This window comes from Plantactinospora sp. B24E8, assembly GCF_039871735.1.
In the GTDB taxonomy this organism is placed as follows: domain Bacteria; phylum Actinomycetota; class Actinomycetes; order Mycobacteriales; family Micromonosporaceae; genus Plantactinospora.
In genome coordinates this window covers 1-114,487 of the sequence record NZ_JBDPMH010000005.1, presented here as the reverse complement: position 1 = coordinate 114,487, position 114,487 = coordinate 1, and the positions used below count along the sequence as shown (strand labels likewise).

Here is a 114,487-nt window from a genome sequence, read left to right as displayed (position 1 = left end):
ACGCCGGGGCGGCGGTCCGGGCCGAGGTGGACAGCGCGGCCGTGGCCGAGCTGGTCCGGGAGGCCGAACAGCGGGCCACCCGCGCCGAGCACGACCGGGCGGTGGCCAAGGTCGAGGCGGACAAACTTCGCGACGAGGTCGCCCGGCTCCGCGAGGAGCTCGGTCAACTGCGGGAAGAGACCCGGGTGCTGGGCCGATCACTACGGGAGACCCAGGCCCGGGAGCGCCGCGCGAGCGAGTTGCTGGCCACCGAGAAGGGCCGGGCCACCCGGGCCGCCGCCGACCACGAGGCGGAGCTGCGCCGGATGCGGGCCCGACTGGCCGAGGCCGAGGCGGCCGCCGGCGCGGTCCGGCAGACCGCCAAGGAGGCCAGGTCGGTCGACGACGCCCGGCTCTGGCTGCTGCTGGAGACCATCGGCCGGGCCGCCGTCGGGTTGCGTCGGGAACTGGCCCTCGACCCCGCCGACCGGCTGCCCGCCGACTACGTGGCCGAGGCGTTCGCCGACAACCCGACGGCGGCGAACTCGGCCCGCGGACTGGGCACCGACGACCCGGCCCGACTCGACCAGCTGCTCGCGCTGCCCCGGGCGCACCTGATCGTGGACGGCTACAACGTCACCAAGCGCGGCTTCGGTGAGATGTCCCTGGAACAGCAGCGTAAACGGCTGATCACCGGACTCGGCGGGATCGCCGCGCAGACCGGTGACGAGGTGACCGTCGTCTTCGACGGTGCCGAGCGGATGCACGGCCTGCCGCCCGCGCCGCGCGGCGTACGGGTGCTCTTCTCCCGCAAGGGAGAGACCGCCGACGACCTGATCCGCCGACTGGTCCGGGCCGAACCGGCCGGGCGTCCGATCGTCGTCGTCTCGTCCGACCGTGAGGTCGCCGACGGGGTACGCCGGCACGGCGCCTACCCGCTCGGGGCCGACTCCCTGCTCCGCCGGCTCGCCCGGGCGTAGCGGCGACAGGACGGATCCCTTCCTCCCGCTTTTGGTAGCGGAAGGCCCCAAGCTGACCACCTGGGCAGTTCTTGTCGTACCCCTGTCCTAGCGTCGATGTAACCGATCGTGGTCGGTGCGCGACGAGAGCGCCGCGACGCCGGCCCGCCCGTCGAGGAGGGACCGATGCTCATCGACTGCGACAACTGCCCCCGGCCGGAGGCGGACTGTCCCGGATGCCTGGTCAAGGCGCTGGACCGACCACCCGACCAGGGCAACCTCACCGCCGAGGAGCAGTACGCCATCGAGGTGTTCGCCCGGGCCGGCTTCGACGTCGAGGTGCTCGACGTGCCGACCACCCCGCCGCTCCGGCTGACCTCCCGGCGCCGGCGCCGCCGCGTGGCATAACCCGGCGGGCGCGGAGCCGCCGGGCCGGGGGGCCGCCGGCTGCGGACCCGCCGGTGGGGCCCGGTGCCGCCGCCACGTCACCGGGTCGGCACAAGGCGGTCCGGGGGCGGCATAGGATGGCCGCGCGGACGCCGCTGGCGGGAGGACAAAAGATGACCGTGCGACGTGACGGCGTCGCCCGGGCCGGGGACCGGGTCTGGGACCGGGCACGGGGCACGACATGACGCCGCGCGCCTGGGCGGGCCTGACGCTCGCGGTCCTCGTTGTACTGCTGGTCGCGGCGACGGTGGCGTTGGTGCCGTGGCATCGTCCCCCCGCACCCCGCTCCGACCAGTTGGCGGCCCTGGACGAACTGCACCCGGCGGAGGTGGCCCGGGGACGGGCCTTCCATGCCGCGTTGCGCCCCGGGACGTACGGCGGAATGCTGGTCGGCCTGCTCGTGGCGCTGCTGCTCGGCCTGACCCCGCTGGGCGCGAAACTCGTCTCCCTGGTCGGCCGCCCGTTCGGCGACAACTGGATCGCCCAGGCGGTGCTCGGCGGCCTGGCCGTGGTGCTGGCGGCGGACCTGCTGACGCTGCCGTTCGCCGCCTGGCGGCACGCGGTCGTGGCCCGCTACGGCCTCTCCACCCAGGGCTGGGGCGGCTGGACGGTCGACCTGCTCAAGTCGTACGCGGTCAGCGCGGTGATCGGCGCGGTGGCGCTGCTCGGCTTCTACGCGGTGACCCGGTACGCCCCCCGCTGGTGGTGGGCGGTCGGCGCGGTGGGCGCGGCGGGCCTGGTCACGCTGCTCTCGTTCGTCCTGCCGGTGCTGGTGGAACCGATCTTCAACCGGTTCACCCCGATGGAGCCGGGGCCGCTGCGTACCGAACTGCTGGCGCTCGCCGAGACCGATGGCGTACCGGTGAAGGACGTGCTGGTCGCCGATGCCTCGCGGCGGACCCGGGCGGTCAACGCGTACGTCTCCGGCTTCGGCCCGACCCGGCGGATCGTCGTCTACGACACCCTGCTGCGCGAGGCGCCGCCCGAGGAGGTGGCCAGCGTCGTCGCGCACGAGTTGGGGCACGCGAAGGACCGGGACGTGCTGACCGGCACCCTCACCGGGGCGCTCGGCGCGGCCGCCGCGGTGGTGGCGCTCTATCTCCTCGGTTCGTCGGGGGCACTGTTGCGGGCCGCCGGGGTCGGCTCGGTCGCCGAGCCGGCCGCGTTTCCGCTGCTGATCGCGCTGGTGACCCTGGCCGGTCTGGTTGCCGCGCCGGCCCAGGCCTGGATCTCCCGGCAGGTCGAGGCCCGGGCGGACGCGCACGCGCTGGCGCTGACCGGTGACCCGATCGCCTTCGAGGCGATGCAACGCCGGTTGTCCAGCGTCAACCTGGCCGACCCCGACCCGCCCCGCTGGGTGTACCTCTACTCGGCGAGCCACCCGTCCACAGTGGAGCGCATGGCCGCGGCCCGCGCGTACGCCCGAGGAGCCGGCGGTTGACCAGGACCCTGCTCGTCACCAACGACTTCCCGCCGCGACCCGGCGGGATCCAGTCCTTCGTACACGGGCTCGCGGTCCGGCAGCCGCCCGGCTCGGTGGTGGTCTACGCCTCGACCTGGCGGGGCGCCGACAAGTTCGACGCCGACCAGCCGTTCGAGGTGGTCCGGGAGTCGACCGGGGTGCTGCTGCCGACCACGCGGGTCGCCCGGCGGGCCGCCGAGCTGGCCCGGACGTACGACTGTGACACGGTCTGGTTCGGTGCCGCCGCGCCGCTCGGGCTGCTCGCCGCCGGGCTGCGTCGCCGGGCCGGGATCCGGCGGGCGGTGGCCCAGACCCACGGACACGAGGTCGGTTGGGCGGCACTGCCCGGAGCCCGGTCGGCGCTGCGCCGGATCGGGGACGGTGTCGACGTCACCACCTACCTCGGCGAGTACACCCGGGTACGGCTGGCCCGGGTGCTGGACGGACACACCGAACTGCGCCGGCTCGCCCCCGGGGTCGACGTCGACGTCTACCACCCGGACGTCGACGGCAGCCAGGTCCGGGCCCGACACCGGCTCTCCGACCGGCCGGTGGTGGTCTGCGTCTCCCGACTGGTGCCCCGCAAGGGCCAGGACGCCCTGATCCGCGCGCTGCCGGAGATCCGGCGCCGGGTCCCGGGAGCGGCCCTGCTCGTGGTCGGCGGTGGCCCGTACCGGGACTCGCTGCGCAAGCTCGCCCGACAGGTCGGGGTCGCCGGCGACGTGGTCTTCACCGGCAGTGTGCCGACCGCCGAACTTCCGGCCCACTACGCGGCCGGCGACGTCTACGCGATGCCGTGCCGGACCCGCAACCGCGGGCTCGACGTCGAGGGCCTGGGCATCGTCTACCTGGAGGCGTCCGCGACCGGACTGCCGGTGGTCGCCGGTGACTCCGGGGGTGCACCGGACGCGGTCCGCGAGGGCGAGACCGGGTACGTCGTCGACGGCCGCGACGTCCGGCAGCTCGCCGACCGGGTCGCCACCCTGCTCGCCGACCCGGATCTGGCCCGACGCATGGGCGCGGCCGGACGGACCTGGGTCGAACGGGAATGGCGCTGGGAGAAACAGGCCCGGCGGATGACCGAACTGCTCGCCGGCTGAGCGGTCGACGGCACGGCGGAATGTGACGTGCCACCCGCCCGGGGTGGGCTTGCCCACCGGCGGACGACGGACGATGGATATCGATGATCGGGCGTGGCAGTCTGTCCTCGTGCGAGATGTCGCGTTCACAGGATCGGTCGCGGTGGTGGCCACACTGGTGGCAGCCACCGGATTCGGACTCTGGCATCGCAGACGGGACGGCGTGCTCCGGCCGGTGGCCTCCGCCACCGCCGTCTCCGGCGGCATCGCCTCGGCCGCCGCGACTACCTCCGGCACCGCCTCGTCCGTCACCGCCACCGCCGTCTCCGGCGGCACCGTCCCGGCCGACGGGGTTGGCGGGCCGGCGGTCGACCGGGGAGGAGCGGGTGGCGAACCACCGGACGATCCCGACCTGCGGGCCATGCTCACCGCGCTCGGCGTACGGCTGGGCACCCCCGCCACGCTGCTGCAGTTCTCGTCGGCGTTCTGCGCCCCGTGCCGGACCACGCGCCGGGTGCTGAGCGATGTCGTGGAACTGCTTGACGGCGTACGCCACGTCGAGGTCGACGCGGAGAGCGAACTGGCCGCCGTCCGGACCCTCGCGATCTGGCGTACGCCGACCGTGCTGGTGATCGACGCCGAGGGACGGGTGGTCCGGCGGGCGACCGGGGTGCCGAGCAAAGCCCAGGTGATCGCCACCGTCGCTCCGCTGCTCGACAAGACCACACCATGACCTGACCGCACCGACTCGACCGAGCCCGGCTCCCCACCCCGGAGGTGGACATGTTGCTCGATCCCCGTGCCCCGCGGTTCGCCGCGGCGCTCACCGCGCTTGTCCTGGTTGTTGTCCTGGTCACCGGTTCCGGCTGGCTGGCCCTGGCCCAGGCGGCCGTGTTCGGCGTCGCCGCCCTGGATCCGCGACGGAACCCGTACGCCCTCGTCTTCCGGTTCCTGGTGGCGCCCCGGCTGCCCCGCCCCACCGAACTGGAGCCGGCGGCGCCGGTCCGGTTCGCCCAGCTGGTCGGTCTGGTGTTCCTGCTGGTCGGTGCCGCCGGCTATCTGGGTGGCGCGCCGGCACTCGGCCTGGTCATGGGGTGTCTGGCCCTGGCGGCGGCCTTTCTCAACGCGGCCTTCGGACTCTGTCTGGGCTGCGAGACCTACCTGGCGTTCCGCCGGCTGACCGGTCGCCCGGTACCGACCCGGGTCGCCAACCCCGCGCCCTGAGCCGCCGCGTCGCCCACGCCGGCACCACGAGGCGGCCGACGACGGGATCCGTCGACAGCCCCGTGGTCGCAGACGCGGGTCAGAACTTGGGGGCGTCGGGCGCTTCGAGCAGACCGAGCCGCAGCGCGGTCATCAGCGCCTGGGCCCGGTTGGCCGCACCGAGCTTCTCGTAGAGCTTCGAGATGTGTGTCTTGGCCGTCGACTCGCTGACGAAGAGCTGCTTCGCGATGCCGGCGACGCTCATCCCGTCGGCGAGCAGTCGCAGCACCTGCCCCTCCCGGGGGGAGAGTTGCGGGCCGGAGGGGGCCAACCGGCGCTTCATCGCCTCGGCGAGGTCGGCGGCGGTGAACGCGCTCGGCGAGGAGGCGGCGTGCCGGGCCGCGGCCACCACCTCGTCGGCCGGGGCGGTCTTCGGTACGAAGGCGCTCGCGCCGGCCTCGAGGGCACCGAAGAGCTGGTCGTCGCCCGCGTACATGGTCAGCACGACGATGCCCATGGTGGCGCTGGACTTGCGGAGTGCACGGGTGGCTTCGAGCCCGCTGCCGTCGGGAAGGCGGAGGTCCATGATCACGACGTCGGGCTGTAGCGCGCCGGCCTGTCGGACCCCCTCCGCGGCGGTGGCGGCCTCGCCGACGACCTCGAACTGCCGGTCCCGCTCAAAGGCGTGCCGCAGTCCCTTGCGGATCAGGTCATGATCGTCGACGAGCAGGACCTTGGTCCGAGTGGTCGGCGTGGGGCTGGTGGTCATGCTCGGGTTACTCCCCTTCTGATGCGGTGACGCTATCGCGCACGTTATCGCGCCGGGGCGAGGTTCCGAGCACCACTGCCACCGTCGTGCCGCTGGGGTGTCGCGGACTGATCTCTAGCCGGCCCCGGATACGTTCCGCCCTCTCCGTCATGATCGCAAGACCGTACCTGCCATCAGGACGCTGGTCAGCGATGCCCTGACCATCATCCGACACTTCAATCTGGGCGAATGGGGGATCCACGGCACAGGTCACCCAGAGATTCGCGGCCCCGGCGTGCTTCCGGGCGTTCGTGATCGCCTCCTGCGCGATGCGGAGCAGCTCCGCCTCGGTGGCGGCCGGCAGTCGGGCGGTTGACTCGTCGAGCGTGTAGTGCACCCGCAGCCCGGCGGAGGCGCCGACGGTACGGGCGTACTCGGCGATGGCGGCGGCCAGCCCACCGTGCCGGTCCACCTCGCTGCGCAGCTCGAAGAGGCTGAGCCGCAACTCGGTGATGACCCGGGTCACCTCGGCCCGCAGCGCCCGCAACTCCTCGGCGGTCTCCTTCGCCCCGTCCGGCAGGGTGGCCATCGCGTTGTCGATGCCGTACCCGACCATCACCAGTTCCTGGGCGACCCCGTCATGGATCTCCCGGGCCAGTCGCTGCCGCTCCTCGTTGGTGGCCAGCGAACGGACCTCGTCGAAGAGCAGCGCGGCCTCCAGCCGCAGCGCCGCCGGCCCGGTCAGCGCGGTCACCTGGGCCACCACCGGGGACGGGTACGCGTTCGCGACGTCGGCCTCCAGGGCGACCAGACCGACCGTCCGTACCCCGGCGACCAGCGGTACGACCAGCGACGACACCTCACCGCCCCGGTGCGACCGGGCCTGCGACCGGTTGGCGGTCTGTGGCTGCTGGCTGGCCCAGGCGTCGGCGATCGCCGAGTCCGCGTCGAGCGTCGTCTCCCAGTCGACCCGGTCCACCCCGACCTGGGCGAGGACCACCAGCCGGCCCCCGCCGCTGGCGGAGAGCACGGCCGCCCGGTCGGCCCGGGCCACGCCGCGTAGCTCCTCCAACAGGTGCTCGGAGATGCCACCCGGGTCGAGGGTCGCCCCGGGCAGCTGCCGGGCGACACTGCGTAGCTGGGTCAGCAGTCGGGTCGCCTCGGCGTACGGCTGCGGCCGGCTCTCTCCCCGGGCCTGCAGGATGCGTTGCAGCGTGCCCGCGGCGGAGAGGCCGAGTCCGGCGAGGATCAGCCACTGGACCGCCGAGGCGAGGTAGCCGGGTTGGCCGATCTGTCGGCCGCCGTCGCCGGTGCTCAGCGCCCCGCCGAGGGCGAGGCTGACCGCGGCCAGCACGGCCAGGGCGATGCCCTCCCGGGACCGGCGTTGCAACGCGGTGGCGGTGAGCGGCACCGCGAGGTAGGGCAGGATCGCGGAGGCGCCCAGCCCGGGCATCGGGCCGTTGATGGTCGCCGCGGCGGCGACCTGGGCGGCGGCCAGGCCGACCAGGACCACCTCGGCGGCCCGGCCGAGCGGCGCCAGTACGCGGTGCCTGGGGGCGATCACCCCGGGGATGCCGGCGAAGGCGAGCAGAGCGACCCAGCGGAGCTGGCCCGGGTCCCGGGTGGCGATCAGCGTGAGGACCGCGACGAGGGCGAGCATGACGAGGCGCGCCGCCGTCGCGAGCGGATGCGGGTGCGGTGGACCGGAGGTCGAGGCGGGCACCTGACGGATGGTAGTCAGTCGCCGTATATCTCGGCGATGTCCGCCGAGTAGGTTTTCGCGACGATGTTCCGTTTGACCTTGAGTGACGGGGTGAGTTCACCGCTGGCCTCGGTGAAGTCCCGGGGCAGGATCCGGAACTGCCGGACCGACTCGGCCCGGCTGACCGCCTGGTTGGCCTCGTCCACCGCCTTTTGAATCTCGGCCCGCAGTTCCGGATCGTCACGCAGCTGGTCGACCGGGGTCTCCTCGGGCCGGCCGTGTTCCCGCAGCCAGGCCGGCAGCGCCTCCTCGTCGATGGTGACCAGCGCGGCGACGAACGGGCGCCGGTCGCCGACCACCATGCACTGGCTGACCAGCCGGTGGGCCCGGACCCGGTCCTCGAGTACGGCGGGCGCGACGTTCTTGCCACTCGCGGTGACGATGATCTCCTTCTTCCGGCCCGTGATGGTCAGATATCCGTCATCGTCGAGCTTGCCAAGGTCGCCGCTGTGGAACCAGCCGTCCGGGGTGAGCACCTCGGCGGTGGCCTCCGGGTTGTTCCAGTACCCCTGGAACACCACGTCGCCCTTGATCAGGATCTCGTCGTCGTCGGCGATCCGGATGGTCACCCCCGGCAGCGGCCGGCCGACCGTACCGATCCGGGTCGCGCTGGGCAGGTTCACCGCGACCGCCGGCGAGGTCTCGGTGAGGCCGTACCCCTCGTAGACCCGGACCCCGACGCCGCGGAAGAAGTGTCCGAGCCGGGCGCCGAGCGGAGCCCCGCCGGAGACCGCGTTCTCGCAGCGGCCGCCGAGCGCGGCGCGGAGCTTTCGGTAGACCAGCCGGTCGAAGACGAGGTGTCGCAGCCGCAGTCCGAGGCCCGGTCCGGAGCGGGTGTCCAGCGCCTCGCTGTAGCTGATGGCCACCCGTTCGGCGGCCGCGAAGATCTTGCCCTTGCCCTCGTCGTTCGCCTTCTGGACCGCTCCGGTGTAGACCTTCTCGAAGACCCGGGGCACCGAGAGCACAAAGCTGGGCCGGATCTCCTTCAGGTCGTTGACCAGGTTCTTCGTGTCGGCGGCGTGCGCCACGGTGGCCCGGGCCCGGACCGTGCCGATCTGGATCAGCCGGGCGAACGAGTGGGCCAGCGGCAGGAAGAGCAGGGTCGACGCCCCCTCGTTGAAGAGGTTGGGCAGCACCGGGATGGCGTTGCAGATGTCGGAGAGCAGGTTCCGGTGGGTCAGCGTGCAGCCCTTGGGGCGTCCGGTGGTGCCGCTGGTGTAGATGATCGTGGCGAGATCGCCGGCCCGGACCGCCCGACGGCGCAGGTCCACCTCGGTCGGATCGATTCGTTCCCCGAGGGCGACCAGGTCGGCGATACCGCCGACGTCGAGCTGCCAGACCTGCTCCAACTTCGGCAGCTGGTCGCGGACGCCGGACAGGGTCAGCGCGTGGGCGTTCGTCTCCACCACGCAGGCCACCGCGCCCGAGTCGGCCAGGATCCAGGCCACCTGTTCGGCGCTGGAGGTGTCGTAGATCGGCACCGTCACCCCGCCGGCGGCCCAGATGGCGTAGTCGACCAGGGTCCACTCGTACCGGGTCCGGCTCATCAGCCCGACGCGGGAGCCAGGGGTGATGCCGGCGGCGATCAGACCGCGGGTCAGCGCGAGGACCTCGTCGCGGAACTGGCGGCAGGTGACCTCGGTCCACCCGCCCTCCGAGCCGTTCGCGCCGTCCGACCCGCTCGTGCCGTCCGACCCGGCCGGTCCCGTGGTGCGTCGGAGGAACTGCACACTGTCCGGCGCCTCCTCGGCGTTGTCCCAGACCGGGTCGGTGAGGTTGGCCGCGTCGCCGATCGTGACCACCGGCGGGACCGAGAACTCGCGCACCTGCACTCCCTCGTGCTCGTATCGACCCGGTCCGCCGACGGCCGACCGGTCCGGTTACCTCCGCAACCTACCTGGCTGCCGGTTCCGTCCGCCTCGGCAGGCTCGTCGGCGGTGGGTGGCGGCCGGCCGGTGGACGGCTGCCGGCGACCGGCCGGGACCGGCGCGACGGGGTGAGGCGGTCGGCCCGGCTCGCGTTGTTGCCAGGTAGCCTGCCGGGCATGGCGGATTCCTCCACGCAGTCGATCGTCATCGCCGCTCCGCCGGCCCGGGTGACCTCGGTGATCTGTGACTTCCCGCGTTACCCGGAGTGGGCCGAGGCCGTGAAGCGGGTCGAGGTGGTGGAGGAGTACGAGGACGGCTACGCCGCCCAGGTCCGGTTCGTGCTCGACGCCGGGGTGATGACCGACGAGTACACCCTGGTGTACGAGTACGCCGAGGACATCTCACGGATCGAGTGGCATCTGGTGCAGCCGTCCCGGATGCAGCGGGTGCAGAACGGGTCGTACGACATCACGGACAACGGGGACGGCACCTCGTCCGTGACGTACACGCTTGAGGTCGAGTTGTCGGTGGGCATGCTGGGAATGTTTCGACGCAAGGCCGAAAAGATGATCATGGACGCCGCGTTGACCCAGCTCAAGCGGCGGGTGGAAAGCTTGGATACGGCGTCTTGACCCACCGTCCGGCGCCCGTTCCGGCGTGAGGAGCCGATCATGAGAACAGGCGGTACGCCCGAGCCGGGTTCCGCGCGGGAGGAGGCCGAACGTCTGGTCGCCGCCGCGCTCGCGATGGCCCAGACGGCCGTTACCGGGGCCCGCTACGGTGCCGGGGCGCGTGACCTGGTCGGGACGGTGGGCCAGGTGATCTCCGACGTCCTGGACCAGGTGGTGCCGTCCCCGACCGCCGCCCCGGGGCCGTCCCCGACCGCCGACCCGCCGGGGGAGCCTCGGGCCGCCGGCCCGGCAGGAGAGCCTCGGGCCGCCGGCCCCGGAGAGAGGACAACCGGGGCGACGGCAACGGAAACGGCCGGCGCGGCCGGTGACGACCCGAGCCGGCACGGTTTCGCCACCGGCGGTCCGGCATGCTGCGTCTGCCCGGTATGTCGAGCGATCGGCGCGTTGCGGGATCCGAGTCCGGAACTGGTCGAGCGACTGGCCACCGGTGCCGGCGACCTCGCCGCCGGGGTGGCCAGCCTGCTGCGGGCCTTCTCCACCGTGGCCAACCCCACGGCAGCCCGCCACACCGACGAGAACCCGACCGAGAACCCGACCGGGCCCCAGGACCGGGCACCGGCTACCGAACCGGACAGTCGCCCGTCGTCGCCACGTGTCGTACGCGACGTTCCGGGCGGGGTGGGAGAAGGTCACGCCGACGCGGTGTGGCGGGAGGCCACCCGGACCGGGCATGATTCGGGGCCGGCAGTCGAGTCGGACGTCTGGGCAGCGGCGACCCGGGCCGCGGGTACAGCACCCGCGACCGGGCAATTCTCCGAGCCGGACAGGCGATCGACGGCCTCCGGAACCGAACCGACGGACCGGACCGGACCGGCGGGGCCGGCCGGTCGACGTCCGTCGGTGCCGGCCTCCCGGGCGCCCGAGGGACCGGTGGACGCCGCGGCGGAGCCGGGGACGTCCGACGGCGGCGCCTGACGCCGAGCCGCCCGCCGGGCGGCCGGAGCGGGCCGCCGGTGCCGGCGACCGCGGGTACGGCGGCAGTGGCGGGGAAACAACCGCGTGGAGCGGTACGGCAGAGGGGAGCGGCAGCGGTGACGCTGACCATCGGAGTCGACGTCGGGGGTACCAAGGTGGCCGCCGGCGTCGTCGACGCGGCGGGTGAGGTCGTTGCGCGGGTACGCCGGGACACCCCGGCCGACGACGTTGCCAAGACCCGGGACGTCATCGTCGAGGTGGTCTCCGAGTTGGCGGCCGAGCACGAGGTGACGGCGGTGGGGATCGGTGCCGCCGGCTGGATCGACGCGGCCCGCTCCACGGTGCTTTTCGCCCCCAACATCGCCTGGCGTAACGAGCCGCTGCGCGACTACGTCAGCTCGGCCGTCGGACTGCCGGTGATCGTCGAGAACGACGCCAACGTGGCGGCCTGGGGAGAGTTCCGGTACGGCGCGGCCCGGGATGCGGAGAACTCGATGGTGCTCTTCACCATCGGCACCGGCGTCGGCGGCGGCATCGTGCTCGGCGGTGAGCTGCTCCGCGGTGCGCACGGTATCGCCGCCGAGCTCGGGCACATGCTCTCGGTGCCGGACGGCCACCTCTGCGGGTGCGGCCGGCACGGCTGCATCGAGCAGTACGCCAGCGGCAACGCCCTGGTCCGGTTCGCCCGGGCCGGCGCCCGGCAGGAGCCGACCCGGGCCACCGTCCTGCTCGAACTGGCCGGCGGTGACGTCGACGCGGTCACCGGGCCGATGGTGACGGCGGCGGCCCGCTCCGGTGACCCGGTCTCCTGCGCCGCGTTCGCCCAGATCGGCCGGTGGCTCGGCATGGGCCTGGCCGACATGGCGCAGATCCTCGACCCGGAGGTGCTGGTGGTCGGGGGCGGTGTGGTGGAGGCGGGTGACCTGCTGATGGGGCCGACCCGACGGGCCTACACCGAGGCGCTCTCGGCGCGGGCCTCGATCCCGGTGGCGGAGATCCGGCCGGCGGAACTGGGTAACACGGCGGGTCTGATCGGCGCCGCCGACCTGGCGCGGCGGCGCTAGCGGGCGACGCGAGCCCCGGCATCCGGCAGAAACTGGGGGTGGCCCGATGACATCGCTCCGGTCCTCCGGCGAGGGCGCGTCCGGTGTGCGTCTGCGGGTGCTCTCGTACAACGTGCACGGCCAGCGGGACGACGTGGACGCGCTGGCCGCCGCGGTCCGGGACGCCGCGCCGGACGTGGTGGTCGTGCAGGAGGCGCCCCGGCGGTTCCGGTGGCGGCACAGGTGCGCCGCCCTGGCCGACCGGCTCGGGCTGGTGGTCGCGGCGGGTGGTCTGCCGTCCCTGGGCAACCTGGTGCTGACCAGCCTGCGGGTCCGGGTCCACGACACCTGGTGCCTGCGGTATCCGCTGACCCCGGGCCGGCACCTGCGCGGGGCGGTCTTCGCCGAGTGTGCGGTCGGCGGCGCCCGGTTCACCGTCGTCGGGTCGCACCTGTCGACCGATCCGGCCGAGCGTCCCGGCCAGGCGTTGCTGCTGGGCCGGGAACTGACGGCGGCCCGGCATCCGGTGGTGGTCGGCGCCGACCTGAACGAGAACTCCGGGGGCGCCGCCTGGCGTACCGTCGCGGACGGTCTCACCGACGCCGCGGTCGCCGGCGGCGGCGCGGAACGGGCCACGTTCTCCTGCGCCGACCCGCGGGACCGGATCGACGCCATTTTCGTGGATCCCCGGATCAGCGTGCTCCGGTACGCGGTGCTGGACACCGAGCAGACCCGTCGGGCCAGCGACCACTTCCCGGTCCTCGCCGATCTCCGCCTGTAGGCCGGCGGACCAGGAGCTTGTCCTGCCGGACGGGTGGCGGGACCGGCGGACGTCACCGCGCCGTACGCCGCTGTCGACCCCGCGGCGTCGCGCGGCGGGCTGGACAAAAGGTCACGGAAGCCGGGAGGATTCCCCCGCACGTCGGCACTCGTGCCGGACAAAAGGAGATCTCTCGGTGTCCACCCTCAGCGAGCAGGAGAGCCACGAACCGGTCGCGACCCTGTGGCGGGACGGGCGCCCGGTCTACGACCGGGGCGGCACGGTCTGCGTGATCGGCGCCGGCGCCAGCGGGCTCACCGCCATCAAGAACCTCAAGGAGTACGGCTTCGGCGTCGACTGCTACGAGCGGGAGACCGGCGTCGGCGGCGCGTGGAACTGGCGCCACGACCGCAGTCCGGTCTACGCCAGCACCCACGTCATCTCGTCCCGGCCGTTGACCGAGTTCCCCGACTTCCCGATGCCGGACAGTTGGCCCGACTACCCCCACCACGGTCAGCTGCTGTCCTATCTGGAGCGGTACGCCGACCACTTCGACCTGCGCCCGCACATCTGGTTCGGCACCGAGGTGGTCCGGGTCGAACCGGCCGAGGGGGACCGCTGGGACGTGACCACCCGCAGCACCGGCGGTTACGGTGCCGAACGCACCTCCCGGTACGCCGCCGTCGTGGTCGCCAACGGTCACAACTGGGCACCGAAGATGCCGGCGTACGAGGGCCTGGACGAGTTTCGTGGCCAGGTCATCCACGCCTCGGCGTACAAGGACGCCACCCAGGTGCGCGGCAAGCGGGTGCTGGTGATCGGCGCCGGCAACAGCGGCTGTGACATCGCCGTGGAGGCCGGCCAGCAGGCTACCCGGTGCTGGCACTCCACCCGACGCGGCTACTGGTACGTCCCCAAGTACTCCCTCGGCCGCCCCGCCGACCAGGTCGGCCACGCGACGGCGGCGCTGCGGCTGCCGTTGTGGTTGCGGCAGTGGCTGTTCCACCGGACGTTGAAGCTGACCGTGGGTGACCTGACCCGGTTCGGCCTGCCCCGCCCCGACCACAAGGTCTTCGAGACCCACCCGCTGGTGAACAGCCAGCTCGTGCACTACATCGGGCACGGCGCGATCACCCCGGTACCGGAGGTGGCCCGGTTCCACCGCACGGGCGTGACGCTGACCGACGGGCGGGAGATCGAGCCGGACCTGGTGGTGCTGGCGACCGGCTACCTGCCGCAGTTCGAGTTCCTCGCCCCGGAGATCCTCGGCACCGACCCCGCCGGTCGGCCCTCGCTGCACCTCAACGCCTTCGCCCGCCGGCATCCGACGCTGGCCGTCGCCGGCCTGCTGCAGCCCGACTCCGGCCTGTTCACCCTGGTGCACTGGCAGAGCGTGGTGATCGCCCGGTGGCTGCGCCTGCGGGAGACCGCCCCGGACCGGGCCCGGACCCTCGCCGCCGGATTCGCCGCCGACAGCCACGAGCGGTGGCACTCCGCCCGGGTCAAGGACAGCACCCGGCACTGGTTCGAGGTCGGCCACATCGAGTATCTGCGCGCGTTGCAGCGCACGTTGGGCGAACTGGAGGTGGCGGCGTGACCGCGCGCAGCGGACGGATGCGGCTCATCCGTACCCCGGAGTGGACCCGTCCGGTGCCGGCGGTCCACCGGGAGGTGCTCTCCGCCGTTCCGGAGGCGGACGAGGGCAAGCCGCCGCTGCTGTTCGTACCGGGGTTCGGGCACGGTGCCTGGATCTTCGCGGAGAACTGGCTCGAGCACGCCGCGTCGCGGGGATTCCCGGCGTACGCGGTCAGCCCGCGCGGGCACGGCGGCAGCGGGCCGGACCCGAGGGCGACGCTGCGGGCGTACGCCCACGACGTGGTCCAGGTGGCGGCCAGCCTGCCCCGGCGGGCGGTGCTGGTGGGGCACGGCGCCGGCGCGCTCGTGACGGCGTACGCGCTGGCCCGCTATCCGGCCCGGGCCGGGGTGCTGGTCGCGCCGGTCTTCGGCGGCTGGTCCACCCTCGGTGCGGCGGTGCGCCGCAACCCCGGCGGTACGCTGCCGGCGGTTGTCGGCGGTCCGCTGCGGCTGAGCCGTCGGCAGCTGTTCAGCCGGGAGGTGCCGGAGGCGACGGCCCGCGGCTACACCGAGCGGCTCGGCCGGGCGTCGGCCCGGGCGCAGTGGCAGCTGCTCGCCCATTCGGCTCCGGAGCCACCCGTCGGCGATCCGCCGATCCTGGTGCTGGGCAGCCCGGACGACCGGGTGGTGCCGGCCGGCGAGCTGACCCGGGCCGCCCGGCGGTACGGGGCCGCGCCGCTGCTCTTTCCGGGGATGGGGCACGACGTGATGCTCGACGCCCGCTGGCGGGAGCCGATCGACGCGATCCTGGACTGGCTCGACAAGGACCTCGTCGGGTAGACAGCCAGGGTTGTCCGTCCACCCTCGTACCCGGAGGCGTCTTCCGTGCTGAGCCGTCCGTGTTGATCCGTCCTGCCACGCCCGGGGACGCCCCGGCTGTCGTCGCGCTGCGCGCGATCGTCTATCCCTACCTGGTACGCGGCGTCGAGTCGACCCGGAGGACGATCGCCGGGCCACCGTCGGGCGAGGGGTGGGCCGGGTACGTCGCCGAGGAGCACGGACGCCTGGTCGGCTGGGCATCGGCGTCCCGGATCGTCACCACCTCCGTACCGGACTTCGGGCAGATCTCCCTGCTGCACGTACATCCGGAACACCGGCGGCGCGGCATCGGCAGCGCCCTGCTCGACGCGACCCGGCAGCATCTGCGGGGACTCGGGGTGCGCCGGGTCCGGTCCTTTGTCGTGCCGGACTCGGTGGACTTCGCCCGCCGACACGGCTTCGAGCCGGGCCGGGAGGCCCGCTACTCGGCGCTCGACCTGACGCCGCCACCGCCGGTACCGCCGACGCCGGAGGGGCTGCGGCTGCTCCCGGTGGCGGACCTGGACGCCCGGCAGGTGTACGAGGCCGACGTCGCGGCCGCCGCCGACGAGCCGGGTGACGTCCCGGTCGACCAGGTGTCGTACGACTACTGGCGGTACGACGTCTGGGACAACCCGGGGTTGGACCGGGCCGCCAGTACGGCGGCGGTGGCCGGTCCGACCGTTGTCGCGTTCTCCCTGGTCGCCCGGGACGGCGGGCGGGCCTGGTCCGACATGACGGCGACCCGGCCGGAACACCGCGGGCGGGGACTGGCCCTGCTGGTGAAGTCGGCGGCGCTGCGGCGGGCCGCCGCCACCGGCGCGACCGTCGCGTACACCGCCAACGACGGGGCGAACGCGCCGATGCTCGCGGTGAACACCCGGCTCGGCTACCGTCCGGTCGCCTCGCAGTTCTCCTGCCTGGCCACGCTCGACTGAGCGGCCCGCCGGGGGTACGGCGCGCCCTGCGGCCGGGGTGTTAGGAAGGGCCTCTAGAAACCGCCCCCTGTACAAAAAGCGATATGGCCCTTCCTTTTCAGGTGGTCAGGCGGGTGACCAGCGAACCGTTCTGATCCAGGGCGGTCAGATAGGAGCGCGCCCAGGCCCGGATGTCGTGCACCCGCAGGTGGTCCCGCATCGCCCGCATCCGCTCGGTCCGGTCCGCCTCGCTAACCTGCAGGGCCTGGACCAGGATCGCCTTGAGCCCCTCCAGGTCGTGCGGGTTGACCAGGAACGCCTGGCCGAACTCCGCCGCGGTGCCGGCGAACTCGCTGAGCAGGAGCGCGCCGCCGCCGTCGACCCGGGCCGCCACGTACTCCTTGGCGACCAGGTTCATCCCGTCCCGCAGCGGGGTCACCGCCATGATGTCGGCGGCCCGGTAGAGGGCGGCGAGTTCCGCCCGGTCGAACGGCTGGGTGAGGTAGTGGATCGCCGGCTCGCCGACCCGGCCGAACTCCCCGTTGATCCGCCCGACCTCGCGTTCCACCCGTTCCCGCAGGATCTGGTACTGCTCCACCCGTTCCCGGCTGGGGACGGCGACCTGGACCAGCACGGTGTCCCGGACCTTGACGTGCCCGGTGGCGAGGAGCTCGCTGTAGGCCTTGAGTCGTTGCTCGATCCCCTTGGTGTAGTCCATCCGGTCCACGCTGAGGATCACCTGCTGTGGGTCGCCGAGGTCCCGCCGGATCTGGGCGGCCCGCCGGAGCACGTCGGGTCGGCCGGCCAGCGCCTCCATCTCCGTCATGTCGATGGAGACCGGGAAGGCGCCGATCCGGACCACCCGGTCGTCGACCGCGATCCGTCGGTCGGTGGCGGGCAGCCCGAGCACCTTCGTGGCGAGCTGTGCGAAGTTGTGCGCCGCCTGGGGGCGTTGGAAACCGACCAGGTCGGCGCCGAGCATGCCGAGCAGCAGTTCGGCCCGGCGGGGCAGTTGCATGAACAGTTCCGGCGGCGGGAACGGCACGTGCATGAAAAAGCCGATCCGCAGGTCGGGCCGGAGCGTACGGAGCAGCCCGGGGACGAGCTGCAGGTGGTAGTCCTGGACCCAGACCACCGCCCCGGGTTCGGCCGCCTCGGCCGCCGCCTCGGCGAACCGCCGGTTGACCCGCTGGTACGCCTCCCACCAGCGACGGTGGTAGACGGGCTGCTCCACCGCGTCGTGGTAGAGCGGCCAGAGGGTCGAGTTGGCGAAACCTTCGTAGTGGTCGCGGACGTCGTCCTGGGCCAGGGCGACGGTGTGCATCCGTACCCCGTCGATGTCGGCCAGGTGTGGGGCCGGACCGGTGCCGCCGGCCCAGCCGACCCAGGTCGCCGGGGTGTGCTGGAGGAGGGGGTGAAGGGCGCTGACCAGGCCGCCGGGGCTACGACGCCATTCGCAGGCGCCATCCGGCGCCACGCTGTCGTCGACCGGCAGCCGGTTGGCCACCACCACGAGGGAACTCTGTCGCATTCGGGCACCTCGTTCCGGGCGAGGCGACCACCGCGAATGACGAGCGATCGGGTAGTCGTGAGGGGAAGGTGACGTACAGCAGTATTCCTACTGATGCGAAATTACGCGATGGTTACGTGCCAACACCACAGGGCGATGAATCTCGCGATCTGGACGGTACGGGGCAGAAAGCCGCGGTGGTGGCGGGCGCCGACGGATCTGTCGTCCGGCTCACACCACGGCGCCGTCGTCCGGGTCGTCATCGTCGTCGTCGCCGGGCCGCAGCCGCCAGATCAGCGTCACGAAGCCGCCGAGGATCCCGGCGAAGCCGAACAGGGTGGTGACTCCGCGGCCGAGCGGGAGCAGCGACGGGAAGAGGAAGAGCGCGAAGCCGGCGGCGATCGCCAGGACCCCGATCACCGCGTACTTCGACAGCCGGGGCAGCGGAGGCGGCGGTGGTGGGACGTACCGCTCCTCCTCGGCCTCGTCGGGCAGGTCCGTGCCGAAGGTGTCGAGGCCGTCGAGCAGCGACGGCTCGTCGCGGCCGACCGAGATGCCGGAGATGTCGGCGGCCGAGGGGAGCCGGCGGCCACCCGGACCGGCCGGTAGCGGCGCGTCGGGCCCGGGACGCGGTGCCGTCGCGACGCCTCCCGGTTCGGCCGCCCCGGTTTCGGCGACGTCCTCTGCGGCCGGCCACGAGCGGGCGTCGGCGGCGACCTCGGTGTGGTAGCCGGCGACGATCCGGGCCCACTCGGCCTCCACGTCCGGGTCGGCGGCCGGCGACGACGGCTGGCCGGGCAGCGGCGCGGACGACCGGCCCGTCGGCTCCTCGTCGGTCAGCTGGGTCAGGTAGTCCCGGGCGGTCGCCAGGTGGCTGCGGTCGACGTACAGCCGGTCGACGGGCCGGGGCGGCATCGTGGTGGTCCGGGTCACCGGGTTGAGGTCGGCGGAGGGTTGCAGGTAGGCGGCGATGCCCCCGGCGGCGAGCACGTCGAGCAGGTGTTCGCCGAGCCGCGGGTCCACGTCGCCGGCGATCGCGTACTCCGTCGCCTCCAGGCCATTGTCCCGTCGTCCCCGACGGGCCCCTCCCGCTGTCACTCCGACACCCTCCCTACCGGCCCGTGGCACCCACGGTGCTCCTGCCGCCCGTTGGCCCCACATGCCGTGCACTGAATCGTGACACGGCGGGCACTGGTTCCGGGAGTGCGTTGTGGCGTGCCGTACCCGCTTCGTAGGCTCATGACCGACAGATCCCGCCACGGCCGACGGCCGGGCGCGGCGACGTTCCGGCGGTCTGCCGGGCGGTCGCCCGGCAGGTGGGGACCCGCGGAGACGCTCGGGAAGGACAGCGGTGCTGTACGGGCTGATGAAGTACGTCATCCTCGGGCCCTGGCTGAGGCTGATCTTCCGGCCGCTGGTGGAGGGCAGGGAGAACGTGCCCGACACGGGGCCGGCGATCCTGGCCAGCAACCATCTGTCGTTCTCCGACTCGATCTTCATGCCGTTGATGGTCAAGCGAAAAGTGACCTTCGTGGCGAAGGCCGAATACTTCACCGGCCGGGGGCTGAAGGGTGCCCTGATCCGGATGTTCTTCGTCGGCACCGGCACCATCCCGGTGGACCGGTCCGGTGGGCGGGCTGCCCAGGCGGCGCTGGACACCCAGCTCGCGGTGCTGCGGGCCGGCAACCTGGCCGGAATCTACCCCGAGGGGACCCGTTCGCCGGACGGTCGGCTGTACCGGGGCAAGACCGGGGTGGCCCGGCTGGCGCTGGAGAGCGGCGCCCCGGTCATTCCGGTGGTGATGCTCAACGCCGACGAGATCCAGCCGCCGGGCAAGCTGATCCCGAAGATCAAGCGGGTGAGGATCCGGTTCGGGCGTCCCCTCGACTTCTCCCGCTATGCCGGGATGGCCGGCGACCGGTTCGTGGAGCGGGCCATCACCGACGAGATCATGTACGAGCTGATGGAACTTTCCGGGCGCGAGTACGTCGACATCTACGCGCAGAAGATCAAGAACCAGCCGCTGGCCACGGCGGCGAGCGGATCGTCCGTCGAGTCGACGGGCGGTTCGATCGCCGCCTGAGCCCCCCGGTACACCGTCCGGTGCGGCGGCCGGTGGTCGAGCCGGGCGGGTCCGCAGCCCGGGCCGGGCCCGGTCCGGTCAGGAGGCGAGCACCGGCGTGCTGCCGGGCGCGGTCGGGCCCGGCCCGAGCCGGAGCAGACCGGGCGCCCGGTTCCGCAGCGCGAAGGCGCGTACCTCGGCGAGCGCCATCTCCGCCTCCGCGGGCCGGTCGGCCAGCCGCAGCTCACCGGCGGCGAGCGCCAGGGCGAGCATCCGGTCGGTCACGTCCGGGATTCCCGCGTAGATCTCCGCCGCCGCGAGGTACAGCTGCCCCGCCCGACCGTGCTCGCCGTCCGCGCTCGCCGACGCCGCCGTGACGGTACGCAGCGCCGCCTCCACCCACGGCGTGTGGTGGGTGACCCGGTCGAGCATGCCCCGGACCCGTACCGCCGATCCGCGGCCGGCCAGCGCGGCGGCGTACGCGGCGGCGGGCATCCACTCCCCGCTGGCCAGGGCGGGCACCGCCGACCACGACCCGGCGAGTTCGTCGAGCAGGTCGGCGGCCTCCTGCCGGCGTTCCTGCAGGGCCCGGCAGAGCGCGCCGAGCCCGAGTACCGTCCAGTGCAGCCGGTGGAAGCCACTGCGCCGGGCGGTCTCCAGGGCGTCGGTGACGTCGTCGATTGCCGCCTCGCCGGGCACCGGCTCGTCGCGGAGCACCCGCAGACAGGCGCGCACCCCACGTACCTGCATGTCCCACCGACCGGCCGGGGTGTCGACGAACGCGTCGGCGACGGTCAGCAGCCGGCCGAACTCACCCTCGCAGTACGCCCGCATGGCGTCGCCGGAGCCACCGGTGGCGAGCGTCTCGCCCCGGGTGAGGGCGGGACAGGCGGCGACGAGTTCGCCGGACCGGATCCAGTCGCCCTCCTCCCGGACCGCGTACGCGAGGTTCTGTACCGCCCGGGGCCAGGCGAGGAGCTGGTGGGTCTGGCAGAGCCGGTGGATCTCGTACAGTTCGTCCAGGCCGGCCGGGTCACCGGCCTGGTAGCGGGCGGTCGCCACGGTGATCCGGGCGTTGGCCTGGGTCTCCACCAGTCCGAGCCGTTCGGCGATGTCGGCCGCCGCGCCGGCCGCCGCGATCGCCGGATCGCGCTCGTAGTTGAGCATGTGCAGCCGGCCCAGTTCGGCGTAGGCGTCCGCCTTCTGCGCGGTGTCCGGCAACGCGTCGAAGAGCTCGACGGCCCGGTCCAGACAGGACAGTGCGCCGGACCGGTCGGCTCGCAGCCAGGCGGCCTGCCCGAGCAGTGTCCAGGCCCGGGCCGCGTCGCCGTTCTCGCCGTACGCGAAGAGCCGCTCCGCCAGGGTGTGCAACTGCTCGGTGCCGCCGCCGGCGAGGAAGTTGTTGCCGTCCCGGAAGTACGAGATCTCGGTGCTCAGCAGCTCCAGCCGCAGCCGGCCGACCGGATCGGTGTCGTCGGCCAGCCCGAGTGCCCGGGCCGCGTGGTTGGCCGCCACGTCCAGCGCGTGCAACGCGTACGCCCGGCGGGCCGCCCGGTGCAGCGCGTCCCGGGCCGGCGGGGCGTACCGGTCGGTCGCCACGCCCAGGGTGTGCGCGATCTCGTGCGCCGCCCAGCGGTGGTGCGCCAGCACCTCGGCCAGGTCGGTGTCCCGGCCCCGGGACATGCTGTCCAACCACTCGGCGGTGCGTTCGTGCCGGGCCACCCGTTCGGTACGCGGCAGCCGCTGGTAGCAGACGTCCCGGACCAGGACGTGCCGGAACCGGAACTCCGGTTGTCCGGCCATCGTGGACGACGGCTGTTCGTGGACGAAGTCCCGCTGCTCCAGCTGGCGCAGCGCCCGGTCGACCGCCTCGACCGGCTGCCCCAGCGCGGCCGCGACCGCACCCGGCCAGAACTGCATGCCGACCACCGAGGCGGCCAGCAGCACCGCGCGGTCCGGGCCGTCGAGCAGGTCCACCCGGTTGGCGATGACCGCGTGCACGCTTTCCGGCATCGGCAGGTCGTGCCGCTTCTCGAGCGACCAGCCCCGACCGGACTGGCGCAGCGCCCCCTGCTCCATCAGCATCCGGACGTACTCGTGGGCGTAGAGCGGGTTGCCGTCCGCGACCTCGACCAGCGGGTTGAGCATGTCGGTCGAGAACGCCGCCTGGCCGAAGATGTGGCCGTAGAGCGAGGCGATGGCGGTGTCCCGAAGCGGCGGCAGGCTGATGGTCAGCGAGGCGGTGATCGTCCCCGCCCAGCTCGGCTCTCGCTTGACCAGCTCCGGCCGGGAGGTGCAGAGCAGCAGCAACGGCACGTTCTGGGCGTACGCCCCGAGCAGCTCCACGAAGTTGAGCATCGCCTCGTCCGCCCAGTGCAGGTCCTCGAAGACCAGCACCGTCGGCTGTCGGGCGGCGAGCGCGACCAGGAAGCGGCGCCAGGCCGACTCGGACTCCTCGGCCGGCAGGGTGGGACCGGGCAGACCGACCACCGGGCGGAGCGCGTCGACCAGCCGGCCCGCCTCGCCGGGTCCGACCAGTTCGTCGAGGGTCGCCTCCAGGCGTCGGGCCGCCACCGAGGCCGGGTCGGTGTCCAGGATCCCCGCCTCGGCCTTGACGATGTCGGCCAGCGCGGCGAAGGTGACGTTCTCGCCGAACGGCGGACACCGGCCCGTCCGCCAGGTGACCGGCTGGTCGGTGAGCCGTTCGGTGTGCCGGAACAGTTCCCGGACCAGCCGGCTCTTGCCGATCCCGGCGTGCCCGAGCACCGTGACCAGTTGGGGCAGCTGGTCCCGGATGGACCGGTGCAGGGCGTTGACCAGCAGGCCCAGTTCGTGTTCGCGGTCGATCAGCGGGGTGGTGTCCGACTCGCGGTCCGGCGGCTGCCGCAGTACGGCGGCGAGCGCCAGCCAGACCTCGGTCGGCGTGGACCGGCCACGCAGGAGCACCGGGTCCTGCGCGTCGTACCGGATCGCGTCCCGGGTCAACGCGTACGTGTTGCCGCAGACCAGCACTCCGCCGGGCGGGGCCACCGACTGCATCCGGGACGCGGTGTTGACCACGTCCCCGGCGACGATCGCCTGCCCGCCGTCCCGGGCGGCGGCCACGTCGACCAGCGCCTCACCGGTGGCCACCCCGACCCGGAACCGCAGGTGGTCGGCGCCGGTCGGGGTGAGCCGGGTCAGCACCCGCTGCAGCTCCAGACCGGCGCGTACGCAGCGCAGTGCGTCCGTCTCGGTCGCCACCGGGGCGCCGAACAGCGCCATCACCGCGTCGCCGATGTACTTCTCCACCACCCCGCCGTAGTGGCCGATGACCCGCCGGGCCGCCGAGAAGAACGAGGTCTGCATCTTCCGGACCAGTTCCGGATCGGCGCGTTCGACGTACGGGGTGAAGTCGATCAGGTCGACGAAGAGCACACTGACCCGTCGGCGGTCCTCCTGACCCACCGTCGACCGACGGACCGGCTGACCGGGGCGGGGGGTGCCGCAGGCCGTACAGAAGGCGGCGTCCCGGGCGAGCGGCCGGTCGCACTGGGTGCAGGCCGGGGCGAGTTCGGTCCCGCAGCCGCCGCAGAAGCGGTCGCCGGCTGCGGCGGTCCGGCCGCATGTCGTACAGGGAGCGGAGATGCCGTCCTCCTACAGCCTCGAAGTGGAGTGTGTACTGCCGGGGTGGCGGGCTCCGGTCGGGACGGGCCGGTCGACCGCCGCCGGTCGGTCCCCAGTGTCGGGCCGGAGCCGGCGGAATCGCCCCGCCGAGTATCACCGCCCGACGCCGCTGTCGGGAACCGGGCTGTTGGCTAGCGGACAGTCCACCACTGGAGATCCACGATACAGTCATTGGCGCCGACCGATCGGTGAATATCAGGGAGAGATGGACAATGGTGTACGTCCGACTGGAAAAGGAATGGACCGACGGCGATGGTGTCGGTCACGCCTCGGGAGACATGATCGACGTGGACGCCGCCACCCTGGCGAAGCTTCAGGCGGCGGGCATCGTCGGCGGCGAGAGTGCCGATTCGGGCTCGACGGGCGGTGGCAAGGAGGGGACGGACTGGCTGGGTCCGACCTGATCCCGGTCGCCGAACGCGTCGGAGGACGTTCCGGAGGCCGGGGCGACGACCGGGCGTGCCGGGGACGGGTCGACCGTTCACGGGGCGTCCGGTCGGGCACGTCCGAAGTGTGGATCTCCGGGGGTGGGGAGGTCTCCGCGGGTGAGCTCAGCGGTCGGCCATGCCGGCCCGGCGGCGGAGCGCCGCCACGTCGGTGACTACGATCCGGCGCCCCTCGGTACGCAGCCAGCCCCGGCTGGCGAACGAGCCGATCGCCTGGTTGACGCTCTGCCGCGAGCCGCCGGCCATCTCGGCGAGCTGGCTCTGGTTGAGTTCGATCGTGATCATCGGCGCCTGGCTCTCGCCGGCCAGTCGGACCAGTGTCTTGGCCACCCGACCCGGCAGGTCGAGGAAGACATGGTCGGCGTTCTGCTCGGTCAGCCGGCGGATCAGTCCACCGAGGGACCGCATGACCGCGTCGAGGATGCGCGGGTTGGAGTGCACGAGCTCCATGAAGGCACCCCGGGACAGCGCCAGGGCGGTGCAGTCCTCGATGGCCTCCGCGGACGCCGAGCGGGTGGAGGCGTCCAGCAGCGAGACCTCGCCGAGCACGTCCGGGGGACGGATGACGTTGAGTACGGCCCGTTCGCCGGTCGGCGCGGTGCGGAACACCGCCACCGCCCCACGACGGAGCACGATGAGCGACTCGCCGGGGTCGTTCTCGACGAACAGCAGCTGGCCCTTGCGATAGGTACGGGGGACCGCCGCGGCGATGACCCGTTGGCGCACCTCGGGCTCGAGGCCGGCGAACATGTCGACGCCGGTGAGGGCGTCGCCCGGCTCAGGCAGGCGAACCTCCACGGCTCAACCCCTCCCCGGTGGATAACCAGTATTGCCCCCGGGCGACCCGCAACCGCCCGAAGTGGCAAGGTGAAACTGATACCGGTAGGAGTCCGGCAGCGGTACACATCAGATCATGACGGCCCTGTCGCTTGCTGTACACCCCTCAAATCACTTCTGTGACAGTTCTGTCGCTGACCGGCCCCGATTCTGGTGGCGGATCCGCCGTCGGACGGGGGCCGAACGGGGGCGAGGCGGGTCCAGGGGGCGGGATCCGTGGCCGGCCGGGTGGTGCCCGTTCCGCCGGCCGGCCACGGTGCGGGAGCGCGGATCCGGCATGCTCCCGACCGCTCCGCCCCGCCCGGCGACCCCACCGCCCGGTTCCCCGGCGGGTCGAACCCGCCCCCGGGCCGCCCCGGGCGGGTGGGATGGGCGAGGATGGTGGTGATGGTCTACCGCTATTTCTACGACTGTGAGTTCATCGAGGACGGCCGGCTGGTCGACCTGGTGTCGATCGGTGTCGTCGACGAGTACGGGCGCGAGTTCTACGCGATCTCCACCGAGTTCGACGACTCCCGGGCGGTGCCGTGGGTGCGGCGCCACGTCCTGGACAAGTTGCCCTCGCCGGGCGACCGGGCCTGGCGTTCCCGGACCCGGATCCGGGACGAGCTCTACGACTTCCTGGTCGAGCCGATCCGGGACCGGCCGGACGAGCAGCTCGAACTCTGGGCCTGGTACGCGGCGTACGACCACGTGGCACTGGCCCAGCTGTGGGGGGCGATGCCGGCACTGCCCCGGGAGATCCCCCGGTTCACCAAGGAACTCCGGCAGCGCTGGGAGGACCGGGGGCGCCCGCCGCTGCCGGACGCCTCCGGGCGGCACGACGCGCTCGTCGACGCCCGGCACAACCTCGCCCGGTGGCGGGCGATGCACTCGGCCGACGCAAGATCAAGATGACCTTTTTGTGATCCCCCGGTGACGCCTGACGGGGCGCGCTGGCCTGCCTCCCGGCCGACGACTACAGTGCGCAATGACGGCCCGCCCCGGGCCGGCAACGGTGCCGCGACGGTCTGACGGACTTCGACCCTGGGGCTGAACGGGCTTAATCGAAGGCTCCAGGAGGATGAGCAGATCATGCGTATCGGCGTGCTCACCGGTGGTGGTGACTGCCCGGGTCTGAACGCGGTGATCCGAGCGGTGGTGCGCAAGGGCGTCGCCACCTACGGCCACGAATTCGTCGGCTTCCGTGACGGGTGGCGCGGCCCGCTGGAGGGGCTGACCAAGCCGCTCGGCATTGCGGAGGTCCGGGGCATCCTGCCGCGCGGCGGCACCATCCTGGGCTCCTCCCGGACCAACCCCTTCAAGATCGAGGGCGGCGTCGAGCAGATCAAGAGCAACCTCGCCGAGCAGGGCGTGGACGCCCTGGTGGCGATCGGCGGCGAGGACACCCTCGGCGTCGCGACCAAGCTCCACGAGCTCGGCGTCCAGGTGGTGGGCGTACCGAAGACGATCGACAACGACCTCGGTGCCACCGACTACACCTTCGGCTTCGACACCGCGGTCAACATCGCGATGGAGGCGATCGACCGGCTGCACACCACGGCCGAGAGCCACCACCGCACCCTGGTCGTCGAGGTGATGGGCCGGCACGCCGGCTGGATCGCCCTGCACGCGGGCCTCGCCGGTGGCGCGAACGTGATCCTGCTGCCGGAGCGGCCGTTCGACGTCGACCAGGTCGCCGGGTACGTCGAGAAGCGCTTCCAGCACCAGTACGCCCCGATCGTGGTCGTCGCCGAGGGCGCCCAGCCGCTGGAGGGCCAGATGGTCCTGCAGAACCAGGAGCTGGACTCGTTCGGCCACGTCCGGCTCGGCGGCATCGGCCAGTGGCTGGCCGAGCAGCTGGAGGCGAAGACCGGCAAGGAGGCCCGGACGGTCGTCCTCGGGCACATCCAGCGCGGTGGCACCCCGACCGCCTTCGACCGGGTGCTCGCCACCCGGCTCGGTCTGCAGGCGATCGACGCGGTCAACGAGGGCGACTGGGGCAAGATGGTCGCGATGCAGGGCACCAACATCGTCCGGGTGCCGCTGGTCGAGGCGACCAAGGAGCTCAAGACCGTACCGCTGGAGCGGTACACCGAGGCCGAGGTCTTCTTCGGCAGCTGACGCCGTACGTGGACGGGTGGCCCGCCGGGGTACGGCGGGCCACCCGACCCGCGTCCACCCACCGACGATCGGTGACGGCTCGTACCTGAGGAGAGGCGATGACGCCGGGAGCGCACACGGTTGCCGTGATCGGCACCGGGAAGATCGGGGAGCTGATGCTCTCCGGACTGCTCCGGGCGGGTTGGCCGGCCCACCGGCTGCTGGCCACCACCCGCCGTCCGGCGCGGGCCGAGGAGATCACCGCCCGGTACGGCGTACCGGTGGTCGACAACCTGGTCGCGGTGGCCGAGGCGGACGTCCTGGCCATCTCGGTCAAGCCGCAGGACGCGGACGCGCTGCTGGACGAGATCGGGCCGAAGGTGCCGGCCGACAAACTGCTGATCTCGCTCTGCGCCGGCCTGCCGACGAGTTTCTTCGCCCGGCGGCTGCCGGAGGGGACTCCGGTGATCCGGGTGATGACGAACACCCCGGCCCTGGTCGACCAGGCGATGACGGCGATCTCGGCCGGCTCCCACGCCACCGGCGCCCACCTGGAACTGGCCGAGGAGATGTTCCGGCCGCTCGGCGCGACGATCCGGGTCCCCGAGGCGCAGCAGGACGCGGTGACCGCGCTCTCCGGCTCCGGGCCGGCCTACTTCTATCTCCTGGTCGAGGCGATGGTCGACGCCGGGATCCTGCTCGGTCTGCCCCGCCAGGTGGCCCACGAGTTGATCGTGCAGACCGCCATCGGGTCCGCGACCATGCTGCGGGATTCCGGTGAGCACCCGGTCAAGCTCCGGGAGGCGGTGACCTCACCGGCCGGGACCACCATCTCGGCGATCCGGGAGCTGGAGAACCACGGCGTCCGGGCCGCGCTGCTCGCCGCCCTCGAGGCGGCCCGGGACCGGGCCCGGGAGATCGCCGCGCAGAACGAGTGAGCGGGGTTTCCGCCCCGCACGATGATCGGATCCGCACGGCCCGGTAAGAGGGCTGTTGCCAGGCGGTGAAGTTGCCGCTCCATCGTCGGCCGGCGAGCGTCCGTGCCCGATACTGTTCGATGTGTTCACTCTTGCCCAGGCGCGGCATCTGATCGCCACGCTCCGTCCCCGGATCGACGAGCTCGTCCGGCTCCGTGCCGACCTCGCCGAGCTGCGGGTGGACCTGGCCGAACGTGGCGCCGGCCCGGCCGAGCGTGACAACGGCCCGACCGGGCGTGCCGGTCGTCCGGTCGGCGGGCTGGCCGAGGTCAAGAGCCTGGAGGCGCGGATCTTCGGCATCCTGGAGGAGCTGACCGGGCACGACATCCAGGTCAAGGGGCTCGCCCCGGTGCTGCTCGACTTCCCCGGCGAACGGGACGGCCGGCCGGTGGTGTGGTGCTGGCTGGAGGGCGACGGCGACGTGGGCTGGTACCACCGGGTGGAGTGCGGCTTCCAGGGGCGGCGCCCGGTCTGAGCCGGACCCGGGTCAGCCGGCAGCGGAGTCGGTGAGGACCACGGGCAGCTCGGCGACGGCGTAGACGACCAGGTTGTCCCGGTAGTGCCCGGTGGGCCGGTCGAACCGTCCGGTGCAGGTGATCAGCCGTAGCTCGGGCCCGGGGGTGGGGCCGTACACCACGGTGGTCGGGAACTCCGCCTTGGCGTGTCGGCTGCTGCCGGTGACCCGGAATCGGAGCCAGCGGTGGCCCCGGCGCACCTCGACCAGGTCGCCCGGCTCCAGGTCCGCCAGCCGGTGGAAGACCGCCGGGCCGGTCTTCGAGTCGACGTGCCCGGCGAGGACGGCCGGACCGACGTCGCCGGGGACCACACCGTCGGCGTACCAGCCGGCCTCGGTGAAGGCCGCCGGTGGGGTGAGCCGGCCGGTCCGGTCCAGCCGCAGACCGGCCAGCGTGCTGTCGACCCGGATCCGCGGGATCCGTACCCGGGTCGGCGGTCCGCTGGGCGCCGGCTCGGCGGGCCGGGCGGCGGTGTCGCCGGCAGCGGCGGCCGCCCGGGTCTCGGTGGCCGCCCCGGTCTCGCACGCCGGCCCGCAGGCGGCCGGGGCGCACGCCGGCGGGCAGGCCGCGAGTCGGGTCGGCGGGGCCGCCGGTGCCGGGACCGGCCCGCCGTCCCCGGCCAGGGTGACCGCGAGGCCGGCGCCGAGTGCCAGGCAGAGCAGCAGGCCGCCGACGTCCGGGCGGCGAACCGCCCCGGAGCGTCGGCGGTCGCCGCCCGGCGCCGACGCCGGGCGGTGAATGCCCGAACCGACGGTCACGAGCTGCGGGTACGCCGTCGTAGCGCGTACCGCCCGGTCGCCGCGAGCAGGAACACGCCGAACGCGACCAGCGCGGACCCCGTCGGGTACGAGCCGCCGGCTCCGGCAGTCCCGCCGGCCCCGGTGTCCACACCGCCGGCCGGTACGACCACACCTCCCCGGGCGTCGACCCGTAGTTCGGTGGTCAGCCCACCCCGCTTCGCGTCGAGCACCAGCAGCGAGTAGACGGTTCCGTCGCGCAGCGACACGGCGGTGGTGGTGGGCTCGGCTCCGGTGCCGGCCAGTCGCAGCGTGGCGCGTCCCGGCTCCACCTGCTGGTACGGGGTGGTGGTGGCGAACTGCACGGCGTCGGCGATGCGCGGCCCGTCCGCCACCGACACGTCGATCACGGGCGCCCGGACCGAGGCCTGGACGACCCGTACCTTGGCCCGGCCGTCCGCGGGGGCGCTCAGGTCGTCCTCCAGTACCTTGAGCCCGAGTTCGGCGTAGCGGCCCACCCCGGCCACGGTGTACGCCCTGCCGGCGGTCACCGAGACGCTCTCGGTCAGCACCGGCGGGTCGCTGGCCGGTGCTCCGGCCCTGCGCATCGCCACGGCGTACGGGCCGACCGGCAGCGGCAGGTACGGCGACAGCACCCCGTAGCCGACCGCCTTGAACACCTGCGGTTCGGCCGATTCGGACTCGGCGCCGAGGTAGACGTCGACCGCCGGGGTGTCGGGGGAGAGGTGGGCCAGTCGTACGTAGCCGACCGGGGCGGCGGCCCCGGCGGGGCCGGCGGCGACCGTGGTCAACCCGGCACCGAGCACCAGAGCGGCGGCCACCGCGCCGACCTGCCGTGGGATCCGGATCAGCTGTGGGATCTCTGTCATCTCGCCTCCTGAGCGTGCCGGGCACCGTGCGCCGGGCAAGGTAACGGCCCGGGGGCCCGGGACGTCGCACTGGGGGTCCGTCCGGGCCGGGGTGGCCGCGAGGCGGGGCGCGGGAGGCGGTGGTCGCGAGTGGGGCTCGGTCGGGCCGGTGCCGCCCCAGGTTCGCGACCGGCGGCCCGGCTCCGCAAGCCTGCCACGCAGAGTGATTCAATCGTTACCGCAGTCCGGTTGGCTCGCTGGTCGGGCAAGCGTGACAACGCTGGTCACGGCCACTGCCCGAGGGGTGGCGTCGGTGCAGGATCTACAGTGGGCGCAGCTGTGCCAGGACGGACTGGACAGTGTGTCGAGCGGCTGACCCGCGCGGATGCGCCAGGAGGTTCGACCCGTGCTGAGATCGGCCGGACTGAGCGCGGTGGAGGAGTCCACCTACCTGGCGTTGATCCGGCACGGCGCGTCCCACCTGGTGGATCTCGCGGACCGGGTCGGGTTGCCCGAGGCCCGGGTCCGCCGGGTCGTCGCCACCCTGGAACGTGAGGGGTTCGTGCACCGGACCCCGCCGCCCGGCGACCGGGTCGTGCCGGTGCCGCCCGAACTCGCCGTCGAGCAGCTGATCCGTCGACGGTACGCGGAACTGGAGCTGGCCCGGGAGGCGGCACACCGGCTGTCCGCCGAGGCGCAGGGCCGGGCCAGCGACCGGCGTACCGAGGAACTCATCGAGATCGTCTCGGGTCGGGCGGCGGTGGGTCGGGCCTTCGACCGGGTGCAACGGGCCGCCGGACGGGAGATGCTTGTCCTGGTGGCGCCCCCGTACGCGGCCACCAGCGGGGTGAACGCGGTCCAGTTGGAGCAGCAGGCGGCCGGGGTGACCTACCGGGCGGTGTACGACAGCACCGCGCTGACCGACCCCGAGTTCGTCGCCACCACCGCCGCGCACATCCGCGCCGGCGAGCAGGCCCGGCTGGCTGCCTCGCTGCCCACCAAGCTCGCCGTCGCGGACCGGAAGCTGGCGTTGCTGCCGCTCTCCTGGACCGCCTCGGCGCAGGACGCGGCGTTGCTGGTCCACCCGTGCGGTCTGCTGGACGCGTTGGTGGCGCTCTTCGAGACGGTGTGGCGGCAGGCGACGCCGCTGCCGGCGGGCGGTCCGGTGTCGGCGGCGGAGGTCGGCGGGATCTCGGCCGAGGACCGGGACCTGCTCGTCCTGCTGGTCGCCGGTCTCACCGACGAGGCGGCCGGTGCCCGGCTCGGGATCAGCCGGCGGACCGTCGTACGTCGGGTGCAGGCGCTGATGGAGCGGACCGGTTCGCGCTCCCGGCTCCAACTCGGCTGGCAGGCGCACGAGCGAGGCTGGCTCTGATCTCCGCGCCACGGCCCCGAGCCCTCGCGCCAGGCCACCCATTCCGATTCCTGACGTGTCCGAGCCGTATTGGTGAAGCGATGCGAATACGGCTATGAAACGGTGGTCTCCCCATTGCGGTGAGAATCGTCACGCCCCGCACCCGGACCGGGATAAGTACGGCAACGGGATTCGGGGGCAGCTCGGAGCGTCCCTATGCTGGACCGGTCCCGAACGTTCGACCACTGCTCGGGCGGCGTCCCACACCAGGCAGTCGGACCCGGTGACGCCCGGAACCATTCGGGGGAAAGGCACAATGATGAGCGGCACCGCCACGCGCTCCTGGAATGGCATGACCATTCCGGCTGCCGGCACCTACCTTCTCGACCCCGCGCACAAACGGGTCGGTTTCCTGGCCCGGCACATGATGGTCAGTCCGGTACGCGGCGAGTTCAGCGAGGCGACCGCGAGCATCGTCGTGGCGGACGACCCGACGGAGTCCTGGGTGACCGCGAGCATGCGGTCGGCGAGCCTCACCACCGGTCACACCGATCGGGACACCCATCTGCGCAGTCCCGACTTCCTCGACGTGGAGCGGTATCCGACGCTCGAGTACCGCAGCACCGGGATCAGGTGGGAGCAGGACCGCAACGACGCGATCTTCTTCTGGGCCCGGTTGCGGGGCAACCGGCTGAGCCGCCGGGCCGAGGTGCCGAGCGTCCTGGAGCAGTCGGACCGTACGTCGGGCCGTTTCCTGCTGACCGGCGAGTTGACGGTGAAGGACGTCACCCGGGCGGTCGACCTGCGGGTGGAGTTCGGCGGTGCCCGCCGGGACCCGTACGGTCAGGACATCTTCGGGTTCAGCGCGACGGCGGAGATCGAGCGCGAGGACTACGGGCTGCTCTGGAACGTGGCCCTGGAGAGCGGCGGGGTCCTGGTGGGCAGGACCGTGCAGATCGAGATCGCCGGCGAGGCGATCCGGCAGCCCTGACGCCGGGCGTCGTCCGCGGTGGGCTGCCCGGGCGGCGGTGGGCTGCCGGGCGGATCGACCGGCATGGTGACAACCCGGCTGGCATGCCGCTTCTATCCTGACCCAGTGGGCGACGACGGTGCGGGTACCGGTTCAAACGACTTCCGGCTCGGCGTCGACTTCGGCACGTCGCACACCGTCGCCGTGCTGCGCTGGCCCGACGGGCGGGTCCGACCCCTGCTCTTCGACGGCTCGCCGTTGCTGGCCTCTGCCGTCTTCGCTGCCCCGGACGGGCGGATCGTCGTTGGCCGGACAGCCGTACATGCGGCCCGAGCCCAGCCGGAGCGCTTCGAACCGTACCCGAAACGGTGCGTCGACGACGGTACGGTGCTGCTCGGCCGCGCCGACGACGCTGGCGGACCGGTCATGGTACCGGTCGAGGAGCTGATCACCGCCGTACTGCGCCGGGTAGCTGAGGAGGCGGGTCGGACCGCCGGCCGGCCCGTGCCGCACACCGTGCTGACGTACCCGGCCGGCTGGCGGCGGGCCCGACGTAACGTCCTGCTCGCGGCGGCGAACGCGGTGTTCCCGGACGTGACGCTGGTGCCCGAGCCGGTCGCCGCCGCGCACCACTTTGTCGCGGTGCACGGCGGGACCGTGCCGAACGGCTCCTGCGTGCTGGTGTACGACCTGGGCGCCGGCACCTTCGACGCCTCGGTGGTCCGCAACACCGGCACCGGCTTTGCGGTGCTGCGCACCGACGGGCTCGCCGACGCCGGTGGGCTGGACGTGGACGCGGCGATGATGGCCTATGTCGGTGCGACCTATGCGGGGCGGGACGCCGCCACCTGGGCCCGGCTGAGCCAGCCGGCCGGCGCCGGTGATCGGCGGCTGAGCCGGGCGTTCTGGGACGACATCCGGGCCGGCAAGGAGATCCTCTCGTACTCGACGAGCGTGCTGGTGCACGTGCCGCTCTTCGACACGGACGTGCCCTTCGGCCGGGAGCAGGTGGAGCAGCTCGCCCGGCCGATCCTCGACCGGACGGTCACGGTAGCCCGGGCCACGCTGCGGGACGCCGGGGTGGATCCGGCCGACCTCGCCGGGTTGTACCTGGTCGGCGGGGCCAGCCGGATGCCGCTGGTCGGTACGCTGCTGCACCAGCGGCTGGGCGTCGCACCGAGCACCGTGGAGCAGCCGGAGTTGGCGGTGGCCGAGGGGAGCCTGCACGCGTACCCCGGGCCGGCCGCCGGTCGTACTGGTGTGCCGACGGCCGACGCCGCGGCCGAGGAAGGGGTGGCGGTCGTCGCCGCACCGGGCACGGTCGGTGGTCCGGTAGGGGCTGGCGGGCGGCGGATCCGCGACGTCTGGTCCGGTACGGGCCGGCGGACCCGGTGGGCGGCGGTGGCCTCGGTGTTCGTGATGGTGCTGACCCTGCTGGCGGTGCCGTTCCTGGTCGACCGGGGCGGTGGCGACCCGGCGGCGAAGGAGGGCGGCCGGGGTGGCACTCCGGTCGGCCTGGACGCCTCGGGTGGCGCGGCGACCGGCTCGCCGGCGGCGGCTGCGACTCCATCCCCGACGCCCTCGTCGGCGATCGACCCCTGCCTGGTCGGCACCTGGCGGGAGAGTTCCAACGTGGTTAATTTCTCCTGGAAGGGTACGGACATCCGGTTGCGGTCGTCCGGAGCGATCCGCCGGTTCTGGCCGGAGGGCCGGGGCATTACGGACTTCGGTAAGCGGGACGTCGGCACCGGGCGGCACGAGGGCCGGCGCTACGAGGTGGTGAACAGCGGCAACCTGAGGTTCCGGCTCCGAACCGGCAACGGCGAGATGTTCGTGCAGAGCACCGGGGCCAGCGGCACCATGATCGGCCGGATCAACGGTCGGGAGGACTGGCGGATACCGATGTCCCCCGCTGTGGGGCAGACGAGCTACCACTGCGAGGGTGACCTGTTGAACATCAGCAGCGACCGCCGGCAGGTCGAGTTGCGTCGGCTCAGCATCGATCCGGAGGCCCAGGTCTGAGCCGGCAGGCGGGTCGTGGGCCGAGGTGGGCCCCGATGCCGCTGTGGGCCGTTGGCGGGCCGCGCGTGATCGGGCCGCTCGGGAATCGAAACATGGACATCTTGACGAAGTGGCGAGCCGGTGAGTAGCGTCGCCTCACGTTAAATGGAAAGTTTCCTAAGAATAAAGGGAGACGCCATGGGAAGATCCCTCCGCCGGGCGATGTGGGCCGGCGTCGCGGCGGTGTTGGCCGTCGCGACGGTCCCGGTCACCGCGGCCTTCGGCGCCGGCAACCTCACCACCAGCTTCACCGCCACCTCCGACTGGGGTTCCGGCCACGAGGTCAGGGTCACCGTCACCAACGGCACCGACGCCCCGGTGGCCACCTGGCGGGTGGAGTTCGACCTGCCGTCCGGCACGACGGTCAGCAGCTTCTGGGACGCCGACGTCACCCGCAGCGGCAACCGCTACACGGCGGTCAAGAAGAGCTGGGCCGGGGCGATCGCCCCCGGTGCCTCGTTCAGCTGGGGCTACGTCGGCACCGGCGGCTACCGGGCGCCGTCGAACTGCACCATCAACGGCGCCTCCTGCGGCGGCGGTGGCACGCCACCCACCACACCGCCGAACACCACCCCGACGACCGCGCCACCGACCACGGCGCCCCCGACCACCCCGCCGGTGACCAACCCGCCGCCGCCCGGTGACCAGAAGGTGGTCGGCTACTTCGCCCAGTGGGGCGTCTACGCCCGCAACTACCACGTGCGGAACATCCACACCAGCGGCTCGGCCAGCAAGCTGACGCACATCATGTACGCCTTCGGCAACACCACCGGCGGCCGGTGCACCATCGGCGACAGCTACGCCGACTACGAGAAGGCGTACACGGCGGCGGAGAGCGTCGACGGGGTCGCCGACACCTGGGACCAGCCGCTGCGCGGCACCTTCAACCAGCTGCGCAAGCTCAAGCGGATGTACCCGCACATCAAGGTGATCTGGTCGTTCGGCGGCTGGACCTGGTCCGGCGGATTCACCCAGGCCGCCCAGAACCCGGCCGCGTTCGCCGAGTCCTGCCACAACCTGGTCGAGGACCCGCGCTGGGCGGACGTCTTCGACGGCATCGACATCGACTGGGAGTACCCGAACGCCTGCGGCCTCACCTGTGACACCAGTGGCCCGAACGCGTTCAAGAACGTGGTCTCCGCGCTGCGCAGCCGGTTCGGCTCGTCCGCGTTGGTCACCGCCGCGATCACCGCGGACGGCAGCAACGGCGGAAAGATCGACGCGGCCGACTACGCCGGTGCGATCAACAACCTCAACTGGCTGATGCCGATGACGTACGACTACTTCGGCGCGTTCGCCGCGCAGGGCCCGACCGCCCCGCACTCGCCGCTGACCTCGTACGCCGGAATCCCGCAACAGGGCTTCTGGTCCGACGCGGCGATCCAGAAGCTGAAGAGCAAGGGCATTCCGGCCAGCAAGCTGCTGCTCGGCATCGGCTTCTACGGCCGTGGCTGGACCGGCGTCACCCAGGCCACCCCGGGCGGTACGGCGACCGGCGCGGCACCCGGCACCTACGAGGCGGGCATCGAGGACTACAAGGTGCTGAAGAACACCTGCCCGACCACCGGCACCATCGCCGGTACGGCGTACGCCAAGTGCGGCAGCAACTGGTGGAGCTACGACACCCCGGCGACCATCGCCGGCAAGATGTCGTACGCGAAGGGCCAGGGGCTGGGCGGCTCCTTCTTCTGGGAGCTCTCCGGCGACACCACCAACGGTGAGCTGATCAGCGCCATCTCCAACGGGCTGCGGTAGCCGGCGGCGGCACCCCGGCTGTCGGCGGGCGTGTACCGGCCCTGTGCCGACCGGCCCGGGGTCAGCCGCGGATCAGGAAGACCTGCTGGGTCGCGTCCCGTTGGGTCCGGGTGGCGGCACGGTCGCTGGTGAAGACCACCGTCCCGCCGTCGACCGCCGGCCAGGTGCCGTTGCCCTGGGTGGTCAGCCGGACAGCCGGCGTCCAGCCCGTCCGGCTGTCACGGCGGGAGGTGAAGACCTTCCAGCGCCAGTCGGTGGAGCGCGAGTCGTACCAGACCGCCCGGATCGCGCCGTCGGGATCGTTGCCCAGCCGGGGACGCTGACTCATCGCGTCCGGGTCGATCGCCACCGGCTCGGCCGGCGACCAGATCCTTCCGTCCGTCGACCGGCTCGCCCGCAGCGAGAGGTTCACCCCGGCCGGGGAGAGCACCTTGGTCTCCCAGGCGACGACAAAGGAGCCGTCCCGGTCCACCGCGAGACTCGGGTGCCGGTCGGCCGCGTCGTCGTTGTCGCTGACCCGTACCAGGCCGCTCCACGGGGACCGGATGTCGGTCCGGACCGCCGCGACGATCTCCCAGTTGTCCGGGTTGGTGCCACCGCTGGCCTCCTCGCCGGGTGGCGGGGTGTGCCCGGTCCAGCCAGGGTCGGGGTCGAACCGGTTGTCCTGCCAGGTGACGACGATCCGCCGGTCCCCGGTGACCGCCACCGAGGGGAACAGCGAGGCCGGGTACCGGGGCGACCGGGCGTCGGTGGGCGTACCGGGGTCGGTCACCTTGCCGCTGGCCGAGACGTTGACCGGGGCCCGGTCGACGCCGACGACCTGGACGTACACGTCGAAGGCGCCGCCGGCGTTGTCCGTCCAGGCGACGACCGGGTGGGTGCGGTCGACGAGCGCGAGCGCCGGGTGCAAGGCTCGGCCCCGACCGTCGCTGAGCCGGACCGCGGAGCCGAAGCTGCGGCCCCCGTCACGGCTGTGCCGCAGGTAGATCGCGGGTCGGTGCGGCCGCTCGTGGCCCCGGGCGTCCTGCCACACCACCCAGACGTCGTCACCGGCGGCGACCACCCGGGGCGACGACGCCGTCCCCGAGCTGTCGGAGAGGACGATCGGCTCGCCGTGTTTGTCGTGTTTCCCGTCCAGTCGGCGGTACACCACCGCGCTCCGGTGTTCCCGGTGCGATTCGGCGACCACGTGGGTCACCCGGCCCTCGACCGCCAGGTCGGCGAAGCCGGTGAAGTCGCCGGACTCGCCGAGGACCAGGGCCGCCCGGTCGTCACCGCGCAGCGGCGCTGGCAGGCTGAGCTCCGGAGCCGGTACGGCGGGCTGCCGAACCGAGACGAACAGCGGCGAGGTGGCGGCACGGAGCTGGTCGGGCAGGTTCGGGTCGGCCTCGCGCCCCGAGAGTTCACCCGGCGCGCGTACTTCCACCCGGTACCAGCTCTGTGCCCCACGCAGGGTCAACGGCAGCAGCCAGGTCTGCTCGTCACGGGTCGGGGTGAAGGTGGCCAGCGGACCGGCGGACCGGCCCGGCGAGCCGTACACCAGGACCGTCATGCCGACCGCCGAGCGGGCCCGGACCCGTAGCCCTGCCTTCTTCGACAGCCGGTCGGTACGGACCACGACCTCGTCGCCGCCCATCGCCTCGAACCGCCCGTCACCGTCGATGTCGGCCTCGATGGTGACGAACGGTCCGTCCAGACCCATCGACAGCGTGGTACGCCCGGCCTTCAGCGCGTCGAGGATCGCCCGGGTGGAGCGCTCGGCGGCGAAGACCCAGGTGGTCGGCCGGCCCGGGGCACTGACCGGGCGCAGCTCCTTGAAGTGGCTGTCGCTCGCCGCGACCCCGCCGAAGCGGAACCCGTGGTTCCACCGGTTCTCGGCGTACTCGATCTCGGCATCGGGGTTGTTGCTGACGTTCCAGAGTTCGACCACGTCGACGCCCTGGACGCTGGCGTTGTCGTTCGGGCCCTCCGCCGAGGTGTACTCGCCGTCGTCGGGGTGCGCGACCGACCACACCGCGTGCTGCGCGTGCGCGTCCCAGATCGACTGCTGGATGTGCCGGAACGCCGCCGAGCCGGGCGGGTTCGCGCCGTCCACCACCGTGTCGACGGCGCCGAGCACCACGGCGTGCGGCGATCCGTTGACCTCCTCGCCGGTGAGCAGCAGCAGCTTCGACGAGGTCCACTGCGGATCCCAGTGCTGGTCGTACGTGCGGTGGTCGGTCAACGGCAGGAAGGCCAGCCCGACCCCCTCCGCGTACCCGATCTGGTCGCCGACCGGCAGGTTGCCGGGATCGCGCTGGTCCGACAACTGTCGTGGCGCGCTGCCGTCCGACGAGTGGTCGTCGTGGACGTGGGTGTCTCCCGGCAGCCACAGTCCCTGGGGGCCGTCGCCGTGCTTTCCGTCGTCGCCGTGCCGGTCGGCCCCACCACGGTCACCGGAGTCCGCCGCCGCCGCGGCGGGCCCGAGACCGGCTGCGGCGACCACCGCTCCACCGACCGCGATGAACTGCCTGCGGTCCAATTCCATCCAGTCCCCATCTCAACAGAACCCAGTTGTGGCCGCTCAGGGACCCCACACGGCCCCGGCGGCCCGGGGGTTCGATCACGTTCTAGGCGGGGCCGACGCTAACCGCGTTCCAGGCGGTCGCCGTGAACGCTCGGTGAACCCCGGACGGCGACGCCGCAAGCTACCGCGCGGTATCCGGCGGGACCGGACAACGGCATCGTCCGTCGTGACCTGCGGGCCCCGACGTCGGAGCCGACCCACCTGCCTAGAGTGATCATGTGGTCGCGGCGCTGGAGTTGTATCTCGATACCGACGCCACCCGGCGGATCCGGGTGCTGTGGGACGCCCTGGAGTCCGAGGGGGTGCAGAGTCTGCGCTCGCTGCTCGGTCAGCGGCACCGGCCGCACGTCTCGCTGGCCGTCGCACCGCGACTCGACCCGGAACAGGTGGCCGACGCGCTGACCGGGCTGGTCGTGGCCGCGCCGATGCGGCTCCAGTTCCAGTACGCGGGTCAGTTCGTCGGCCGGGTGCTCTGGCTCGGACCGTCGCCCACCATCGACCTGCTGGCCCACCAGGCGACGGTGTACGACCGGCTGACCCGGTCCGGGATCACGCTCAGCGAGCACTACCGGCCCGGTCGCTGGGTGCCGCACAGCACGCTGTCGATGCGGGTGCCGAACACCCTGATGGCCGCCGCGGTACGCCGGTGTCTGGAGATGCTGCCGCTGGACGCGACCGTGGTCGGTGCCGCCGTTGTCGACCACGCCCGGGACATCGTCCGGCCGCTGACCTGAGAGAGGGGTCAGTAGACAGTGTCTACGCTCCTCTGGTAGACACTGTCCGTGTCCCCCGAACCGCAGGACGACCACGCCCCGGACCACGACCACGGTCTGCGTGACCGGCTCGTCCGGGTCGGCGTCGAACTGGTCGCCCGCTCCGGGACCGAAGCCTTGTCCCTGCGCGAGATCGCCCGCCGGGCCGGCGTCTCGCACGGCGCGCCACGGCGGCACTTCCCGACCCACCAGGCCCTGTTGGCGGCGATCGCGATGGAGGGCTACCACGACCTCGGCCGGCGGATCGCCGAGCGGGTCACCGGCGCCCGGCCCGCCGAGCCGTACGCCCGACTGCTGGTCCTCGGCCGGCTCTACCTCGACTTCGCCCGCAGCAACCCCGGGATGTTCGCGCTGATGTTCCGGCACGACCTGCTGCGAGGCAACGGGATCGGGCTACGCGAGGCGAGCCAGCCGCTCTTCGGCGTACTCGTCGACCTGGTCGCCCGGGCCCGCCCGCCGGCCGCCGACGGCACCTCGCCCGCGGTCGTCGCCGGCGCGCTCTGGGCCAACTGGCACGGCATCGCCCAGCTCTGGCAGTGGGGGAGCCTGCAGACCACGGTCCGCACCGACGACGTCGAGCCGCTGCTGCGGGCCACCCTGACCGCACACGTCGGCCCGCCCCCCGCCCACCCCAACTGAATCCTCCGGAGGCAACGTGCTGCTCCAGGGCGCCACCCGGCTGCTGCTGGTCCCCCTGTCCCGACTGGTCTTCCGGCCGGTCATCGAGGGACGGGAGAACGTGCCCCGACGCGGCCCGGTGATCCTGGCCGTCAACCACCTGTCCGCCTTCGACAGTGTGGTCGTCCCGCTGGTGGCGCCCCGATCCGTCGCCTTCCTCGCCAAGGCCGAGTACTTCCGGCAACCCGGCCTCAAGGGATGGCTGATCCGGACCTGCCTGACCGCCATCGACGCGATCCCGGTCCCGCGCGGCGGGCACCGGGCCGCCCAGGACGCCCTGGAGACGGCGCGGGAGGTGCTCGCCGACGGCCGGGCGTTCGGCATCCACCCGGAGGGCAGCCGGTCCCGCGACGGGCGGCTCTACCGCGGTCGGACCGGGGTCGCCTGGCTGGCGCTCGCCTCCGGCGCCCCGGTCGTCCCGGTCGCCGTCCTCGGCACCGACCGGATCCAGCCGGTCGGCGCCCGGCTGCCCCGGATCGGCCGGATCACCGTACGGTTCGGAGCGCCGCTACGCTTCACCCCGTCGCCCGGCGTCCGTGGCGGCCAACAGCGACGGGCCGCCACCGACGAGATCATGGCGGCGATCCAGGAACTCTCCGGCCAGGAGCCGGCCGCCGACTACAACGAACTCTCCGCCGCCTGAACAGCCGAACAGTGGAGGGAAACAGGATGCCGACCGGGCCGACCGACGTGATCGAGGAGGCGCTCGCCGTACTCTGCGCGCGGTACGTGTTCCCGGACAAGGCGGTGAAGGCCGCCGAAGCCATCCGGGCCCGGCGCGACGCCGGTGTCTACCGGGACCTCTCCGTGGCGGCGCTGGCCGTCCAACTGACCGCCGACCTGTTCGAGTCGTGCGCCGACCGGCACCTGCGGATCCGGGTCCGGGACGCCGAAGCCGCCGAGACCACCGAGGCGGACCTGGCGGCCGCCCGGCGTGAGCAGGTGCGACTGGCCAACCACGGCATCAGCCGGGTCGAGCGGCTCGACGGCAACATCGGCTATCTCGACCTCCGGTTGATCCCCGACGCCGGTACCGGCGGCCGGGCCATCGCGGCGGCGATGGAACTCGTCGCGCAGACCCACGCGCTCATCGTCGACCTGCGCCGGAACCGGGGCGGCTCGCCGAACGGCGTCATCTTCTGGACCAGTTACCTCTTCCCCGACGACCAGACCCTCCTGAACAGCATCCACGACCGGGAGACCGGCGAGACCCGGCAGTACTGGAGCCTCGCCCACCTGCCGGGTGAGCGCTACCTCGACCGGCCGGTTCTTGTGCTGACCAGCGGCGCGACGTTCTCCGGCGGCGAGGAGTTCTGCTACAACCTCAAGGCGCGGGGCCGGGCGACCCTGATCGGCGAGACCACCCGGGGCGGCGCACACCCGACCCGGGTCGTCCCACTCGGCCCGACGTTGGAGATCGCCGTACCGGACGCCCGGTCGGTCAACCCGGTGACCGGCACCAACTGGGAGGGGACCGGGGTGGAGCCGGACGTGGCGGTCCCGGCCGAGCAGGCGTACGAGGTCGCCTACGGTCGCGCGCTGCGGCACGTGCTGACCACCGGCAGCTCGGCCGGAGTGCTGGCCGAGGTCCGGGCCGCCCTGGCCGCGCTGCCCGACGCCGCAGGGTGACCGCGGTCCGCCCGGACCCTGGACGACACCACGCCCGGTGTGCCGTGTCCCGGGTGGAGATCGACGTCGTCATCTCCTATCCTCAGCCGCTGATCTAGAGACGGGGAGGAATTCATGTCCGATCAGCACACGCCGGGCCCGGATCCGGTGCGGCCGACGGATCCGGCGCCGCCGACGGGGCCCGGAACGCCGGACGGCCAGCATGGCGCTCCGGTCGCCGGCGCGCCGGGTGGCGTCGCCTCCGCGGCCGGCCGACGGAAACCCAGGACTGGCCGGATCCTTGTCATCGCACTGGTTGTCGTGCTGGCCTGCGCCGGCCTGTGCGGCATCGGGCAGTTCATCACCAACATGCTGAACGCCGACGACTGGGCGGACCTGGGACAGCCGGTGGCACCGTCCACAGTGCCGGCCTCCCCGAAGCCGACCTGGCAGCCGCCGAACGAGTTCGTGGATCCGCAGCCGGTGCTGCAGATCCGGCACCAACTGGAGTCCTGGGTGCTCACCTCGGCGGGCGTGGCACGACCGATGCGGAGCAGTTGTGAGCGCCGCGACTTCACCGGCGAGCAGGCGACGATGTTCAGGTGCACCGTCCGGTACGACGGTCAGGACGTGGTCTACACCATCTCCGCCCGCCCCTCCGGCAGCAACACCTTCGAGTGGGACGCGGAAACCGACCAGACGGTGGTGACCCGGGAAGGACTGCACGCGCTGGTGTACAGCCGGTTCGGTGGCAACAGCGGCGACTGGGAGAACCTGCGGTGCGAGGAGTTCCCCGAGGTCGCCCTCGTACCTGCGGGCGAACGGCTCAGCCAGGTCTGCTACGCCAAGCACAAGGACAGGATCAAGAGCGCCCGGATCATCATCACCCCCCGGGACCGGGCCGGCCCCACGCTCGAGACCGAGTTCCAGGAGGAGGGGCTGCGCTGAGTCGTACCGCCGGCCGGCCGGATGTCCCTTTTGTTGGTTTGCCCGGACAGTCCGGCAGTCCGTTTCTGTGCCTCGGCGCCGGGGAAGGAGGGACCTGTGGCCGGGGCGGGGGAGTGACGGGTGGAGGGCTGGATGCCGACAGAGGCGAACGGCGGATTCTGGGGACGGTCCGGGCCGACCGGGTGGGCCACCCGCTGGGCGTTCGGCACCGCGCTCGGCCAGGTGGTCTTCACCGGTACGACCCGGCTGGTGATGGGGGTGCTGATGGGCGCCGCCGTGGGCGGACTCGCGGTCTGGCTCGTCCTGCGCCGCCGGTCAGCCCGGCCGGGGTACGCCGGCACCGCACCGACCGGCCCCGTCGGACAGCGGGTACGTCGTCGCCACGGAACCGTCCCGAACCCGGCCCACCGGGGACACCCGTCGTATCCGGGCGCCAACCGGGGCCGTCCCCGGTTCTCGCCCCGCGCCCAGCCTTTTCCGCCCCGTACGCCGTCAGCCGGATCCCGACCGGTCCCGACGCCGGGGCCGGTACGGACACGACCTCCGGAGGGCGCGGCGCCACGGGTCGACGGCACCCGGGCGTCGGATGCCCGCTCCACTGCGGGGCCGGGCGGCCGGTCCACTCCGGAATCCGGCGGCCGGTCCACGGCAACAACCCGGTAGATCCCCCACACCGGCGCCGTCGTTGCCGGTCGGGGGTGGGACGGGCGCACCCGTCCCACCCCCGGATCGGCGACGGTGGCGGTCAGCGGCGGACGTAGTCGGCGAGGTGCTGCCCGGTGAGGGTGGAGCGGGCGGCGACGAGGTCCGCCGGGGTCCCCTCGAAGACGACCCGACCGCCGTCGTGTCCGGCACCGGGGCCGAGATCGATGATCCAGTCGGCGTGCGCCATCACCGCCTGGTGGTGCTCGATGACGATGACCGACTTGCCGGCGTCGACGAGCCGGTCGAGCAGGCCGAGCAGCTGCTCGACGTCGGCGAGGTGCAGGCCGGTGGTCGGCTCGTCGAGGACGTAGACGCCGCCCTTCTCGGCCATCCGGGTGGCCAGCTTGAGTCGCTGCCGCTCGCCGCCGGAGAGCGTGGTGAGCGGCTGACCGAGGCTGAGGTAGCCGAGCCCGACGTCGGCGAGCCGGTCGAGGATCGCGTGCGCGGCCGGGGTACGGGCGTCGCCGGCACCGAAGAACTCCTTGGCCTCGGTCACCGACATCGCGAGCACCTCGCTGATGTCCCGGCCGCCGAAGCGGTACTCCAGCACCGATGCCTGGAAGCGCTTCCCCTCGCACTCCTCACAGGTGGTCGCGACGCCGGCCATCATCGCCAGGTCCAGGTAGATGACCCCGGCGCCGTTGCAGGTCGGGCAGGCGCCCTCGGAGTTGGCGCTGAACAACGCCGGCTTCACGCCGTTGGCCTTCGCGAACGCCTTGCGGATCGGGTCGAGCAGTCCGGTGTACGTCGCCGGGTTGCTCCGCCGCGAGCCGCGGATCGCGCCCTGGTCGATCGCCACCACGCCCTCCCGGGCGGAGACCGAGCCGTGGATCAGCGAACTCTTGCCCGAGCCCGCCACCCCGGTGACCACGACCAGGACGCCGAGCGGGATGTCGACGTCGACGTCCCGGAGGTTGTGGGTCGCCGCGCCGCGGATCGCCAGCTGGCCGGTGGGCGTGCGTACCGTCTCCTTGAGGACGGCCCGGTCGTCGAGATGACGCCCGGTGAGGGTGCCGCTGGACCGCAGCCCCTCGACGGTGCCCTCGAACACGACCTCGCCGCCCGCGACGCCGGCACCGGGGCCGAGGTCGACGACGTGGTCGGCGATCGCGATCGCCTCCGGCTTGTGCTCGACGACGAGCACCGTGTTGCCCTTGTCCCGCAGCCGCAGCAGCAGGTCGTTCATCCGCTGGATGTCGTGCGGGTGCAGACCGATGGTGGGCTCGTCGAAGACGTAGGTGACGTCGGTGAGCGACGAGCCGAGGTGGCGGATCAGTTTGGTGCGCTGCGCCTCGCCGCCGGAGAGCGTGCCCGACGGCCGTTCGAGCGAGAGATAACCGAGTCCGATCTCCACGAACGAGTCGAGGGTCCGCTGAAGTGCGGTGAGCAGCGGCGCCACCGACGGCTCGTCGAGGCCGCGGACCCACTCCGCCAGGTCGCTGATCTGCATCGCGCAGGCGTCGGCGATGCTGATCCCCTTGATCTTCGACGAGCGGGCGGCCTCGGAGAGGCGGGTGCCGCCGCACTCGGGGCAGGCGGTGAAGGTCACCGCCCGCTCCACGAACGCCCGGATGTGCGGCTGCATCGCGTCGACGTCCTTGGACAGGAACGACTTCTGGATCCGGGGGATCAGACCCTCGTACGTCAGGTTGATGCCGTCAACCTTGATCTTGGTCGGCTCCTTGTACAGCAGGTCGTTGAGCTCCCGCTTCGTGAACCTGCCGATCGGCTTGTCCGGGTCGAAGAAGCCGCAGCCGCTGAAGATCCGGCCGTACCAGCCGTCGACGCTGTAGCCGGGGATGGTGAGCGCGCCCTCGTTGAGCGACTTGCTGTCGTCGTACAGCGCGGAGAGGTCGAAGTCGGTCACCGAGCCCAGGCCCTCACAGCGCGGACACATGCCGCCGGTGATGCTGAAGCTGCGACGCTCCTTGACCGTCTGACCCGAGCGCTCGATGGTGACCGCGCCGGCACCGCTGATCGAGGCGACGTTGAAGGAGAACGCCTGGGCCGAGCCGATGTGCGGCTGACCGAGCCGGCTGAAGAGGATGCGCAGCATCGCGTTGGTGTCGGTCACGGTACCGACCGTGGAGCGGATGTTCGCGCCCATCCGCTCCTGGTCCACGATGATCGCGGTGGTCAACCCCTCGAGCACGTCCACCTCGGGGCGCGACAGCGTCGGCATGAAACCCTGCACGAAGGCGCTGTACGTCTCGTTGATCATCCGCTGCGACTCGGCGGCGATCGTGCCGAACACCAGCGAGCTCTTGCCCGAGCCGGAGACCCCGGTGAAGACGGTCAGCCGGCGTTTCGGAATCTCGACGCTGACGTCCTTGAGGTTGTTCTCGCGGGCACCCTGTACCCGGATCAGGTCGTGGCTGTCGGCGGTGTGCGGCGCGGACGACCGCGGTTCCGTCCTCGGAGCCGTGCTCATCGGATTCCTCTCGTGGGTGCTCCGGCCTTCCGGCCGGAGCGGGGGCGGCGCTCCTGTGCAGCGGGGCGGGGAAAACCCGGACCCGGACCGCCGTTCAGGCGGACATCCGGCTGCCCGTACTGCCCGGCAGCCCGGGGTGGTGCTCGGCCAGACCCAAGGTACACACGCCGACCCGTCGCGGGGCGTTCCTGGCGGCCGACACGGTGCTGCGCACGGTGACCACGCTAGCCACGGCGCGGCGCCCGACGCTTCTTGATTCCTGACCCGTCCGCGCACCCGGCGGGCGGCGTGGCGGGTTGTCGACCGGACAGGGGTCAGCCGGCGACGGCGATCCAGGTGGCCCGGGCCCGGGCCAGCACGGTGCCGTCCGGGGCGTACAACGTGCTGTGCACGAGCGCCTTGCGGCCCTCGGCGGCGGCCAGGGCACCGCGTACCACGCATCGTTCATCGGTTGCGGGCAGCCGGTCCAGCCGTACGGCGATCCGCCCCAGCACGTACGGCCGGCCCGCCTCGATGATCGCCCAACCGCCGGGGCAGTCCAGCGCGGCCCAGACGGTCGCGGCCGAGACGTCCTCCGGCACGGTCCACGGCGCGGCGGTACTGCCGTCGGGCAGGCGTCCGGGAAAGATCCGCAGCCCGTCGGTGCGTTCCGGGCCGCAGACGTAACAGGTGGGGAAGGGATGGTCGGTGAAGCCGGCGTAGCGGGTCGCGGCGTCGACGGCGTCGGCGTACCCGGTCGGCGGGACCACCGTGGTGATCCCGTCGGCCGGACCGACCTCGGCCACGACGGCGCCGTCCGGTGCCCGGACCTCTCCGTCGAGCAGCGAGAGCGGGGTGTCCAACGGCGGCGGCCGTCGCAGGGTGACCGCACGGTGTGTCTCGCCGGCCGGACCGGCGAAGAGGCCGGCGGAGTAGCCGCCGTTGCCGGAGTTCGGCGGGCCGTTGAACCGGGCCGGAATGATCATTCGGGTTCTCCGAGGTCAGTACGCGTCATGAGTCGGCCGCCGGTGGGGCGGCGGAGGCGGCGGCGTGGCAGGCGCCGTAGCCGTCGGCCCGGGCGACGATCCGACCCGCCCGGATCCGGACGGCCGACTCGGTGGCGTCGCTGACCACGGGTACGCCGGCAGCGGCGGCGACGCTACCGGCGGGATCCTGGACGACCTGTAGCCGTGGCCATGCCGAGGCGGGGAAGGCCCGCTGCAGGCAGGTACGGAGTTCGGCGACGGTCAGCCGGGCGAGCGGGGTCAACTCGGTCGGGGCCTGGGTGACCAGGACGACGGTGACGTCGACGTCGGGTGGTGCCGCCCGGACCGCCTCCTCCACCGCCGCGACGCGGTGCAGCCCCAGGATCGCCAGTACGCCGTCGCCGTCGAGCCGGGCGGCGGTGCCCCGGAGCGTGTCCACCGCCGCCGGCGGGGACCAGGGTTCGTCGACCGGCCGCGCCGGCGGGACGTACGGCAGGTGGGGCGGCTCCCACCGGTCGTCGAGATCGAGGTCGGCGAGTTGTGCGCAGGCGCCGGTGACGGTGAACGGCTCGACAAAACCGGGGGCGGCCGCGGCCAGCTGGCTCGCGCCGTACAGGGTGGTCAGCACGGTTTCGGCGATCCGGACCTGGCGGCGGTCGGAGCCGGCGGCCGGGGCGCCGCGTGGTGCCCGTGGTGTACCGCGCCGGCCCGCGGCGCCCAGTTGTTCGAGGGCGAGCCCGAGCAGGACCGCGTTCAGCTTCATCAGCTGCGCGAACGGCTGGCGGATCCGTTCGTCCGCGAGGATCTCCGGCACCAGGTCCCGACCGAGCCGGGCGGCGCTGCGCGGCTCCTCGGTGGCGAGGGGAAGACGGGCGACCCAGGCCCGGGCGAACGCCTCCAGCGCCGCCCGCGGGGTGGTGTCGGGCGTCGGCACCGGCGGTGTGCCGTCGTGCGTCGCGCGCTCGGTGCCGGGGGTGGGCGTCGCCTGCTCGGCGTCCGGAGCGGGCGTCCCGCGCTCGGCGTCCTCGGCGAGGACGGCGAGGTAGAGGCCGCGCTTGCCGGGGAAGTTGGAGTAGACCGCGCCCCGGGTCAGTTCGGCCCGCTCGGCGATGTCGTCGATGCGGGCCTCCCGGAAGCCCCGTTCGGTGAACTCGTCGCGGGCGGCGGCCAGCACCCGGGCGCGGTTGCGCTCCTGCGTCTCCGCGCGGGTGAGCCGAGCCATCGTCTGCCTCCTCGCCGCGTGTCGCCGGCAGGCCTTGCCGCCGGTCAGCCGTACTGCCGGCGGTCCTCGTGGTCCGCCGCCACCCCGAAGCCCGCTGGCGGGATCGCCATTGTCGGCGCCGGTTGCCGACGTCGTCCGTACAAGATACCGTCGACACTCGGATGATGAGACCATCTGCTGCTGCCATCTGAAATGAGGCGTTGATGACCAACCCGGAAACCCCGCCGGCCGAGCTGCCCGAACTCGACCTGACCGACCCGGCGGTGCTGCGCGCTCCGTTCGCCGCGTACGGGCGGGTCCGGGAAATCGCGCCGGTGGCCCGGCTGGTCACCCCCGGATTCGGCGGGTTACTGGCCCTGACCAGGTACGCCGATGCTCGGGCCATGCTCACCGATCCACGCTTCGGGCTGGCCGCGCACAGCTACCTACGGCCGGAGGTGCCCGAACACTGCCGGCCGTACCTGCGGACCATGGGAGAGATGGACGGACCGGAGCACACCCGGCTGCGCCGACTGGTGTCACCCGCGTTCAGCGCCCGCCGCGCCGCCGAGTTCCGGCCCCGGATCGAGCGGATCGTCGACCGCCTCCTCGACGGGTTGCCCGCACACACCGAGGACGGTGCCGTCGACCTGCTGCGGCACTTCGCCACACCGCTGCCGATGGAGGTGATCTGCGAACTGGTCGGCGTACCGGAGAGCGACCGGCCCCGGTGGCGGGAGTACGGCGCCGCCGTCGCCGCCGGCCACGGGGAGCGGTTCGCCGAGGCGATCCCGGGCATCATCGACGGCGCCCGGGCGACCGTGGCGAGCCGTACCGTCGTCCCCGACGCGGACCTGGTCTCCCGGCTCATCCGGGTCCGGGCCGAGGACGGTGACCGGCTCACCGAAACCGAGCTGGTCACCCTGGTCTGGCACCTGGTGCTCGCCGGGCAGACCCCGACCAACCTGCTGGCCAACGCGGTGGAGACCCTGCTGCGCGAGCCCGACCAGCTCGCCGTGCTGCGCGCCGACCCCGACCTGATGCCCGGGGCGGTGGAGGAACTGACCCGCTGGTGCGGGCCGCAACTGCTGACCGTGCCCCGCTTCCCGGACGAGGACGTCGAGATCGCGGGCGTACGGATCAGCAAGGGTGAGCCGGTCACCGCCGCGCTGGCCGCGGTGAACCGGGACCCGCGGGCCTTCACCGATCCGGAGCGACTGGACCTGACCCGACCGCCGGGCCCGCCCGGACACCTCGGGTACGGCCACGGGCCGCACTTCTGCCTCGGCGCGCCGCTGGCCCGGGTGCAGGTTGAGGTGGCGCTCGCCGCGCTGCTGCGCCGGTTTCCCGATCTCGCCGCCGCCGCGTCGCCGGAACGGATGCCGGACCCGGGCACCTGGCGGCTCGCCTCGCTCCGGTTGACCCTCGGCTGAGCCGGAACACGATCCGTCGCTGGCCCGCACACGGTCCGCCGCTGAGCCCGCACCCGATCCGTCGCTGCCCCGCACACAGTCCGTCGCTGGCGCCCGAGGGGCACCGGTCGCGCGCGGGGGTGCCGACCGCACGACAGGGCGACCCCGGCCGGCCGCTGGTGGGCCGGCCGGGGTTGCCGTGGACCGGACGTTCCGGAGATCAGCCGCAGAGCGCGGTGTCGAGCGCGGCGAGCAGGTGTTCCACCTCGGCCAGGTCGGTCGGCAGGCGGGTGGCCGCGATGGTGACCGCCCGGCCGTCGTCGGTCGCCGCGTTGACCGTGGAGTACCCGAAGATGTTCCCGCCGTGCCCCCAGGAGAGGCCGCCGCAGCTCATCGGGGTGCTCTGCAGGCCGAGCCCGTACCGGGAGTTGGGTAGCGGACCGGGCGCGTCGACGGTGTCGCGCATCTGCCGGAGCTGCTCGGGGGCGAGCAGGTCGCCGTCGAGCAGCGCGACGAAGAAGCGGTTCAGGTCGCTCGGGGTGGCCACCATCTGTCCGGCCGCCCAACCCATCGACGGGTCCATCACGGTGACGTCGGTCAGCGGCTGCTCCGGGCGGTCCTGGTGGTAGCCCTTCGGGTGCGGCCGCCGCACCTCCTGGTCGCCGACGTTCGGAAAGTAGGTGTGCCGCAGCCCGAGCGGCCTGATGATCCGGTTGGTGATCTCCTCCCGCACCGGTCGGCCGGTGACCTTCTCCACCAGCAGGCCGGCGACCACGTAGCCGGTGTTGCTGTAGGAGAACGTCTCACCCGGTTCGTCGGTCGCCTTCTGGGACAGCCCGAGGTCCAGCAGCTCCCGGGGCTGGACGTAACGGTGCCGGATCGTCTCGTACGTCTCCGGCAGCAGGGCGGTGTAGTTCGGCAGGCCGCTGGTGTGCTGCAACAGCTGCCGCACGGTGATCCGCCGGCCGTCGACGCCGTCGCCCCTGACCAGCCCCGGCAGGTACGTCTCGACTGATTCGTCCAGCTCGATCCGCCCCTCGCCGACGAGTTGCAGCACCACCACCGCCAGGTACGTCTTGGTGTTGCTGCCGATCCGGACGTACCCGTCGGTCGGCACCTTCGCCCGGGTCCGCAGGTCGGCGACGCCGGCCGTGTAGTGCCGGACCCGCCCGTCACGTCCCCGCACCGAGGCGAGAACGGCCGGGAAGCCGTCGGCCCGGACCAGTTCGTCCAGGCTGCGCTGTACGGCGTCCCGGTGCGATCCGGCCGGAGCCTGCCCCTGAGCCGGTGTCGGTAGCGGAGTCCGAGCCGTGGCCGTGGCCGTGGTCGGTGTGACGGCGACCGCGACGGCGCCCAGGATGGCGAGCGTGGCGGCGGCACCGAGCCAGCGGTGCGCCGGAGGTCTTCTCTGCTGAACGGTCATGCGTCCACGCTATGAACGGCAGCGGCGCCGATCGATGGGGTGTACTCGTCTCCCGGTGGTGTAGCTGGCTGTACCCACGGGCGGTCAACGGCGGACGGGACGCCGGTACGCCCGCTGATTGACCCGGGCCGACGGACGGCCGGCCCACAGCCAGAAGACCATCAGGGCCAGACCGCCGGCACCCGTCATGATCACCGCCCACCGGGGAAGCTGGTTCGACACGGGAGGCGGGGCGCACCCGGTGGGTGTGTGGTCGACCGTGATCCGCTGTTGTGGCGGGGGGAGCCGACGCTCCGGAAAGCGGTCGCGCTCGATGCCGCAGATGACCGGTCCGCCGGCCGTGTCGACCTGCAGCACGGCCCGGGCCGGCCGGCCCGTCGTGCCGCGCGCCCGACCGCGGTGGGAATATCGGTTCAGCTCTTCGACGTTGCGGGCTAACGTGATCGCCATGTACGGCACCGTCGGGTTCGCGCGGTCCGCAGGATTCCTCCTGCCGGGCCCCACCGCCGTGTGCCTGGCGAGCGACCGGCTGGCTGCGCTGCTGGTCCAGCCTGGCCGGCTGGATAGCGGCGCGCGAGGCTGACCCTCCTCCCGCACCAGCAGAACCCACGGAGGAGGGTGGCCCGGTTTCCGGTGCCGCCCCGTTCATGTTCTTCCGGCACCGGATGCGCGGTTCTGGCGCGGTCTTTCCCTCTCAGCGGTGTGGCAGCCGCCCGCGTTTGTCGTCCGCCGACCCTGACCATCCATAAAGGACGGTTGCACCATGGCCAAGAGCCAGTTCCTCAGGACCAAGCCGCATCTCAACATCGGCACGATGGGACACGTCGACCACGGCAAGACCACCCTCACCGCCGCGATCACCAAGGTGCTCGCCGACCGGGACCCGGCGGTCAACCGGTTCGTCGCCTTCGACGGCATCGACCGGGCGCCGGAGGAGGTGGCCCGGGGCATCACCATCACGATCGCGCACGTCGAGTACGAGACCGCGACCCGGCACTACGCGCACGTCGACATGCCCGGACACGCCGACTACGTGAAGAATATGATCACGGGGGCGGCGCAGGTCGACGGGGCGATCCTGGTCGTCTCCGCGCTCGACGGGGCGATGCCGCAGACCCGGGAGCACGTGCTGCTCGCCCAGCGGGTCGGGGTGCCGTACCTGGTGGTGGCGCTCAACAAGGCCGACGCCGTGGACGACCCCGAACTGCTCGACCTGGTCGAGTTGGAGGTACGGGAACTGGTCAGCGAGTACGGCTTCCCCGGCGACGAGGTGCCGGTGGTGCGGGTCTCCGCGCTGCGGGCCCTGGAGGGCGACCCGCGCTGGGTACGGTCGATCGCCGACCTGCTCGACGCCGTCGACCGGTACGTCCCGGTGCCGCCCCGGGTGCTCGACCGGCCGTTCCTGATGCCGATCGAGAACGTGCTGACCATCTCCGGACGCGGCACGGTGGTGACCGGTGCGGTCGAGCGCGGCACCCTGCGCGCCGGCGAGCCGGTCGAGGTGGTCGGGCTCGCCCCGACCCTGGGTGCCGTCGCCATCGGGCTGGAGACGTTCGGCCGCTCGCTGGAGTCGGCGCAGGCCGGCGACAACGCCGCCGTACTGCTCCGGGGGGTGAAGCGTGACCAGGTGCAGCGGGGCCAGGTGGTGGCCGCGCCGGGCAGCGTCACGCCGCACCGGCGGTTCACCGCACAGCTCCACGCGCTGACCACCGCCGAGGGTGGCCGGCGCACCCCGTTCCACGCCAACTACCGGCCGCAGTTCTACTTCCGTACCACCGACGTGGTCGGCGCCGTCGACCTCGGCGACCTGCCGCAGGTCAACCCGGGCGACACGGTGACCCTCACCGTCGAACTCGGCAAGCCGATCGCGATGGACGTCGGACTCGGCTTCGCCGTCCGCGAGGGCGGCCGTACGGTCGCCGCCGGCACCGTCACCGCCCTGCTCGACTGAGGTGCGGGGAAGGGGTCCTTTCTCCAGGGGAAGGGCCCCTTCCTGACGTCTGACCGATCTGCCGGGCGGGGCGCTGCAGGGCAACCAGCCGGTCGCCGTCGGCGGTGCGGTAGTAGAGGACGTACCGGCCCGAGCGGCGCCGCTCGACGAGTCGGGCGTCCAGCAGCACCCTGAGGTGCCCACCCACCGAGCCCAGGCCGTGGCCGGTCACGGCGACGAGCTGGGTGGGGCTCATCGGCGACGCCAACCGGGCGAGGATGTCCGCCCGGACCGGACCGAGGAGTCGGACCAGGGCCCGGGGTGGGGCGTTCCGGGCCGGATCGGCCAACAGTCCCGAACACGGGTACACCACCATGTGCCGAAGCGGCTCGTAGGAGCCGACCCAGCCCCGCGGGTTCGTACTCGGGACGAAAAAGAGTTGGGCGCCGACGAGGTCCTGCGGCGGATGGTCGTACGTGTTGATCTGCAGTTGTCCGTCGCCCAGCCAGCGCATCCCCGGCCGCATCCCGTCCAGGGTGGCGGCCCAGCCACCGGAGCTCAGCCGCTGGGTGCGCGACACGATGTCGGCCTGGAACAGCCGTTGGCGGCGGGGCCAGTCCGGTTCGACAACCTGCGTCCACACCCAGCCGAGCAGCTCGGCGGTCCGGTCCGGCAGGTCCGGACCGCACAGTTCGGGTGGTAGGGGCCGGCCGGGCAGCCCGGTCGCCAGATCAGCCCGGGCGACCTCGGGTGGCGTGCTCCGGACCCGTTCGAGCTCGCCCCGGAAATCGCCGTCCACGTCGCTCGGCGGCGTGGTCAGGAAGTCCGGCAGCCACCGTGGCGGAAACGCCGCCTTGACGAACGCCGCGGTGAACGGGTCGGCGGCGAGCCGGGCCCGGTAGGCGGACAGGTGGGCGTCGACCCAGGCCCGCTGGCCGGGCAGGGTCGGATGCCCGTCGAGCTGTTTGAGCGCCGCGACCGTCTCGATCAGGGGTGAGACGGCGAAGCTGCTCTTCGCCAGGATGTCCGTGCCGAGCCGCCAGACTGCCACGTCGCCTCCCGGTAGACCCGCGCGTTTTCACGTGCAGCCGAAAACCTACCGGCGTCGGACAGTGTCCATCGAGACTGCCCGGCATGCGTACGTACCGTGAGCTGTTCCGGGTCCCGGAGTTCCGGCCGCTCTTCCTGGTGGTCTCCGCCCAGGTCGCGGCGAGTACGGTCAACGGGCTCGCCCTCGGCACGCTGGTCTACGCCGGCACCGGGTCGCCGTTGCTGGCCGCGCTCAGCCTGTTCGGGCCCTCGTTCGCCCAGGTCGTCGGCGCCACGACCCTGCTCTCGGTGGCCGACCGGGTACCGCCGCGCGCCGCGCTGGTCACCATCGCGCTGCTGCTCGGTACGAGCGTGCTCGTCCTGGCCGCACCCGGGATGCCGATCGGGGCGATGTTCGTGGTGATCGCCTTCATGGGGCTGGTCGGCTCGATGGGTGGCGGGGTCCGATGGGGTCTGCTCGGCGAGATCCTGCCCGACGGCGGGTACCTGCTCGGCCGCTCGGTGTTCAACATGTCCGTCGGCGCCATGCAGATCAGCGGATTCGCATTGGGCGGCGTCCTGCTCACGTTCGCCAGCCCTCGACGGGTGCTGTTGATCGGCGCCGGGCTCTACCTCACCGCCGCGCTCGTCGCCCGGTTCGGGCTCAGCCGCCGGGCGCCGCGTTCCGTCGGCCGACCGTCGGTCCGCCGGACCTGGCAGGTGAACGTCACGCTCTGGTCCGACCCCGCCCGCCGGTACGTCTACCTTGCCCTCTGGGTGCCGAACGGGCTTGTCGTCGGTTGTGAGGCGCTCTTTATCCCGTACGCTCCCGGGACCGCCGGAGTGCTGTTCCTGTCCGGGGCGCTCGGGATGCTGGTCGGGGACACCGTCGTGGGCAGGTTCGTGCCCCCGCACTGGCGGTCGCGGCTGGTCACCCCGTTGCAACTGCTGCTCGGGGTGCCGTACCTGCTCTTCGCCCTGCCCCTCCCGCTGCCGGCCGCGGCGCTCGCGGTCGCCGCCGCCTCGGCCGGCTTCGGCGGCGGGGTGCTGCTCCAGCAGCGGCTCGTCGACCTGACCCCGAGCGAGGTACGGGGCCAGGCGCTCGGCCTGCACTCCTCCGGGATGCTGACCATGCAGGCGGTGGCCGCGACGCTGGCCGGCGCGCTCGCCCAGTGGCTGTCCGCGTCCGGCGCGATGGTCACGATGGCGGTGTTGTCGCTGCTGGTAACCCTGCTGCTCCGGCCGAAGCTCCGGTTCCGCCGGCCGGTCGACGTCCGGCCGCCGGCCGACCCGGTGGCTGACCCGGTGGGCTCGCCGCTCAACTAGTCTGTGGGGTCTGCCGGGAGGGAAGTGTGATGGGGGTCGAGCGGCCGTGGACGGTCGTCCTGGCCATCGGCCTGGCCGCCGTGCCGCTCGGCCTGACCGGCTGCGGGCTGGACGACCCGGTCCGGCGGGAACCGGAGCAGTCGGCGCGACCGGCACCGACAACACCCGGCGAGAACGGGGCCGAGCGGGCCCGGGCCCGGGTGCAGGCGTACCTCGACGCGATGAGGTCGAAGAACGTCGACGCCGGGCGCGCCCAGCTCTGCGCCCCGATGCACGCCGCCTTCGACGCGGCCGCGACCACTCCGAACGGGGACTTCGCCGGACACTTCACCGTCTCCACCACCGAGATCGTCGATATCCGGGCCACCGGTCCGGACCAGCCCGACCAGGAGGTCAGCACCTCCGCCACGGTGAAGGTCGGCGACCAGACCAGGTCAATCACGATCCTGTTCACGGTGGCCCGGGCCGGCGGCCAGTGGTGCATCGCCCAGGAGGTGCCGGGTGGGCGCACCGCGGGCCCGTCCGGCGCTGCCACCCCGGCCGGGTGATGTCGGCTTCGTCACGGAGGGTGGAGCTCCCACGAAGCGGACCGGGCCGACCTCGGGCAGTGGTTGACACCGGCTCGCCGTAGGCTTGCCGCATGCGCCAAGAGTGGCATCAGCTGAGCTACCCCGCGGTGGGCAGTACCGCGCTGCAGACCAGTCGTCCGACCGTCGACTCCGTCGAGGACGAGGCCCTGGGGCTGGACCGGTGGCGGGACCTGCCGCGGGCGCAGACGCCACCCTGGCCGGACCCGACCGCGGTCGACGAGGTCAGCAAGGTCCTGCAGAACGTGCCGTCGGTCGTCGCGCCGTACGAGGTCGACCAGCTCCGGCAGCGGCTGGCCCTGGTCTGTGAGGGCCGGGCGTTCCTGCTGCAGGGCGGCGACTGCGCCGAGACCTTCGTCGACAACACCGAGAGCCACCTGCTGGCCAACGCCCGCACGCTGCTGCAGATGGCCGTGGTGCTGACGTACGGGGCGTCCCTGCCGGTGATCAAGGTGGCCCGGGTCGCCGGTCAGTACACCAAGCCGCGCTCGCTGCCGACCGACGCGCGCGGGCTGCCGGCGTACCGGGGCGACATGATCAATTCGCTCGACCCGGTGGCGGAGGCCCGGGTCGCCGACCCGCAGCGGATGATCCGGGCGTACGCCAACTCGGCCGCCGCGATGAACATGCTCCGCGCCTACCTCGCCGGCGGCCTCGCCGACCTGCACGCCGTGCACGACTGGAACAAGGACTTCGTCCGCAACTCCCCGGCCGGCGAACGCTACGAGGCGATCGCCCGGGAGATCGACCGGGCCCTCGCGTTCATCCGCGCCTGCGGGATGACCGACGAGGAGGCGCTGCGGACGGTCACCCTCTACTGCTCGCACGAGGCGCTCGCCCTGGAGTACGACCGCGCGCTGACCCGGGTCTCCGACGGTCGGCCGTACGGGCTCTCCGGCCACTTCCTCTGGATCGGCGAACGGACCAGGCAGCTCGACGGGGCGCACATCGACTTCATTTCCCGGATCGTCAACCCGATCGGGGTCAAGCTCGGGCCCACCACCACGCCGGACGAGGCGATCGAGCTCTGCGAGAAGCTGAACCCGGACAACATCCCCGGTCGGCTCACCCTGATCAGCCGGATGGGCAACAAGCTGGTCCGGGACGTACTGCCGCCGATCGTGTCGAAGGTCACCGCCGCCGGCGCGAAGGTCGTCTGGCAGTGCGACCCGATGCACGGCAACACCCACGAGTCGTCGAACGGCTACAAGACCCGGCACTTCGACCGGATCGTGGACGAGGTGCTCGGCTACTTCGAGGTGCACCGGGGACTGGAGACCCACCCCGGCGGCCTGCACGTCGAGCTGACCGGCGAGGACGTCACCGAGTGCCTCGGCGGCGCCCAGGCGATCGAGGACATCCACCTGCCGGACCGCTACGAGACCGCCTGCGACCCCCGACTCAACACCCAGCAATCACTTGAACTGGCCTTCCTGGTAGCGGAGATGCTTCGTGGCTGACAACAACGCCGTCCGTCCGGTCGACCTGCGGTCCGACACCGTGACCCGACCCACCGCCGGGATGCGGGCGGCGATGGCCGAGGCCGAGGTCGGCGACGACGTGTACGGCGAGGACCCGACCGTCAACGCGCTGGAGGCCGAGGTCGCCGCGCTGTTCGGGCACGAGGCGGCGCTCTTCGCCCCGACCGGCTCGATGGCCAACCAGATCGCCCTGCAGGTGCTCGTGCCGCCCGGCAACGAACTGCTCTGCGACGCGGACGCGCACGTGGTGACGTACGAGGTCGGGGCGGCCGCGGCGTACGGCGGCATCTCCTCGCGGACCTGGCCCGCCGTCGGCGCCGACCTCGACCCGGACCTGATCGCCTCGATGGTCCGGCCGGACGGCTACCACGCGGTGCCGACCCGGGCGATCGCGGTCGAACAGACCCACAACCGGGGCGGCGGCGGGGTCATCCCGCTCGCCACCCTGGGCGAGCTGCGCCGAACCGCCGACCAGGCCGGCCTCGGCCTGCACTGCGACGGCGCCCGGATCTGGCACGCGCACGTCGCGGACGGGGTGCCGCTGGCCAGCTACGGCGAGCTTTTCGACACCATGTCGGTCTGCCTCTCCAAGGGGCTCGGCGCCCCGGCCGGCTCGCTGGTGATCGGCAGCGCCGAGAAGATCGCCCGGGCCCGGGTGGTCCGCAAGCGGATGGGGGGCGGGATGCGCCAGGTCGGCGTGCTCGCCGCCGCCGGCCGGTACGCGCTCCGGCACCACGTCGACCGGCTCGTCGAGGACCACGACCGGGCGGCCCGGCTCGCCGAGGCGCTCGCCCCGTTCGGGGTGTTGGCCGGTCCGGTCCGGACCAACATCGTCCCGCTCGACCTGACCAAGTGCGGATTCGACGCTCCCACGCTGGGCGCGGCCGCCCGGGAGAAGGGTGTCCTCGTCTCGGTGCTCGGTCCGCGTACCGCCCGGCTGGTCACCCACCACGACCTGGACGACGCCGGGGTGGAACGGGCGGTCGAGGTGCTCACCGGGATCTTCCGCGGCTGACCGCTCCGGTCGACCGGGCGGGGCTCACCCGACTACCGGCATGGGGCCGGTCAGCGGCCGTCCCGGCTGAAGTGCTGGTAGTCGGGTGATCGGAACTCGCCGCCCCAGTGCCAGCCGGCCGCTGCGAACGCCTCGACCAGAACGCCGCCCGGGGCGGCCATCCCGGGCCGCTGCCCGGCCCGGTCCGTGTACGCCGTCCCAGCCGGTGGCAGCACCTGGCTCTCGATCAGGTACGGGTTCTCCACCGGGTTGACGTCGACCGCCGTCCCGTACGCGTGCTCGGACCACTTCGCCGGACCGGTGGAGACGACCGGGCGGCAGTTGAAGGCGGAGGTGTTGTCGTCGGCCATCGACCGGTCGTCGCTGCCGCCGTACGCGTCGACCGGCTGCATGCGGCGGATCGGGAACTGCGACTGGTACAGGTCATGGAAGATCGTGATCACGTCGGAGACGACCGACTCGTGGACGACGATGGTGCCGATCCGGGACCCGCCGTCGAAATCCCGGTAGCTCAGTCGTACCCGTCGGAGCTGCTCCGGTCCGACCGGGCAGCCCGGTCGCCAGCTCTGGCCGAGATCGGCGACGGTGACGGGGGAGACCTCGGAGGCGAAGGCGGCCCCGTCCGTCGTGGTGATCTTGCCGTTGTGTCCCGGGGCCGGTGGGCTGGTGCTCACCACCGCACCCCGGTCGGCGGTCGTGCCCGCCCCGGAGCCGCAACCGACCAGCGCCAGCCCGGGCAGCAGCACCGTGACCAGGGCACGGTACGACCATCGGCGCCGGACGGCGGGCAGTGGTCGGAGGCGTCGCACCGCGGCCACGGTACGCCCCCGGCCCCGCTGCGGGCACCCCGGGCGCCCGACGGACGTGGCCCGGATCATCGCCGGGTACCCGACGGACGTGACCCGGATCATCGTTCCCGGTGCCCGGCGGTGTCGGGGGCACCCGTCAGGGGCGAAGGCGTTTGAGGGTACTGATGTCGTCGGCGTGTCCGAGATGCTGCTCGGTCGGCGTTTCGACGATCACCGGCACCCCGAGGGTCGCCGGATGGGCCAGTAGTTCGGCGAAGGGTGCCTCGCCGATGCTGCCCTTGCCGATCGTCTCGTGCCGGTCCCGGGTCGAGCCGCACGGGTCCCGGGAGTCGTTGGCGTGCAGCAGCCACAGCCGTTCCGCACCGACCGCGCGGACCAGCGCGTCCAGGGTTTCCGTCATGCCGCCCTCGCGGGCCAGGTCGTGCCCGGCCGCCCAGGCGTGGCAGGTGTCGAAACAGACACCGAGCCACGGGTGCCGGTCGACCGCGTCGAGGTAGGGCCCCAGGTGCTCCACCCGGGAGGCCAGTGAACGGCCCCCACCGGCGCTCGGCTCCACCAGCAGCTTCGGGCCACCGGCGGCGGAGGCGGAGTCGAGCAGCGGCAGCAACGACTCACGGACCTGCCGCATCGCCGCCTCGGCGTGGCCGGCGTCGACCGCGCTGCCGGCGTGGAAGACGACTCCGACCGCGCCGATCGCGGCGCCCCTGGTCAGCGCGTGCGCCAGCGTCGCCACCGAGCGTTCGACCGTGGCCGGGGTGGGGGAGCCGAGGTTGGTCAGGAGCGACGCGTGGATGTAGACCGGAACACCCCGTTCGGCGCAGCCGTCCCGGAACGCGGCGTCCTGGTCGGGGTCGCCGGGCGGCAGCGCCCAGCCCCGCGAGTTGCCGACGTAGATCTGGACCGCTTCGGAGCCGGCGGCGTCGACGTACGGCAGGGCGGCCCGGGCCAGCCCACCCGAGGTGGGGGTGTGCGAGCCGATGGGGCGGCTCGGTCGGGCCGGGGTCGCCGGGTGGGCGGTGGTCGGGGTCGGGTCAGAAGCAGGTGATGGCAACTTGGGATCCTGGTGGTACGGGAGTGTTCGGACCGGGGTTCTGTGACCGGACTGGCCCGTTCGGGTTGATCTGCAGCCCACCGACGGTGAGCCCGAGCCCTTCCAGGATCTGCCTCGCCTGCGGACATGGCAAGTTCATCACCGACGGTACGGCGACCAGCGGCGGGCCGTTGCTGACCTTGACCGTGATCTTCGCGCCCGCCTCCACCCCGGCCCCGTCCGACGGGTCCTGGGAGAGCACCTGGTCCTTCGGCTTGTCGGAGTCCTGGGGCTCGACGACGATCTCCAGGCCGAGCTGCTGCAGGATCGTCCGCGCCTCGTTGACGTTCTTGCCGATCAGGACCGGCACGGTGATCGGCGCCCTGCCCTTGCTCACCGTGACAATGATCTCGTCGCCCGCCTCGACCTCGGCGCCGACCTCGGGCTTGACCGAGATCACCACGCCTTCCTGCAGGTTGTCGTCGTACCGGTCGGGGCCGCGCTTCACCTTGAGCCCGGCCTCCTCCAGGTCGAGCTGGGCCAGTTCCAACGCCTTGCCGACCACGTCGGGAACCGGGAAGCGTTCCGGGCCGAGCGAGAGGGTCAGGGTGATCGTGCCGCCCCGGACGATCCGTTCGTCCGAGCCCGGGTCCTGGGCCAGTACCGCGTCCTTGGGGACCTCGTCGTTGTAGCGGGGTTCGGTGAACTCGACCTTGAACCCGGCCCGGTCGGCCCGGGTCTGCGCGTCCGCGCCGGCGAGGTTCACCAGGTTGGGGGTGGCGGTGTAGCGGCCGGCACCGAACCACCAGCCGACGCCGGCGATGACCAGGAGGACCGCCAGCGCGGCGGCACCGACGGCGACCCGGCCGCCCCGGTCGGCCAGCACCCGCTCGCGGAACTCCGCGAACCGCCCGGCGAGACCGGTGGGCGGCGGGGCGGCCCGCCGGCGGTGCGGTGGCGCGGGGCGCTCCCGCTGCTGGTCCGGCAGCCGGGCCCAGGACGGCCGGTCGGCGGGCTGGACCGTCGAGACGACCATCGTGGGCTGCTGCACCACCATGGTCGGCTGCTCCGCCGGCTGGATCTGGCGCAGCACGGTGGTGTTGGCGTTGGCCATGGTGCCGAGATCGTCCCGGACCACCTGCACCTCCGCCTGCAGTGCGCCGGCGTCGGTCGGCCGGGCGCCCGGATCGCGCCGGGTCGCCCGGACGACCAGTTCGTCGAGGACCGGCGGCAGGCCGGGGACCAACGTCGAGGGGCGCGGCACGTCCCGGTCGACGTGCTGCCAGGCGACGTCGACGGCGCGGTCGCCGTCGTACGGGACCCGGCCGGTGAGCATCTCGAAGAGCACGATCCCGGCCGCGTAGACGTCGGTACGGGGGTCGGCCCGTCCGTCGGTGACCAGCTCCGGTGCCACGTACGCGACCGTCGCCATCAGCTGGTTGGCGCCGTCGGTCTCGGAACTCGCCTCGACCGCGCGGGCCAGCCCGAAGTCGGCGACCTTGACGACACTGTCGACCAGGTTCGCCCTACCGCCGCTCGGGGCCTCGGCGACCAGCACGTTCTCGGGCTTGACGTCCCGGTGGACCAGACCGGCGCGGTGGGCGGCGGCGATCGCGGCGAGCATCTGCTCCATGATCGCCAGGGCCTCGCTCGGGTTGAGCCGGCCGCGTTCGGCGAGGATCTCGCGCAGCGTCCGCCCGCGCACGTACTCCATCACCAGGTACGGCAGGCCGGCGTGCGTGCCCTGGTCGTAGACGGCGACCACGTTGGGGTGGGTCAGCCGGGCGATCGTCTTGGCCTCGTCGGTGAACCGTTCGAGGAAGCCGGCGAGCTGCACCTGCGCCGCGTTCGCCTGGTTCGGGTGAATGATCTTTATCGCCACGATGCGGTCGAGGCGCTCGTCGATCGCCGTGTACACGGTCGCCATCCCGCCCCGGGCGACGCGCGCACGGATACGGTAACGCCCGTCGATGAGCGAGTTCAGCAGTGTGTCGGCGACCTGTATGTCCATCGGCACGCAGTCTATGTCTCCAGAGGGTGGCGGCAGAACAGGATGCCACAGCCGACACCGAACGGAAATCCGGAGGGGTGATTCCGGACAGTTCGGTCGGGCTTTCCGGACACTCCGGGCAGCGGGCCGACACGCCGGGACCCGGTCGGGCGCGCCGGTCGGGGAGCCGTCTGGGAACGTCCGGTAGCGACGTGGCAAGGTGATCGGGTGACCGAATCCGTACCCGCCGACGCGCAGCCGACCGAACCGAGCGGTTGGCTGGCCCTCCCGGACGTCGCCGGGCGTCTCGACGTGTCGATCAGCAAGGTGCACCAGATGATCCGCGACCGGGAGTTGCTCGCGGTCCGTCGGGACGGCGTCCGGGTCGTGCCGGCCGAACTGGTGGCCAACCAGACCGTACGCAAACACCTGCCCGGCATCCTCACTCTGCTGCACGACGCCGGGTACGACGACGAGGCCGCGCTTCGCTGGCTCTACCTGCCCGACGACACCCTGCCCGGAACTCCGGCCGACGCCCTCGGCGGTGACCTGGCCCGGGAGGTCAAACGACGGGCCCAGGCGGCCGGGTTCTGAGGCGACGGCGCGCCGATGGGCCACCTCGGCTACCTGGCGGTGCTCGCCGGCTGCCTCGGCTGCGCGCTGTGGCTGGAGCCGGTACTGCGGGTCAACGTGCTGCGCCGCTGGCGGCGCCTGCTGCTGACCCTGCTGCCGGTGGTCGTGGTCTTCGTGCTCTGGGACCTGGCGGCGATCGCCGCCGGACACTGGACGTTCGACCCGGAGCAGACCACCGGCATCCTGCTCCCCGGCGACCTGCCACTGGACGAGGTGCTCTTTTTTGTCGTCGTACCGGTCTGCGCGATCCTCGGGTTCGAGGCGGTCCGGGCGGTACGACGCTGGCCGGCCGGCGACGAGCCGCCGCCCGGTGACCCGCCGCCCGGGGTCGAGCCGTGAGCTACACGGCGGCGGCGCTGCTCGGGGTGGCCGGTGTGCTGCTGGTCGACCTCTTCGTGTTCAGGACCCGACTGGTGCTGCGGCCGGTCTTCTGGGCGACGTACCCGATCATCGTCTTCTTCCAACTCGTCTCCAACGGCATCCTGACCGGTCGACGCATCGTCCGTTACGACCCGGACGCAATCATCGGCTGGCGGCTGGTGTACGCGCCGGTCGAGGACCTGCTCTTCGGGTTCGCCCTGGTCCTGCTCACCCTGGCGATCTGGGTCCGGTTGGGCCGGGCCGGCGTACAACGTGGTCCGGTGGCGGGCGAGGGTGCGCCGCCGCCGTGGTCACGACTCCTGCGACGGCGGGACGCCGACGGGGCCGGAAGCGGCGGGACGCCCGCACCGGCACCGCCCGAGGTCGATCGTCGCGAGGTGTCCTGAGCGCCTGTCTCCTCGGACGGGGTATCGAACCTGGAGCGTTCACGGGCGGTTTCGGCGGGGTAGCGGCGCCCCGGAAGCGCTGAAACCACGGTGAAACCGCCACGATCCGGTCCGGCGGCATGGTCTGCCCATGACGAACATTCCGACCGGACCGGCCATCGCGGTGACCGGCCTGCGCAGGTCGTACGGCAGGCAGGTGGTGCTCGACGGCATCGACCTGCGGGTGCCCGAGGGCACCGTTTTCTCGCTGCTCGGTCCCAACGGCGCCGGAAAGACCACCCTGGTCCAGATCCTGTCGACGCTGATCCGCGCCGACGCCGGCGAGGTCCGTATCTGTGGGCATGACGTGGTCCGCGATCCCGATCGCGTCCGGGCGGCGATCGGGGTCACCGGGCAGTTCGCCGCGGTGGACAACGTCCTGACCGGTGAGGAGAACCTCCTCCTCATGGCCGACCTGTACCACCTGGGTCGGGCCGAGGGGCGGCGACGCGTGGCGGACCTGCTCGAACGGTTCGATCTCGGTGGGGCAGCGAGGAGGCCCGCCGTGGCGTACTCGGGTGGCATGCGGCGCCGGCTCGACCTCGCCATGGGCCTGGTGGGCGACCCTCGGGTGATCTTTCTCGACGAGCCGACCACCGGGTTGGATCCGCGCAGCCGGCGGGACATGTGGCAGATCGTCCGGGACCTGGTCACCCGGGGCGTGACGATCTTCCTTACCACGCAGTACCTCGAGGAGGCCGACCAACTCGCCGACCGGATCGCCCTGCTCGACCACGGCCGGATCGTCGCCGAGGGCACCCCGGCCGAGCTCAAGCGGCGGGTGCCGGGCGGGCACGTCGAGCTGCGGTTCGCCGACGACCGTGCGCTGACCGCGGCCGCCGCGATCCTGGACGTCGCGCCGGATCCCACCGACGAGTCGCTGGTCCTGCGGGTGCCCGGCGACGCCGGCGTCCGCCCGCTCAAGGCCCTGCTCGACCGCCTCGACGCCGCCGCGCTCGAGGTGGACGGGCTGAGCGTCCATAGCCCCGACCTCGACGACGTGTTCTTCGCCCTGACCGGCCGGCCCGCCACGGCCACCGCATCCGCCGGCCCGGCGACCGTCCCACTTCCGGCCCCGAGAGGGTGACCACACCATGACCATGATGACCCTGGCCGTCCGCGACTCGGCCACCATGTTGCGCCGCCAGCTGCGGCACATGTCGCGCAAACTGCCCACGATGCTGATGCTGCTCGCCGTACCGATCATCTTCCTGATGCTCTTCGTCTACGTGCTCGGCGGCACGCTCGGCGACGGCATCGGCGGCGGCTCGGGCGGCCGCGCCGCCTACGTCAACTACGTCACACCCGGGATCCTGCTCATCACGATCGCCGGTGCCGTCCAGGGCACCGCGATCGCGGTGGCGATGGACATGACGCAGGGCATCATCGCGCGGTTTCGGACCATGGCGATCGCGCGGGTGTCGGTGCTGACCGGGCACGTGCTGGGCAGCGTGCTGCAGACCCTGCTCCAGCTCGCCGTCGTCCTCGGTGTGGCCGTGCTCGTCGGCTTCCGGCCCGACGCGACCGCGACCGAGTGGCTGGCGACCGCCGGAGTCCTCACCGCGACGACGTTCGCCCTGGTGTGGCTGGCCGTGGCGATGGGCCTGGCAACGAAGACCGTCGAGGCGGCGAGCAACCTGCCCATGCCCCTGCTCCTGCTGCCCCTTTTCGGCAGCGGATTCGTGCCCACCGACTCGCTGCCGGCCGGGCTGCGATGGTTCGCCGAGTACCAGCCGTTCACGCCGATCATGGAGACGCTGCGCGGCCTGCTCCTTGGTACGCCGAGCGGCGACAGCGGGGTGCTCGCACTCGGCTGGTGCGCACTGATCACCCTGGTCGGCTACCTGTGGGCGAAGTGGCTCTACAACCGGGACCGCACCCGCTGATCTGTTCCTCGGCCCGGGCCCGGCGGTTCGTCGGGTCCGGGCCCGCGTCGGGTCCGGCAGTGACCAGCTCCGGTGCCGCGTACCCGTCACCCGGGTCTCGGCGCCCGACCGGCGGTCGGGCGGTCGCCTCCCGGCCAGTGCGGCGCTGGCGCAGCAGGTGCAGCGCCGCCGCGCGGATCCCGGCCCGGTCCAGGCCGGCGTAGGACGACACCGCCTCGTCGTACGCCACCCGGTCGGCCTGCTCGGCGTCGGCCCGGACCACCGTCGCCGACATCGTCGGTTGGAAGATGCGCTGGAACCGGAAGCGTTCGGCGAGCGCGATCATCCGGGCTGCCGACCGCGCCAGGGCCGGGTCACCGGTCTGTCGGGCACGCGCAAGGTCCGCCATGGCCGTGGCCAGCAGCAGGGTGCCGCAGATCGGCTGTTCGACCAGGTACGGCGGTGGGTCGACCAGCGGATTCGTCAACAGGTCGGTGAGCAGCCCGGGCAGCGCGTCGGCGACCTCGGCGACGAGGTCGAGCCGGCCGTGCCGGGCGTGCGCGACGACGGCCACCGACCGGGCCTCGACCACCCACGGATCCAGATTGAGCCGGAGACCCGGGGCGGCGGTGCCGCCCTCGTCGCGGACCTGGTCGACGACCCGGCGCCAGAGCCGCAGGGCGGCCTCCACCTCGCCACGGGCGAGCAGCACCTCGCTCCGGATGGCGAGGTCGTAGCCGACCGTTCTGGTCTCCTCGTCGTCGAACGTGACCTGGGTGAGTCCGTCCAGCCACCGTTCGGCCTCGACGGTGTCGCCGAGCTGCAGGTTGGCCAGCACGAGCCAGGCCCGGACCCCGACCGTGTCGACCCGGGCGCCGAGTCGCCGCAGCAGCGGTAGCGCGGCGAGCAGATGGTCGCGGGCCTCCGTACCCTTTTCGGCTCGCAGGCAGAGTTCGGCGACCCTGCCGTGGCCGAGCGAGCGCGGCCACGGCAGGTCCCGGTCGGTGAAGAGGTCGAGCGCCCGCCGGGCCGTCTTCAACGCCGCGTCGACGTCACCGGCGGCCTCCCAGTGGTAACTGGCGACCATGTTCGCGGCGCCGGCCAGCAGCGGCTCGGCGCTGTCGCACAGCTGGTACAGCTCCGCGGGGTCGCCCAGCGCACGGATCACCCAGCCGACCGCCCGGACCACCGTGTCCGGCCGGGCCAGACCGAGCCGACGCAGCGCGACGGCTGCCCGTACCGGCCGCGGCCCCTCGGAACTGAACGTGTACAGCACGGCCATGGTCAGGGCGGTCCGGGTCGTCTCGACGAGGGCCGGCTCGGGTCGGTAGTGCGACAGCGGCCGAGAGACCTGCCGGATCAGCGTGGTGAGCCGTGGAAAGTTCGACTGGAGGGTCCACAGACCGCCGAGGACCGCGGCGACCGCCGCGACACCCGCCCGGTCGTCGCGATCGAGGGCCAGCCGGAGTACGTGGAGCAGGTTCTCCTGTTCCGCACGGATCACAGCCGCGGTGTGGTGGGCGTCGGGACCCAGCAGGTTCGCGTGGTGGGCCACGCCGAACTCCCGCCCCCACCGCAGGAACGCGGTCGTCACCTCGTCGCCCTCACCCGCGGCCGCCAGGCGCGCCGCGCTGAACTCCCGGACCGTCTCCAGCATCCGCAGCCGGGTACCCGACGGGGTGTCGAACACCTTGATCAGCGAGTGGTCGACCAAGTGTTCGAGGACCATGAGCACGTCCACCTCGGACGCGGTCGTGGGCAGCGAGCCGAGCAGCAGACGGGCGGCGTCGGTGGTGAACCCGTCGGCGAACACGGACAGCGCGCGCATCGCCGCCCGGCCAGCCGGGTCCAGCAGGTTCCAGCTCCAGTCCACGACCGCGTGCAGCGTGTGGTGACGGCGGGGCGCGTCCCGGGTACCGCCGCGCAGCAGGCCGAACCGGTCGTCGAGCCGCCGGGCGAGTTCCGCCACCGACATGATGCGGACCCGCGCGGCGGCCAGTTCGACCGCGAGGGGCAGCCCGTCGAGATGGCGGCACACCTCCTCCACGGCCGCCGTGGGCAGGTCGACGCCCGGCCGCGCCGCCCGCGCCCGCTGCCCGAACAGCTCGACGCTCGTCGCCAGGCTCAGCTCCGGCAACTGGTGGACCGACTCCGACGACAGCCCCAGCGGCATCCGGCCGGTGGTGAGGATCCTCAGCTCGCCGGTCATCGCCACCAGGGAAAGGACCAGGTCGGCGGCGCCGGCGACGACGTGCTCGCAGTTGTCCAGCACCAGCAGGGCCGGGCCGGTGGCGAGCGCGGCCGCGATGGCGGCCCTGACCCCGGCGTTGCCCGCGACGTGCCCGACCACGCCCGGCGCCCGCTGCCCGACCACGCCGAGGGCGGTCGCCACCTCGCGGGCCACGTCGTCGTCGGAGACGATGCCGGCGAGCGGTACGAAGGTCACCGTCGGCACCTCGGCGCGGCGGGCGATGACGTTGGCGAGCCGGGTCTTGCCGAGACCGCCCGGCCCGACGATCGAGGTCACCCGGGAGGTACGCAGCAGTGCTTCCACGGCGGCGACGTCGTCGTCTCGGCCGAGCAGCGGGTTGGGCTCGTACGCGACGCCCTGCCGGACTGACGGCAGCACGCCCTGGAGCAGCCGCCGGTACTCGGCCTGCAGCGACGCCCCCGGATCGGCGCCGAGTTCGTCACGCAGTGTCCGCCGGTAGGTGTCGTAGCGGGCCAGCGCGGTGGCCGGCCCGACCGTCGCCGCCTCGCAGCGCAGCAGCTCGACCAGCACCTCCTCGTCACGCGGGCGCTCGACGGCCAGTTCGGCGAGCAGGTCCGCCGCCTCGGCCGGCCGGTCGAGACGGGCGAGGGCGAGCGCGCGGGCGCGGACCAGCGTGCGGTAGGTGACGCGCCGCTCCGCCCGCAACGCGGTGACCGGGCCGTCGGCCTCGTCGACCGGGCCGGGCTCGGCGCCACCCCAGAGGGCCAGGCCGGCGTCGGCGTGTGACAGTGCGGCGGCGTGGTCACCGGCACGCGAGCACCGGGCGGTGGCCGCCGCCCGGATCAGCATCGCCGAGCTGTCGACCTGGTCCTCGGTCAGCGTCAGCCGGTAACCGGTCGGGGTCCGGGCGATCACGTCGGCGCCGAGCTGGGACCGTGCCCGGGAGACGAGAACCTGCAGCGCCTTGGGCGGATTCTCTGGCTGCTCGTCCGGCCAGAGCCCCTCGATCAGCCGCCCGCTGCCGCAGCCCATGCGCAGGTCAGCGGCGAGCAGGGCGATGAGGTCCTGGAGCCGTGGACCCGCGACCTCCCGGCCCCGGAAGGAGAACCGCGACAGCAGGACGAGATCGGGGGACACGGTACGAGAGTACTGATCCCGCACCGCACCACGATCAGCGAAAACGGCCCGCCGCCGGCGGTGCCGGCGGCAGTTCCACGAGTCGGGCGACCGGCCGTCCCGCTCCGGGCGTACGCCGTGCCGGTCCGCCTCCGCTCTCCCCGGAGTCAGGGCGGCAACGAGCGCCCGGCGGCCCGCCTCCGTCGCGACCACGCCCGATAGCCGAGGACGGCGAGCACCACCACGAGCAGCACGTCGAAGAGCGCGCCGGGCAGCTTGCTGAGCACCGCCAGCCCCAACCCGTCGGGCAGGACCAGGAGGCTGGCCAGCACCACCAGGCCGGCGGCCCGACGGATCCACCGCCGGTCCGACAGACCCGCCGCGAGCACGGTGACGGCGGTCAGGGCGTACCAGGGGTAGAACACCGGGGAGAGCAGCGCGAGTGCCGTGAAGGCCAGGCCGGTCGCGACCACCACCCGGCGGCGGGCCGTCGGAGCCGGCGCCGAGGTCGCCGACCAGGCCCGGACAAGCAGGACGACGACCGTCGTGGCCAGCGCGACCAGCCCGAGCAGTCGAGCCACCCGGACCGCGAGGTCGAACGCCCCGGAGGCACCGGCCAGCCGCAGCAGGTAGCCGGCCGCCATGCCCAGCCCGGTCGGCAGCGACGTCCACTGCACCAGCCGGCCGGTGTCGGTGAGCGCGTCGAGCCAGCCCAGGTCGAGCCCGGTGGCCAGACTCAGCCCGGCGAAGGCGCCGACGCCACCTGCCACCACCACCGCCCCGCCGGTGGCGACCGTGCCGACCGGCGTCACCCCCGCAGGCCGGGCCCGACCGGCCGTCGGCTCAGCGGCCGCCGTCCGGGGTGTGCCGAGCAGGACGACAAACGGCAGCGCCAGCACCGCCGTGACCTTGACCGCGACCGCCAGCCCCAGCAGTACCCCGGCCCCGCCGAGCGCCGCGGTTCTGGCGGTGGTCGCCCCGCCTGACAGGCTCAGCCAGAGCGCTGCCGACACCAGGCCCACCATCAGGGCGTCGTTGTGCACCCCGGACACCGCGTGGATCATGACCAGCGGCGAGAGCAGACCGAGCCACGACGCCCGCACCGGATCGACACCGCAGGCCCGGGCGAGCCGGGGCAGGCAGCCCGCGACCAGCAACAGACCGGCCAGCGCCACCACCCGGAGCAGTACGACCGCGATCAGTAGCTGGGTGTCGGTGGACGCGGCGGCCAGGCGGGCGAGGGTGACCACCCCGCCGGAGGTCACCACCGCCAACGGCCCGTACGGGGTCGGGGTCTGCCGCCACAACCCGGGCACCGCGTCCGACCAGACGCATCCGCCCGGCAGCACTCCCATGCTGTACGGGTCGACGCCGTCGCGCCACAGCGCACCCTGACAGGCGTACGCGTAGGCGTCCCGGCTCCCGGTCGGTGGTGCGAACAGCAGGGGAGCCGCCCACAGCAGGCCGGTGCCGAGCAGGTGACGGAGCCGTACCGTCCCCGGTGGCAGTGCGACGAGGTGCGCGCCGAGGCGCCACCAGGCGGTGGCGAGGACGGCCAACCCGACCAGCCAGCCGGCGAGCCCCCACCAGTAGCTGGCCGGCGCGGTCACCGCACCGTTCGGCAGGACGGCGGCGTCGGCGTCGCCCGCCGGCAGCGCACCCGCACCGTACGCGCCCGCCGTCATCAGGACGGTGCCGGCGAGCCCGGTCAGCCGGAGCCGGGCAAGACGGTCCCGGGCAGGCACGCCTTCGATCCTCGCACGGGAGCGACCGCCGGACCCGGGTGTCGGGGAAGGCCCCTTCCCCGACCAGACGGGTCCTTCCGGACAGCTCAGTCCTTGCGGCGGGTGGCGACCACGGCCAGGTCGACCAGGACCTCGCGGGCCTCGGGTTCGAGTGCGACGCCGTGCAGGGCGGCGAGTGCGGTGTCGGTCAGCGCGGCGATGCGCCGCTCGGTGCGGTCCAGGGCGCCGCTGGCCGTGATCACCTCGCGGAGCGCGTCGACGCCGGACGGATCGAGGTCGGGGTCGCCGAGCCGGCTGCCGAGCAGTTCCCGCCCGGTCGCGTCGGTGGCCTCGAAGGCGGCGGCGATCAGATAGGTGCGCTTGCCCTCCCGAAGGTCGTCGCCGGCCGGCTTGCCGGTCTGCCCGGGGTCGCCGAACACCCCGAGTACGTCGTCCCGGAGCTGGAACGCCTCGCCGAGCGGCAGCCCGTACCCGGAGTAGGCGTCCCGGACGGCGGCGGGCGCGTCGGCCAGCGCGGCGCCGAGCAGCAGCGGACGCTCGACGGTGTACTTCGCGGACTTGTACCGGGCGACCTTGCTGGCCCGCTCGACCGAGGTGTCCCGGCTGGCCTGGGCGAGTACGTCCAGGTACTGCCCGATGGTCACCTCGGTGCGCATCTCGTCGAAGACCGGCCGGGCCCGGCTGACCACCACCGGGTCGAGGCCGCTGCCGTGCAGCAGTTCGTCGGACCAGACCAGGCAGAGGTCGCCGAGGAGGATGGCGCTGGCGTCACCGAAGCCGGCCGGGTCGCCGGCCCAGCCCGCCGCCCGGTGCCGGGCGGCGAACCGGCGGTGGATGGACGGCTCACCGCGCCGGGTGTCGGAGCGGTCCATCAGGTCGTCGTGGATCAACGCGCTCGCCTGTACGAACTCCAGCGCGGCCAACCCGCTGACGATGTTGTCGGAGTCGGGGCCGCCGGCGGCCCGGTAGCCCCAGTAGCCGAACGCCGGCCGGAGCCGCTTGCCCCCGCCGAGCACAAACGCCTCCAGCGCGTCGGCGACCGGGGCGAGTCCGTCGTCGACGTCGGCCATCCAGGCACGCTGGGTGGCGAGGAAGCTGGCCAGGGCGGCGTCGACCCGCCGGCGGAGGTCAGCGCGGTCCACCGGTGGGATGGGGTCGGGTTCGGTCACGCCCTGACGCTAGTGGATCGCCGGATCGGGCGTGTCGCGGCAGGCCTCCGCGGTTCCGTCGGGGTCGGGGGCCCGCTGCTGACCGGCGGCCGGGTGTCCGGCGGAAACGGACACCGGGCCCGTACGGTGCGGGAAAGGGCGGGAGGGACCTTCCGAACCGGTAGAGTCACCTCGTGGCGCTCGGTCTCCCCTCCGTACTCCCCGACTCGCAGCCGTCGATCGGGGACCTGGTCCGTGGTTCCGGACCCACCTTCTCGTTCGAGTTCTTCCCGCCGAAGACGGAGAAGGGCGAGCGGCTGCTGTGGCAGGCGATCCGCGAGTTGGAGTCGCTGCGTCCGTCGTTCGTCTCGATCACCTACGGTGCCGGTGGTTCGACCCGGGACACCACCGTCTCGGTGACGGAACGGGTCGCCACCGAGACGACCCTGCTGCCGATGGCACACCTGACCGCGGTCAACCACTCCGTCGCCGAACTGCGGCACGTGATCGGACGGTTGGCCGGGGCCGGGGTGCGTAACGTCCTCGCGGTGCGGGGGGACCCGCCGGGCAACCCCACCGGGGAGTGGATCGCGCACCCCGAGGGCGTGCGGTACGCCGAGGACCTGGTCCGGCTGGTCCGCGAGTCGGGCGACTTCAGTGTCGGCGTCGCCGCCTTCCCGTACAAGCATCCCCGCTCGCCGGACATCACCACCGACACCGAGTACTTCGTCCGCAAGTGTCGGGCCGGTGCCGACTTCGCGATCACCCAGATGTTCTTCGACGCCGACGAGTACCTCCGGCTGCGGGACCGGGTCGCGGCCGCCGGCTGCGACACGCCGATCCTGCCCGGGGTGATGCCGGTGACCCAGATCGGCACCATCGAACGCTCCGCGCAGCTTTCCGGGGCGCCGTTCCCGTCCGCGCTCGCCGCCCAGTTCGAACGGATCGCCGACGATCCGGAGGCGGTCTACCGGCTCGGCATCCAGCAGGCCAGCGAGATGTGTCGGCGACTGCTCGACGAGGGCGTGCCGGGTATCCACTTCATCACCCTCAACCGGTCCACGGCGACGCGGGAGGTCTGGCAGAACCTCCAGGTCGGAGTCCGGGCGTGAGATCGGCGACCGCGCCCCGGGCGCGACCCCGGGTGCCGTCCGACGGTTGAGCCAGAGGTGGGCAACCGGTTGACCTGGGACGAGTACGCCGTCAAGTGGGCACGGCTGCACGGCGGCTTCGACCCCCGGATGGCGACCACCTCGGTACGGCGCTGGCTGCGGATGTCGTACGTGCTGGGTTGTGTCCTGGCCCGGCTGCGGGTGTCGCCGACCGCGGTGACGGTGGTCGGCGTCCTGCTCTGTGTCGGTGTCCCGGTGACCATCGCCCGGACTCCCACCGGCGCGTTCGGCCCGGTGCTCGCCGCCGTCCTGGTGCTGCTCGCGTCGGTCGCGGACAGCATCGACGGGGCGGTCGCGGTGGTCACCGGCCGGACGACCCGCCTCGGCTACGTCTACGACTCGCTGGCCGACCGGGTCGGTGAGGTCGCCTGGCTGGTCGCATTCTGGCTGCTGGGAGCCCCGGGCGGGCTGGTGGTGACCGCCGGGGCGCTGTCCTGGCTGCACGAGTACACCCGGGCCCGGTCCGTCTCGGCGGGGATGAAGGAGATCGGCACCGTCACCGTGGGAGAGCGGCCGAGCCGGGTCAGCATCGCCGTGGTCGGCCTGCTGGTGGCCGGACTGGCCCGGCTGGTCATGCCGGAGCTGGCGGCCGGCACGATCACGCTGGCCACCGCGATCTGGGTGCTGCTCGGCATCTTCGGAATGGTCCAACTGCTCTCGGTGGTCCGTCGTTCCCTGGACCGCACCGAGCCGACCGGTAACCAGACGGCGACCAGGCAGCCCGGAGCGACCGGCCCGGAGCCGACCCGACCGGGGTCGGTCGGCCCGGGAGCGGACCCGGCGACGGCCCGCCCGGGGCCGGGCGGTCCGACGACGGCCGCGGAGGCGGCCCGCCGCGAGTCGATCGGTCGGGCGGCTCCGGCCGGCCGGGAACTGGTCCGCCGGGAGCCGACCGAGGTGGAGGTGACCCCGCGGGAACCGGGCGGGCCCGAACCGCCCGGCACCCTCCGCTGACCCCTCGCGACTGGTGGACAGCCGCTCAGCCGGGGCCGATCCGGTCGGCGACGATCTGGGCGGAGAGGGTCACCATCGGCAGGCCGCCGCCGGGGTGGGTGGAGCCGCCGACCAGGAACAGCCCGTGCACCGGTCCCCGGTTCGACGGCCGGAGCAGGCCGCCGGTGCTGCCGTGGATCGCCCCACCCGGTGCACCGGCCGTGCCCGCCAGGTCGGCCGGGGTACGCACCTCCCGGAAGACCAGCCGGTCCCGTACGTCGACCCCGCGCGCGGCCAGCACGTCCAGGACGTGGTCGGCGTAGGCGTCCGCCAGTCCCGGGCGCCGCCAGTCGATCCCGCCCAGCGTGCGGCTCTGCCGGGCCGCGTTGACCAGCACGAACCACGCCTCGTGCCCGGCCGGCCGGCCGGTCGGGTCGGCGGGGGCGCTGACGAAGACGGTCGGGTCGGGCACCGGCCGGGCCGGTACACCCCGGCCCGGATCGCCGAAGACCGCGTCGAACTCGGCGTCGTAGTCGGTGGGGAAGAAGACGTTGTGGTGGGCGAGTCCGGACTCGCCGCGTACCCCGAGCAGCAGGACAAAACCCCCCAGGCTCCGGTCGGCGAGCCGGGTCAGCCGGTCGGGGGTCGGCAGCAGGTCCCGGTAGAGGGTCAGCGCGTCCACGTTGGCCACCACCACGTCGGCCGGTACCCGGGTACGGCCGAGCCGTACCGCGTGCACCCGCCCGCCGGCCGCGTCGATCCCGGTGACCGTGGTGCCGGTCGCCACCACGACCCCGAGGTCGAGGCAGCGGGAGAGCAGCGCGTCGGCGAGTGTGCCGAGCCCGCCACGTGGATACCAGGCGCCGAAACGCAGCTCGGCGTAGGGGATCGCGACCAGGGCGGCCGGTGCCCGGCGCGGGTCGGCCCCGGTGTACGTGGCGTACCGGTCCAGCAGCATCCGCAGCCGGGGATCCCGCAGGTGCTGTCGGCCCAGCCCGCGCAGGGTCCGGCCGGGCGCGATCGCGGCCAGGTCCGGCAGCCGCCAGGCCAGCCGGGTCAGCGCCAGCGGCGAGTCGACGGCGGTGCGCAGCACGTCCCGCCAGGAGGCGTCCCAGACCCGTCCGGCCCGCCGCCACAGGCGCTGCCAGTCCCGGGCCGCCGGTTCGCCGAACGCGGCGCCGATCCGGGCCGCGAAGACGGCCGGGTCGGGGCAGGAGTCGAGCACGGTCGCCGGCGCGTCGGAACCGCCGTGCGCCGCCGGGAAGTGGTGTCGGACGATCGGATCGAGCGGGATCAGGTCGAGGTACTCGTCGAGTTTCGCGCCGGTCGCCTCGAACAGGTCGGCGAAGACCCGTGGCAGGGTGAGCAGGCTCGGGCCGGTGTCGAAGTGGAACGTCCCGACCTCGGTCTCCCGTTGGTACCGGCCGAGTTTGCCGCCGACCACCTCGGCACGTTCGTAGACGGTGACCTCGTGCCCGAGGGCTGCCAGCCGGGCCGCGGCGGCCAGACCACCCACTCCGGCGCCGACCACGACCACCCGCGCCACGAACCGTCCGCCTCCTCCCCGCCCCGCTGGTGTCCGCTGTCTCCGAGCGGCGGCTCAGCGCACCGGGCGTCCCCGCCAGCGCAGCCGTCCCCGCCTCCGCAGATGGTACGACCGTACGGTCAGCCAGCAGAGGAGCACGACCGACAGTGGGTGTGCCAACCCGTCCGGCCACTGCCGGCCGCCGGTCGCCCGGGCGGTGAGCAGCCGCCCGGTGACCCCGAACAGGTAGCCGGCCAGTCCGCCCAGGGCCGCCGTGGCCGACCCGGCCAGCGCCGCCCCGATCGCCAGCAGCGGCGGTACCGCGTACAGCAGCAGGAGCAGCAGGAGGACGGCGGCGGCGCCGACGGGCGGGCCGAATGCGGCCCACAGCGACTTGCCGTAGCCGTCCCGCAGCTCGGACCAGGACCGGTACATCCGGCAGTCGGCCAGCGTCGACCCGTCGGCGAGGGCGATCCGGCCGCCGGAGCGTTTGACCGCCCGGGCCAGTTCGATGTCCTCCAGGATCCGGTCCCGGACCGCCGTGTGCCCGCCGGCCCGCCGGTAGCCGGCCCGGTCCAGCACCAGGAACTGGCCGCCGGCCGCCGCCAGGCTCGGCCGGGCCGACCGTTCCATCACCCGCAGCGGCAGGAAGGTCAGCCAGAGCCACTGCAGCAGCGGTTGGACCAGTCGCTCGGCCGCCGACCCGGTGACGATCCGGGGGTACGGCGACAGCAGCGTCGCGGAGGCCGTCCGCAGGGCCGCCACCGCCGCCGCCACCGCGTGCGGGGCGAGCACCACGTCGGCGTCGACGAAGACCAGCACCGTCGCCGCCGGCCCGGCCCGGTCGGCGAGCTGCTGACACGCGTACGGCTTGCCGAGCCAGCCCGGTGGCGGCGGTGTGCCGGTCAGCAGGCGTACCCGGGGGTCGTCGCCGGCCACGGCCCGGACCACGTCGGCGGTGCCGTCGGTCGACCCGTCGTCGAGTACGACGATCTCCAGCTCGGGTACGCCCCGCTGGGCCAGGAGCGCACGCAGGCACGGGGTGACCCGGTCCACCTCGTCACGCAGCGGCAGCAGTACCGCGACGGGTTCCCGGACGGTCGCCCGGTCGGGGGGCCGGCGGAGTCGGCGGGCGGCGTTGTGGCCGGCGTGTGCGGTGAGCCCGCCGACGAGACCGGCGACGGTCCAGGCGAGCACGGTGAGCAGGGTGTCCATCCGGTTCATCCGGTCGGGGTGCCGCTGCCGGCGGTGGTCGGGGCGCCGCCGGGGCCGGGCAGGACGCGGCGGTGGCGACGGGCCAGGGTCACCGCGAGCGGGCCGGCGACGACCGCCATGGCCAGGGCACCCCAGCCGGCCGAGGCGGGCAGGCCGAGGAAGACCGCGTGGGCGAGGAGGCTGGCGAGGTACGTCCAGAGGTAGAGGGCGTACATCGGCGCGTCCGTGTCGTCCGCCACCCGGGCGGCCCGGCCGGCGACCGGGCCCAGCAGTGCCATCAGCAGGGTGGCGAAGAGCAGCCAGCCCAGGTAGTTGCTGACCGGCACCGTCGGTATCCCCGGTAGCGACGGGTCCGGGTCCCGCCAGCTCCAGTAGCCCTCGGCGACCATCTGCGGGTCGAGGAAGACGTCCCAGCCGGCGAGTCCGACGGCGGCCAGCCCGACCCGGCCCGGTCCCGGGCGGCTCAACCGGACCGCGGCGAGCCAGGCGGGCCAGGCCATCCAGGTCCAGGCGAGCGGGATGACCAGGGGCACCCCGGCCAGTTTCGGGCCCAGTTCGCCGGAGTAGTGGTAACCGCCGAACGGCACCCCGGTGGTCACGCCGAGCAGTTCGACCCCCAGGCCGCCGCCGGTGGTGACGAGCACCAGCGCCGCCGCCGTACGCGGACCGCGGCTGAGCAGGGCGTGGCTCACCGACAGCAGGTAGCCGAGGACAACCGTGGCCACGGTCAGCCGGGCCCGGACGGTGCCCCCGGTCAACGGGTAGCAGATCTGGGCCAGCACCAGTACGCCGAGGAGGAACCAGGGCAGTCGGCGGGCCAGCGACCCGGCCGGGCGACCGTCCGGCGGGACCACCGGTCCCGGCCCACGCCTCATGGTTGTGGAGACGGCGCCAGCGGCAGGGTCCGGCCGAGTACGGCGAAGGCCCGCTCGTCACCGGGGAAGTGGAAGTCCCGCAGTACGTCCACGAAGCCGAACCGTCGGTACAGCCGCCAGGCCCGGGAGGTCCGCTCGTCGGCCTCCGGGGTGGAGAGCAGGGTGGTGCCGCCGGGCGCCATGCCGAGCAGGGCACGCAGCTGCCGGGCGCCGAGCCCGTGCCCCTGGGCGACCGGGCGGACGTGCAGTTCGACGACCTCGAAGCAGTCGGCGAACCAGGTCTTCCGGGCGTCGTCGGTCAGCGCACGGTGCACCTGGTCGTGCCACCACTGCCCGGGGGCGGAGAGGTATCCGTAGCCGAAGCCGACCAGGTGCCCGTCGGTACTGACGGTGGCGACCGCCCGGAAGCCGGGGCGACGTACGTGGGTCGCGATGTAGCCACGCCGCGACTCCAGGAGCTCCGGCCGGTAACCCATCGCCTCGCCGTAGACCGCCACCACGTCGTCGAGCCGTCGGGCGAGATCGTCCGGCTGCCACGGCACCAACCTCATGCTCGTCCGCTCCTCACTCCCGGCCAGGGTCGGGGCTCCTGGTCGTCGTCGGTCGTGACCCGGTCGAGCACCGCCGGGTCACCAGCGAGATCACACACCTCGAACCGGGCGAACAGTTCCTCGGCGTACCACCGTTGGGTCGGGGTACGCATGATCGCCGCCCGGTGCTCGGGGTGACGGTACGCGAAGTCGGTCAGGTGCGCGGCGTCACGCCAGATGCTGACCGTGCCCTGCCAGCCGAGCGGTGCCTCGCCGATGCCGAACCGGGCCAGCAGGCCGGGTGTCTCCCGCAGCGCGGCGGCGACCGGGGGTACGGCCCGCCAGAAGGCGACGGCCCGGTGGGGGCGTAACCGGGCCCGGGTGAGGGCGAGCAGCGGCCGGTCGGACCCGGTGGGCGCGGCGGGCGGGGGAAGGGTGCCGAACGGTTCGGTACCGGCCCAGCGTCCCCGACTGGCGAGTGGGCGCAGGTCGAGCCGGGCGCCGGCGTGGGCGAGCCGGCCCCAGGCCCGGCCCACCGGTGTGGTGTCGAATCCGGCGGCCCGGGCCGGGTCGGCCCAGACGACCAGGGCGGCCCACCGGGTCGGGTCGGCGTCGGTCGGCCCGAAGCCGTCACCGTCGCCGGTGCCGAGCAGCTTGCCGAACCGTACGCCGGGGGTGGCCCGCAGTCGGTGCCGGTCGACCGCCATCCGGGCCAGGGCCCGGGGCAGCGATCGCCGGGGTACGCGCCAGACGTGCAGGGTGACCAGCCGGGCGGGCCCGGTCCCGGGGTACGCCGGACCGGCTCCTGGGCCGGGCCGGGTCATGCCACCTCGGCGGCGCTGCCAGCGGTGATCCGGAGCAGTTCGGCGTAGGTGGTGGGGAAGACGGCCTGGGGGACCCCGCCGGCGGCCCAGACCTCGGGGTGGTCGGCGAGTGCCGTGTCGACCAGGGTCCGGACCGGTTTCGGGTGCCCGAGCGGTGCGACGCCGCCGATCGGCTGGCCGGTGTGCTCCCGGACGAACTCCGGGGTGGCCCGCTTGAGCTTCCCCACCCCGAGCATCGCGGCGACCCGGGTGGTGTCCACCCGGTGCGCTCCAGAGGTGAGGACCAGCAGCGGTTCGCCGTCCGCGTCGAAGATCAGCGAGTTGGCGATCTGGCCCACCTCGATCCCGAGCGCGGCGGCCGCCGCGGCCGCGGTGTGTACCGCCTCGGACAGGACGCGGATCCGGCTCTCCGCGCCGGAGCCGTCCCGGGCGCCCGCGTTGTCGAGCGCGTCCTGCACCGTCTGCACGTTGGGATGTGACTGCATGGGCATCATCTTGCCCGGAACCCGGCGGGTGTCCCCAGTCGAATTGCCGTCATCCGGCCCGGGGCGGATGACGGTGCCGCCCGCCGGCGGCCGGGGTACGGCCTGCCGGCGGGAGACAGTTCAGCGGGGCCCGTTCCAGTCGACGAGTTGGACGATGACGCCGTTGGGGTCGCGGACCTGGAAGGCGCGTTCGCCCCACTCCTCGGTGGTCAGCGGCATGGTGATGGTCACCCCTTCGGCCTGCAGCCGGGCCAGTTCCCCCTCCAGGTCGTCGACGACGAAGGCGAGGATCAGCCCCCGGGCGTGGTCGTCGCGCTGGTCCGCCGGCAACGTCGCCAGGCCCCGACGCAGGAAGACGACGTTCATGCCGGCGTCGTCGCGGGTCAGCGAGGCGAAGCCGTCGGCGGCCATCTCCTGGCGGAAGCCGAAGTGGGTGGTGAGGAAGTCGCTGGAGGCGGCGACGTCGTCGACGTTCAGCGAGACGGCGGATGAGGTGATCTTCACACGTGCTCCTCGATGTTCCTCGGGGCGGGACGAAACTCCGTTCATTGTACACCGTACAGCGTATAGAGTTTTGCCCCGCCGGCCCCTGGTGCCTGCGGGCCGTCCCCGGTCGCGGTACGCCACGGCGTGGCGCATGCGACAAATGCCGCAGCTGGTCCACTGTGAGGAGATGATCGATTGCGGTTCGGCCCACGGGGTGGCGACGCCGGCGCGGCTGTCGACGTCGGCGCCGCTGACGAAGGTCGTACGGCAGAGATGACCTTCGGGCGGAGTCAGGGAACCTCGTCGTGGCTACCTTGGGGCGCCATGACGATCATGCGACGGATCCTGGTGGCGGTACTGGCGCTGGTGGCGGGGGGAGTCGTGGTGGCCCTGCTCGCCCCGGGGGGCCTCGGTGACCCACGGTTGCGGGTGGTGACCGACGGGCCGTCCGCCGAGGCGTACCGGGCGGTGGTCGGTGGGGCCGGACGCCTGCCGGACTGGCTGCACGCCCCCGGCGAGCACGTCGCCCTCGCCGGGGTGTTGACCATCGCCGGTCTGCTGGCCTGGACGGGGTGGACCGGGTGGCGACGTCGCAGCCCGGCGGCGGCCGGTGCCGTCCTGGTCGTGCTGGGCGCGGTGTCGGCGTACCTGACCAGCGAGGCGGTGAAGTTGGTGGTCGACCAGGAACGGCCCTGTCGGGCGTTCGGGGACGTGGTCACCTGGGTGCCGTGCCCGCCGCCCGGTGACTGGTCCTTCCCGAGCAACCACTCGACGGTGGTCGGGGCACTGGCCGCCGGACTGGTCGTCCTGGCCCCGCGACTCGGCTTCGTCGCCGTACCGGTGGCCGGCGTGGTGGCGGCGATGCGGGTGGTGGCCGGGGTGCACTATCCGCACGACGTACTGGCCGGGCTCCTGCTCGGCGCGACCACCACCATCGCGCTGCTGGTGACGTTGACCCCGGTCGCCGAACGGCTGACGGCACGGTGGTACGCGGGTCGGTTGCGACCGGCCCGACCGCGGCGGTGACCGGACCGCCGGTCGGGACCGCGCCCGGAGGGTGACCGGACGGACGGGTCGGCCGCCCCGGCGGTCGGCGGGAGCCGTGGGTCGGTCAGCGGGGGGCGGCGACCACGTCGGGGGCCGGTGCGGGGGTGCCGGGCGCGGCCGGTGGCGCGCTGGTCCGGGCGGTCTCGGCGAGCGCGACGCCGGCCAGCACCAGCAGGCCGCCGGCGAGCTGGGCGGCGTTGAGCGCCTCGCCGACCCCGAGCACGGTCCAGGCGACCGCGGCGGCGATCACCGGTTCGACCATGCCGAGGATCCCGACACTGGTCGCGGGGAGGTGCCGTAGCGCGCCGGCGACCAGCAGGTACGGCACGATCGAGCCGAGCAGGACGACGTACCCGCAGAGCAGCGCGACCGGTACGCCGGCGTCGGTCGTCGCGCCCAGCGGCTCCCAGCCGCCGGTCCCGTCGGTGACCACCCGGACCAGCAGCCCGGCCACGGCGGAGGTGCCGAACGCCCAGGTGGTCAGCGACAGGGTGTCCCGTTCCTGGACGCCGCGGGCGCCGAGCACGTAGTAGCCGGCCAGCAGGACGGCGGCGCCAAGCCCGGCGAGTACCCCGAGCGTGTCCAGTTTGAGTTCCCCCCAGACCTCGGCCACGCAGGCCAGTCCGACGAGGCTCAGCGCCAGCCCGGCCCAGAGCCGGGACCGGACCTGCTGGCGCTGGCCGAACCGGGCCCAGAGGGCGACGAGCAGTGGGGCGGTGTACTCGAACAGCAGCGCGATCCCGACCGGCATCCGGGAGATCGCGACGAAGTAGAGCATCGGGACGAGGAAGAACCCGGCCAGGCCGTACCCGATCAGCAGGGGGAGCTGTCCGGCGGTGACCCGGAGCCGGCGGATGCCGGGCCGCAGGAGCAGGCTCAGCGCGAGCAGGCCGACGAACGCGCCCGCGGCGCGGAGCAGGGTGAGCTGTGGTGCCTCGACGCCGGCCTGCAGTACCAGTTTCGAGACGGTGCCGTTGACCGCGAAGAGGACACCTGACGAGAGCACCATCAGTACGCCGAGCGCCGGCTTCCGTGTTGTCGCCACCGGATGAGGCTACCCGGTGAGATGTCAGGAGCTAAGTGAGTATCGGCCATTACGCCGAGCGGGCGGCGCGGCCCCGGACCCATCGACGGCATTGACTGTATTGAAACGATTCGATACGTTGCCTGGATGCTGGGAAAGCCTTTTCCCCCGTGCTCGGTCAACTCGTCGGGCGGTTTTCCCGGCCACCGTTCCCAGCCTCAGCCTCAGCCTCAGGAGGACCGATGACACCCATCACCAGCAGGATCCCGCCCGACGCCGGAACCCGACGCCGGGGCTGGCGTGGCGCCCTCGTCGTGGTCGTCGCGGCGCTGCTGGCCGGTACGGCGGTCGGCGTGGCGCCTGCCGCCGCGGCCACCATCGACACCGGCGCCTGGTACGTGTTCGTCTCGCGACACAGCGGCAAGGCGCTCGACGTCTACAACTTCGCCACCAACGACGGGGCACCGATCGTGCAGTGGGCCCGCAACGACGGTAACCAGCAGCAGTGGCAGTTCGTCAACGCGGGCAACGGCTACTACAAGATCAGATCCCGGCACAGCGGCAAGGTCCTGGAGCTGCCGAACGCCTCCGACGGCACCCAACTGGTGCAGAACGCCGACAACGGCTCGAACCGCCAGCACTTCGGGGTCGCCGACTCCGAAGGCGGGTACGTGCGCTTCGTCAACCGGCACAGCGGCAAGGCGCTGGACGTCTGGGAGTGGTCCACCGCCGACGGCGGCATCGTCGCCCAGTACCAGGACCTGGGCGGCTACAACCAGCAGTGGCAGCTGGTCCGGGTCGGCTCGGGCGCCGGCGGTGGTGGCGGCAGTGCCGACTGCGGCAGTGGCTCGTTCCACGCCGAGGCGGTACTGAACGGCGGCACCTGGACCGCCCGCAACGGTGGCAGCACGGTCTACACCGGCAGTGACATGCGTTCCGCCATGCAGGCCGCGGTGAACAGCCTGTCGTCGGGGCGTACCTCGAAGCAGCGGGTGGTGGTCCGGGGTTCGGGTTCGGTGAGCGCGAACTCCCGGCTGTCGCTGCCCAGCTACACGATCCTGGACGTCTGCGGCACGATCAACGTGACCGGTTCCGGATCCGGGGACCAGGCCCCGGTGTACGCCCGTGGCGCCACCGACATCGAGGTGCAGCACCTCACCCTGACCGGGTCGCCGCTGTACGGCATCTTCATGCGCAACGTGAACAACCTGACGCTCGGCCAGATCGACATGCGGCTCTCCGCCGGGCTCGGCGTCCGGATCGACAACCACGGCGGGGACCGGGCGGTGAAGGTCCGCAACATCCGGATCGACAACGTGTACGTCCAGGGCACCCGCAGCCAGGGCGTGGAGACGTACGGGGTGGACGGGTTGACCGTCGGCACCGTGACGGCCCGCAATGTCGGCGAGTCCGGACTGCTGCTCAACGACACCATCAACGCCACCATCGGTACGGTCGACGCCGACAACGCCGGCGCCGGCACCGGGTACGCGGCGTTCCGGATGGCCAACCGCAACGGCCGGGTGGGCAGTGGCTACCCGACGAACATCCGGGTCGGCACGGTGATCGCCCGGGGTGGTGGGCGCGGGATCTTCTGTGTGTCGGAGAGCGGCGGCGCGGTGATCGACCGGGTGACCATCTCGAACACCGGAAACAACTCGATCCTGATCGAGAACTGCTACAACGTCACCGTTGCCGGGCAGTCGGGGACGGTGACCGGCGGCGGTGAGGTCCGGATCGCGGCCCGGTCGGAGTTCCCGATCTCCTCCGGCATCACCCTGCAGAACCTGACGGTGAGCAACACCAACATCACCCAGAACCCCTGCGGCGGTGCCAACAACGTGATCCGCAACGTCACCCGGAACAACTCCACGCTGAACTGGTGCTGACCTTGGCCTGGTGCGGTCCGACCGCCCCGGTTACTTGCGTTCTTGTCGGTGTCGGGGTGTACTCTCTCCAGTAGTTAGAACGAGTGTTCGATTGGGTGAGAGTCGATGCCACTCACCTCGATGGCAAACGCCTCGACGCGGGTCACTCTCCCCGGACCGGACGCTCGGGCAGACGCCGGGGGCGGCGTTCGCGGCGTGACCCCCGGAGTGCGGTTTTCGCGGACCGCACGGGCTTCGGAGCCGCGATTCCGGAGCCCTCAGGCGGATCACCGTCCGCCGCCCACGACCCCCGGGCGGCGTGCGGTCGAACCGCCGGGTCGGCCGGCCGGGTGTGGTGTGGGGAAGCGTCCACATCCGGCCGGCGACACTCGTCGCGCCTTCCCCCACGCGGCGGGTCGTCCGGCTCGAGAGCGTCACCGCCGATCTCCGGTGGTGGCGTGGTGAATGGGTGACGCGGAGGAGACAGTCCCATGCCGACCAGCCAGGCTCAGGCGCCGACGGTGCCGTCGCACGTGCTGCCGCACCGCACCCCGGCCCAACTACTGAAGATCGCCCGAATGGGGCTGGCGGAAGCCGCCGAGACCAGACCCGACGGCCTGCGGTACGCGGCGGCGCACCTGGCCGCCCTGCGTGCCGCCGCGGCGCTGCTCGCCGCCCGGGCCCGGCCCGCGCCGACCCGCCGTAACCGGGTCACCAGTGTCTGGGCCCTGTTGGTGGTGGTCGCCCCCGAGCTGGGGGAGTGGGCCAACTACTTCGCCACCGGCGCGACCAAGCGGGCCGCCGCCGAGGCCGGCATCCCGCGGGTGGTGAGCGCCCGGGAGGCCGACGACCTGCTCCGCGCCGCCGAGCAGTTCGTCGCGGTGGTCGAGGTGGCGCTCGGCCTGGCCAATCAGCCCGTGCTCGACGGCATCGCCGCCTGAGTCGGGTCCGGGCGCCCAGGCGCGTCCGGGTGTGGTCGGGGCGGACCAGAGACGGACCGGCGGCGATGCCGTCGACCGGAGACAGGCAGCACCTGGTACAGGGCAGCTCCGGAGGCGGCCAGCACCTACCGGGAGCAGGGGAATGCCGGGGACAGGGCGGCACCGGGGACAGGCGACACGGGGGGCGGGGCACTATGGCGGGGCGGATGGTGCTCGGGTCCACTGCCCTGGCCGGGCTGGTCCGACCGGCGTCCGGTACGGCGTCGACCGACCCGCACCGGACGCTACCGGTGCTGCCGGAACTGGCCGGGCTGCTGCCGCAGCGCGGGCTGCGACGCGGTAGCACCGTCGTGGTCGGGGCCACTCAGTCCGGGCCCAGCGGCAGCACCTCGCTGATGTTGGCGCTACTCGTCGAGGCATCCCGGGCCGGATCGTGGTGTGCCGTGGTGGGGGTGCCCACGCTCGGCGCGGCCGCCGCCGCCGAACTCGGCATCGCACTGGACCGGCTCGCTCTCGTACCCCATCCCGGCCCGGAGTGGGCGACCGTGGTCGCCGCCCTGATCGACGGGGTCGACGTGGTGGTCGCCGCGGTTCCCGGCACCGTCTCCGCCTCGGTCGCCGACCGGCTGGCCGCTCGGGCCCGCCAGCGGGGCAGTGTGTTCGTACCGTACGGCCGCTGGACCGGGGCCGACCTCACCCTCCAGGTGCTGCGCGGCCGGTGGGAGGGCCTGGGGCAGGGGCACGGACGGCTGCGACGGCGGGAGGTGACCATCTCCGCCCGGGGTCGGGGGACGGCAGCCCGGCCGAAGGAGATCCGGGTCTGGATGCCCGGCGACCGGAAGACCCGGACGGCGGCGTCGCCCCCGGTCGCGGCCTCGACCACGGTGGCGCCCACCGGACGTCAGACCCCGCCCACCGGACGTCAGACCCCGCTTGCCGTCGTCCGGACCCGGTGACTCCGGGCACCCCGGTCGGAGTGCCGCCGGGTCCCCACACAAACCGCCGTGTTCCGTCCGCCGGGATCCCGACGGACGGAACACGGCGGAGTGGCCGTGCAGGGATGATGACTCAGCTGGTCGGCAGGCCTTCCAGGCCCTTCAGCATGTCGGCGAAGTCGGCGGTCTCCGACTCGGCCGGGGTCTCGATGTTCACCGGCTTGCCGTAGTCGGTGTAGTCGATCTTCATGTCGCTCATCGTGCCCATCACCATGTGCGCCCGGCGCGGCAGGTACTGCTCGTCGACCCAGAGGTCGATCTTGACCTCCTTGACGCCGTTCTTGGTCAGCTCCTGCTCGACCGTCTTGCGCGCGTCCGCGTCCATCTGTCCCAGGTAGGTCGCCACCGGGGTGGTCACGGTGTAGTGGACCGTGCGTACCCCGTTCAGCGTCTCCTCGCCGACGACGGTGGTCCCCTCGGTCGCGAGCAGCGTCTTGACCTGCTTGGTCGGGTCGATGTCCTCGAGCTGCTTGGCGAAGTCCATGCCAGCCTGGGCTCCGGCGGCGCCCAGGTCCATCTTGAACCAGCGCTTCCCGCCCATGGTCGAGCGCTCCGCCTCGGGCACCTCGACGTAGATGACGGTGCCGATCATCCGCATGGTCATCGCGCCCTCCGGCGCGTCCATCGTCATCTCGGCCTTGACCGGGTCACGCAGGTCCAGGACCCCCCGCATGTTGATCTTTTCGCCCGCGGCCGTGCCCTCCACGGTCATGGTCACGGAATTGGCTTTGTCGGTGGTGTCGACGATCTTCTGCAACGAACCCTTGAGGTCGCTGGCGAGCTGCTCGAGCACGCTCGGCTTCGACCCGTCCGACGGACCCGCGTTCGAACCGCAGGCGGTCATCGTGAGTGCCGTGAGTGCGGAGACCGACAGGACCGCGGCGCTCTTCCAACGTGACAAGTGACAGCCTTCCCCCGAGAGATGGATGGGGAACTCCCCCAATAGACGGGTGACACGCTATCCCAACCGGTCAACCCGGGACGGTGGACCCCAGCTGGGACGGGGGCGGCCCGGACGACCGGACGGCGGCCACCCCGGGCCAGTGAACCTTTTCAACCTGAACCGCGCGGCGCATGCATCCCGACTTCCACCTGCGCCACGACGGACCGCAAGGGGAGGTTGAAAAAGGTTCAGTGTGGACGTGCGCCGTCCCCGCTTTGCCGCGCGCCGTCCCACCAGGGAGAACCCGCACTCTCACCAGGGAGAATCCGTACCGAGGTAGGCCGGTTGGGGCAGCGGCTGGTCGAGCAGGAACGCGCGGACGAGCGCGTGGTACAACCGGGGCCGGTCGGTGGGGATGGTGTGTCCCGCATCCCCGACACCGACCAGGGTGGCGTTCGGCAGCACGTTCCGGTACTCGCGGGTGATCGGCCAGGCGAGGTAGTCGCACTCGCCGCGCAGCACCAGTACCGGCGCGGTGGCCTGGCGAAGCGTCGGTCTCGGATCAGGTGCCCGTTCGGCGTCGAACGCGGTCGCGGCGTTGGCCCAGAAACCGAACCCGCGAGGCTCGTCCGGAGCTCTCACGGGTCGGACCGCGCATCCGGGTCGCATGTCGAGGTCACCGACGAGCGACTCGAACACGCCGTCCAGCTGTTCGTCGGGAAGCAGGGTACGAGCGACCCGCGGACCGGCCACCGACATCAGCACGTGGGCGAGCAGAAGCTGCGGGTGGCGGGAGACCGCGGACCGCTGGTCGTGGCGACCGGCGTCGGTGAACCGCTCGGTCTCGGAGACCGCCGGTGCCCACAGTTCGCCGGGCGAGGAGACGACCGCACGGTCGACCCGGTCGGGATGTGCGGCGAGGTAGTGGGCGATGAGCGTACCGCCCCACGAGGCACCGACCAGGACGAGCCGGTCCGCCCCGACCGTCCGCCGGATCGCCTCCAGGTCGGCGACGTGCCGGGCCACCGTGTACTCCCCGGCGTCGGCCAGGCGTCCGGACAGGCCGGAGCCGACCTGGTGGTAGTCGTACACGGGGAAACCGGCGGCGGTGAGCTCGGCCGCGAGCGCGTCCTGAGGCCCGCCGGGGGCGCCCGGACCACCGTGTACGAGGACAACCGGCGTGGGGCGGATCTCACCCCGGGCCGGGAAGTGCAGGTAGGCGATGCGCGAGCCGGTGGACAGTTCCCAGTACCGGACATCGTCGGTCTGGATGACGGGGGTGCTGGGCGGTGCCGGTGCGAAAAGGAACGCGCCGAACAGGACCGTCACGCCGGCCAGGGTGACCGTCGTGACCGCTCCGGTCAGCCAGGTACGGCTACGGCCCCGGGCGGTGATCCAGCGGCCGGCGAGCCGGACGAGCCCGCCGGTGCAGACGAGTGTGGCCAGCCCGGCCCCGACCACGGCCGCGCCCCGGCTGCCGGTGACCGCCGCGACCGCGAGCAGCGTGGCGATCGCAACCGGCACACCAGCCAGGGCCGCGACCACGACGCCGGACCAGGCGACCACCCGCTGCGGCAGGGAGGGACGCTTCGGCTCACCCATCGCTGACGACCTTGCTGCCGGTCACCCGGTCCAGCAGACGTCGCCGGTCGCCCCACAGCAGCGGAATCCAGTCCAGCCAGGCGAGTGGCCCGAGGAGGAAGCTGAGCCGGCGTAGCAGCGCCGTCCCGGTGGAGATCCGCAGGCCGTCCTCGGTGACGACCCGCAGCCGCAGCATCCGCTTGCCCGGGGTGGTGCCGGCCCGGCTCTCGAGGATTCCCAGACCGAGGATCGACCAGAGCAGTGCGGCCGGTACACCGATCGCCCGGAACAGCCCGGCGCCCGGGTACGCCTCGGCGCCGCAGTCCAGCGGGGTGACCGTCGCACAGAAGCCGCCGATCTCGAGGTACGGCGTGGGTGGGAAGGTCGCGGCGAACCCACCGCCCGCGGTCGACGCGCGAACGACGTCGAGAACGAACAGTGCGATCGTCACCCCGATGAGCGGCAGATTGTCGACGGCCGCGGCCGCGAACCGCCGCCCCGGAAGGGCGAGGGGCCGGGTCCGTTCCCCGGCGAACGACTTCGCCGCGGACTCTGGACTGCCCAGCCGGTCCAACGCCGCCGCCAGTTCGTCGGCCTCGGCGGCGTCGGTCAGGTGCCCGACGAGTTCGGCCCGGCGTTGCCGGCGTTCGTCGGGCGGTGCGACCAGGTGTCGGGCGAACTCGTCGGCGAACTCGTCGATCCGTTGTTGTTCGGTCATTGCTTCACACCCTGTCCAGCGCGTCCAACAGGCTGCGCATGCCGTCGACCAGCCCGGTCCACTCGGCGCGCAGCATGGCGAGGTGGGCCTGGCCGGCCGGCGTGATGTCGTAGTACTTCCGGGGTCGGGTCCGACCCTCGACCTCCCACGTGGCCGTGATCTGACCGGCGTCCTCGAGCCGGTGCAGCAGCGGGTAGAGCGTGCCCTCCTTGACCTCCAGCACCCCGGTGCCGGTCTGCTCGAGCAGCTTGAGCAGCTCGTAGCCGTACCGGCGGCTGGAGGTCAGCACGGAGAGGACGGCGAGTTCGGCGGTGCCGCGGGCCAGTTCGCGACGCAGCCGGGCGAGGGCGGTCGGCCCGGTGGTGTCCCCGGTGTCGTCCGGTTGGTCGGCGGAAATCCCCGCTCGTCTCGCCACCCTAGCATCGTACGACCAGATACCTTGCGCGACAAGGTATCTGGTCACCACGGGAATCGACGGGTCCGGAACCCGAGACGACGTGAGTCGAACACGTGTTCTAGGATCGGCGGTATAGCTGCTGGTCAGGGAGGTGTGGGTGAGTCAGGCACCGGTGCGCACCATGCTGCTCTGGTGCCCGGACTGGCCGGTGGTCGCGGCCGACATCGTCGACGGGATCTCCGCTGCCACCCCGGTCGCGGTGCTGCACGCCAACCGGGTCGTCGCCTGCTCCGAGGCGGCCCGGGCCGACGGCGTACGCCGGGGGCTGCGCAAACGCGAGGCACAGAGCCGCTGCCCCCGGCTGACCGTGCTGGACCACGACCCCGGCCGGGACGCGCGCGCCTTCGAACCGGTGGCCGCCGCCGTCGAGGAGGTCGTCGCCGGGGTCGAGCTGATCCGGCCGGGCGTGTGCGCGGTCGCCGCCCGTGGCCCGACCCGCTACTTCGGCGGCGAGGAGCAGGCCGCCGAACGGATCGTCGAACACGTCGCCCAGACCTGCGCGGTGGAGAGCCAGCTCGGCATCGCCGACGGGGTCTTCGCCGCCGGACTGGCGGCCCGCTCCGGGCGGATAGTCCCACCCGGCGACACCCCCGGCTTCCTCGCCGGGCTGCCGGTCGAGGCACTGGGCCGGCCGACCCTGGTCGACCTGCTGCGCCGGCTCGGACTGCGTACCCTCGGTGACTTCGCGGCGTTGCCGGCCGGGGACGTACTGGCCCGGTTCGGCTTCGACGGGGCGCTGGCCCACCGGCTGGCCGGCGGCCGGGACCACCGGGCGCTCGCGGTTCGGCGCCCGCCACCCGACCTGGCGGTGACCGAGACGTACGACGACGACCCGCTCGACCGGGTCGACGCCGCCGCGTTCGCCGCCCGGGCCCTCGCCGAGCGGCTGCACGACAGACTCGCCGGACACGGCCTGGCCTGCACCCGGCTCGGCATCGAGGCGGTCACCGCACACGGCCAGGAACTGCACCGGGTCTGGCGGCACGACGGGCTGCTGACCGCGTCGGCGATCGCCGACCGGGTCCGCTGGCAGCTCGACGGCTGGCTCTCCGGGACCAGCCGGCGTCCCGGCGCCGCCCGCCCCGGCCCGGCCCGGCCGACCGCCGGCATCATCCGGCTGCGGCTGGTCCCCGACGGGGTGCTCGCCCACCTCGGCCTGCAACCGGGCCTCTGGGGCGAGACCGGGGAGGAACGCGAGCGGGCACACCGGGCACTGAACCGGGTGCAGGGTCTGCTCGGCCCCGAGGCGGTGGGCACCGTGGTGCTCGGCGGCGGTCGCTCCCCGGCCGAACAGACCCGGTTCGTGCCGTGGGGCGACGAACGGGTCCCCGCCCGGCCGGCGGCCCCGCCCTGGCCGGGGCGGCTGCCGGCACCGGCGCCCACCGTCGTCCTGCCCGAGCCGATGCCGGCGACCGTGCTCGACGCCACCGGCGAACCGGTCCGGGTGACCGCTCGGCTCGAGGTCAGCGCCCCGCCGGCCCGGCTGGAGATCGGTATCCCGGCCGCCGGTCCGCGGACCGGCGGTGCGGCCACCGCCGGCCGGGCCGGCGAGATCGTCGGCTGGGCCGGCCCGTGGCCGGTCGACGAACGCTGGTGGGCCCCGGCCGAGGCCAGCCGGCGGGCCCGGTTCCAGGTCAGCCTCGCCGACGGTACGGCGCTGCTGCTCGCCCTCGCCGGTGGCCGCTGGTGGGTGGAGGCGATCTATGACTAGTCAGCGCGGCCGGGGGAGCCGATGAGTTTCCACAACCCGGACATGCCCTGGTCGGAGCTGGAACGGGCGCTCTCCGGCCGACCCGCCGGACGCGGCGGACACCTGCGGGTGGTCGACCCGCTCGCGGCCGACGAGGCCGACGGCGGCGACTCGCCGGCCTGGACCCGGCGGCGGCCCGGGTATGTCCCACCGGAGCCCACCGCACCGGTCGAGGGCGCGGTGCCGTACGCCGAACTGCACGCGCACACCAACTTCAGCTTCCTCGACGGGGCCAGCCACCCGGAGGAACTGGCCGAGGAGGCGACCCGGCTCGGGCTGACCGCGCTGGCGGTGACCGACCACGACGGCTTCTACGGTGTGGTCCGGTTCGCCGAGGCGGCCCGGGCACTGCGGCTGCCCACCATCTTCGGCGCCGAACTCTCCCTCGGGCTGCCCGGACCGCAGAACGGGGAACCGGACCCGCTCGGCCGCCACCTGCTCGTCCTCGCCCACGGCCCCGAGGGGTACGCCCGACTCGGCCGGACCATCGCCCGGGCCCAACTGCGCGGCGGGGAGAAGGGCCGACCGGTCTACGGGGAACTGGAGGAGATCGCCGGGGAACTGCGCGACCACGTACTCGTGCTCACCGGATGCCGGAAGGGTCACGTACCGGCGGCGCTGCTCACCGAGGGGGTCGAGGCGGCGGCCCGCGAGTTGGACCGGCTCACCGCGCTGTTCGGCGCGGAGACGGTGGCGGTGGAGCTGACCGACCACGGCGACCCGCACGACGGCGACCGCAACGACGCCCTCGCCGAACTCGCCGCCGTGGCCGGGCTACCGACCGTGGCGACCAACAACGTGCACTACGCCACCCCGGCCCGCCGCCGGCTGGCCACCGCGCTCGCCGCGGTCCGCGCCCGGCGCAGCCTGGACGAGATCGACGGCTGGCTGCCCGCCGCCGGCACCGCGCACCTGCGCAGCGGGGCCGAGATGGCGGCCCGGTTCGCCGCCTACCCCGGGGCGGTGGCCCGGGCCGCCGAGTTCGGCGCCGAGCTGGCCTTCGACCTCAACCTGGTCGCCCCCCGGCTGCCCGACTACCCGGTGCCGCCCGGACACACCGAGATGAGCTGGCTGCGCAAGCTGACCATGGACGGCGCCCTGGAACGGTACGGGCCGCCCGAGGCACACCCGGACGCGTACCGGCAGCTCGAACACGAGCTGAACATGATCGAGACGCTCGGCTTCCCCGGCTACTTCCTGGTGGTCTACGACCTCGTCAGGTTCTGCCGGGACAGCGACATCTACTGCCAGGGCCGGGGCTCGGCGGCGAACTCGGCGGTCTGTTACGCGCTGCGGATCACCAACGTGGACGCCGTCCGGCACCATCTGCTCTTCGAACGGTTCCTCGCCCCGGAACGGGACGGGCCGCCGGACATCGACGTCGACATCGAGTCCGACCGCCGGGAGGAGGTGATCCAGCACGTCTACGCCAGGTACGGCCGGGAGCACACCGCCCAGGTCGCCAACGTCATCTCGTACCGGCCCCGGTCGGCGGTGCGGGACGTCGCCAAGGCGTTCGGCTTCTCGCCCGGGCAGCAGGACGCCTGGAGCAAACAGATCGACCGCTGGGGCCCGGTCGCGACGGTTGACGTCCAGGACATCCCGGAGCACGTCGTCGCGTACGCCAACGAACTGCAGACCTTCCCCCGACACCTGGGCATCCACTCCGGCGGGATGGTGATCTGTGACCGGCCGGTGATCGAGGTCTGCCCGGTGGAGTGGGGGCGGATGCCGGGCCGCACCGTCCTGCAGTGGGACAAGGACGACTGCGCCAGCGTCGGACTGGTCAAGTTCGACCTGCTCGGCCTCGGCATGCTGTCGGCGCTGCACTACGCGTACGACATGATCGGCTCCTCCCTCGACCTGGGCGAGATGTCGCTGGACGACCCCGAGGTCTACGAGATGCTCTGCCGGGCCGACTCGGTCGGGGTGTTCCAGGTGGAGAGCCGGGCCCAGATGGCGACCCTGCCCCGACTCAAACCCCGGGAGTTCTACGACCTGGTGGTCGAGGTGGCGCTGATCCGACCCGGCCCGATCCAGGGCGGCTCGGTGCACCCGTACATCCGGCGCCGCAACGGGCAGGAGCCGGTGACGTACCCACATCCGCTGATGCGCAACGCCCTGGAGAAGACCCTCGGGGTGCCGCTGTTCCAGGAACAGCTGATGCAGCTCGCGATCGACCTGGCCGGCTTCGACGCCGGTGGCGCCGACGAGCTGCGCCGGGCGATGGGCTCGAAACGCTCCGCCGAGCGGATGGCCGCGATCCGGGACCGGCTCTACGCCGGGATGGCCGAACGCGGCATCGTCGGCGAGGTCGCCGACGACGTCTACCTCAAGCTCTCCGCCTTCGCCAGCTACGGCTTCCCGGAGAGTCACGCGATGAGCTTCGCCTACCTGGTGTACGCCAGCTCCTGGCTGAAGCGCTACCACCCGGCGGCGTTCCTGGCCGCCCTGCTGGGCGCCCAGCCGATGGGGTTCTACTCACCGCAGACCCTGGTCGACGACGCCCGCCGGCACGGTGTCGAGGTACGCCGTCCGGACGTCAACGCCAGCGACGCCAGGGCCAAGCTGGAATCCACCCCGCAGACCCGGTGGGGCAGCGCGCCGGGTGAACCACCACACCGGTGGGGGCTGGGCGGGCCGGCCGTCCGGCTCGGACTGTCCGGGGTGCGTACCCTCGGCGACGACATCGCGGAGAAGATCGAGGCCGAGCGGACCGCGCACGGGCCGTACCGGGACATGCCGGACCTGGCCCGCCGGGTCGGACTGACCGCCGCCCAGCTGGAGGCGCTCGCCACCGCGGACGCGTTCGCCTGCTTCGGGCTCTCCCGGCGGGCGGCGCTCTGGGCGGCCGGCGCGGCGGCCCAGGCCCGACCGGACCGGCTGCCCGGCACCGTCGCCGGGGCGCAGGCGCCGACCCTGCCCGGGATGGACGCCGTCGACCGGCTGGTCGCCGACGTCTGGGCGACCGGACTCTCCCCGGAGAGCCATCCGGCCCGGTTCGTCCGGGACCAGCTCGACGCGGTCGGCGCGGTGCCGATCGCGAAACTGGGCCAGGTGGAACCCGGCCGCAGGATCCGGGTCGGCGGCATCGTCACCCACCGGCAGCGGCCGGCGACCGCCGGCGGGGTCACCTTCCTCAACCTCGAGGACGAGACCGGCATGCTCAACGTCGCCTGCTCACCCGGCCTCTGGCAGCGCTACCGCACGGTCGCCCGCAACAGCGCCGCCCTGGTGGTGCGCGGCCGTCTTGAGAGGTACGACGGGGTGACCAACCTGACCGCCGACCGGCTCGACCCGATCACCCCGCCGGTCAGCCCGGCCTCCCGCGACTTCCGGTAAGCCCTGTGGCACCGGTTCTTGTGTGTGGAACCCTGTCCCGACAGCCGTAGGTCACCGGGCCTTTCCCGGGGCGACGCGGTTGCCCCGACACAGGTATCCGACGGTGCCGACGACAAAGAGCCCGACCGCGACCAGCCACGAGACCTCCACGGTGGAGGGCTGCACCGGCCAGGCCCACACTCCGGCGGCGCCGCCGACCTGCCGGGGTGTGGCGGCGTAGACGGCGCAGACGTACCCGAACGCGACAACCCAGGCCAGCCGGGCGCCGAGCAGCACTGCGGCCCCGGCGACCAGGCCGGCACAGCCGAGGGTGTTGCGCACCAGGGCGTACGCGCCGAAGACCTCGGGCCTACGCAGCCCGCCCAGCACCAGCGTCCCGCCGATCAGGGTGGCGCCGAGCAGGACGTGTCCGAGCCGCCACCGGGGCCAGGGCAGTGGGATGCCGCGTTCCAGTTCCTCGTCGGCCCCGCCCAGGGTCGGGGCGAGCAGCGTCGCGCCGAGCAGCGGGGCGAGCGCGACGACCGGGATCCGGGCGGCCGGGCCGTCGAAGTACGGGCGACTGGCCAGCCAGTTCCCGCCGAGCCAGGCCAGTACCGCGACGACCCCGACCCCGACCAGGAACGTCGGAGCGCCCCGGGCCCGCAGGTGCAGCCGGAGCAGTCGACCGGTCACCACAGCTCCTCCCAGAGCCCGATCAGGCGCGGCACGTCGCAACGGCTGGCGGCGGCCAGGTACGCCCCGAACCAGACCCGCTGCCGGTCCACCGGAAGCGCGTGGAGTCGGGCCAGCGACCTGGCCTGAATGTCATCGGGAAGCGGAACGGCGCCCTCGGGCGGTGCTTCCGAGCCGAACAGCCAGTCGTCCGCCACACTCGTCGTGCGATAGATCCGCTGGTCGGGGTCGCCCCGTTGGTAGTCACAGCGCGGGTAGACGAGTTGGGAGAACTGGCTGCGGAGCCAGTCGGGTCTGGCCAGGCCGGTCCCGAACGCCGTCGGCTGGCCATCCAGGCTCAGCCAGAGCGTCCCGTCGCGTAGCCAGCGCGGGCTGTCGGCCGGGTCGACCACCCGGCCGGGCGCGGCGTCGGCCCGTTGGGTGAACTCGTCGGCGGCCCGGGTCGGCGCGCCGGGAATCCCGGTCAGCCGGAGCAGCACCGGCTGGGTGATCGGCGCCACCTCGTCGAGGAGGAACGCGTTCATCCTGGCCACGCAGACCTCCGGCCCGGTGGTGGTGCAGACCGGCTCGGCCGCACCCGGCTCGGCCGGAAGCCGATGGCGCCCCGGACCGGTGCCGAGCGGCACCGCCACCGCGACCGCGAGTACGCCGCAGACCAGCGCCGCCATCCGCATCCGGGCGGCGAGGGCGAGCAGTGTCCCGGTCAGCGCCACGAACCAGCCCGCCTGCAGCAGGTGGAGGCCCTCCGGCAGACGCAGCCCGGCGAGAAGGTTGTCGTGCAGCGGGGAGAGCCAGTTCCACCCGGAGCCTTCCAGGTAGCCGGGGATGGCGAGCCCGACATAGGTGAACAGCCCGGCGATCGGGGCGGCCACCCGCAGCGGCACCGTCCGCCCGATCAGCACCCCGAACGCGGTGGCAGCCCAGAGCCCGAGGAGGCCGACGACAATCGTCCACCACCAGCCGCCACCGGCGTACGTGGCGACCCGGCCGACCAGCACCGCCGCCCCGGCGAACGCGAGCAGCAGCCCGGCGGTGCCGGCGAGCGAGACCGCCAGCCAGGCCACCACCAGCGGCTGCCACGCGGGCCGGGGTGTCGAGTCGAGCATCTCGGCCATCCGGCGGCGTCGTTCCCGACCGGCCTGCCAGGCACCGGCGGCGACCATCAGCGCGCAGAGGACCAGCATCGACACCCGCAGGTAGCTGGCGAGCCCGCTCCACCGGCCGCCCCAGTCCTCCGGATGCGCGGCCAACATCCAGACGCCGGCACCGAACATCACCAGGGCGGTCGCCGGCGCCGTACCCCGGCGAAGCTCGACCCGCAGCGGACCGGTCACCGCCAGCCGAGCGGGCCGTCCGTCCGTGGTCAAGTCGTCCGGGCCGCTCACGGGCGTTCCGCCCGGGCGCCACGCAGCACCGCCGTGTAGCCGCGTTCGATCGGCGAGTCACCGCTGCCACCGTCGACACCGGCCGCGACCAGCTCCTCGGTCGTACCGGTGAAGGCGAGCCGGCCGCCGTCGAGCAGACTCACCCGGCTGCAGGCGGTGCCGACGTCCTCGACAAGGTGGGTGCTGACCAGTACGCACGCGTCGACCCCCAGTTCCCGTAGCAGGGCCCGGAACTCGACCCGCTGCTCCGGGTCGAGGCCGGCGGTCGGTTCGTCGAGCAGCAGCAGTCGCGGGTCGTTCACGATCGCCTGGGCGATCCCGGCCCGGCGCAGCATGCCGCCGGAGAGGTGCTTCATCCGGTCGTCGGCCCGGTCCAGCAGCCCGACCCGGTCCAGCGCCCGGTCGACCGCGAGCGGCACCTCGGCCCGGGGGAGCTCCCGCAACCAGGCGAAGTACTCGACGAACTCCCGCACGGTGAACCGGGGGTAGAAGCCGAAGTCCTGCGGCAGGTAGCCCAACCGGCGGCGGATCCGCCGCAGCGCCGCCCGGTCGGTGACGTCCCCGTCGAGCAGCCGGACCCGGCCCCGCTCGGGGCGGGCGACGGTGGCCAGCACCCGGATCAGGGTGGTCTTGCCGGCGCCGTTCGGCCCGAGCAGTCCGTGCACGCCAGGGGTCAGCGCCAGGTCCAGTCCGTCGAGGACAACCCGACGGCCGTACCCGACCCGCAGCCCGCTGACGTTGACCGTGAGCCCGATGTCTGTTCCGACCGTCATCCCGTCACCTCTCCACTCATCCGATTCCGGGTCAGCCGGGGCCCGGTCACCATCAGCGCCACGGCCACCGCCGCCGCGGTCAGCCACCCCGGCACGGCCGCCGGGGCGACCAGCCGGTCACCGCCGACCGGTGCCAGCACCAGCAGCGCCCAGCCGACGGCCACCCCGATCCCGGCCCGGTACGGCTCGACCACCGCGCCGAGCCCGAGGGTCAGTACGGTCAACGTCAGGCAGGGCAGCAGCCACAACCCGGGTACGCCGATCCCGGAGACCGCCCCGGCGGCCAGGCTCACCGGTACGGCGACCGCCAGCACCGACAGGGTCCGCCACAGCACGATCCGCAGCCCGGCGTACGGCGTACTGGCGACGAGGTCGTGCAGCGGGTCGGTGTGCCGGCCGTACGACGACGCGACGCCGAGCACCGGCAGCACCGGTGCGGCCAGCAGCAGCACCCAGGGTTTCATCGGCAGGATGTCGGTGGCGACCGCCGCGACCAGGGCGAGGGTGACTGCGACCGAACCGACCCAACCGGCCCGGGCCGCCGGCCCGGCGCCGAGCAGCACGGCACTGCGCCGCCATCGGGTCCCCGGCCGGGCCCGTCCCTGCACCGGGAGCCGGTCCCGCAGCGCGGCACCGACCTCGTCGACGAGGTGGACGGTCGCCTCGTCCAGCGGCAGCCGCCCCCGGCAGGCCGGGCAGCGGTCCAGGTGCGCCTCGACCGACCAGGCGTCGACGTCGGCGAGCCGGTCCTCGGCGTACGCGCGGAGCACCACGTCGGCCAGGTGCATGCCCCTCACGACAGGGCCGCCCGCAGTTCGCGCCGGGCCCGCATCGCCCGGGTCTTGACCGTGCCCTCCGGCACCCCGAGCAGGACGGCGGTCTCCCGGACGGTCAACCCGTCGAGGACCGTTGCCTGCAGCACCGCCCGCAGTTCGGGGGAGAGCCGACGCAGCGCCTGGGCCAGCTCCCCGTCGTACGTCCTGCGCATGGCCTCCTCCTCCGCGGACGGTGACCGGACGAGTTCCGCCCACGGCGACCGGCCCTCGTCGAGTTCGTCGGTGCCGGCGGCGGTCTTCGGCCGGGCCAGTGCGCGCCGGCTGGCGTCGATCAGACGCCGGGCGGCGATGGTCCAGACCCAGCCGACGACCTCACCACTTCCCCGGTAGCCGTCCGCCGCCCGCCAGACCGCGAGGAACGTCTCCTGGAGCAGGTCGGCGACGAGTTCCGGGTCCCGGCACCGGCGGCGCAGCCGCAGGGTCAGCCAGGGCGCGTGCCGGGCGTAGAAGACCTCGAACGCCCGTCGGTCGCCGGAGCCGACGCGGCGCAACAGCTCCTCGTCGCCGAGTTCCATCACGTGACGGTAGGACGCAGCCGGCGCCGGAACGGTTCTCCGCCCGCCCCCGGCGCGTCCGGGTGAGCCCGCCAGACCGTGTCCCCTGACGGTCGGCGATCCGGGTTGTGCCGGGTGGCTTAGGCTCCTCGGGTGGAGCGAACAGAGAACCGGTCGGGTGACCTGACGACCGGTCGCCCGCTCTCGGGCGGCGGACCGCAGGCCACCCCTCGTACCGCCCTGGTCTGGGCGGTGCTGCGCCGCGAACTTGACCAGCAGGCCGACGGCCGCCAGCTCAGTGTGCTCGACGTCGGCGGCGGCACCGGCGGGTTCGCGGTGCCGCTGGCGGAGGCGGGCCACCGGGTGACGGTGGTCGACGCCAGTCCGGACGCGCTCGCCGCGTTGACCCGACGCGCCGCCGAGGCCGGGGTCGCGGACCGGATCTCGGCCGTGCAGGGCGACGGGGACGCGCTCGCCGACCTGGTCGAGCCGGCCAGCGTCGACCTGGTGCTGTGCCACGCCGTACTGGAGGTGGTCGACGACCCGGCCCGGGTGGTCGCGGCGATCGCCACCGCGCTGCGCCCGGGCGGCGCGGCCAGCCTGCTGGTCGCCAGCCGGGCCGCCGCCGTGCTCAGCCGGGTGACCAACGGGCACCTCGACGTCGCCGCCGCGCTGCTCGCCGACCCGGACGGCCGCTCCGGACCGCGGGACACCCTGCGCCGACGGTACGACGCGGAGAGCGCCGCCGCGCTGCTGCGGGACGCCCGGCTCACCGTGGAGCAGACCCACGGGGTACGGGTCTTCGCCGACCTCGTTCCGGCGGTGGCCGCCGAGACCGACCCGCAGACCCTGCTCGACCTGGAGTTGGCCGCCGCCGCGCGACCCCCGTACCGGGACGTTGCCGCCCAACTGCACCTGTTCGCCCGCCGGCCGGCATGACCGGGCCGCTCGGCGGCGCGGATCCGTTCGCGCCGGTCCACCCGCACTACCACGGTGGCAGCCTGGCCGACGTGCTGCCGAGCGCGCTGGCGGTGCTCGGCGGCACGTCCGGTGCCGGCCGGGCGGCCCGGTTCACCGACCCGCTGGGGCTGACCGGCCCGCTGACCGGGGTACGCCGGATCGCGGTCCTGCTGCTCGACGGGCTCGGCTGGTACCAGCTTCCGGTCGCCGCACCGTACGCGCCGACCCTGGTCGACCTGGCGCACCGGTACGGCCGGCCGCTGACCTCGGGTTTCCCCTCCACCACCCCGACCAGTCTGGTGACCCTGGGTACCGGCGCGACCCCCGGCGCCCACGGGGTCCTGGGGTTCCGGGTGAACGTGCCGGGAACCGACCGGGTGCTGACCCACATCGACTGGCCGAAGGCGCCGGTGGCCGGGCCCGGGTTCCCCGGCGGTGGTCCGGCGTCCCCGGTCGGCGGGCACCGTCCGGGGGCGACCTGGCCGCCGACCGGCGCGCCGGAGTCAACCGGTGCGCCGGAGCTGACCGGTGTCGAGGCGCCGACCGGTGCCGAGGTCCCGACGGGTGCGGAGGAGCCGACGGGGGCCGAAGTGCTGACGGGCGCCGAGGAGAAGCCGAGGTTGGCGGCGGCCGGGGAGGACGAGCCTGACCCGCGCCGGTGGCAGCCGCTGCCGACCCGGTTCGAGCAGGCCGGGGCGGCCGGTGTCACCACCACCGTGGTGAGCCGTCCGGAACTGGCCCGGACCGGACTGAGCCTGGCGGCGTACCGGGCGGAGGCGCACCGGGGCGCGGCCGACGCCGACGCGCTGGCCACCGAGATGCTCGCCGCGCTGACCGACGGGGACGGCCCGACCCTGGTCTACGGCTACCACCCGGACGTGGACCGGTACGGGCACCGGCACGGGATCGACTCGCCGCAGTGGCGGGACGCGGTCGCGGTGGTGGACCGGCTGCTGGCCCGGTTGGTCGACGGGTTGCCGGCGGACGCCGCCCTGCTGGTCACCGCCGACCACGGGCAGTTGGACATCCCGGCGCAGGGGCGGCTCGACCTGGACACCGATCCGCGGTTGCGGGCCGGGACCCGGGTGATCGCCGGGGAGGCCCGGGTGCGGTACCTGCACACCGAGCCGGGCGCGCGCGACGACGTACGGGCCACCTGGTCGGAGCTGCTCGGGCCGGACGCCTGGGTGGTGACCCGGGAGGAGGCGGTCGAGGCCGGCTGGTTCGGGCCGGTGCCGGAGGCACACCTGCCCCGGATCGGTGACCTGGTCGCCACCTGCCTGGGCACGAATGTGGTGGTCGCCTCGGTGGAGAACCCGATCGAGGCGGGACTCGTCGCCTACCACGGCTCCTGCACCGCCACCGAGATGACGATTCCGCTACTGACGGTTCGTTCGCCGCACCGCCGCTGACCACCGCCGGGCCGGCCCGCGTCGGCTGGGCGGCCCCGGCCCGCCGTCCCGGCCCGCCGTCCCGGCGATGCCGCCTCCGGATGCCGGACTCCTCGCGAGCCGGGTCCGCGGATCCCAAAATATCGTCAGCCTTCAATGTAAATGCTCCCCGGACCTGGCGGTGCCGGTAGGACTGCTCTACCGTCTGGACATGGTTTCGCGTCGATCCGTCCTGCGGGCGGTGCCGCTCGCAGCTGCCGCCCTCGCCGCCGTCCCAACTGCTCCCCGCCGGCTCGGCCGGGCCTCCATCTCGACCGATCCGGTACGCGTACCTCCCGACCCGGCCACCATGCAGGCCGCCGCGACCGCCGTACGCGGTTTCACCGCCGACCTCTACCGCGAACTGGCGTCGACCCGGGTGGGCGGCAACGTGGTGTGCGCCCCGTACTCGGTCGGGCTCGCGCTCGCGATGACCAGGGCCGGTGCCGGCTCGACCACGGCGGACGAGATGGATGCCGTGCTGCACGCGCCGGACCCGCGACCCGGCACGCTCGACAGCGGGTTGAACACCGTCGACCAGCTGCTCGCCGACCGCTACCAGGACGGCGACGGCACCAAGCAGCCCCGACTGACCACGGCCAACGCCCTGTGGACCCGGCTCGACCTGGAGCTGCGAGCCGGGTTCCGGGACACCGTGGCCGGCTACTACGGTGCCGCGCCCCACCCGGTCGACTTCCGCGGTGCGCCGGACGCGGCTCGTCAGGAGATCAACACCTGGGTCTCCGACCGGACCAACACGAAGATCCCGGAGCTGCTGCCGTCCGGCGTGGTGGGCTCCGACACCAGTCTGATCCTGACCAACACGACGTACCTGATGGCAGCCTGGTTGTACCCGTTCATCGCGGCGGCCACGACGGCGCAACCGTTCACCCGCGACGACGGCACGATCGTCGACGTTCCGGTGATGAGCGGACCGTTCGACCCGATGGGCTACCTCGAGGGAGACGGGTGGCGTGCGGTCGACGTCCCGTACGCGGGCGGCGGGCTGGCCATGGCCATCGTCATGCCGACCCGTGACGATCTCGCCGCTGTCGAGGCGAATCTCGACGTGACGTGGCTGGGTGCGCTGTTGACCGGGTTCCGGTCCGCCACCGTCCAACTGCGCCTGCCCCGGTGGACGTTCCGGCTGCCCGCCGAGCTGGGGGCCGCGCTGAGCAGCCTCGGCATGCCCACCGCGTTCACGCCGGCGGCCGACTTCACCGGCATGAGCACCGATCCGTCCCTGTGCATCGACGACGTGGTGCACGAGACGTTCATCGCGGTGGACGAGAAGGGCACCGAGGCGGCAGCCGCGTCGGCCGTCATCGTCCGGCCGCCGTCGATTCCACAGGGGCCGCAGTTCTTCGTCAACCGGCCGTTCCTGTACGTCATCCACGACCAGACCACCGGCGTACCGCTGTTCCTCGGCAGGGTCCACGACCCGCTGGTCACCGGCCCGGCCTGACCGGAGCGCGCCCGGTCGAGCGGTGGGCTGGCCGCCCGACGAACCCGGTGGCCGGCCCAGGACGTGCCGACTACCTCGGGTAGCAGCCGGCGCGGTCACGTCACCCCTGGTCAGGGCGACCACGACCGGGGTACGGGCCGCCTGGTCGAGGCAGTGCTCAGGACCGGGTTCGGTGGGGCGGGCTCGGCGGTGGTGCCGGCGACGCCGCCCCAGCGGTCCCGGCAGGCGTAGGAGAGGCTGGCGTGGATCCAGTTGCCGTCGTTGTCGCGCAGCACCGCCAGCCGGCAGTGCCGGCACGAACTGACCCGGGGGTACGGCGGCACCGAGGCGGCTCCGGTCGCGCTCACCGACGCTCTCCCTGGTTGCCGTCAGTCCTGTCTTCCGCCCGGTCGCCGGTCGGTTCGTTCTCGTCCCAGCAGAGGCCGCCGGCGGTGCTCTCCCGGTGACAGCCGGAGTGGTCGGTGGCGCGGATGCAGGTGACGCCGACGGGGCCGGGCCGGCCACAGCTCACCGGCTCCAGGTGGTTCCACTGGTCGGCCCGGGAGAGCAGCGCCGGGCTGACGCTCAGCTCGGGCCGGAGCACCACCAGGGCTTCGGCGTACGCGGCCGCCTTGCCCCGGGCGACCCGCAAACTGCTCGCCGGAAAGGTCAGGTGCAGGGTGTAACGCCGACGGATGTCGCCCGCGTCGATCGAGCGGAGTCCGAGGCTGGAACCGTCACCGGCTGCTGACCGGGAAGCCTGGTCCGCCGAGGCGCCAACGGGGTCGGGTGCACCGGCGGCGCCGGGTGGGTTGAGTGCGTGGGCGAGCGCCGACCGGACCGCCTCCGAGACGTCCGCCCGGTCCAGCGCCGCGAACAGATCGGCGTACGGATCGGACGGTGCACTCCGGTCGGTCGATGCGGGTCGCCGCCGTTCCCGGCGTGACCGGTCAAAGTGCGGCGAGCTGTTGTTTGTCACGCGTACCTCCAGGCCATCCAAGGGGCCGACAGTCCACAGCAGATGTTGATCGTGATGAGTGTCGACGGCGCTACGCAGAGCATGGAGGACGGCAGTCGGTTTTGCAACGTCACAAGTCAAGATTCAGTAGAACAAGCTAAGTGTTGTGCGTTGACTCGCCGATGTGCTCCGGCAAGAATCGATGAATCTTGTTGAAGGGAGCAAGGCGTTGGCGCAGATTCCCAGCCCGACGATCAGGGCTCGACGGCTACGACGCGAGCTGCGGCGAATCCGCGACCGAGCCGGGCTGATTGCCGAGGATGTCGCGGCGGGCCTCGGTTGGCACCGGACCAAGGTGATCCGGATCGAGCTTGGCCACTCGCGCGTGACGCTGAACGATGTCCAGAACCTGCTGACCCTCTACAAGGCCACGGACGAGGAGCAGGAGTCGCTGACCGCGCTGGCGCGGCAGGCCAGGCAGAAGGGCTGGTGGAACGCCTACGGCGACGTCCTGCCCGACGACTACGTCGGCTTCGAGGCAGAGGCCGAGTCGATCAGCACCTTCCAGAGCCTCTACATACCCGGGCTGCTGCAGACCGAGGAGTACGCCCGCGCGATCATCCGTGCCGGCCGCTCCACGGCCGACCCCGACGAGATCGACCGGCGGGTCGCCGCACGGACCGCGCGAAAGGCGTTGCTGTCCCGGGATACGCCGCCGAACCTCTGGATCGTGCTTGACGAGGCTGCGCTCCGGCGCGTCGTCGGTGGCCCGGATGTGATGCGGGCGCAGGTCGCTCGCCTGATCGAGGCGTGCGCCCGACCCACGATCGAGATCCAGATCCTGCCGTTTGCCGCCGGAGCGCACGCCGCGATGGGCGGTCCCTTCACCATCCTCGACTACGCCGAACCGACGCTCGACCCCACCATCGTCTACGTCGACAACGACGCCACCACCGCACTGCTCGAAGAGGAGGAGCAAGTGACGCGGCATAGACTCATCTTCGACCACCTGCGGGCCAAGGCACTCGACCCGGACAAGGCCGGTGACTTCCTGGCCCGGGTGGCGAAGGAGTACCCCAGCCAGTAGTCGAAGGAGCCCGATGACCGCCACCGACCTGGATCGCGCCGTCTGGCGGAAGAGCAGCCGCAGCAGCGCCAGCGGTTCTGACTGCGTCGAGGTTGCCGAGATGGCTCAAGCGGTCGGCGTACGGGACTCGAAGGATCCGGCTGGGCCGGTGCTCCGCTTCTCCCCGTACGCCTGGGCCAGCTTCACCGGCGGCCTTCGCAACCAGGGATCGGCGTCACGCTGCTCCTGAGCGATCCTTCTGCGTACGGGCTGATTTTTGCAGGTAACGGAGCAGGGCAAGCACGATCAGTGTGAGCAGGGCACCGAGCAAACAGGCGCCCGCGTACGGATAGGTGACGGCCAGGACCGCGACGGCGATGAGGCCCATGTAGATCGCCAGGCCGGCGAGGGGTGGCAGTATGGCCCGCCAGCCGTTCGGCCGTCGGGTCGACTCTTTGCCGGTCTCTGCCGGTCGGCGTGGATCGATCAGGAACATGGCCACCCCCGTTGATGAGGGTAGATGTTTCGCGGTTGTCTGTGGGCCCCTGAGCTCGCGTCCGTAGGGCGTCCGTAGGTTCGATGTGTCATGGTCAGGGCATGCCCTTCGAGGACGAGACAGCCCGCTTCGACTGGTCTCGCATCCCGACCTACCTCGGCTACGCCGAAATGTTGCCCGGCGCTGTGCGAGCCCTGATCACGGCTCCGGACAGCGCCGAGGCCGACCGGCTCGGCACCTGGATCGAGCGCGTTCTCCTGTCGGTGGCGGGCCCCTGCGAGGGCTGTGCGCCGGTTGCCACCGTCCTGGTCGTGGCACTGCCCGAGATGACACCGGCTGGCCGCAGTGTGGCCTTGGACCTCTTGACGCTGCTCGGCGCCGCCGAGATCACCGGACCTCCGCACGAGCAGATTGGACGGGTCGACGTTGCGGAGATCCGGCAGGCGGTCGCGGCCGGCTTCCACCATTACGTCTCGGTGCTCCAGACCGAAGCCTCCTCGGACAACGACGTCCACACCTGCGTCGGCCTTGTGGAGATCGCGGCATTCCACGATCCCAGCCTTGCGGCAGCCGCGATCAGGGCCCTCGGAGCGGTCCGGACCGGCGGCCGTTCCTCGGGCCTGGCTGCTCTGATCGACAGCACAGTCGCCGATCTGACCGAGCTTTCCCACACTCCCCAGGGGCGGCGCGCATCCTGACATCAACACGAGTCGTCCTGGGTTTCACGGCAGGCTCATGCGGCGTTCGGCTATCCACCGTCGATGAATCTCGACGGGGCGGTTGTGACCGCATTCGATGCTGTTGCCGGCGCTGTCGGTGACTGTGGCGTAGAAGTCACCATGCTCCACCCACACCGCCATCTGCTCGATGCCGTCGGCCTGGTAGACCCCGTCCGCCCAGGTGACGACGGAGAACACGACTCGTCGCCGTGATAGTCGGTCTCGATGTGGAACGTCTCTCCCGGCCGAAGCCATCGATCTTCGCCGAGCGGCTCCAGCCACAGCAGGAGCCAACCGGCATAGTCGATCCGGACGCTCATCATTGCCATGGCCGCACGGTAGCGGTCTGGCACTCAGAACCGTGCCACGGCGCAGGGTCGGCGGATGCTCACGTCTCGACGCGGAGCCGGCTGTCACCGGTACGGAGCCACAGCTGGCCGTCGCGTCCCTGGTCAAGGCCAGTTCAGCCGAACAGTGACGGCCGTTAGGATGGCCGGAGCCTTCCCGCCCATCCCCGCTTTCCGCCGAAGGCACGGTGTACGACGACATGGACGAGACGTCGCTCGACTGGTACGACGACCGCGCGGCATCCCAGGAATTTGGCGTGGTCCGCCTCTATCTGGACTTCGGCGGTGACTTCGCCCGTGTCCGGCCGGTGCTCCAGGCATGGTATGACGAGGCGGTCGACCTACTGGTGCCCGAGTTGGGCGCTGGGACGAGGGCGCCGAGGTCTGGTCGAGCAGTGGACGAAGCCGGGCGGGGCGCCGGCAGACGACAGGTGAGCGCCTGGAGCGACGCACTGACGGACAACTTCTGCCAGATTTCCTGGGGCTGGTCAAACAGACGTCGGGAATCGGCGCTGGACCTGTACGTCTTCCGCTTCGCCTATCCGGACCACGTCATGCTTCAGGCTAACGTGTCCCTGCGTGACCAGCCGGGCCGGCTGACCGAGTTGGCGCCCAAGTTGCAGGAGTTCCTGCGCAGGGTCGCGGACTCGACCGACCCCGCGTACGGCGAGGTGTCCCTCGACGGCGGAGCTGTCAGCGCCGAGACACTCTTGGACATGGGGCTGTACCGCATCAGGACGGACTCCGCGGCCGAGAGCAGGACGTTCCTGCGCGGCTACGAGTGGGTGACTATCTGTCCGCGGGAGCTGGCCGAACGCCTCGGCGGTGTGGCGGCGCTCACTTCCTGTGGAGCGTTCGCGGAGGTTGTGCCGTTGGCCGCCGGGGGTGTGTTGGTGCGGGCTGGCGACGCCGACGAGCCCTACCGGCCGGAGTCGATCCAGGTGGTCTTCCGGGCGTTGGCGCCGGTGCTGCCTCCCGGGCAGCCGCGTGGCCTGCCCGGGTACGACCTCAGTCGGCTCGTCTTCGCCGACGCGGCCCACCCGGATTCGGCGAACCCGGCTCCGGAGACGGCGGAGCCTGTGCTCGACGACGAGCAGACGCGGATGATCAGTGATTTCGCTGTCGAGGCCATCCGGAACGGGTGGCTAATCAGTGAGCCGCTGCCACCGGACCACCCGGGCGTGGCAGCGGGTCTACTTGACGGGCACGTCCGGATGGGACTGACCGAGGAGGGGCGCCAGCGTGCGGAGGAACTCTGAGCCTCGACGGCGACCCGGACCGTTGAGGTACCACGTCGTCACCCGGTCGGACCCTGGGTGGACAACCACGTCGGACAGGTAGCGGCCCGAACTGACTGACCTTGGCGGCAGGTCTGGAGGTGACGCGGACGAGTGAGGTGTCGAGGTCGATCTCATCGACGAAGTCAACGCCCGAGGACGATAATTGAGAAGATTCCACAACCCCCCGCCGCACCGGGTTCATCCGCCGATCGCCGGATTCCACCACCAGGCCGAGGTTAGCCCGTCGCGCTGGTTGGTGCTCTCGGGCCAGTTAGGGATCCGACCTGACGGACACGTGCCGGAGGACACGATCGAACAACTGGCCGTCGCGCTCGAAAACGTCCGACAAAACTTGCTGGCCGCCGACCTGCAGGTCAAGGATGTAGTAAAGCTGACCATTCACCTTGTCGGTGAGGTCGACATGGATCGGCTGCGAGTTGAGCTCGCCCGATGGCTCGGCAAACACGAACCGACCCTGACCATCCTGTTCGTCGCCGGGCTCGTCGGCCCCAGCTTCCGGGTACAGGTGGAGGCCCTGGCCGCGGCTTACTGATGAGCCAACTGGGTTGGCTCCGTACTTGCGACGTCGCCGCGATCGGTCAGGATCTCTGAGGCTTGGTTACTCGCCGGCACGTAGGCTGCGCGGCGTGCTTGACGGTCCTGACGCGGTCGCCTGGGGCGAACTGTCGCACGCGTACGGCAGCGCGCACGACACTGCGACGCTGCTGCGGGCACGGTTTATCCGGCCACGGTAGCTGCCGTGCCGTTTCTGGTGGAGCTTGCCGCCGGGGCCACGCACGGTCGTGCCGATCTCGTCTGGACTGTGGGCATGCTTGCCGACGACCGGCATGCCTACGGCGACAGCTTCCCGCAGGTACGCGCCGCGGTGGCCGCCCAGTTGGAACGACTGGTGGCACTGCTCGGCGACGCCGACGCCCGGATCCGCGAAGCGGCGGTCTACGCCACCGCGCGGGCGGGGGTGAACCGCGACCCGCTGTGGCGGCGGTGGGCGGTGGAGGACAAACCGGCGGTACGGGCGTCGTTGGCGCTCGGACTGGGCGAGGTGGATCCCGGCGGCGCCGAAGCGGTGTTGGGTGACGCCGCCCTGCACGCTGAGCCGCCGGTCAGGGTGGCCGCCGCGGTGGCACTGCTGCGGGCGGGCCGGGACTGGCCGGCCGGCACCATCCCCGCGCTGGTCTCCGCGATCGACGACGCTGCCACTGTCGCCTGGGCCTGGGCTCGTGGTGGGCAGTGGCCGGAGGAGATCGTGGTGGCGCCGTCCACCCCGGTGGCGGTCGCGGTGGCCGAGCACATGCTGCGCTCCGGCAATCCGAAAACCCGCAGGTCCGGGCTCTGGGCACTGAGCGCGCGGTGTGATGCCCGACGTTCGGCGCCGTCGGTGTTCGTACCACTGGTGGCGCCCCTGCTCGACGACCCCGACCCGGAGGTACGCCATCGGGCGATGGACGTGTTACGCCAAGGCGGCGCCGCGGCGGGGCAGTTCGCCGACGTGGTGGCGGAGGTCGCAGCCTGCTTTCCCGACACGGCTGGGCAGCGCGGATTCACCGTCGAGTACCGGGCGGTCGAGACGTTGCACCGCCTGGGCGACCCGCGCTGGGTCGAGCCGGTCTGCGCGGCGGCGGCCCGAGGCCACCACCCCCGGTTTCTCCCCGGCGCGGTCCGCCGCACGCCGGCGGTCCTGGCCGCGGTGCGGGAGCGGCTGGTCGCCGAACCGGCATCCGCCGAGACGCTGGCCGGGCTGGTCGGGCACTGGGGTGCCGAGGCCGAGGTTCTCGTGCCAGCCCTCCTCGCCGCGATGCCGTACGCCGGTCCGCAGATCGCCGAGACGTTGCTCGACCTGGGTCACGACGACCAAGCCGCCGTGCCGTACTGGCGGACGCGGGCATCGGAGTCGGGTGACCTGCGGGCGGCCCTGGTGGTGCACCGGCTGACCGGGGAGACCGACGCGGTGCTCGACGCCCTACGCGCCATCCTGGCCGGAGACGCGCGGGCACCACAAACCCCCAGCCCTGATCTCGATGAGCCTGGTACGGCTTTGGCGCCGTTGCTGCCGGTCGCGGCGACGTATCTGACCGGTGCGGCCGAGCGGATCCATCCGCAGCGGGACAAGCAGGTCCTGGCGGCGCGGGTGGTGGCGGCCGTGGCCGGACCGGAGCGGGTGCTGCCGACGGTGGAGGCGATCCTCGTCGCCGGAGACACGCCCGCGCGGGGCGCCGCTGACCTCGTCGCCGACCTTGCGTACCCGTTTCGGACGGCGGTCGCCCACCTGGCACCACAGCTACGTGGCCGGCTGGACGACCGGCGAAGCAGGCTGTCCGCGGCCCGGGCCCTCGCCGGTCTCGGCGTACCGGCGGCAGAGTTGGCTGAACCCCTGAGTCGTGGGATCACCGACTACGGCGGCCGGTTCGCCCTTCCGATCATTCTGGAACTGCGCGCGGTCGAGACGATTCCTGCCCTGGAAGAATTCCTCGGCCGGGACGAGCGGCCCGTCGTGGCGGGCGGTGCCGACGACGTCGTCTGGGCCGACGAACTGTTCCAGGAGCAGATCAGATCCACCATCGAGCGCCTACGCGGTAGATAGGTGGTCCCGGCGGCTCTGGTGGCGGTGATCGATTACCGTACTCCTTGATCGTTTACCGGAGCCGGGGGTGGGTGTCGTGACAGATGTGCGGCCCGAGTCGTTGGACGGGAGCGCGAACACCCTGCTGGAGTTGGCCGGCCTGCTGCAGGCCGGGCGGCCGGAGCCCAGCCTCGCCGGCCGGGTCGCGACGCCGGCGGCGCACCCGGAGGTGGCCGACAAGACGAAAGCCTTCGCCGAGTTCGCGCAGGACCAGTACCAGGACGTGGTGGCGCTGCTGACGGCGTTGTCGACCAAGCTGAAGGTCGCCGCCGACGGCTACACCAGGGTCGACGCGGCGGCACAGCAGAAGCTGGACTCCTTCCTCACCAACTCCACATACCGGCCGGCGTGACGCCATGACATACCGGGACGAGGTCAGGTACATCGAGCAGATGCAGCCGCACCTGGTCGACATCGCGGCCGAGGACTTCAAACGGGTGGTACGCCTGATCGACTCGGCCGTGCCCACCCTGGAGCAGGTCCGGGGCACGACCGAGTGGACCGGCCAGGGCAAGGACCTGTTGGACCGCCGCCTCAGGGAGGCCGATCTGCTCCTGGAGGCGCTCCGCAACGGCTACGACAAGGCCGGCGGGGCACTCGACGACTACGTGACCGCACAGACCGAGGCCAAGCGGCTGGTCGCCGAGGGCGTACGGGTCGAGGGCGCGCTGGGTAACCTGATCCGGCACATCGAGGATCCCGGCCCCGAGCCGATGAAAACGTGGAACGACGTGCGTGGTACGCAGGGATTCTTCGACTGGATCGGCGAGATCGGCACCGGTGACGACGTCGAGAAGATTCGCGCCGAGGCCGACCGTCTGTTCGACGAGGCGAGCGACTACTACCAGCGGGCGAAACGGACCGAGACCGAGGCCCGCGCCGAGATCGTGCCCGCGCTCGGGTCGGCCCGGGCCAATCTGCCCGACTTCCTGGCCGACAGTAGCCATGCCCGGGCCGTCATCGACGGTGTGCCGGCGTTGCAGCAGGAGATCTACCAGGCGGCCAGGGACCCCAACGCCCGCCGGCCCGGCGAGGCCATCCTGGGCGAATACCAGGTCGCCGAGGACACCGGAAAGGAGATGTTCCCGGGAGCGCCACTGAACTGGTTCGTGGACGAGCGTGAGGTCACCGCGTCCGAGGCGGCGATCCTGCGGGAGTTGCAGGACCGGCACGGTGCCCTGGGACTGAAGAAGTTCCAGGAGATCCACGACGAGGCGTTCACGGTGGCGGACGCACGGTTTGTCTCCCCGGACCAGAACGACGACCACAACGACGCCTTCCGGCACGCCTACTGGAACGCGCGGCTGACCCAGGAGTTCGGCGAGGACTGGACGAAGCGCTTCACGACGGCGCACGAGTCCCTGCCGGGTAACCCGGCTGCGCGTGAGGCCATGGATCTGTACAACAACGAGGTCGGACGTTCGGTGGCGGTGGCGAACCCGGACGTCTCGCCCCAGGAACTGGCGGACAAGGTGCAGGAAGCCGTCCGGCAGGGACGTACGGTGGTCATCGGCGGTGACGGCCAGTTGGACTACAGCGACCAGATCACCACCGAGGACACGGGCAAGCCCGAGAACAGAACCCTGCCGGGCCATCCCCAGCCAGGGAAGCAGACCGATTCGTGATGCGCAGAAGGACGATGCTGGCGGCCCTGCTGGTGCTGCCCGTCGTGGCAGCGTGTGAGAAGGAGAGCCAGCCGATGACCCCGCAGTCCGACAGGGACCTCGACGCCAAGCTCGCCGAACTGCGGGACAGCGGCGGTTCGGCACCCCTGCGCACCCTCACCTCGTTCGACTGGGACGCCGTCTACTGCTACTACGAGGGCGCACGCGCCGACGACGTCAACAACGAGGTGGGGGAGACGGTCCTCAGGGCCGGCAGCCGGCTGATGGTGACCGGTGCCCTGGCCGTGTTCACCAGCGGTGGCACGGTGACCAGGGTGCTGGTCGTCCCCGAGCTTGTCTTCACGCCCGGCCGGCAGCCCGCCGGCACCGGTGTGCTGGTCGAGAAGGGCATGAGCCTCGTCAACCCGGGTTAGCGAACTGGCTGTCAGTCTCCGACCCGGTGCCCGTGGCCGTGTCCTCCGACCCGCTCTACGCGGCCGTGTCGCCGAGCGCGACCAGTACGTCCCGAAGGGCGTCGACGGCGGCGCGGGTGGTCTGCGGTGCCACGTCGCGTAGTGCGGCGGCCTGTGCAGTGCTGGCGGCGCGTACCGCCTCCTCGGCCATCCTGACTCCGCTGGCCGAGAGTCGTACCCATGAGCTGCGGGCGTCGGCCGGATCGGGGTCGCGTTCGATCAGGTCCGCGGCGGCGAGGCGACGTAGCACGTTGCTGGTGCCACCGGAGGTCAGTACGAGGCGTTGGGTCAGCACCGACGGGCGCAGCCGGTAGGGCTCTCCGGACGCCCGGAGCACGGCGAGGATGTCGTACTCCGCCTTGGTCAGGCCCAGCCGCGTCAACGTCGCCTCGACGGGGGCGTTGAGCAGGGCGGCCAGTCGTGCTGCGCGTTTGCTCAGCTCCAGTTCGATGCCGGCCACGCCGGGCAGTTCCCTGCCCCACGCGTCGGCGATCTCGTCAACGGTGTCCCTGGCCACCAGCACATCCTACTTGCGTTCGAAAAGCTTTCCGGATAGCTTTTTCGAAAGCTTTCCGGGGGAGGAAGAATGGACCTATTGATCAGGGGTGGCCAGCTGGCGTCGGGAGACCGCGCCGACATCCTCATCGACGATGGCGAGATCATCGCCGTCGGCTCCGTGCCGGTCGCGGAGACGGTCGAGGTGATCGACGCCGACGGGCTCGTGGTCGTGCCCGGCTTCGTCGACGGGCACCGCCACGTCTGGCAGGCGCCGCTGCGCGGAATCGGCCCGGACATGACCCTGCCCGCGTACCTGACCGTAGTGCTCGGCCGGGCCCTGAGCAGCTATGGACCCCAGCAGGCGTACGACGCCACACTGCTCGGTGCGGCCGAGGCCCTCAACGCCGGCATCACCACCGTCTTCGACTGGAACAACGCGACCCGCACCCCGGGGCACACCGACGCGGTGCTGGACGCCTACACCAGGGCCGGCATCCGCGCCGTCGTGGCGCACGGCAACCCGGACGACGAGCGGGACGTACGACGGGTGGCGGCCCTGCGTGGCCGGGTCACCGCCGGGCTCGCGATCCTCGGCACCGACTACGGTCCCTGGGACGAGGCCGTACGCCAGATAGAACTCGGTCGACAGCTCGGCCTCGTCGTCTCCATGCATGCCAGCGGTGGACACAACTCGCCGCTGCGTCGCATGAACGAGGCCGGCCTGCTCGGCCCGCACCTCCAACTCGTCCACGTCAACAACATGACCGACGACGACGCGAAGCTGCTGGCCGACAACGGCGTCGGTGTCATCGTGACCCCGATCGTCGAGGCAACCATGGGCCACGGCGCATCCTGCTTCAGCCGGTTCGCGGACGCGGGCGGCCGGGCCGGCCTCGGTACCGACGTCGTCGTCAACGCCCCGGCCGACCTGTTCGAACCGATGCGCGACACGCTCCGATCACATCGGGCCCACACCGGCACCATGTATCCGGCTGGCAGCATCCTCGCCGCCGCCACCGTCGACAGCGCATCCGCCATCGGCCTCGGCGACGTCGTCGGGACGATCGCCGTAGGCAGACGAGCGGATCTTGTCCTGCTCGACGGCCTGACGCACCTGCTCGGGACCGGAGAACTCGCCGGGGCGGTCGTCACCGCGCTTGGCCCCGCCGACGTCCACACGGTTGTGGTGGACGGGCGCGTCGTCAAACGCGACGGGCACCTTGTCGGACTCGATCTGGCCCAGCTGCGGCGCTCGACCGCCGAACTCGCCCGCCAGGCGAGGTAGCTCGGGCTGTGGAGGGTCGTGACCGGGGTGAGGCGGCCGGCCTCGGCATGGGCGCGAGTACGTCGAGGTGTTGCCGGCTGGGCACTGCATCGAGGGTGACGATGCGGTGTCGTACGAAGGGTGCCAGCAGTCCCTACGTGCCGTCCAGGAGGCGCGCGGGCAGCACACACGCCGAACTCCGGTCTCGGCGAGCTTCGTGCCGCTCTGGCACCCCTGCTGCCCGTCGGCGCCCGCTCTGCTTCAATCGTTACGACGATCAAGAAGGAAGTGGGTACTCCGTGACGCCAGAACTCCAGGAGCAGGAAGAACGCCTCCAGTTCGACCGCTTCGACCACGACGACGCCTGGGAACTGGGAAACCTGCTCGTCCGGCTGGCCCGGGAACGCGGCCTCGCGGTCACCGTCGATATCCGCCTCGGCGACCATCAGCTCTTCCACTGCGCGCTTGCCGGCACCACGGCCGACAACGACGACTGGATCGAGCGCAAGATCCGGGTCGTCCGACGGTTCGGGCACAGCTCCTACCTTGTCGGCCAGAGCTTCCGGGACCGTGGTACCACCTTCGAGGAGCAGACCCCGCACCTCGACCCGGCCCGCTACGCCGCGCACGGCGGCTGTTTCCCGATCATTCTCCGGGGCACCGGCCCGGTCGGCACCGTCACCGTCTCGGGCCTGCCCCAACTCGACGACCACCGCCTTGTCGTCGAGGCCCTCGACCTCTTCCTGAGCGCCCGGGCCGCCGCATAGCGCGAACCCGCGCGGCCCGGTCACACCAGAGGCCGCTAGTGTCGCGTAATTGAGATTTTTTGCGTGGCTTGGTGTTACTTCGTGGTGATTGACTCTGGCTCGTGGGGTTGACGCAGCAGCAGCGGGCTGAACTGTCCAGTCTGGTCGGTGACCGGCGGGTGGACGCGGTGGTGGCGGGGCGGGCGCGGA

At 72.6% G+C, this 114,487-nt stretch carries 105 protein-coding genes and 1 pseudogene (1 of these 106 cut by a window edge); 62 read left to right on the top strand and 44 right to left on the bottom strand.

Annotated features, from left to right (window positions below; translation table 11 throughout):
• From ABGB21_RS10690 to ABGB21_RS10665, 6 genes are all read left to right on the top strand, one after another.
• A protein-coding gene (locus ABGB21_RS10690) for an NYN domain-containing protein (protein ID WP_347657027.1) crosses the window boundary here: on the top strand, positions 1-959 show its 3' portion. Its footprint begins 595 nt before the window's first position; 959 of the gene's 1,554 nt are visible here — the last part of the coding sequence; its start codon lies off the left edge, out of view; its stop codon occupies positions 957-959.
• 165 nt (positions 960-1,124) lie between these two features.
• Positions 1,125-1,346, top strand: a complete 222-nt coding sequence (locus ABGB21_RS10685; RefSeq protein WP_347657028.1) for a hypothetical protein — start codon at positions 1,125-1,127, stop codon at positions 1,344-1,346.
• Positions 1,347-1,566: 220 nt separating this feature from the next.
• Positions 1,567-2,826 (top strand): M48 family metallopeptidase, encoded by a 1,260-nt coding sequence (locus ABGB21_RS10680; RefSeq protein ID WP_347657029.1) that lies wholly within the window; start codon positions 1,567-1,569, stop codon positions 2,824-2,826.
• Positions 2,823-3,947 (top strand): glycosyltransferase family 4 protein, encoded by a 1,125-nt coding sequence (locus tag ABGB21_RS10675; RefSeq protein WP_347677533.1) that lies wholly within the window; start codon positions 2,823-2,825, stop codon positions 3,945-3,947. The genes ABGB21_RS10680 and ABGB21_RS10675 overlap by 4 nt, the downstream gene beginning before the upstream one ends.
• A gap of 142 nt (positions 3,948-4,089) precedes the next feature.
• Positions 4,090-4,659, top strand: coding sequence for a thioredoxin family protein (locus ABGB21_RS10670; protein WP_347657031.1), 570 nt, complete (start codon positions 4,090-4,092; stop codon positions 4,657-4,659).
• A 50-nt stretch (positions 4,660-4,709) separates the two neighbouring features.
• A complete protein-coding gene (locus ABGB21_RS10665) occupies positions 4,710-5,150 on the top strand; it encodes a DUF4395 domain-containing protein (protein ID WP_347657032.1) in 441 nt (146 codons plus the stop codon).
• 79 nt (positions 5,151-5,229) lie between these two features.
• On the opposite strand, the gene ABGB21_RS10660 is transcribed toward ABGB21_RS10665, so the two are convergent.
• From ABGB21_RS10660 to ABGB21_RS10650, 3 genes are read right to left on the bottom strand one after another with little or no spacing between them, the layout of a single operon-like run.
• Positions 5,230-5,898 (bottom strand): response regulator transcription factor, encoded by a 669-nt coding sequence (locus ABGB21_RS10660; RefSeq protein ID WP_130460771.1) that lies wholly within the window; start codon positions 5,896-5,898, stop codon positions 5,230-5,232.
• Positions 5,899-5,905: 7 nt separating this feature from the next.
• The gene (locus ABGB21_RS10655) at positions 5,906-7,600 is read right to left on the bottom strand and encodes a GAF domain-containing sensor histidine kinase (protein WP_347657033.1); all 1,695 of its coding nucleotides are present in this window, start codon (positions 7,598-7,600) and stop codon (positions 5,906-5,908) included.
• A gap of 14 nt (positions 7,601-7,614) precedes the next feature.
• Positions 7,615-9,465 carry a long-chain fatty acid--CoA ligase gene (locus ABGB21_RS10650; RefSeq protein ID WP_347677531.1) on the bottom strand — a complete coding sequence of 617 codons (1,851 nt, stop codon included), beginning with the start codon at positions 9,463-9,465 and terminating at the stop codon, positions 7,615-7,617.
• Between the two features lie 218 nt (positions 9,466-9,683).
• Here ABGB21_RS10650 and ABGB21_RS10645 point away from each other — a divergent pair, with 218 nt between their 5' ends.
• The 7 genes from ABGB21_RS10645 (at position 9,684) to ABGB21_RS10615 (ending at position 16,288) form a co-directional block, all read left to right on the top strand.
• Entirely contained in the window at positions 9,684-10,139 is a 456-nt protein-coding gene (locus tag ABGB21_RS10645) for an SRPBCC family protein (RefSeq protein ID WP_347657035.1), read from the top strand.
• A 39-nt stretch (positions 10,140-10,178) separates the two neighbouring features.
• Complete coding sequence (locus tag ABGB21_RS10640; protein WP_347677529.1) at positions 10,179-11,114, top strand: hypothetical protein; 936 nt, start codon at positions 10,179-10,181, stop codon at positions 11,112-11,114.
• Positions 11,115-11,230: 116 nt separating this feature from the next.
• Positions 11,231-12,178: an ROK family glucokinase gene (locus ABGB21_RS10635; RefSeq protein WP_347657037.1), complete on the top strand. Its 948-nt coding sequence runs from the start codon at positions 11,231-11,233 to the stop codon at positions 12,176-12,178.
• Between the two features lie 46 nt (positions 12,179-12,224).
• On the top strand, positions 12,225-12,938 hold the full coding sequence (locus ABGB21_RS10630) for an endonuclease/exonuclease/phosphatase family protein (RefSeq protein ID WP_347657038.1): 714 nt from the start codon (positions 12,225-12,227) through the stop codon (positions 12,936-12,938).
• Positions 12,939-13,113: 175 nt separating this feature from the next.
• Positions 13,114-14,514 (top strand): NAD(P)-binding domain-containing protein, encoded by a 1,401-nt coding sequence (locus ABGB21_RS10625; RefSeq protein ID WP_347657039.1) that lies wholly within the window; start codon positions 13,114-13,116, stop codon positions 14,512-14,514.
• Between the two features lie 17 nt (positions 14,515-14,531).
• Positions 14,532-15,332, top strand: coding sequence for an alpha/beta fold hydrolase (locus ABGB21_RS10620; protein ID WP_347677696.1), 801 nt, complete (start codon positions 14,532-14,534; stop codon positions 15,330-15,332).
• Between the two features lie 59 nt (positions 15,333-15,391).
• Positions 15,392-16,288, top strand: a complete 897-nt coding sequence (locus ABGB21_RS10615) for a GNAT family N-acetyltransferase (protein ID WP_347657040.1) — start codon at positions 15,392-15,394, stop codon at positions 16,286-16,288.
• 97 nt (positions 16,289-16,385) lie between these two features.
• On the opposite strand, the gene ABGB21_RS10610 is transcribed toward ABGB21_RS10615, so the two are convergent.
• Positions 16,386-17,798 carry a trehalose-6-phosphate synthase gene (locus tag ABGB21_RS10610; RefSeq protein WP_347657041.1) on the bottom strand — a complete coding sequence of 471 codons (1,413 nt, stop codon included), beginning with the start codon at positions 17,796-17,798 and terminating at the stop codon, positions 16,386-16,388.
• A gap of 210 nt (positions 17,799-18,008) precedes the next feature.
• Entirely contained in the window at positions 18,009-18,875 is an 867-nt protein-coding gene (locus tag ABGB21_RS10605) for a DUF308 domain-containing protein (RefSeq protein WP_347657042.1), read from the bottom strand.
• Between the two features lie 253 nt (positions 18,876-19,128).
• On the opposite strand from ABGB21_RS10605, the gene ABGB21_RS10600 reads away from it, so the two are divergent.
• Positions 19,129-19,860, top strand: a complete 732-nt coding sequence (locus ABGB21_RS10600) for a lysophospholipid acyltransferase family protein (protein WP_347657043.1) — start codon at positions 19,129-19,131, stop codon at positions 19,858-19,860.
• A 78-nt stretch (positions 19,861-19,938) separates the two neighbouring features.
• Here the strand turns inward: ABGB21_RS10600 and ABGB21_RS10595 are convergent, their stop codons facing one another.
• Positions 19,939-23,466 (bottom strand): adenylate/guanylate cyclase domain-containing protein, encoded by a 3,528-nt coding sequence (locus tag ABGB21_RS10595; protein ID WP_347657058.1) that lies wholly within the window; start codon positions 23,464-23,466, stop codon positions 19,939-19,941.
• 251 nt (positions 23,467-23,717) lie between these two features.
• Here ABGB21_RS10595 and ABGB21_RS10590 point away from each other — a divergent pair, with 251 nt between their 5' ends.
• Entirely contained in the window at positions 23,718-23,909 is a 192-nt protein-coding gene (locus ABGB21_RS10590; RefSeq protein ID WP_347657044.1) for a hypothetical protein, read from the top strand.
• Positions 23,910-24,056: 147 nt separating this feature from the next.
• Here the strand turns inward: ABGB21_RS10590 and ABGB21_RS10585 are convergent, their stop codons facing one another.
• A complete protein-coding gene (locus ABGB21_RS10585) occupies positions 24,057-24,749 on the bottom strand; it encodes a Crp/Fnr family transcriptional regulator (RefSeq protein ID WP_347657045.1) in 693 nt (230 codons plus the stop codon).
• Positions 24,750-25,175: 426 nt separating this feature from the next.
• Here ABGB21_RS10585 and ABGB21_RS10580 point away from each other — a divergent pair, with 426 nt between their 5' ends.
• From ABGB21_RS10580 to ABGB21_RS10565, 4 genes are all read left to right on the top strand, one after another.
• Positions 25,176-25,685: a polyadenylate-specific 3'-exoribonuclease AS gene (locus ABGB21_RS10580; protein ID WP_347677526.1), complete on the top strand. Its 510-nt coding sequence runs from the start codon at positions 25,176-25,178 to the stop codon at positions 25,683-25,685.
• A 177-nt stretch (positions 25,686-25,862) separates the two neighbouring features.
• On the top strand, positions 25,863-26,891 hold the full coding sequence (locus tag ABGB21_RS10575; RefSeq protein ID WP_331215674.1) for a 6-phosphofructokinase: 1,029 nt from the start codon (positions 25,863-25,865) through the stop codon (positions 26,889-26,891).
• A gap of 98 nt (positions 26,892-26,989) precedes the next feature.
• Entirely contained in the window at positions 26,990-27,808 is an 819-nt protein-coding gene (gene proC, locus ABGB21_RS10570; protein WP_347677524.1) for a pyrroline-5-carboxylate reductase, read from the top strand.
• A gap of 121 nt (positions 27,809-27,929) precedes the next feature.
• On the top strand, positions 27,930-28,322 hold the full coding sequence (locus ABGB21_RS10565; protein ID WP_347657048.1) for a DUF2203 domain-containing protein: 393 nt from the start codon (positions 27,930-27,932) through the stop codon (positions 28,320-28,322).
• A gap of 12 nt (positions 28,323-28,334) precedes the next feature.
• Here ABGB21_RS10565 and ABGB21_RS10560 read toward each other — a convergent pair whose 3' ends face one another.
• Together ABGB21_RS10560 and ABGB21_RS10555 are read right to left on the bottom strand one after the other, a co-directional pair.
• Positions 28,335-29,120 carry a class F sortase gene (locus ABGB21_RS10560; RefSeq protein WP_347677522.1) on the bottom strand — a complete coding sequence of 262 codons (786 nt, stop codon included), beginning with the start codon at positions 29,118-29,120 and terminating at the stop codon, positions 28,335-28,337.
• A complete protein-coding gene (locus tag ABGB21_RS10555) occupies positions 29,117-29,989 on the bottom strand; it encodes a DUF4397 domain-containing protein (protein WP_347657050.1) in 873 nt (290 codons plus the stop codon). The genes ABGB21_RS10560 and ABGB21_RS10555 overlap by 4 nt, the downstream gene beginning before the upstream one ends.
• Positions 29,990-30,374: 385 nt before the next feature.
• Here ABGB21_RS10555 and ABGB21_RS10550 point away from each other — a divergent pair, with 385 nt between their 5' ends.
• The 4 genes from ABGB21_RS10550 (at position 30,375) to ABGB21_RS10535 (ending at position 36,108) form a co-directional block, all read left to right on the top strand.
• The gene (locus ABGB21_RS10550; RefSeq protein WP_347657051.1) at positions 30,375-31,343 is read left to right on the top strand and encodes a helix-turn-helix domain-containing protein; all 969 of its coding nucleotides are present in this window, start codon (positions 30,375-30,377) and stop codon (positions 31,341-31,343) included.
• Between the two features lie 331 nt (positions 31,344-31,674).
• Positions 31,675-32,313: a YceI family protein gene (locus ABGB21_RS10545; RefSeq protein WP_347657052.1), complete on the top strand. Its 639-nt coding sequence runs from the start codon at positions 31,675-31,677 to the stop codon at positions 32,311-32,313.
• A gap of 105 nt (positions 32,314-32,418) precedes the next feature.
• Positions 32,419-34,314 (top strand): Hsp70 family protein, encoded by a 1,896-nt coding sequence (locus ABGB21_RS10540; RefSeq protein ID WP_347657053.1) that lies wholly within the window; start codon positions 32,419-32,421, stop codon positions 34,312-34,314.
• 177 nt (positions 34,315-34,491) lie between these two features.
• Positions 34,492-36,108, top strand: coding sequence for a glycosyl hydrolase family 18 protein (locus ABGB21_RS10535; protein WP_347657054.1), 1,617 nt, complete (start codon positions 34,492-34,494; stop codon positions 36,106-36,108).
• 61 nt (positions 36,109-36,169) lie between these two features.
• Here the strand turns inward: ABGB21_RS10535 and ABGB21_RS10530 are convergent, their stop codons facing one another.
• Complete coding sequence (locus tag ABGB21_RS10530; protein WP_347677520.1) at positions 36,170-38,635, bottom strand: CehA/McbA family metallohydrolase; 2,466 nt, start codon at positions 38,633-38,635, stop codon at positions 36,170-36,172.
• A 257-nt stretch (positions 38,636-38,892) separates the two neighbouring features.
• Here ABGB21_RS10530 and ABGB21_RS10525 point away from each other — a divergent pair, with 257 nt between their 5' ends.
• From ABGB21_RS10525 to ABGB21_RS10500, 6 genes are all read left to right on the top strand, one after another.
• Positions 38,893-39,408, top strand: a complete 516-nt coding sequence (locus tag ABGB21_RS10525; RefSeq protein WP_347656457.1) for a 2'-5' RNA ligase family protein — start codon at positions 38,893-38,895, stop codon at positions 39,406-39,408.
• A gap of 48 nt (positions 39,409-39,456) precedes the next feature.
• On the top strand, positions 39,457-40,086 hold the full coding sequence (locus tag ABGB21_RS10520; RefSeq protein WP_347677518.1) for a TetR/AcrR family transcriptional regulator: 630 nt from the start codon (positions 39,457-39,459) through the stop codon (positions 40,084-40,086).
• A gap of 16 nt (positions 40,087-40,102) precedes the next feature.
• Positions 40,103-40,768, top strand: coding sequence for a lysophospholipid acyltransferase family protein (locus tag ABGB21_RS10515; protein ID WP_347656453.1), 666 nt, complete (start codon positions 40,103-40,105; stop codon positions 40,766-40,768).
• A gap of 26 nt (positions 40,769-40,794) precedes the next feature.
• Positions 40,795-41,754: a S41 family peptidase gene (locus ABGB21_RS10510; protein WP_347677516.1), complete on the top strand. Its 960-nt coding sequence runs from the start codon at positions 40,795-40,797 to the stop codon at positions 41,752-41,754.
• Positions 41,755-41,868: 114 nt separating this feature from the next.
• On the top strand, positions 41,869-42,681 hold the full coding sequence (locus ABGB21_RS10505; protein WP_347656449.1) for a hypothetical protein: 813 nt from the start codon (positions 41,869-41,871) through the stop codon (positions 42,679-42,681).
• Positions 42,682-42,813: 132 nt separating this feature from the next.
• Positions 42,814-43,344, top strand: coding sequence for a hypothetical protein (locus tag ABGB21_RS10500; RefSeq protein ID WP_347677514.1), 531 nt, complete (start codon positions 42,814-42,816; stop codon positions 43,342-43,344).
• An 82-nt stretch (positions 43,345-43,426) separates the two neighbouring features.
• Here ABGB21_RS10500 and ABGB21_RS10495 read toward each other — a convergent pair whose 3' ends face one another.
• The 3 genes from ABGB21_RS10495 to ABGB21_RS10485 all read right to left on the bottom strand — a co-directional run bounded on the left by ABGB21_RS10495 (position 43,427) and on the right by ABGB21_RS10485 (position 48,004).
• On the bottom strand, positions 43,427-45,817 hold the full coding sequence (locus ABGB21_RS10495; RefSeq protein WP_347656445.1) for an excinuclease ABC subunit UvrA: 2,391 nt from the start codon (positions 45,815-45,817) through the stop codon (positions 43,427-43,429).
• Between the two features lie 314 nt (positions 45,818-46,131).
• Positions 46,132-46,782 (bottom strand): hypothetical protein, encoded by a 651-nt coding sequence (locus tag ABGB21_RS10490; protein ID WP_347677512.1) that lies wholly within the window; start codon positions 46,780-46,782, stop codon positions 46,132-46,134.
• Positions 46,783-46,807: 25 nt separating this feature from the next.
• The gene (locus tag ABGB21_RS10485; protein WP_347677510.1) at positions 46,808-48,004 is read right to left on the bottom strand and encodes a helix-turn-helix domain-containing protein; all 1,197 of its coding nucleotides are present in this window, start codon (positions 48,002-48,004) and stop codon (positions 46,808-46,810) included.
• 203 nt (positions 48,005-48,207) lie between these two features.
• On the opposite strand from ABGB21_RS10485, the gene ABGB21_RS10480 reads away from it, so the two are divergent.
• A complete protein-coding gene (locus tag ABGB21_RS10480) occupies positions 48,208-49,416 on the top strand; it encodes a cytochrome P450 (protein WP_347677508.1) in 1,209 nt (402 codons plus the stop codon).
• Positions 49,417-49,615: 199 nt separating this feature from the next.
• Here ABGB21_RS10480 and ABGB21_RS10475 read toward each other — a convergent pair whose 3' ends face one another.
• The gene (locus ABGB21_RS10475; protein WP_347677506.1) at positions 49,616-50,818 is read right to left on the bottom strand and encodes a serine hydrolase domain-containing protein; all 1,203 of its coding nucleotides are present in this window, start codon (positions 50,816-50,818) and stop codon (positions 49,616-49,618) included.
• 84 nt (positions 50,819-50,902) lie between these two features.
• Positions 50,903-51,268 (bottom strand): hypothetical protein, encoded by a 366-nt coding sequence (locus tag ABGB21_RS10470; RefSeq protein ID WP_347656436.1) that lies wholly within the window; start codon positions 51,266-51,268, stop codon positions 50,903-50,905.
• A gap of 313 nt (positions 51,269-51,581) precedes the next feature.
• On the opposite strand from ABGB21_RS10470, the gene tuf reads away from it, so the two are divergent.
• Positions 51,582-52,769, top strand: coding sequence for an elongation factor Tu (tuf, locus tag ABGB21_RS10465; protein ID WP_347656434.1), 1,188 nt, complete (start codon positions 51,582-51,584; stop codon positions 52,767-52,769).
• Here the strand turns inward: tuf and ABGB21_RS10460 are convergent.
• The gene (locus ABGB21_RS10460) at positions 52,750-53,799 is read right to left on the bottom strand and encodes a winged helix-turn-helix domain-containing protein (RefSeq protein ID WP_347656432.1); all 1,050 of its coding nucleotides are present in this window, start codon (positions 53,797-53,799) and stop codon (positions 52,750-52,752) included. The genes tuf and ABGB21_RS10460 overlap by 20 nt on opposite strands.
• Before the next feature lie 83 nt (positions 53,800-53,882).
• On the opposite strand from ABGB21_RS10460, the gene ABGB21_RS10455 reads away from it, so the two are divergent.
• The 4 genes from ABGB21_RS10455 (at position 53,883) to ABGB21_RS10440 (ending at position 58,186) form a co-directional block, all read left to right on the top strand.
• Positions 53,883-55,103, top strand: coding sequence for an MFS transporter (locus ABGB21_RS10455; RefSeq protein ID WP_347656430.1), 1,221 nt, complete (start codon positions 53,883-53,885; stop codon positions 55,101-55,103).
• A gap of 29 nt (positions 55,104-55,132) precedes the next feature.
• Positions 55,133-55,651 carry a hypothetical protein gene (locus ABGB21_RS10450; RefSeq protein ID WP_347656428.1) on the top strand — a complete coding sequence of 173 codons (519 nt, stop codon included), beginning with the start codon at positions 55,133-55,135 and terminating at the stop codon, positions 55,649-55,651.
• 92 nt (positions 55,652-55,743) lie between these two features.
• Positions 55,744-57,150 carry a 3-deoxy-7-phosphoheptulonate synthase class II gene (locus ABGB21_RS10445; protein ID WP_347656426.1) on the top strand — a complete coding sequence of 469 codons (1,407 nt, stop codon included), beginning with the start codon at positions 55,744-55,746 and terminating at the stop codon, positions 57,148-57,150.
• Positions 57,143-58,186 carry a GntG family PLP-dependent aldolase gene (locus ABGB21_RS10440; protein WP_347677504.1) on the top strand — a complete coding sequence of 348 codons (1,044 nt, stop codon included), beginning with the start codon at positions 57,143-57,145 and terminating at the stop codon, positions 58,184-58,186. The genes ABGB21_RS10445 and ABGB21_RS10440 overlap by 8 nt, the downstream gene beginning before the upstream one ends.
• Before the next feature lie 50 nt (positions 58,187-58,236).
• Here ABGB21_RS10440 and ABGB21_RS10435 read toward each other — a convergent pair whose 3' ends face one another.
• The 3 genes from ABGB21_RS10435 to pknB form a co-directional block, all read right to left on the bottom strand.
• Positions 58,237-58,995, bottom strand: a complete 759-nt coding sequence (locus ABGB21_RS10435; protein WP_347677502.1) for a M15 family metallopeptidase — start codon at positions 58,993-58,995, stop codon at positions 58,237-58,239.
• Between the two features lie 136 nt (positions 58,996-59,131).
• Positions 59,132-59,974, bottom strand: a complete 843-nt coding sequence (locus ABGB21_RS10430; RefSeq protein WP_347656469.1) for a deoxyribonuclease IV — start codon at positions 59,972-59,974, stop codon at positions 59,132-59,134.
• Positions 59,975-60,026: 52 nt separating this feature from the next.
• Entirely contained in the window at positions 60,027-62,036 is a 2,010-nt protein-coding gene (gene pknB, locus ABGB21_RS10425; RefSeq protein ID WP_347677500.1) for a Stk1 family PASTA domain-containing Ser/Thr kinase, read from the bottom strand.
• Between the two features lie 207 nt (positions 62,037-62,243).
• Between pknB and ABGB21_RS10420 the strand changes: the two genes are divergently transcribed.
• The 5 genes from ABGB21_RS10420 (at position 62,244) to ABGB21_RS10400 (ending at position 65,340) form a co-directional block, all read left to right on the top strand.
• Complete coding sequence (locus ABGB21_RS10420; protein WP_347677498.1) at positions 62,244-62,609, top strand: Rv2175c family DNA-binding protein; 366 nt, start codon at positions 62,244-62,246, stop codon at positions 62,607-62,609.
• Positions 62,610-62,624: 15 nt separating this feature from the next.
• The gene (locus ABGB21_RS10415; protein ID WP_347677496.1) at positions 62,625-62,987 is read left to right on the top strand and encodes a lycopene cyclase domain-containing protein; all 363 of its coding nucleotides are present in this window, start codon (positions 62,625-62,627) and stop codon (positions 62,985-62,987) included.
• Positions 62,984-63,415, top strand: a complete 432-nt coding sequence (locus ABGB21_RS10410; RefSeq protein ID WP_347677494.1) for a lycopene cyclase domain-containing protein — start codon at positions 62,984-62,986, stop codon at positions 63,413-63,415. The genes ABGB21_RS10415 and ABGB21_RS10410 overlap by 4 nt, the downstream gene beginning before the upstream one ends.
• A gap of 130 nt (positions 63,416-63,545) precedes the next feature.
• Positions 63,546-64,541 (top strand): ATP-binding cassette domain-containing protein, encoded by a 996-nt coding sequence (locus ABGB21_RS10405; RefSeq protein WP_347656416.1) that lies wholly within the window; start codon positions 63,546-63,548, stop codon positions 64,539-64,541.
• 7 nt (positions 64,542-64,548) lie between these two features.
• Positions 64,549-65,340: an ABC transporter permease gene (locus ABGB21_RS10400; protein WP_347656414.1), complete on the top strand. Its 792-nt coding sequence runs from the start codon at positions 64,549-64,551 to the stop codon at positions 65,338-65,340.
• Here ABGB21_RS10400 and ABGB21_RS10395 read toward each other — a convergent pair.
• The 3 genes from ABGB21_RS10395 to ABGB21_RS10385 form a co-directional block, all read right to left on the bottom strand.
• Positions 65,282-68,668: a BTAD domain-containing putative transcriptional regulator gene (locus tag ABGB21_RS10395; RefSeq protein ID WP_347677492.1), complete on the bottom strand. Its 3,387-nt coding sequence runs from the start codon at positions 68,666-68,668 to the stop codon at positions 65,282-65,284. The two genes, ABGB21_RS10400 and ABGB21_RS10395, sit on opposite strands and share 59 nt — an antisense overlap.
• 146 nt (positions 68,669-68,814) lie before the next feature.
• Positions 68,815-70,392 carry a polyprenol phosphomannose-dependent alpha 1,6 mannosyltransferase MptB gene (mptB, locus tag ABGB21_RS10390; RefSeq protein ID WP_347656409.1) on the bottom strand — a complete coding sequence of 526 codons (1,578 nt, stop codon included), beginning with the start codon at positions 70,390-70,392 and terminating at the stop codon, positions 68,815-68,817.
• 86 nt (positions 70,393-70,478) lie between these two features.
• On the bottom strand, positions 70,479-71,561 hold the full coding sequence (locus ABGB21_RS10385) for a polyprenyl synthetase family protein (RefSeq protein WP_347656407.1): 1,083 nt from the start codon (positions 71,559-71,561) through the stop codon (positions 70,479-70,481).
• A 173-nt stretch (positions 71,562-71,734) separates the two neighbouring features.
• On the opposite strand from ABGB21_RS10385, the gene metF reads away from it, so the two are divergent.
• Positions 71,735-72,652, top strand: a complete 918-nt coding sequence (gene metF / locus ABGB21_RS10380) for a methylenetetrahydrofolate reductase [NAD(P)H] (protein WP_347656405.1) — start codon at positions 71,735-71,737, stop codon at positions 72,650-72,652.
• 57 nt (positions 72,653-72,709) lie between these two features.
• Positions 72,710-73,390: pseudogene (locus ABGB21_RS10375) on the top strand (CDP-alcohol phosphatidyltransferase family protein); the annotation flags it as partial.
• Between the two features lie 301 nt (positions 73,391-73,691).
• On the opposite strand, the gene crtI reads toward ABGB21_RS10375, so the two are convergent.
• The 7 genes from crtI to ABGB21_RS10340 all read right to left on the bottom strand — a co-directional run bounded on the left by crtI (position 73,692) and on the right by ABGB21_RS10340 (position 79,603).
• Positions 73,692-75,191, bottom strand: coding sequence for a phytoene desaturase family protein (gene crtI, locus ABGB21_RS10370; protein ID WP_347677490.1), 1,500 nt, complete (start codon positions 75,189-75,191; stop codon positions 73,692-73,694).
• Between the two features lie 54 nt (positions 75,192-75,245).
• Complete coding sequence (locus ABGB21_RS10365; protein WP_347656467.1) at positions 75,246-76,385, bottom strand: glycosyltransferase family A protein; 1,140 nt, start codon at positions 76,383-76,385, stop codon at positions 75,246-75,248.
• A 5-nt stretch (positions 76,386-76,390) separates the two neighbouring features.
• On the bottom strand, positions 76,391-77,260 hold the full coding sequence (locus ABGB21_RS10360) for a carotenoid biosynthesis protein (protein ID WP_347677488.1): 870 nt from the start codon (positions 77,258-77,260) through the stop codon (positions 76,391-76,393).
• Positions 77,257-77,811, bottom strand: coding sequence for a GNAT family N-acetyltransferase (locus tag ABGB21_RS10355; protein WP_347656399.1), 555 nt, complete (start codon positions 77,809-77,811; stop codon positions 77,257-77,259). The genes ABGB21_RS10360 and ABGB21_RS10355 overlap by 4 nt, the downstream gene beginning before the upstream one ends.
• Positions 77,808-78,614, bottom strand: a complete 807-nt coding sequence (locus ABGB21_RS10350; RefSeq protein WP_347677486.1) for a monooxygenase — start codon at positions 78,612-78,614, stop codon at positions 77,808-77,810. The genes ABGB21_RS10355 and ABGB21_RS10350 overlap by 4 nt, the downstream gene beginning before the upstream one ends.
• The gene (locus ABGB21_RS10345) at positions 78,611-79,099 is read right to left on the bottom strand and encodes a YbaK/EbsC family protein (RefSeq protein WP_347656395.1); all 489 of its coding nucleotides are present in this window, start codon (positions 79,097-79,099) and stop codon (positions 78,611-78,613) included. Before ABGB21_RS10345 ends, ABGB21_RS10350 begins: the two co-directional genes overlap by 4 nt.
• A gap of 120 nt (positions 79,100-79,219) precedes the next feature.
• Complete coding sequence (locus ABGB21_RS10340; RefSeq protein ID WP_347656393.1) at positions 79,220-79,603, bottom strand: VOC family protein; 384 nt, start codon at positions 79,601-79,603, stop codon at positions 79,220-79,222.
• Positions 79,604-79,909: 306 nt separating this feature from the next.
• Between ABGB21_RS10340 and ABGB21_RS10335 the strand changes: the two genes are divergently transcribed.
• Positions 79,910-80,611: a phosphatase PAP2 family protein gene (locus ABGB21_RS10335; protein ID WP_347656391.1), complete on the top strand. Its 702-nt coding sequence runs from the start codon at positions 79,910-79,912 to the stop codon at positions 80,609-80,611.
• 85 nt (positions 80,612-80,696) lie between these two features.
• Here ABGB21_RS10335 and ABGB21_RS10330 read toward each other — a convergent pair whose 3' ends face one another.
• Positions 80,697-81,677 carry an EamA family transporter gene (locus tag ABGB21_RS10330; protein ID WP_347656389.1) on the bottom strand — a complete coding sequence of 327 codons (981 nt, stop codon included), beginning with the start codon at positions 81,675-81,677 and terminating at the stop codon, positions 80,697-80,699.
• Positions 81,678-81,898: 221 nt separating this feature from the next.
• Here ABGB21_RS10330 and ABGB21_RS10325 point away from each other — a divergent pair, with 221 nt between their 5' ends.
• From ABGB21_RS10325 to ABGB21_RS10315, 3 genes are all read left to right on the top strand, one after another.
• Positions 81,899-83,545 (top strand): RICIN domain-containing protein, encoded by a 1,647-nt coding sequence (locus ABGB21_RS10325; RefSeq protein ID WP_347656387.1) that lies wholly within the window; start codon positions 81,899-81,901, stop codon positions 83,543-83,545.
• A gap of 470 nt (positions 83,546-84,015) precedes the next feature.
• Entirely contained in the window at positions 84,016-84,465 is a 450-nt protein-coding gene (locus ABGB21_RS10320; protein ID WP_347656385.1) for an SAV_6107 family HEPN domain-containing protein, read from the top strand.
• Between the two features lie 194 nt (positions 84,466-84,659).
• Positions 84,660-85,421 carry a hypothetical protein gene (locus ABGB21_RS10315; RefSeq protein ID WP_347656383.1) on the top strand — a complete coding sequence of 254 codons (762 nt, stop codon included), beginning with the start codon at positions 84,660-84,662 and terminating at the stop codon, positions 85,419-85,421.
• Positions 85,422-85,533: 112 nt separating this feature from the next.
• On the opposite strand, the gene ABGB21_RS10310 is transcribed toward ABGB21_RS10315, so the two are convergent.
• The 4 genes from ABGB21_RS10310 to ABGB21_RS10295 all read right to left on the bottom strand — a co-directional run bounded on the left by ABGB21_RS10310 (position 85,534) and on the right by ABGB21_RS10295 (position 89,057).
• The gene (locus ABGB21_RS10310; RefSeq protein ID WP_347656381.1) at positions 85,534-86,361 is read right to left on the bottom strand and encodes an LppX_LprAFG lipoprotein; all 828 of its coding nucleotides are present in this window, start codon (positions 86,359-86,361) and stop codon (positions 85,534-85,536) included.
• A 294-nt stretch (positions 86,362-86,655) separates the two neighbouring features.
• On the bottom strand, positions 86,656-87,945 hold the full coding sequence (locus ABGB21_RS10305; protein WP_347656379.1) for an alpha/beta fold hydrolase: 1,290 nt from the start codon (positions 87,943-87,945) through the stop codon (positions 86,656-86,658).
• Positions 87,938-88,642 carry an RDD family protein gene (locus ABGB21_RS10300; protein WP_347656377.1) on the bottom strand — a complete coding sequence of 235 codons (705 nt, stop codon included), beginning with the start codon at positions 88,640-88,642 and terminating at the stop codon, positions 87,938-87,940. Before ABGB21_RS10300 ends, ABGB21_RS10305 begins: the two co-directional genes overlap by 8 nt.
• A 4-nt stretch (positions 88,643-88,646) precedes the next feature.
• Entirely contained in the window at positions 88,647-89,057 is a 411-nt protein-coding gene (locus ABGB21_RS10295; RefSeq protein WP_347656375.1) for a PadR family transcriptional regulator, read from the bottom strand.
• A 163-nt stretch (positions 89,058-89,220) separates the two neighbouring features.
• Between ABGB21_RS10295 and ABGB21_RS10290 the strand changes: the two genes are divergently transcribed.
• A complete protein-coding gene (locus ABGB21_RS10290; RefSeq protein WP_347677694.1) occupies positions 89,221-90,810 on the top strand; it encodes a DNA polymerase Y family protein in 1,590 nt (529 codons plus the stop codon).
• Between the two features lie 21 nt (positions 90,811-90,831).
• The gene (locus ABGB21_RS10285; RefSeq protein ID WP_347677484.1) at positions 90,832-94,191 is read left to right on the top strand and encodes an error-prone DNA polymerase; all 3,360 of its coding nucleotides are present in this window, start codon (positions 90,832-90,834) and stop codon (positions 94,189-94,191) included.
• 51 nt (positions 94,192-94,242) lie between these two features.
• Here ABGB21_RS10285 and ABGB21_RS10280 read toward each other — a convergent pair whose 3' ends face one another.
• Genes ABGB21_RS10280 through ABGB21_RS10260 form a run of 5 tightly spaced genes read right to left on the bottom strand, consistent with a single transcriptional unit; the run spans position 94,243 to position 98,375 of the window.
• The gene (locus ABGB21_RS10280; protein ID WP_347677482.1) at positions 94,243-94,863 is read right to left on the bottom strand and encodes a hypothetical protein; all 621 of its coding nucleotides are present in this window, start codon (positions 94,861-94,863) and stop codon (positions 94,243-94,245) included.
• Positions 94,860-96,197, bottom strand: coding sequence for an ABC transporter permease (locus ABGB21_RS10275; RefSeq protein ID WP_347677692.1), 1,338 nt, complete (start codon positions 96,195-96,197; stop codon positions 94,860-94,862). The genes ABGB21_RS10280 and ABGB21_RS10275 overlap by 4 nt, the downstream gene beginning before the upstream one ends.
• A gap of 47 nt (positions 96,198-96,244) precedes the next feature.
• Positions 96,245-97,021 carry an ATP-binding cassette domain-containing protein gene (locus ABGB21_RS10270; RefSeq protein ID WP_347656369.1) on the bottom strand — a complete coding sequence of 259 codons (777 nt, stop codon included), beginning with the start codon at positions 97,019-97,021 and terminating at the stop codon, positions 96,245-96,247.
• Positions 97,018-97,809, bottom strand: coding sequence for a zf-HC2 domain-containing protein (locus ABGB21_RS10265; RefSeq protein ID WP_347677480.1), 792 nt, complete (start codon positions 97,807-97,809; stop codon positions 97,018-97,020). Before ABGB21_RS10265 ends, ABGB21_RS10270 begins: the two co-directional genes overlap by 4 nt.
• Before the next feature lie 5 nt (positions 97,810-97,814).
• Positions 97,815-98,375, bottom strand: coding sequence for a sigma-70 family RNA polymerase sigma factor (locus ABGB21_RS10260; protein WP_347656366.1), 561 nt, complete (start codon positions 98,373-98,375; stop codon positions 97,815-97,817).
• A 159-nt stretch (positions 98,376-98,534) separates the two neighbouring features.
• Between ABGB21_RS10260 and ABGB21_RS10255 the strand changes: the two genes are divergently transcribed.
• From ABGB21_RS10255 to ABGB21_RS10245, 3 genes are all read left to right on the top strand, one after another.
• Positions 98,535-99,290 carry a methyltransferase domain-containing protein gene (locus ABGB21_RS10255; protein WP_347656461.1) on the top strand — a complete coding sequence of 252 codons (756 nt, stop codon included), beginning with the start codon at positions 98,535-98,537 and terminating at the stop codon, positions 99,288-99,290.
• Complete coding sequence (locus ABGB21_RS10250; protein ID WP_347677478.1) at positions 99,287-100,723, top strand: nucleotide pyrophosphatase/phosphodiesterase family protein; 1,437 nt, start codon at positions 99,287-99,289, stop codon at positions 100,721-100,723. The genes ABGB21_RS10255 and ABGB21_RS10250 overlap by 4 nt, the downstream gene beginning before the upstream one ends.
• Before the next feature lie 190 nt (positions 100,724-100,913).
• The gene (locus ABGB21_RS10245; RefSeq protein ID WP_347677476.1) at positions 100,914-102,206 is read left to right on the top strand and encodes a serpin family protein; all 1,293 of its coding nucleotides are present in this window, start codon (positions 100,914-100,916) and stop codon (positions 102,204-102,206) included.
• Positions 102,207-102,316: 110 nt separating this feature from the next.
• Here the strand turns inward: ABGB21_RS10245 and ABGB21_RS10240 are convergent, their stop codons facing one another.
• Together ABGB21_RS10240 and ABGB21_RS10235 are read right to left on the bottom strand one after the other, a co-directional pair.
• Entirely contained in the window at positions 102,317-102,553 is a 237-nt protein-coding gene (locus tag ABGB21_RS10240; RefSeq protein ID WP_347677474.1) for a hypothetical protein, read from the bottom strand.
• A complete protein-coding gene (locus ABGB21_RS10235) occupies positions 102,550-103,164 on the bottom strand; it encodes a hypothetical protein (protein ID WP_347677472.1) in 615 nt (204 codons plus the stop codon). The genes ABGB21_RS10240 and ABGB21_RS10235 overlap by 4 nt, the downstream gene beginning before the upstream one ends.
• A 208-nt stretch (positions 103,165-103,372) precedes the next feature.
• Between ABGB21_RS10235 and ABGB21_RS10230 the strand changes: the two genes are divergently transcribed.
• Both ABGB21_RS10230 and ABGB21_RS10225 read left to right on the top strand, forming a co-directional pair.
• The gene (locus ABGB21_RS10230) at positions 103,373-104,230 is read left to right on the top strand and encodes a helix-turn-helix transcriptional regulator (RefSeq protein ID WP_347656354.1); all 858 of its coding nucleotides are present in this window, start codon (positions 103,373-103,375) and stop codon (positions 104,228-104,230) included.
• A gap of 13 nt (positions 104,231-104,243) precedes the next feature.
• On the top strand, positions 104,244-104,459 hold the full coding sequence (locus ABGB21_RS10225) for a DUF397 domain-containing protein (protein ID WP_347656352.1): 216 nt from the start codon (positions 104,244-104,246) through the stop codon (positions 104,457-104,459).
• Here ABGB21_RS10225 and ABGB21_RS10220 read toward each other — a convergent pair.
• Positions 104,445-104,711 (bottom strand): hypothetical protein, encoded by a 267-nt coding sequence (locus ABGB21_RS10220; protein WP_347656350.1) that lies wholly within the window; start codon positions 104,709-104,711, stop codon positions 104,445-104,447. The two genes, ABGB21_RS10225 and ABGB21_RS10220, sit on opposite strands and share 15 nt — an antisense overlap.
• A 95-nt stretch (positions 104,712-104,806) precedes the next feature.
• On the opposite strand from ABGB21_RS10220, the gene ABGB21_RS10215 reads away from it, so the two are divergent.
• The gene (locus ABGB21_RS10215) at positions 104,807-105,403 is read left to right on the top strand and encodes a hypothetical protein (protein ID WP_347656348.1); all 597 of its coding nucleotides are present in this window, start codon (positions 104,807-104,809) and stop codon (positions 105,401-105,403) included.
• 24 nt (positions 105,404-105,427) lie between these two features.
• On the opposite strand, the gene ABGB21_RS10210 is transcribed toward ABGB21_RS10215, so the two are convergent.
• Positions 105,428-105,622, bottom strand: coding sequence for a hypothetical protein (locus ABGB21_RS10210; RefSeq protein ID WP_347677470.1), 195 nt, complete (start codon positions 105,620-105,622; stop codon positions 105,428-105,430).
• 349 nt (positions 105,623-105,971) lie between these two features.
• On the opposite strand from ABGB21_RS10210, the gene ABGB21_RS10205 reads away from it, so the two are divergent.
• The 6 genes from ABGB21_RS10205 (at position 105,972) to ABGB21_RS10180 (ending at position 111,730) form a co-directional block, all read left to right on the top strand.
• Positions 105,972-107,030 carry a hypothetical protein gene (locus ABGB21_RS10205; RefSeq protein WP_347677468.1) on the top strand — a complete coding sequence of 353 codons (1,059 nt, stop codon included), beginning with the start codon at positions 105,972-105,974 and terminating at the stop codon, positions 107,028-107,030.
• Positions 107,031-107,214: 184 nt separating this feature from the next.
• Positions 107,215-107,604 carry a RidA family protein gene (locus tag ABGB21_RS10200; RefSeq protein ID WP_347677466.1) on the top strand — a complete coding sequence of 130 codons (390 nt, stop codon included), beginning with the start codon at positions 107,215-107,217 and terminating at the stop codon, positions 107,602-107,604.
• 207 nt (positions 107,605-107,811) lie between these two features.
• Positions 107,812-109,653 (top strand): hypothetical protein, encoded by a 1,842-nt coding sequence (locus ABGB21_RS10195; protein WP_347677464.1) that lies wholly within the window; start codon positions 107,812-107,814, stop codon positions 109,651-109,653.
• A gap of 76 nt (positions 109,654-109,729) precedes the next feature.
• Positions 109,730-110,044 (top strand): type VII secretion target, encoded by a 315-nt coding sequence (locus ABGB21_RS10190; protein WP_347656340.1) that lies wholly within the window; start codon positions 109,730-109,732, stop codon positions 110,042-110,044.
• A 4-nt stretch (positions 110,045-110,048) separates the two neighbouring features.
• Complete coding sequence (locus ABGB21_RS10185; protein WP_347677462.1) at positions 110,049-111,317, top strand: hypothetical protein; 1,269 nt, start codon at positions 110,049-110,051, stop codon at positions 111,315-111,317.
• The gene (locus ABGB21_RS10180; RefSeq protein ID WP_347656337.1) at positions 111,317-111,730 is read left to right on the top strand and encodes a hypothetical protein; all 414 of its coding nucleotides are present in this window, start codon (positions 111,317-111,319) and stop codon (positions 111,728-111,730) included. Before ABGB21_RS10185 ends, ABGB21_RS10180 begins: the two co-directional genes overlap by 1 nt.
• Positions 111,731-111,785: 55 nt before the next feature.
• Here the strand turns inward: ABGB21_RS10180 and ABGB21_RS10175 are convergent, their stop codons facing one another.
• Positions 111,786-112,286 carry a MarR family winged helix-turn-helix transcriptional regulator gene (locus tag ABGB21_RS10175; protein WP_347656335.1) on the bottom strand — a complete coding sequence of 167 codons (501 nt, stop codon included), beginning with the start codon at positions 112,284-112,286 and terminating at the stop codon, positions 111,786-111,788.
• 69 nt (positions 112,287-112,355) lie between these two features.
• On the opposite strand from ABGB21_RS10175, the gene ABGB21_RS10170 reads away from it, so the two are divergent.
• Positions 112,356-113,552, top strand: coding sequence for an amidohydrolase family protein (locus tag ABGB21_RS10170; RefSeq protein ID WP_347677460.1), 1,197 nt, complete (start codon positions 112,356-112,358; stop codon positions 113,550-113,552).
• Between the two features lie 278 nt (positions 113,553-113,830).
• The gene (locus tag ABGB21_RS10165; RefSeq protein ID WP_347656331.1) at positions 113,831-114,298 is read left to right on the top strand and encodes a heme-degrading domain-containing protein; all 468 of its coding nucleotides are present in this window, start codon (positions 113,831-113,833) and stop codon (positions 114,296-114,298) included.
• Positions 114,299-114,487 lie beyond the last annotated feature (189 nt).

Bases quoted from the DNA above. Each gene is read 5' to 3' on its own strand.
- ABGB21_RS10250 (WP_347677478.1), top strand. From the start codon at position 99,287: ATGACCGGGCCGCTCGGCGGCGCGGATCCGTTCGCGCCGGTCCACCCG.
- ABGB21_RS10470 (WP_347656436.1), bottom strand. From the start codon at position 51,268: ATGGCGATCACGTTAGCCCGCAACGTCGAAGAGCTGAACCGATATTCC.
- tuf (WP_347656434.1), top strand. From the start codon at position 51,582: ATGGCCAAGAGCCAGTTCCTCAGGACCAAGCCGCATCTCAACATCGGC.
- ABGB21_RS10505 (WP_347656449.1), top strand. From the start codon at position 41,869: ATGTCCGATCAGCACACGCCGGGCCCGGATCCGGTGCGGCCGACGGAT.
- ABGB21_RS10620 (WP_347677696.1), top strand. From the start codon at position 14,532: ATGCGGCTCATCCGTACCCCGGAGTGGACCCGTCCGGTGCCGGCGGTC.
- ABGB21_RS10300 (WP_347656377.1), bottom strand. From the start codon at position 88,642: ATGACCGAACAACAACGGATCGACGAGTTCGCCGACGAGTTCGCCCGA.
- ABGB21_RS10500 (WP_347677514.1), top strand. From the start codon at position 42,814: ATGCCGACAGAGGCGAACGGCGGATTCTGGGGACGGTCCGGGCCGACC.
- ABGB21_RS10510 (WP_347677516.1), top strand. From the start codon at position 40,795: ATGCCGACCGGGCCGACCGACGTGATCGAGGAGGCGCTCGCCGTACTC.
- ABGB21_RS10285 (WP_347677484.1), top strand. From the start codon at position 90,832: ATGAGTTTCCACAACCCGGACATGCCCTGGTCGGAGCTGGAACGGGCG.
- ABGB21_RS10630 (WP_347657038.1), top strand. From the start codon at position 12,225: ATGACATCGCTCCGGTCCTCCGGCGAGGGCGCGTCCGGTGTGCGTCTG.
- proC (WP_347677524.1), top strand. From the start codon at position 26,990: ATGACGCCGGGAGCGCACACGGTTGCCGTGATCGGCACCGGGAAGATC.
- ABGB21_RS10270 (WP_347656369.1), bottom strand. From the start codon at position 97,021: ATGACGGTCGGAACAGACATCGGGCTCACGGTCAACGTCAGCGGGCTG.
- ABGB21_RS10450 (WP_347656428.1), top strand. From the start codon at position 55,133: ATGGGGGTCGAGCGGCCGTGGACGGTCGTCCTGGCCATCGGCCTGGCC.
- ABGB21_RS10265 (WP_347677480.1), bottom strand. From the start codon at position 97,809: ATGCACCTGGCCGACGTGGTGCTCCGCGCGTACGCCGAGGACCGGCTC.
- ABGB21_RS10640 (WP_347677529.1), top strand. From the start codon at position 10,179: ATGAGAACAGGCGGTACGCCCGAGCCGGGTTCCGCGCGGGAGGAGGCC.
- ABGB21_RS10205 (WP_347677468.1), top strand. From the start codon at position 105,972: ATGGACGAGACGTCGCTCGACTGGTACGACGACCGCGCGGCATCCCAG.
- ABGB21_RS10535 (WP_347657054.1), top strand. From the start codon at position 34,492: ATGGGAAGATCCCTCCGCCGGGCGATGTGGGCCGGCGTCGCGGCGGTG.
- ABGB21_RS10185 (WP_347677462.1), top strand. From the start codon at position 110,049: ATGACATACCGGGACGAGGTCAGGTACATCGAGCAGATGCAGCCGCAC.
- ABGB21_RS10355 (WP_347656399.1), bottom strand. From the start codon at position 77,811: ATGAGGTTGGTGCCGTGGCAGCCGGACGATCTCGCCCGACGGCTCGAC.
- ABGB21_RS10555 (WP_347657050.1), bottom strand. From the start codon at position 29,989: ATGACAGAGATCCCACAGCTGATCCGGATCCCACGGCAGGTCGGCGCG.
- ABGB21_RS10480 (WP_347677508.1), top strand. From the start codon at position 48,208: ATGACCAACCCGGAAACCCCGCCGGCCGAGCTGCCCGAACTCGACCTG.
- pknB (WP_347677500.1), bottom strand. From the start codon at position 62,036: ATGGACATACAGGTCGCCGACACACTGCTGAACTCGCTCATCGACGGG.
- ABGB21_RS10215 (WP_347656348.1), top strand. From the start codon at position 104,807: ATGCCCTTCGAGGACGAGACAGCCCGCTTCGACTGGTCTCGCATCCCG.
- ABGB21_RS10580 (WP_347677526.1), top strand. From the start codon at position 25,176: ATGGTCTACCGCTATTTCTACGACTGTGAGTTCATCGAGGACGGCCGG.
- ABGB21_RS10490 (WP_347677512.1), bottom strand. From the start codon at position 46,782: ATGATCATTCCGGCCCGGTTCAACGGCCCGCCGAACTCCGGCAACGGC.
- ABGB21_RS10610 (WP_347657041.1), bottom strand. From the start codon at position 17,798: ATGCGACAGAGTTCCCTCGTGGTGGTGGCCAACCGGCTGCCGGTCGAC.
- ABGB21_RS10660 (WP_130460771.1), bottom strand. From the start codon at position 5,898: ATGACCACCAGCCCCACGCCGACCACTCGGACCAAGGTCCTGCTCGTC.
- ABGB21_RS10415 (WP_347677496.1), top strand. From the start codon at position 62,625: ATGGGCCACCTCGGCTACCTGGCGGTGCTCGCCGGCTGCCTCGGCTGC.
- ABGB21_RS10530 (WP_347677520.1), bottom strand. From the start codon at position 38,635: ATGGAATTGGACCGCAGGCAGTTCATCGCGGTCGGTGGAGCGGTGGTC.
- ABGB21_RS10245 (WP_347677476.1), top strand. From the start codon at position 100,914: ATGGTTTCGCGTCGATCCGTCCTGCGGGCGGTGCCGCTCGCAGCTGCC.
- ABGB21_RS10445 (WP_347656426.1), top strand. From the start codon at position 55,744: ATGCGCCAAGAGTGGCATCAGCTGAGCTACCCCGCGGTGGGCAGTACC.
- ABGB21_RS10360 (WP_347677488.1), bottom strand. From the start codon at position 77,260: ATGAGGCGTGGGCCGGGACCGGTGGTCCCGCCGGACGGTCGCCCGGCC.
- ABGB21_RS10590 (WP_347657044.1), top strand. From the start codon at position 23,718: ATGGTGTACGTCCGACTGGAAAAGGAATGGACCGACGGCGATGGTGTC.
- ABGB21_RS10350 (WP_347677486.1), bottom strand. From the start codon at position 78,614: ATGACCCGGCCCGGCCCAGGAGCCGGTCCGGCGTACCCCGGGACCGGG.
- ABGB21_RS10170 (WP_347677460.1), top strand. From the start codon at position 112,356: ATGGACCTATTGATCAGGGGTGGCCAGCTGGCGTCGGGAGACCGCGCC.
- ABGB21_RS10405 (WP_347656416.1), top strand. From the start codon at position 63,546: ATGACGAACATTCCGACCGGACCGGCCATCGCGGTGACCGGCCTGCGC.
- ABGB21_RS10225 (WP_347656352.1), top strand. From the start codon at position 104,244: ATGACCGCCACCGACCTGGATCGCGCCGTCTGGCGGAAGAGCAGCCGC.
- ABGB21_RS10315 (WP_347656383.1), top strand. From the start codon at position 84,660: ATGGCGGGGCGGATGGTGCTCGGGTCCACTGCCCTGGCCGGGCTGGTC.
- ABGB21_RS10685 (WP_347657028.1), top strand. From the start codon at position 1,125: ATGCTCATCGACTGCGACAACTGCCCCCGGCCGGAGGCGGACTGTCCC.
- ABGB21_RS10495 (WP_347656445.1), bottom strand. From the start codon at position 45,817: ATGAGCACGGCTCCGAGGACGGAACCGCGGTCGTCCGCGCCGCACACC.
- ABGB21_RS10335 (WP_347656391.1), top strand. From the start codon at position 79,910: ATGACGATCATGCGACGGATCCTGGTGGCGGTACTGGCGCTGGTGGCG.
- ABGB21_RS10485 (WP_347677510.1), bottom strand. From the start codon at position 48,004: ATGGCTCGGCTCACCCGCGCGGAGACGCAGGAGCGCAACCGCGCCCGG.
- ABGB21_RS10680 (WP_347657029.1), top strand. From the start codon at position 1,567: ATGACGCCGCGCGCCTGGGCGGGCCTGACGCTCGCGGTCCTCGTTGTA.
- ABGB21_RS10645 (WP_347657035.1), top strand. From the start codon at position 9,684: ATGGCGGATTCCTCCACGCAGTCGATCGTCATCGCCGCTCCGCCGGCC.
- ABGB21_RS10345 (WP_347656395.1), bottom strand. From the start codon at position 79,099: ATGCAGTCACATCCCAACGTGCAGACGGTGCAGGACGCGCTCGACAAC.
- ABGB21_RS10325 (WP_347656387.1), top strand. From the start codon at position 81,899: ATGACACCCATCACCAGCAGGATCCCGCCCGACGCCGGAACCCGACGC.
- ABGB21_RS10180 (WP_347656337.1), top strand. From the start codon at position 111,317: ATGCGCAGAAGGACGATGCTGGCGGCCCTGCTGGTGCTGCCCGTCGTG.
- ABGB21_RS10545 (WP_347657052.1), top strand. From the start codon at position 31,675: ATGACCATTCCGGCTGCCGGCACCTACCTTCTCGACCCCGCGCACAAA.
- ABGB21_RS10575 (WP_331215674.1), top strand. From the start codon at position 25,863: ATGCGTATCGGCGTGCTCACCGGTGGTGGTGACTGCCCGGGTCTGAAC.
- ABGB21_RS10290 (WP_347677694.1), top strand. From the start codon at position 89,221: ATGCTGCTCTGGTGCCCGGACTGGCCGGTGGTCGCGGCCGACATCGTC.
- ABGB21_RS10665 (WP_347657032.1), top strand. From the start codon at position 4,710: ATGTTGCTCGATCCCCGTGCCCCGCGGTTCGCCGCGGCGCTCACCGCG.
- ABGB21_RS10400 (WP_347656414.1), top strand. From the start codon at position 64,549: ATGACCATGATGACCCTGGCCGTCCGCGACTCGGCCACCATGTTGCGC.
- ABGB21_RS10365 (WP_347656467.1), bottom strand. From the start codon at position 76,385: ATGGACACCCTGCTCACCGTGCTCGCCTGGACCGTCGCCGGTCTCGTC.
- ABGB21_RS10455 (WP_347656430.1), top strand. From the start codon at position 53,883: ATGCGTACGTACCGTGAGCTGTTCCGGGTCCCGGAGTTCCGGCCGCTC.
- ABGB21_RS10475 (WP_347677506.1), bottom strand. From the start codon at position 50,818: ATGACCGTTCAGCAGAGAAGACCTCCGGCGCACCGCTGGCTCGGTGCC.
- ABGB21_RS10305 (WP_347656379.1), bottom strand. From the start codon at position 87,945: ATGGGTGAGCCGAAGCGTCCCTCCCTGCCGCAGCGGGTGGTCGCCTGG.
- ABGB21_RS10320 (WP_347656385.1), top strand. From the start codon at position 84,016: ATGCCGACCAGCCAGGCTCAGGCGCCGACGGTGCCGTCGCACGTGCTG.